This window comes from Clostridium pascui (assembly GCF_016908015.1).
Taxonomy (GTDB): Bacteria; Bacillota; Clostridia; order Clostridiales; family Clostridiaceae; genus Clostridium_AK; species Clostridium_AK pascui.
Window position 1 is genome coordinate 230687 of sequence record NZ_JAFBDB010000002.1, and the last position, 115343, is coordinate 346029.

The following is a 115343-nucleotide window of genomic DNA, read 5'->3' on the forward strand; positions in this document are numbered from 1 at the left end:
TAGAGGGAACACATTAGTGCCTAGTGCCACCCACGTGGCAAGTGGCAAGTTGATATTTAATCTATATAAAATTTAATTATTTTATTAAAGAGGGAACCTTGTAGGGGTTCCCTTAGCTGATAAATTAATGATACTTTATAGAATTTCTAATTTTATGTATATTTTTTATGAAAATGTGAATAGTTTAGATATACCATTTACAGGAGTGAAGTCATATGTCAAGAAAGAATAGAATTATCTATGAAGGAGCGATATACCATATTTATCAGCGAGGAAATAACAAAGAATACATATTTCAAGATGATAATGTAAAATCATTTATTTTAAGATGCCTGAAAAAATATAATACAAAGTTTGATTATGAGATTTTAGCCTATGTAATTATGGATAATCATTATCATTTACTTATAAAAACCAACAAATCTCCAATAAATGAAATAATGTTTTATTTGGACAATTTATTAGGAAAGTACATAAAAGGTGTGTTAAATAGGACAGGTCACGCATTTGATAGTAGATATAAGAGTAAGTTAGTTGACAACAATGCTTATTTAGTATGGCTTTTAAGGTATATACATAGAAATCCAATAAAGGCTGATATATGTGATAGTTTAGAGAATTATCCTTGGAGCAGTCATTATTTTTATAAAAACAACATAAATTCGGGTATCAATGCTAATTTTATATTAAGTATCTTAGGGGACAGTAGGGAAAGGGCTTCTAAGCAGTATTTAAAGCTTGTTAATTCACCTGGAGATGAAATTCATGAAGATAAAGATTATGAAATTACAAAGGCAGCACTTAATCTTAAAGAAACTCCATTTTCAAATGAGGGCAAGGATTTTAGTAATTTTGTAAGACTAAATCGTAAACCATTAGATGAAGTAATTTCAAAACTAAATATAAATAAATCTATACTTATGGAGATTAGGAACGGGAGCAGGAAACAATGCCTCACCGCAGCAAAGATAAAAATTATAAGATGTGCATTAAGTGAATGTTATTCCTTAAAGGAAATAGCAGAATATTTTAATGCGGCACCATCGACCATAAGTAAGTTAATTTCAAGAAATAAAATAGTGTAACTTGCCACTTGCCATGTGGGTGGCACTTTAGGAGGATGGTAGCAATGGATGATAAAAGCTTACAATTAATCAAAAAAGCTGAGGAAACTCATAATTTAAGCAAAGAAGAACTGGTTATGTTACTTAAAGATAATAGCATAAATGAGGAACTTTTTAGTGCAGCTGACAGAGTTAGAAAAAGGTATGTAGGAGATGAGGTGCACTTAAGGGGAATAATTGAGTTTTCAAATACATGTAAACGTAATTGCTTATATTGTGGATTAAGAGCAGCTAATAAAAATGTTGAAAGATATAGATTGATGCCTGATGAAATAATAGATTTAGCTAAAAAGGCAGTAGGTTATGGATACAAAAGTATTGTTATGCAATCTGGAGAAGATGATTATTACACAGTAGACATGCTTGCATCTATAATATCAAATTTAAAGAAGATGGATATAGCAGTTACTTTAAGTTTAGGGGAAAAAACTTTTGAAGAATATAAGGCTTACAAAGAAGCCGGAGCAGATAGATATTTAATCAGAATAGAAACTACAGATGAAAAGCTATATGAAGAGTTAGACCCAGCTATGAGTCATGAAAATAGAAAAAGATGTATTAGAGATTTGAAATCATTAGGATATCAAATAGGAACAGGTAACTTAGTAGGGCTACCTAACCAAACTATAGAATCTTTGGCAGATGATATATTATTTTTCAAAGAAATAGATGCAGACATGATAGGACTTGGGCCATTCATTCCTAATGAAGATACTCCTTTAAAGGATGCAAAGGGCAGGGAATTTACAATGAGCTTAAAGGTTATGGCTTTAACAAGGCTCTTATTACCAGATATAAATATACCTGCTACAACAGCTATGGAGACTCTAAATAAAAATGGAAGAATAATAGCACTTCAAAGTGGTGCCAATGTTGTTATGCCTAATATAACTGAGGGGGACTATAGAAAATTATATGCTCTTTATCCAGGTAAGATATGCATAAATGATACACCAGGACATTGCTTTAATTGTATTTCAGGAAAGATAAGGTCTATAGGAAGAACGGTTTCAACATCTAAAGGACATAGCCTTAAATCTTTAAGGAAATAAATAAAAGTGCCACCCACATGGCAAGTGGCAAGTTAAACTAACTTGCCACTTGCCATGTGGGTGGCACTATATTTTACTATATTTTAATCCATCTGCAGAGCTTATTTTCTAGTATATCAATAATCTTAAATATTAAAAATCCCATTATGCTAAGGGATAATATTCCACTGAACATCTCAACATAGTTTGCCATTAGCCAGCTATTCATTATAAAATAACCAATACCATAGGTTGTTGCAAAATTTTCACCAAAGAATAGCACAGATATGCTCACACCAACACTAATTCTTAAAGCAGTTATTATTTTAGGAAGCACTGCTGGAATTATTAAATGCCTATAAGTCTGAGATTTGTTTAATCCAAGGGAGGTTACAGAATAAAAGAGTTCCTTTGGTATTTCACGAACTCCATCCCTTGCAGCTACAATGATTTGAAAAATAATTATTATAATTATAAGTACAACCTTAGGGGTGTTACCAAGACCAAATAAAATCATTAGTATTGGCAGAAAGGCTATTTTAGGCAGCGGATATAGTATGTATACTATGGGTGTTATAAGTTCATCGGCCTTCTCGCTCATGCCAATCCAAAGTCCAATTAAACTTCCAAATACTAATGAAATTAAAATTGCTGTAGTTATTCTAGCTAGGCTTACTGATAAGTGAAGGCTTAATATGCCTGGGAAAATTTCAATAAAGTTTAAAAGTGTTTTATAGGGAGAGGGAATTGCTGATGAACTTACAGTTAAATGAAGTATGTACCAAAATAGCACTACTATAAAGATTCCATATAAAGTTTTGTTGTAGATGAAGGCTTTAAGCTTCTTCATTTAACCACTTCCTTACCTCAAGGCATATTTTGTAAAATTCTAAGTTGTTTCTTAAATTTTCATCTCCAAAGTATGGATTATTTATTATATGATTAATCTTTCCATCACCCATAACTATAATCCTTTGTCCAAGGAAAACAGCTTCTTCAATATTGTGGGTTACCATTACTAAAGTGAGATGCCTTTCCTTATATATATTTAATATAAGATTTTGAATATGCTCCTTTGTTATAGCATCTAGAGCTGAAGAGGCCTCATCCATAAGAAGCAAATCAGGTTCTAGGGCTAAGGTCCTTCCAATTGCAACTCTTTGTTTTTGTCCACCGCTAAGTTCGCCAGGAAGTTTCTTTTTATACTCATCCATACTTAAGCTTTTTAATATTGAACAAACTTTATCATTGATTTCAGATTTTTTAAAGCCTCTAGATTTTAAAGGAAATGCAATGTTATCCCAAACAGTTTTCCAGGGGAGAAGGCCATAATCTTGAAGAATTAACCCTGTATCTTTTCTTATGTCAGTAAGCTTTTGGCCACCAATAAATATATTACCTGAAGTTGGTTTTATAATCCCGGCTAAGGTATATAAAAGTGTAGTCTTTCCGCATCCTGATGGACCAATCACAGCACAAGTAGTATTCTTAGCGATATTTAGAGAAAGCTTATCTAAGGCTTTCTCCTCACCATAACACACATCTATGTTTTTGACTTCAATCATTATTTTACGAATTTCCCTTCAACTAAGTCCTCATATTTTAAATCTATTTTTTTCTTTAGTATCTTTTCGTTCCAGTCCATAATAGTTTCAAGATACTCTTTACTAGGTACTCTTGCCTTATTGTATTTTGGTAAAATGATTTTATCTTTAATCTCTGGTTTTAGTTTTAGCTTTTCTATTAATACTTCTCTTGCTTCAGTATCGTTTTTATTTATTTCCGCAATAGCCTTGTTGTAACCTTCGTGAAATAGCTTAACTGCTTTCTCGTTTTCCTTTATAGCTTTTCCTGTAAATACCATTATATCTGGTGAAAATTCATCGGTATTTTGTATCAGTTTTTTGCCAAGTCCATTTAATTCTCCTTGAGAAGCCATTGGCTCAGGAATAACAGCCATATCCAAGTTACCCTTATTAATCATTTCAAGTCTAGCAGGAATTTCATTTATATAAACCTTTTCTACATTGTATTTATCTCCCAAACTTCTATCAGATAAATAGTTGGATACGCTTACTTCCATCATCCCAACTTTGATATCTTTCTTTTCTTCAAAGGCTTTTTTTATTAAGAAAGGGAAGGATCCATCTGTGCTTGTTGTAACCTTTATATCAAAACCATTTTGAACGTTATTTACTAAAGCAATAACATCTGTCATAGCTCCATCTAATTCACCACTCTGGAGAGCGCTTTGTCTATTCATTGCATTTGTATAAACCTGTACATCTACATCTAATCCAAGTTCTTTAAAATATCCTTTTTTAGCTGCAAGAAATATAGGTGCTGAGTCTACTGCTGGCATAACTCCAATTTTTAATTTGAAATTTTCTTTTGAAGTTTTAGGTGTAGTATTTTTTGAACTACATCCAACTGTAAATGCCATCATAACAGCTAATAGTACTGCTGATAACTTCTTGATATTTTTCATTTTTACATCCCCCATCTGTTTTTGTAGTGCCACCCACATGGCAAGTGGCAAGTTGACGCTAACGTGCCACTTGCCATGTGGGTGGCACTATTTAATTGTAGTACTTTGTTGTTGAGTTTTCAACACGCTTATGTATAATTAAGTGTGTGTTGTAAAGCTTATATAAACTTTTGGGAGATGTGATTATGAAATATACAAAGGAATATATTATAAAACTCGTAAAGGATTTATGGATTGCGCTAAGACCCTTATCTCTTACACTTGCTGTGGCATCAACCACTTTAGGTATGTTAATGGCTCATAGGGAAGGAAAGTTATTAACAGGAAACCTCAAATTAGATGTGTTTAAGATAGTATTAGTTACTATAGGAGGCATGCTTGTACAGGGGTGCGCAAACTTAATAAATGATTTTTATGAAGGGTCTTTTAAATATCATAGGCCGGGAGAAAGGACCTATAAATTTTTAAAGTACGAAAGAACTGCCTTTGATCTTTTAGTATTTGCATTTAGCATGTTATGTTTAGCAGGAACTGGGCTTATAGGACTAATACTCATGTATTTAAGTACTCCAAAGCTCATTTATATTGGAATAGCTGGTATTGTAGGTTCCTATGCCTATACTGGGGAACCATTTGTATATAAGAAAAGAGGATTAGGAGCTATATTGTCCCTTATGCTTATGGGACCTTTAATGGTGTTAGGCTCTTATGTTGTATTTACAAGTGAATATTCTATCATCCCTGTAATAGGTGCGCTACCAGCAGGATTGATGATTCCACTACTTATGATGTCAAATGAGATAAGAGATTACGAAAGGGATAAAAATCTTGGAATAAGAACACTTACAGTGATGTTAGGAGTTAAGGCTGGCAAAGCAATCTATGTTTCATTAATAGTTGCAGCATATGTAATGACAACTATATTAGTTATTACAAAGGGCTTACCAATATTAGCATTACTAGTTTATATAACCTTGCCAATAGCTATTAGGGCTTACAAGACGGTTTCTAAACCCAAAACTAGCGGAATACGTGTTACAAATATTCTACACATAACTTTTAATTTAATAACTATAATTGCATTAATAAACTAGTGCCACCCCCGTGGCAAGTGGCAAGTTACATTAACTTGCCACTTGTCATGTGGGTGGCACTAAAAATTATGTATTATTTTTTTACTTCTTGCTTTCCAGTTATGCTGCTCTTCTCATCCATTTTGAATCCAGCTTTAGCTTCTTCGCTAGAGAAGTATACGTTACCTTCAACCTTAGCATCAACTAATTGGAAGTCTTTAGTTTCAACATATAAATCACCTTTAAAAGTTCCGCTTTGAATTCTAGCAGTTGGGCTCTTTATAGTTAATTTTGGAGCAGTTAAAGTAAATCTAGCAGTTACCTTTTTGTCTTTGTCTTGAGTGTAAAGAGCTATTTTACGTTGAATAGCATCCTTACCATCTTTATCTTTTTTACCATTCTTAAATTCGCCTTCTAATACAAGGTCCTTATCAATAGTGATATCGTTTAACGTTGCTATAATCCAAGTACCATCTTTGCTTATAGCTTTTTCAAAAGCTTCTGCCTTGTCCACTATTGAAGCAGTTGTTACAGTGTCAACCTTTTCAGCTGGAGCCTTAGTTTCTGTCTTAGTTTCAGGCTTAGTTGCTGTTTGTTCAGCAGGTCTGCTTCCGCATCCAGCTAATAAAGTAAGTGATAGAGCAAGTGTTGATAATAAAACCTTAATTTTCATTTAAGATCCCCCTATTTGTAATAATTTTTGATACAGATTATATTATAATATAAACTATTTTAAAATAGTATAGATTTTCATATTATTTTATAAAAAAAATATCAGGAAATTGATGGGAATAGTAGGTGATTATCTGTCGAAGGAGTAAAGAACATATAATGAACTGCAATAACTTATACATAAAAGGTAAAAACCCTACGGCAAGCATAGGGTTTAAAGGTAATCCGAATTAATTGATAAGCTAAGTTCATTATTATATAAACTATTTCTTAACTTCTTGTTTTCCAGTTACGCTGCTCTTGTCATCCATTTTAAATCCAGCTTTAGCTTCATCATTAGTAAAATATATATTTCCATCAACTTTAGCATCAACTAATTGAAAGTCTTTAGTTGAAACGTAAAGGTCTCCTTTAAAAGTTCCATGCTGGATACTAGCATTTGGGCTGTTAATAGTTAATTTTGGAGCAGTTAAAGTAAACCTAGCAGTTACATTACGTTTTTCATCTTGAGTATAAAGAGCTATTTTACGCTGAATTATATCCTTGCCATCTTTATCTTTCTTACCATTTTTATATTCGCCTTCAAGCACTAAATCTTTATCAGTACTTACATCTTTTACTATAGCAATAATCCAGGTACCATTTGTGCCAATTGCCTTTTGAAAAGCTGCAGCATTATCAACTATCGATGCGGTTGTTACACCATCTGGTTTGCTTCCTTGATTTTGATTTTGGTTTTGTGTTGTATTTGGTGATTGATTATTAGTATTTTCTCTAGCGCATCCAACAGATAGAGCAAGTGATAGAACTAGTACAGATAATAAAACCTTAGTTTTCATTTGAAATCCTCCTTACTACTGCTTATTTTTAATATAAATATATTATTTGCTAAATTGGCAAAAAAACACGTGTTTTTATATTTTTTAATCAAAAGTTGCGTTATTATAAAAGGAGATAAGTAATAACTAATATTAGTTGTTGACGGCATCCAAATCATTGAGATTGTAAAATTATGCTTAAAACAATAGAATGAAAAGAACATGCCACTTGCCACGTGGGTGGCACCTTTGTTATTATTAATATAAAAAAAGGGTAAAGGTGAAGGAGTTTTATGAAAAATATCAAAATGTCAAAAATAAAATTGTGTAGCTTGCTTTTAATTACCCTAGGGATATTTATATATATAATTAATGGAAGTTTAAATGTAAGTAATACCAGTAAGCCAAGTCCTGTGGCTAAAAATGGTGTAATAGATTTAAGAAATTGGGATTTTCAAAGTGATGGAATGACCAAGTTAAATGGAGAGTGGGAGTTTTATAAAAGTCAATTTTTAGAACCAAAAGACTTTGAGAATGCACATCTAAAAAAGACCTATGCTTCTATTCCAGGAACTTTGGGGGGAGCTGGATATGGAACTTATAGATTGAAGATTCTTGTCAGTAGCGATGATTATCTATACTCAGTTAAAATCGATTACATTCAAAATGCATATAAACTTTGGGCTAATAATCGTGAGGTGGTATCTGTAGGAGAAGTAGGCAAAAATAGAAATGCAATGAAACCAAAATTGATGCCTGAAACAGCTTCTTTTTATACAGAAAATGGAGAAGTATATTTGACCCTTCAAGTTAGTAACTTTTACGCTAAGTTTGGATTTATAGATACCATATTAATGGGAGAAGCTTCAGAAATAGATGCCTATGAGGAAAAAAAGCAAGCCCTTGATTTATTCCTTTTTGGAAGCAGTGTTCTAGCGGCAATTTATAATTTAGCAGTGTTTTTTAAAAGGAAAAAGAATAAAGCGCCTTTATATTTTGCAATAGTTTGTATTTTAATTGCTATTAGAACAATATTTATAGGAGAAAGATTCGTTATTTCTGTATTTCCTGACTTTAGCTATTTATTTGCAGTAAAGATAATGATTTGGACTTTTTATTTATATATGCCCTTCATTGTATTGTTTATTAACAAAAATTATGACGGAATACTTTCGGAAAAGGTTGTAAAAGTTTCAAGTTTCTCAGGTCTTTTATATTTTTTCATAGTGGCTATAAGTCCAACAGAGTATTATATTCAATTAATAGTTCCCTTTGAAGTTTTAGCTTTATCGCTAATATTTTATATGATGTTTAAAATATGTAAAGTATATATCAATGCAGAAACCAATGATTATATTACTGTAGTAGGTCTTTTTGCACTATTTATAACAAGAATAAATGACTTTTTATATGAGTACAGCATAATTATAACCAATTCATTTGCCCCTTTAGGAGTATTTATCTTTATAGTAGCTAATTATTATGTCTTGGCAGAAAGGCAAGCTAGAGCTCTTTCAAGATCAGAAGATATAGGAGAAAAGCTTAAATCCCTAAATAATTTAAAAGATGATTTTTTAGCTGTAACATCCCATGAACTTAAAACGCCGCTAAATGGGATAATTGGTTTATCTGAAAATCTTGCTGAGGGAGCTAACAATTATATGACTGAGGATGAAAAGTATAACTTGTGTTTGATTAAATCAAGTGCAATAAGACTATCTAACTTAGTTAATGATATTATAGTATTTTCTAAACTTAAAAATAACGAAATAATATTACAAAAGAAGCCGGTAAAAATTAACAAATTACTAGAAATGGTAATAAAATTTTGTGAGCTATCAGCAAATAATAAATCTATCCAGTTGGTTAATTTGGTAGATGAAGGAGCGCCCTATGTTGATGGAGATGAAGATAGAATACAGCAGATTTTTTATAATTTGATTGGGAATGCAATTAAATTCACACATGAGGGGGAAGTAATAGTATCTTACAGCGTAAAAGAAAATTATATAGAAGTGTCTATAGAGGACACTGGAATTGGAATACCCAAAGAAGGACTTAATACAATCTTCAATATATATGAACAAGGTAATGGAATTTCTGAAAAGTATGGGGGTACGGGATTAGGACTTTATATAACAAAGAAATTAGTTAAGCTTCATGGTGGAGATATAAAGGTTAAATCTTCTATAGGGAAAGGGAGTAAGTTTACATTTAGTTTGCCACTGAGTTCTGCAGAAGAAGTTAATAATACTCATGAGTGCGCCAAAGATATGTTAAAAGAAGTAAATTATGAGCATTTAAATCTTATATCAAATGATAAGTATAGTGAGTTAAGTGGGAGTTTAACTACTAAGGTTAGTAAAAACTATAAAATACTCATAGTAGATGATGAATATGTGAATCAAAGAGTACTAGAAGGTTATCTTTCACATCTTAGTGAATATATATTAAAGGCTTCAACAGGAAAACAAGCATTAGAAATTGTGGAAAAAAATGAAGATTTAGATTTAGTTATTATTGATATGATGATTCCAGATTTATTAGGTTATGAAATATGCAATATAATTAGAAAGAAGTATTCAATTTTTGAGCTGCCTATACTTATTATGACTGCAGATAATAGGCCGGAAAATTTAGTGATATCCTTTGAAAGTGGTGCTAATGATTATCTGAGAAAGCCATTTAATAAATATGAGTTGTTATCAAGAGTAAATACTTTGCTAACACTAAAGGATTCAGTGGAAGAGGCATTAGTACTTGCAAAGCAGGTAGCGGTAGCTAACGAAAGAATTCAAACACTTAATTCTGAAAATGATGAAAGTAATAAAAAAGTAGAAGAGCTTATGGAATATGATAAGGTAAAAACGGAATTTTTTTCCAATATGTCTCATGAACTTAAAACTCCGTTAAATGTTATAAGCAGCACGATACAGCTTCTAAGATCTTTAGATGAATCAAAGAACTTAGCTGATGATAGAATTCAATATTATTTTACTATAATGAATCAAAATTCATTAAGGCTCCTTAGATTGATCAATAATATAATTGACACCACAAAGATAAATGGTGGATATTTAAATCTTAATTTAACTAATGATAATATAGTGTATGTAGTTGAAGAACTGGTGCAATCAGTTGCAGATTTTGTAAAGTCAAAAGGAATAAATATAATCTTTGATACAGAAGTAGAGGATAAGATTATTGCATTTGATGAAGAAAAGATTGAAAGGATTATACTAAATCTTTTATCCAATGCAGTAAAGTTTACAGATGCAAAAGGAAGTATATTCGTTAACATTTATGATAAGGGCGATTTTGTAGAAATATCTATAAAAGATACAGGAATAGGTATACCAGAAGATAAGTTAGATTTTATTTTTAAGAGATTTGCTCAAATTGATAAGTCTATAACTAGAAAAAAAGAAGGAAGTGGTATAGGTCTTGCTCTTGTAAAATCCCTTGTTGAAATACAGGGGGGAACTATTCGTGTAAAAAGTGAACTTGGGAAGGGCAGTGAGTTTACTATAACTCTTCCTGTGAAGGTAGTGAATGTTGAAGGAACAGAAAATAATATAATAAGTGAAGAATCCTGTGAATCAAAATATAAAGAAAAATTGCAAATGGAGTTTTCGGATATATACTAAAATAAAGTGCCACCCACATGGCAAGTGGCAAGTGTGAAAAATAGGGATGGCTAACAATTATTTATTATTAATAGTTGTTAGCCGTCCCTTAAACTATTATGAACTTTATAGTAAAAGTTATTTTTTTAATTCTTGCTTTCCAGTTATTTTACTTTTATCATCCATTTTAAATGTTGACTTAGCGTCATTATTAGTAAAATATACATTCCCATTAACTGTAGCATCTATTAATTCGAAGTCTTTAGCTGAAACATAAAGGTCACCTTTAAAAGTTCCATGTTGAATACTAGCCTTTGGGCTGTTAATAGTAAACTTTGGTGCAGTTAAAGTAAATCTATTAGTCACATTACGATTTTCATCTTGAGTGTAAAGAGCTACTTTACGTTGAACAATATCTTTACCATCTTTATCTTTCTTACCGTTTTTAAATTCACCATCAAGTACTAAATCTTTATTAATAGTTAGGTCTTTTACTATAGCAATAATCCAAGTGCCTTTGTTGCTAATTGCCTTTTCAAAAGCAGCGGCATTGTCTACTACAGATGCAGTTGTTACAACGTCGGTCTTATTTTCCTGAGCCTTGCCTTGATCTTGGGCTTGAAGAGGAGTTTGATATTGAGCTTGAGTGTTAGTTTGATCTTTGGTTGTTCCTGGCACTGGCGTAGGATTGATATTTCTAGCACATCCGAAAGATAGTATAGTGAACATAAGTAATACGAATGAGATTAATTTTAATTTCATTTGAAATCCTCCTTGTCTTTAAATAATTATTACATTAAATACAGTATTACCTAAAAAATAATAATTAACACATGATTAAAAGCAAGGAAGGTTTAACAGCTATAATTTAAATATAAGCTAAATTATTTAGAAGTTTAAGATATAAATAGGGGTTTATTGGCTAAAATAAATAATGACGTATAATTAATATAAAATATAGAGGTTAGGAATATTTTCATATATAATAGAGATATTATAAAATTTTAATATAGAATCATAGTAAACATTAAAAATATAATGAGAATTCGGGGTGACAATAAAATGAGATTACCAAACCATATTGGAATAATTCCTGATGGTAATAGAAGATGGGCAGTTGCTAATGGAATGCCTAAAGATAAGGGATATGAGATAGGAATTGATCCAGGGCTAGCTACCTTTAAGTTATGCCAGGAAACTGGAATTAAGGAAATCACATACTATGGATTTACCATAGATAATACAAAAAGGCCAAGTGAACAAAAGAAGGCCTTTACAGATGCATGCATTGAATCAGTAAATCTAATTACTAAGGAAGATGCAGAAATATTAGTAGTTGGAAATACAGATTCGCCAGCCTTTCCAAAGGAACTAGAATCCTTCACCACTAGAAGAACCTTTGGTAAGGGAGGAATTAGAGTTAATTTCCTAATAAATTATGGATGGCAATGGGATTTAAATGAGCTAAAAACAGCTGATGCATCGAAAAAGAACATTATAAATAATATAAAGTCTCATGATATATCAAGAATAGATCTTATTATACGATGGGGAGGAAGAAGAAGATTAAGCGGACTACTTCCAGTTCAATCTGTATATTCAGACTTTTATGTAATAGATGACTATTGGCCAGATTTCAAGCCTAATCATTTTTCAGAGGCTCTAGAGTGGTATGATAAACAAGACGTAACGCTTGGTGGCTAAATAGCAGGAAAGTGCCACCCACATGACAAGTGGCAAGTTAATGTAACTTGCCACTTGCCATGTGGGTGGCACTAATATTTCTAATATTTGCATAGATTTATTTAACAAACAAATAATAACTAAGTAGTTGATGAGTTTGCAAAGCACTTAAGAGAGGTGAAAAGTATGAGAAGCATGAGAAATGATAATCCTAACCATAAGGCTTATACTATAAGAAAAGTTGAAGATAACTTAAGCGGCATGCCACAGCATATAACACAAGGTTCAGATGTAGGCAGTGAACCATTTCCATTTACAGAGGAAGATAATAAAATGAAAGAACAATATCAGTTTGGTGAGGTCATGGGAAGTAACGAGAAACTTTAAAATGGGAACGGTTAACAACTATTTACTGGATTTAATTGTTGTTAACCGTTTTTATAATTTATAATTTATATATGTAAAAATAGTGAAGTAGGTAAGGAGAAATAAAATGAGCATAAAATCTATACATCATGTATGTATTCAAACAGAAAATTACAAGGAATCATTAAAATTTTATACAGAGATACTAGGTTTTGAAATAGTTCAAGAGACACCTAATTTTCATACTAGAGATTTTAATACTTGGATAAAACTAGGATCCTTTATGATTGAGCTTCAAACTGCCAAAAGGGGAGATAAGCTAAGTAAATGGAACTCTTTAAATGAAGGAATAGTACATATGTGCTTTTTAGTAGATAACGTTCAAGAAGAATATAACAGAATAAGGAGACTTGGATACAATAGTTTTAAATTAAAAAATGGCAGTGAAATATACAAAGTTGAAAATGGGTATTTATTTAAGATAAAGGCTCCAGAAGGAACTGAAATAGAAATGAGAGATGAAGAATTATAAAGTGCCACCCACGTGGCAAGTGGCAAGTTAATATAACTTGCCACTTGCCATGTGGGTGGCACTTTTTTGATGAATCCCTCATATATTTTAGTGATATGACTAATTGGAGGGATTTAGTAAATGTATTACCCCTTTAAATTTAGGGAGGTTTACAAGAATTATATTTGGGGTGGAAGAAATCTGGAGTTCTTGGGAAAGGTTTTGCCAGAAGGAAAGGTTTCCGAAAGCTGGGAAGCTTCTTGCCATGAGGATGGACTTAGTATTATAGGTAATGGAGAGTTTAGTGGAAAAACGCTATATGAGGTTATAAAGGAAAAGGGTGCAGAAATTTTAGGGGAAGATATATATATAACATATAAGGATAAGTTCCCCATACTCATAAAGTTTATTGATGCTAATGACAAGCTTTCTGTTCAAGTGCATCCTGACGATGAATATGCAAAAAAATACGAGAATAATTCCTTAGGTAAAAATGAAATGTGGTATATAATTGCTGCAAAGCCTGAATCAAAGCTTATATGTGGATTAAGGGATAGTGTAGACAAGGAAAGGTTCAAGAAAGCTTGTGATGAAGAAAGGGTAGAGGAGTGCCTAAATTATATAGAAGTAACTAAGGGGGATATAATAAATATACCCTCAGGAACGGTACATGCTATTGGTGAAGGACTTTTAATTGCAGAAATTCAGCAAAGTTCAAATATAACTTATAGAATATATGATTATAATAGAAAAGATGCCAATGGAAATGAAAGAGAGCTTCATTTAAATAAGGCACTTGAAGTTATAAATTTTAGTGAAAAAAGTAATCAATCAGGTAATAAGCAAATCTGCAAAGAAAAATACAAAGGAATGAAACTAACTGAAAATGCCAGCATATCTGTAATAAATTCTCTTGAAGATGAAGGGAACAAAGAGTTAATCGAAAATGAAAACACTGCTATAACATACATTGCCTTAAACAAATGCTTTTGTGTAAAGCTTTATGAAACGTCCTGTGGATTTAAAGAAAGCACAAAAGGAGAGAAGTTTCATATATATACTTTTCTTGAGGGTGAAGGTACTATAATTTATAGTGAATCTTATAATAAAATATCTTCACAGGATGAAAAAACATTATCCCCTGAAAATAAGGAAGGAATGACAAGTAATAAAGCTGAAGAAAGATTTACTAAGGGACAAACGATATTTATACCTGCATCCTTAGGAGAATATGAATTAAAAGGGAGATTTAAAGCGTTAAATATATATTTGGAAAATGAGCAAAAGTTAAAAATGCAATTGGATTATTTAAGAAAAAGCGGATATAATTTAGATGAAATCATCAAATAAAAATATAAATATCAAAGAATCAATAATAATTGCTTAGGAAATTCGGTTATTGCTGGACTGTAATCTTAGCCATTATTTATATTTAAACAAAAGCGGAGGGTATTATGAGTGAGTTTTTTACAAATTCTATGAATATAGCAAAAGAAATATGCAGGTTAAAGATTAAGAATGGAGACAAGGTGGTGGATGCAACCGTGGGAAAAGGCAGCGATACCTTGTTTCTAGCAAGTCTTGTAGGGGAAGAGGGAGAGGTATACTCTTTTGACATACAAAGTGAAGCTATACAGGCCACAAAGGAAAAACTTGAAAATAATAATATAAAGACTAAGGTAAATTTAATATTGGATGGGCACGAAAATATAGATAGATATGTGGAAGGTGGAGTAAAGATAGTTATGTTTAACTTAGGATATCTACCTTCTTTTTCGCATAACATTACCACAAAAGCACACACCACAATTGAAGCGGTACAAAAGTCGCTGAAACTTTTAGTGCCTAAGGGAGTAGTAATACTTGTAATATACCATGGACATGAAAATGGGAAAGCCGAAAAGGAAGCTTTAGAAAATTATACAAAAACATTAAATCAAAAGGAGTATAATGTGGCGCAATTAGAATTTACAAACCAAATAAATTATCCGCCACAATTACTTATTATAGAAAAAAGATAAGAGGTTTTAGAGACAAAAATAAAGAATAATATTTTGGCTAAAATTCAAGGAGTTTTTTTATTTATGTAGAATATATAAACATCAGTGATTGTCAAAAAATGCAGAAAAATTATTAATATACAATGTATTGCCTATGATAAAGCACTTGGAGGTCATAACATGGCTAAATATAAACTTGAAGAATTAGTGGATATGGAAAAGCTTCAAAAGTTAATGGATAAGTTTTACAGTGTTACAGGACTGCCCCACGGGGTACTAAATTTAGAAGGAAAATTGCTCATAAATACAAGATGGCAAATAGTATGTGAAAAGTTTCATATGGAAATATATGATTCTCAAACCCACTGTCTTATAGGAATGATGAAGGACAGCGAAGTAGAAAGAGGAGAAGATTATATTCTTAATCAATGTAAAAATGGCCTCATGAGTGCATTTGTTCCTATTGAAATAGATGGAGAGATTATTGCAAACTTTGTTATTGGTCAATTTTTTATAAAAGAGCCAAATTTAGAAATGTTTAGAGACCAAGCTAAAAAATTTGGAGTGGATGAAAAGGCTTATCTAGAAAGTATAAAAAGCGTACCTATAATAGAGAAAGAGCGACTTGAAGATATAATTTGTTATTATAAAAGTCTTGCAAAGATATTTGCAGAAATGGGATTAAGCAAGATTAAGGAAATTCAATTAAGAAATCAGGTAGAAGTTTGTAATAGGCAGCTGCAAGAAGAATTAAAGCAGCGTAATGCAGAACTTCAGCAAAATAATAATCAACTATTAAAAGAACAAGAAAGAATTAAACAAGTAAAAGAAGCTTTAAGGGAAAGTGAAGAGCAATATAAAAGGCTTGTAGAGCTGTTGCCTATAGGGGTATACATAAGAGATAAAGAAAGATATCTATATTGCAATGAAGCGGGAGCTAGGCTATTGGGGGCAAAGGAATCTCATGAGGTAATAGGCAACAAAGTAAGTGACTTCTTAAGATTTACAAAGAATCAAGAGCAGCAGTTTCAAAAGGATTATGAGGATGTAATACAAAGCAACGAAAAACCCTTTAGTCAATGTAGATTTTTTAGAGTAAAGGACAAAAAATATATATACTTAGAAGGGATTGGAGCTAAGTGTCCTTACAATGGAGAAGACCAAATGCTTATAGTATCTCAGGATATTTCAGATAGAAAGGCAAAGGAAAGGCTGCGTACAACTGTGGCTGAAAAAACTCGCCAGCTAAATGAAGCAGTGGCATACGAAAAGTTAAGAACAGACTTCTTTGCAAACCTATCCCATGAATTAAGAACTCCTTTAAATATAATACTCACATCCCTTCAAGTAGCCAATATAATATTAGAGAACATGAATATAACTGATAAAAGTGAAAATATACAAAAACTTTTTAGATACAAGGATTTGATTAAGCAAAATTCTTACAGGCTTATAAGGCTTGTGAATAATTTAATAGATATAACAAAAATTGATGCAGGATATTTCCAGCTTTTCCCTAATAACTGTAATATAGTGAGCCTTGTTGAAGATATAACCTTGTCTGTAACGGAATATGCAAAAAATAAAGATATAAATCTTATATTTGATACAAATATAGAAGAAAAGATAATGGCTTGCGATGAGGATAAAGTTGAGAGAATGATACTCAATTTACTTTCTAACTCTTTGAAATTTACTCCTAAGGGTGGAGAAATAAAAGTCAATTTTGAAGATCAAGATAAATATGTACTGATATCTGTAGAGGACAATGGGATAGGAATACCAGAAGATAAATTAGAGTCCATATTTGATAGATTTGTACAAGTGGATAAATCCTTATCAAGGAACAATGAAGGCAGCGGAATAGGACTATCTCTGATAAAATCCCTAGTAGAGCTCCATGGTGGGGAGATATGGGCTCGCAGCAGATGGGGAGATGGGTCTAAATTCTTTATTAAACTTCCTGTAAAAGTACTTTCTCAGGATGAAGATAAAAATATGGATGTGCCCTCAGGTACAAATAAGGGAGAAAAGATAAATATAGAGTTTTCAGATATATATTTTAACTAAAAATAAAAAGTCAGCCCGAGGGCTGACTTTTTTACTTTCCGCAGCAGTTTTTGTATTTCTTCCCACTATCACATGGACAAGCTTCGTTTCTTCCTATTTTTTCAGGAGTAACTAGTGTTTTAGATGGGCTGTACTTAAGCTTAAGCTCTGCAAGCTTTTCCTTAGGTAAAATTACATTCCATTCAGGAAGACTTGATAACTCTTCAGCTTCAGCTTCTGCTATATTTATGTACAATTTTTCAAAGTCTATATCAATTGATATTTCTGTATCCTCTTGTATGTCTTCTAAATTTAGAGGATTTTTTAACGCTGTATTCAATCCATCAACTACTCCAATGAATAATGCAGGAGATGTATTAAACTCTTTGGATAAATCTACAACTTTTCCACTAAAAACGTTTTTATGATTAATAAGAATCTTTCTAATTATACCTTCTTCAACATTTACATATTCATCCCAAAAGGCATCTTCCCCCTGAGTTTGAACAAAGTATACAACTAGGTCTTTCCACTTACTGTATAACCCCATATTTTATTTCTCCTTTATAATAAATTAACTATGTAGCTTTAATTATAATAAAAAACCAATATATTTTCAACTTAAGACAATATATTTCCAATTTTTATATAACATAAGAAGATAATGGACAAGTATATCAATTATTTATCCTATTAAATATATGTATTATAGCACTAAAAGTCGCTTTTAGGTTTAATTTGATGAACGCAAAGCATAAAGAAAATGTATTGAAGCTGTAACCAGATTGTGACAATCAAATATTAAAATAAAATATATATATGATTCATATATAGTGCATATATGGGAAAATTTAATAAATACTTAATAATTAGTTAATAAATAATATATGAATAAAAGTTATTATTTAACTAATGATTGCTAACCGTCCTCAAAAGGTAATTATAGGTGATAACCGTCCCCAAGGTTTCCAATGTTAGAAATAGTTGACAAATAATTGCCAATAATTGATAATTAGAAAAGATTTATGAGAATCAATACTTAAAATTTAACATTAGGGGACGGTGACTCAAAGGATGAAGTTGCATGAAGGAAATGTACATATTAATAAAGATCCTGATAATACAAAAGGCAATAAAAAGAGAATTTTAGAAATGGATGTATGCAGGGCACTTGCTACTATAGCAGTAATTGTAATTCATACATCAGCTTATACTTTGTCAGGAGTTAAGGATAAAGGCAGTGAACTTTATTATATTACTTTAATAATAAATCAACTTGCCAGATTTTCTGTGCCTGCCTTTGTATTTATATCAGGAGTTGGTTTAGCACTTAGCTATAAAAAGAATACAAATTACTTTAAATTTGAATTTAAAAGGCTTTTATCTATAGTACCAGAATATTTGATATGGTGTTTTATTTACTTATACATAATAAGCAATAACAAAAACTTTCATACATGGCCTTCGCTTATATTGAGCGGAGATAAAGCATATTATCATTTCTATTTTGTTCCTATGATAGTAAAGCTTTATATACTATTTCCGATACTTTATATTGTTATGAAGAAAAAGATAGGGCTTTTAGTTTCCTTCTTAATAACTGCAGGAATTTTAACTACAGGTCACTATTATAATATTCCTAATTTAACTTTAGATTTTTATTCAAAAAGGAATATATTATTTTGGATATTTTACTTTTCGCTTGGAATATATATAAGTGGAAGGCTATATACATATATAGGTAAGCTTAAAGGATACAAAAAATTTACAACTCTATTATTTATAATATGTACTGTATTAATAATGATGGAATCCATACAGGGAGTACTAGAAGGTAAGCTGATAGATTATTATACAACCTTTTTAAGACCTTCTATAATAGTATATTCATTAAGTGCCATTGCACTTATATTTTCATTAAACCTTAGGAATAACTTACCATTTAAGTTTTTAAAGGCTATATCCGATAAATCCTATGTAATGTACTTGGCACATCCTTCAATACTTTACTATTATATGAAATGGATGAAGGAACAGGATATATCACTAGGAAGCAGCTTCTTTTTGATATCATCTACTATAATTTGTATTTGTATCACATTGCTTATAGGAAAAATAGTAGAAAGAATTAAACTGTCAATTACTAGAAGTGACTATTGAATTATTAGTTTATCTTTAGTTAGGAACTATTTAATCCTTGAAAATTGCAATATTATAACCAGTTAACTTCAAAAGTCTGCAAAAGTGGTATGTTATATTTACATTTATTAGGATAACGGTGTTTTAAAAAGGGAAAAAAGTAATGGTATTTAGAGCTTTAGCAATTGAGACTTATAAGTATAAAAATATTTAATATTTAAAATTTCTTAAAAACTAAAGAAGGATTTTTTAACAATATGTAGAATAATATAGGCGATAAGTAAAATTTAATCAAAAATCTCTGGAGCTATTTACCATAAATTACAAAATAAAAGGTATAGAAAAAAGGGGAATATTACTGTATAATAGAAAATGAGGTTAATAATAGTAAAAAAAGAAATTTTTTATAAAAAAGTAATATATGACAAACTAATACACTCAAAACTACGTACATATATTATGGGAAAATAAAAAATTAATTACTTATTAAAAAAAATGAATGATTAGTGTAGAAATGCAAAATAAACTATGCTATAATAAACCTTAAGTCAATTGGAATAATTAACCTTTATAATTTACAATAGTTACATTAGTTAGTAAAATATTTAAATATATTTTAACATATAAACAATTTTACTTAATTTGAGGAGGTTATCTTTAATGAAAAAGAGAAACAGAGCACTAGCTAGTGCTACAGTACTTAGCTTAGTATTAACTTCAACAGTTACTGCAACAAATGTACAAGCAGCTGCTGAGGTTACAAGAGTACCAGGAGCTAACAGAGAAACTACAGCAATGGAAGTTGCAAAACAAGTATTTGGAACTGCTGAAACAGTAGTTTTAGTAAATGGATATGGATATGCTGACGCAGTAAGTGCAACACCACTTGCTAAAGCATTAAATGCTCCAATATTATTAACTAACAAAGTAGACGTGCCTACAGCTGAATTAAAAGCTACATTAGCTACATTAGGAGCTAAAAACATAGTTATCGTTGGTGGAACTGGAACAGTTACTCCAGCTATGGAAGCAGCTTTAAAAGCTAACTATTCAGTAACAAGAATAGGCGGAGCTTCAAGATACGAAACTAACGCAGAAGTAGCTAAAGCAGTTTTAGCTAAAACTGGCGCTAAAGCAGGAGTTCTTGTAAGCGCTGAAGGATATGCTGATGCTTTATCAGTAGCATCTATAGCAGCAGCTAAGGGAATGCCAGTATTATTTGGAAACAAAAATGAAGTTCCAGCACCAGTTAAAACTGTAGCTGCAGGACTTGATGTAGTAGCAGTTGGTGGAGCAGGAGTTTTACCAGCATCTGTATTAAATGCAGTTAGCGCTACAAGAGTAGCAGAAGGTGCTACTAGATTTGAAACTAACTTAGCAGTATTAGCTCACTTCAAAGGTGACTTAAAATTAGAAAATATATATGTAGCAGCAGGTGGAGCAACTACTACAGGATTTGCTGACGCATTAGTTGCATCCGCAGCAGCAGCAAAAGCATCAGCACCAGTTGTATTAACTGGAGCAGGAGCTAACGCAACAGCTGTAAGCAATGCTAACAACTACATTGCTAACAACAAGACTAAAGACACTAAAGTTACTGTAATTGGTGGAACAGGATCAGTTTCACAGGCTATATACAATGATATAGAAGCTATAATCAATGAAAATGGTGAATTAACTGTTGACACAGTTAAAGCTGTTAGCAGCACTAAGATTGAAATAAATGGTAAAAACTTAGCTGAATTAAAAGCAGCTGATGTTACTGTATCAGATCATACAGTAGATGCAGTATCAGTAAATGCAGCTGGAACAACAGCAACAGTTACATTAGCAGATGCATTATCAGCTGATGAACAAGTAACTGTAAAAGTAAATTCTAAAGAATTCAAAGTTACTTTCGGAGTATCTGCTGATACAGTAGCAATAAAAGAAGCTACTTATGACAATGATACATCAAAACAGTATGTTGCTATAACAGTAAATGGTAACGCAACAACTGTAGCTGATCTTCAAGCAGCTGGTTATGATGTAGAATTCTCAGCAGTAACTGCAAAAACTGGTGGAAGAAATATAACTCCGGATATATTTGATGATACTACTACTGGTAAATTATTAGCAAACTTAAATGATTACTTAGATGGAAGCACAAGCAAGAGTCCTTACATCCAAGTTACATTAACTAAGGGTTCAGACATAATTGTTTCTCCTTTACAGAAGATAACAATTAAGAACCAAGATATAGTTGCAAGTTCTATTACAGACGTTGTATTATACAATGTTGATGGTGACTTTGATCAAAATAGTACAAAATTAGTTACAGGTGAAGAAGCTAACATTAAGAAGATTAAAGTTAGCGTTGATGGTAACACAGAAACAGTTTATCCAGGAAACTTTACTGTAAAATCTTCAAACCAAGCTGTTGTATACACAAATGACAATGGTGATTTACAAGCTATGGCTCCTGGTACAGCAACATTAACTATTACTTATGGAAGTACTACAAAAACAGTTTCTATCAATGTAGTAAAAGACGAACGTGAATTAAATAAAGTAGTTGTTGAAAAACACAATACAGATACTGCAATTACTTCACTTAAAGTTGCTGAAACTAAAGAAGTAACAATAGAATTAGTAGCACTTGACCAATATGGAGATCCAATGAGCAAGGAGATATATGTTAAGAGCTCAAATGCAGACATATTCCCAACTCAAGTTGGTTCAGTAACTACTGATGCAAGTGAAGATGGAACAGCAATTCCATTAGGTACTCCTGGAGATACAGGTACTACTACTTTAAGCTTCTATGATTCTTCTTCTTATTCTTACAGAATAGGTAGCTCTGCATTAACTTTAACTGTATTAGAAAATGGTGACGTTTCTAAATCAGTATTAGAATTATACAAGCCTATAAGTGATGCAGATGCAACAAAAATTGTATCTGGCACAGATAAGGATAGCTTCTCAACTGATACAACTATTGATGTGTCAGATGATAATTATGTTGCTTTCCAATTAAATCAATTTACTTCTCAAGGTGTATTACTAGGAGCTGCTGGTGTAACTGATGAAGTAACTGTAGCTCAATCAAGAGCTGATGTTTTAGATCCAGATTTCGGTACAAACGGAGTAGAAATCGCTGGAGATAAGATAGTTGTTAAAGCAAACAAAACTGGTACTGCAACAATTAAAGTTATAGATCCTGATACTGGATTAGCTTACACTAAGAAAATCACTGTAGTTGATGAAGGAAATGAGATTAAGTCAGTAAGCTTTAAGTCAATAGCTGCACCTACTTACTCTACAACACTTAAGTACAGCACAGCATTAACTAAGACTGACTCAGGAGATCTTGATCCAAAGATCAGCGGTATCACAATGAAAAAATCAGTTTCTCAATCAATACGTCTACACCTAGCTGATGGAAAACTATACATCGACAAGAATGCAGATGGAACTTACACTGATGGAACTGATACTGAAATCGGAACATTTACAATAACAGCAGTGGGAGATTTCGACGCTGGTTCAGGTTCAGTTGATTTAAAAGATGGTATCAAAGTAGTTTCAGGAGACGACGGTACTGTAATATTCAAAGTTCTTGATACTGATGGAGACGTAGTTTCTGCTACTTCAGTAAAAGTAGATTTCTAATCAACCCACGTTAGACTTTTAAAAGTCATAAACGAAGGAACGAATTATAAGTAAGAGGGGGATAATCTGAAGGTTATCCTTCTCCCATGTAAATAAATGAGCGGATTTTACATTTCAAATATCATAAAATGGTTAGAGCATATCCCTAACTGAAAAAAATTAAATACATATCTTTTATGCAAGGGTACTTAATGTGCCCTTGTTTCTTTTTGTGTCTTCAAAGTAGCGATTTTTGTCACATTAGTTTGTAAAGTAATAACAGTTATCAATTGAGAGTAGAAATGTGTACAAAGATTCGTAATTATGGTAAAATAATCTAAGTGGGAGGTATGTGATAAAAATGAAAATTAAAGAAAGATTTCAAAATAAAAACTATATTAATACATTAATACTTAGTATATGCCTTGTAGTTTTAGTAAGCAGTACAGCACTCGCAGGAGGGTCTAAGACATTCTCTCAGGGAAATGCGGATACTAATAAAACTCAGTGGACAGTTAAGTTTAAAGGAGAATACTATAAAGGCTCAATAAATAGTAAAACATTATATGTTATTCAGGAAAGTACTGGTGAGAAGATTTCTTGTACATATTCATATCCAGATGATAGTACCGTAATTATTAAGGCAAAGAAAGACTTGATTGCTGGAGAAAAATACACAGTAGTGGTTACAAATGAAATTAAAAATAAACAAAAAAGCAAGAATATTAAATCAGCTGCATCTAAATCTTTTAATGTAAAAGAAGCCTTGGAGGTAAAGGAAATCTATGAAATTGATACAATCACTGTAGACAAGGGAGAAAAAGTTGATTTACCTGAACAGGTAAAAGTAATATATTCAGATGATAGTACAGGATATGTAGATGTAACATGGGGCTCTGTCAGCACAAGCACTACTGGAACAAAAACAGTTACAGGTAAAATTAAAAACTCAGATTTAAAGCCTGTAATTAAAGTTAAGGTAGAAAGTGACGATGAAAGTAATAATGAAGATATTAAGGAGAAACATATATATGATGTTGGTATGGAGTATTATTCATACCTAGGCATTTATAAGGTAAAGGTTAAAACATCATCACAGGTATTTAATGTATATGTAGGCAGCACAAAGCTGGACTATGAAGGAGACGGAATTTATACCACAACTATAGCGCTCACAAAAGGGGAAGTAGCTAAGATAAGTGCCTATGACTATGATAAAACTTTACTTGATACAAAAGACCAAACTATCAAGTAGCATAAAATAAGGAGGAGATAAAACAATGTTAAGACAAGCTTATAAAAGTATCTCGAGTAAGTTTTTACTTAATCTAGTATTAATAATGTCTTTTGTAATGGTGCAAGCTGTTCTTTTTTCCTCAGAGGCTAAGGCAGCAGTACCTTATACATACACTTTAGAGAGAGAAGATAATAGTAATATCATAAAGATTACATTTGATGAGGGTATATATGTTGACTCAATCAATAATAGTCAAATTACAAGTAGAGTAAGAATTGCAGCTGCAGGAAGTGCTGTACTAATGAGAACACCTACAATTGTTGAAATGAATGCGGTAAATTCAATAGACAGCAATGAAGTTGAAATTGTTGTAGGTGACTTGGATCCTGATATTATTAATTATGAAATAACTATACAGCCAGGAGTTATAGTATTTGATAAGTATACACAGCTTTCTAATTTTAAAATAGCATTTTCATCAAGTGAATTTGCTGATGGATTTGAAGATGTCTTTATAAAGAAAAGTGCATCTGATATCAATGATAATATTTTGAAATACAATGCTCCGAGGGATGTAAATGTATTTATTCCTAAAAGATACATAACTAAGATAGAAACAATTCATAAGTATAATGGAGTTTCAAATTCAACGAAAAGTAATGCGGCTCCAAAATTAACTAATATTGATATACTTACACTTGATGATGTTAAAAAAGTCATAGTGGATATAACAGATTCAAGAGACAGAGTTATTATGGAAAGTAAAATTTTAGAGCGTAGAAGTGATTTTAAGGGATTTACTTTAGGACAAGCTGGCTTAAACATTGATACTTCAACAAAATATAAGGTGAATATTAATGCATATGATGAAAATGGAAAGTTAGTAGACAAAAGAAGTATAGTTCCTAGAATTGGCAGCGATAAGACAAAAGACTTCATTATAAATGATTATATAGATTCTAAATCATCAAGTTCCAAATCAGATAAAAATGTTACCTTATATGATCTTATGAAGGATTTAAAAACCTTAAATTATGCTTTAACTAATTTTAATGAGGAGCTCAATTTAATTAAGGTTGCATATTCTAACACACGCGATTACCGTGTGATAAGGAACAACGGCTCAGCATCTGATATTTTAAATGTCTTAGCTGATGCAATAAATGATGATGATGTTAGATATATTAAGTTTGATAGTGCATTAAATATTACTCTACCTCAGAACATAACAATATCAAGACCTAATGACTTTGATAGCAACCATGTTCTAATTGAAGGTAATGGAACTACAATAAATGGTAATATAACTATTGGTGGTGGAAGCGGCGACACAAATACTTATGAATTAAGGAATATGACAATACGTGGAACTTTAACTCGTACCAATCCAAGCAGGTGTATTCTTACAAACGTGCAAGCCACTACAATCAATTAATTAATGGGGCCAGACCCCTGGGTAAAAATCCCAGGGGTCTGGCCCCTAATTACATTTGCAGTATGAAGAATGTAACAATTATTGATGCTCCGACGGATAATACCATATTTCCTTTAAACCAAGATAAAACTCCTCCAAAGACAAGACCTATAAAGGTTGCCACAAGCATGCTGCCATCTAAATCTATAATTCCTTTAACAATTATAGTGCTTAAAGCAGTGTAAGGAATATAAGTTAAAAATCTTCTAAGCAGAGGATTTAGCTCTCGACTTGTTAATGTAATTAAAGGCAGAAGTCTAGGTATATATGTAACAGCTGCCATACCTAATATAAGAGGTAAATAACTCTTCATATTGTAGCCTCCTTTGTCTCGTCCTCTACTAATTTTTTATGGGATGATAAAGTCTCATCTTTAGATTGCTCTTCGTCTTTAAATATCATAACTCCTAGTGCTGAGGCTAGTATTATAGTAGTAATAATGCTCCAAGCTTCTGGAACAATGTTGAAATAAGAAATTACTACATATATAATACCTGAGAGAATTGATAAAAATACTACATTTAAAGATTTTTTCATTTCAGGAATGAGTATTGATAAAAACATAGCATACAGCGCTACTCCAAGGCTGCTTTGCACAGTTTCAGGTAAAATAGACCCAACTAAATACCCGAGCACAGTACCACCTACCCAAGAAGCATATGCAGTACCTTCTAATGCAAGTATAAAAGGTAGAGTAAGCTTCTTATTATTTAAGGATGCTATAGAAAAAGATTCATCTGTAACTCCAAAAGCAATTAAAAATAACCATTTTCTTTTAATCCCCTTAAGACGCATGGATAAAGCAGCACTCATCATAAAGTGACGTAAATTTAATAAAAATACGGAAAGTATAATGCTTCCTGCGGAAATGCCAGCTTGTATAAGCCCCAATGCTAAAAACTGACTTGACCCAGCAAAGACTACTGAAGAAAATAAAAAGTTGTCTTTAAAAGAGACGCTCATGGATTTTGCAAGTAATCCAAATGCCATAGCCACTGGAATATATCCAATAACAATAGGCAGTGCTGAAATAAACCCCTCTTTCAAAGTGGTGGAATGTTCACATTCCAAGTTTTGTACTTCCATTTTGAATAAGCCCCCTGTCTATTAATTTGGTATGTTAATATTATACAATATCATATAATGATAATAAAGAAAAGGGGCCAGACCCCTGGTTAAAAGTGGAAAATATCTTAACTAGGGGCCAACACCCTCGTTAAAAATAGTAAACAGGTAAAAATTACCCAAAAATCCCAGGGGTTTGGCCTCCAGAAAATAATGGTGGTGAAAGTTATGGAAAATGAATTATTGTTAAAAGCAATAGGTGAGTTATTAGATCAAAAATTGGAGCCAATAAACCAAAGGCTAGAGAGTATTGAGGTAAGCTTAGTAAAAATAGAAGAAACACTAGAAGATATTGAATCTAGATTAGACGATATAGAATCAAGGCTAGAAAATATTGAAGAAACACTGGATGATTTGACTTAAAGTTAAATACGAGGTATTATATACTATATAATGAATATTTTGTAAATAAAGTTTTGAGTAAATTTAACGATAATAGCCATGATAACCTTAGAAAAAGTGCAAAACATTTTTTCAATCTCTGGTTGCTAGTCCTAATCACTAAATTTGACAGTGGGTTAGGACTAGTGATTAGCAATTAAGGAATTTGTATCGCAATTTTATTATAGTATGGTATAATTAAAAGATAACATAAGATGAAAAACTTAAAATAGAATTTTTATGTACATACGGTTTATAAGGAGGATAACAACTAATGAAAAAGAGAAATTTAAAAGCCATTTTGGGAATTACTGTGGCAGGACTTATAATAAGTACTTCCTTTAACTTTTTGGGAGTAAAGGCTGCCAGCGTAGTTAGAGTAGGTGGCAGCAATAGATATTCAACGGCACAAGACTTAGCTAAGCAAACTTTTGGTACAAGCACTAATGTAATACTAGTAAATGGAGAAGGATTTGCGGATGCAGTTAGTGCAACGCCTCTTGCAAAACAATTAAATGCTCCAGTGCTTTTAACTGAAGCAAAGACTTTATCAAGCGGAGTACTTGATACTATAAAGACCTTAAAAGCAACCAATGTATACATAGTAGGCGGAAATGGCGTTGTAAGTGCAGATATTGAAGCTGCATTAAAAAATGCAGGACTTACTGTTACTCGTCATGGCAGTGCTACAGGAACAAGATATACTACAAATGCAATTGTTGCACAGGAAGTAATTAAAAAAGCAGGAGTTAAAAAGGCATTCCTTGTAAATGGAGCATTAGGCTATGCGGATGCTTTAAGCGTATCTTCAATTGCTGCAACTATGAATATACCAGTACTTATAACAAGTGCTACCTCACTGGATCCTGAAGTTAAAAAGGTTATAACAGACAACAACCTTCAAGTAATGGGAGTTGGAGGAAGTGGAGTACTGCCAGATGCTATATTAAAAGCTGTAAATGGAACAAGAGAAGCTCAAGGAAAGAATAGATTCGAAACAAATATAAATGTATTAACTAAATATAAATCCACAATGTCTCTTACTAAAATGTATGTAGCAGCTGGAGGTGCAGACTCAAAAGCGCAATTTGCCGATGCATTAGTAGCATCAGCAGCAGCAGCAAAAGATGGATCAATGGTAGTTTTATCAGGACTTGGTGCAGGAAGTGCTGATATAACAAGAGCAAATTCATTCATAGGAAGTACAGTGGCTCAAGATACTCAGGTTAAAATAGTTGGAGGAACGGGAGTTATTACTAAAGCAATTGAAACACAAATAAGTACTGCAGTAGCAGAAGCAACAGGAGATTTAGAGGTAATATCCATAGAATAATAAGTAGTACACCTTAAATTATTTAAAACATAATTATAAATTACAAGGTTTTGGAGGATTAACATGCAGGATAAAAATGCACTCGATATAAAGCTTTCATTAGCACCAGAAGTTGAAGTTGTGATGTCTGAAGTACAAAGGGACTACTTAGAAGAAGAAATGGCAGAAACGATTCCCCAAATGGAAAAAGGACAAATCAACATTTCAGGAGTTTATGCTTATAAGGATGGAGACAAGTTAGAAGTTAAATTTTATATAGTAAATGGACTAAATCAGGAAATTAACCTTGAAAAAGTTCCTTTAAAAATTATAACTTCAACAGGAGAGGAAATCGCTTATCAAGTATTTGACTTGAAAGGAATGGGAAATATTCCACCTTGCAGTGCAAGACCTGGGAAAATCTACTTTAATAAAGGAAATGTATTTATAGATGAAATAAAGCATGATGATTGGAAGTTGGTATTTGATGGAAATATGCAAGCTGTAAAGTATGCAGATATTGAATTTGAAAAATTTCCTGAAGATATGACAGAAAAAGATAAAAATGCTTTTAATGAATTTTTGAAAAAAATCCGTAAAATTGAAAAGGGACAGTTTGCAGCTAATGTATTTACAATGCTTCAATATAAAAACGGGGACATACTTATAACATTGGTTCTTAGAAATGGAGCAGATAAAGAAGTTGAAATTGAAAAACTTCCTCTTACATTAGAATATGAAAATAAAGAGATAATATTTTCAGCAATTTATACATTAGAGGATTTCAAGATAAGTGCACAAAAGGCAAGGATTTTAAGTGTTGTTGTTAAAAAAGATATTCTATTAAAGGATGAAGTGGATTTAACGAAGGCAAAGCTTGTATTTAATTTATATAATTAGGGACAGTTAATAACTGCTAACAAATGATTACGGTATTGTGAAAATAAAAGAAAGATGCATCTTATGGTGCATCCTTTTTTACTGTATACCCCCATGGTAATTTTGAAAAATGGGTCTGCCTATAGGGTGGTTACCATAAATTAAAAGGAGCATAAATTTATGAAAAAGTTTAAGAAGTTTTATATTGAAATTACAAATATGTGTAATCTTGCCTGCAGTTTTTGTCCGCAAACCCAGCGTAAACCTGAGTTTATGAGCGTAAAAACCTTTGAAAAAGTATTAAATCAAATAAAACCCTACACAGATTATATATATCTTCATGTAAAAGGGGAACCGCTTCTTCACCCTGAGATAGATAAGTTTTTAGATTTAAGTTATGAAAAGGGACTAAAGGTGAATATAACAACAAATGGAACTATGATAAACAAAGCAAAGGACAAACTCATAACAAAACCTGCATTAAGACAAATTAACTTTTCTCTTCACAGCTTTGATGGAAATGAGGGCGGGGAGGATAAGGATTCTTATATTAATAATATTATCTCATTTACCAAGGAAGCCTTAAATAGTACTAATATGTTAATATCCCTTAGATTGTGGAATTTGGATCAGGATAATGTAACCAATCTTCAAAGACAAAGAAATCGCCACATACTTGAGCTAATTGAAAATGAATTTAATCTTCCGTATAAAATTGAAGAAAAAATTACTCCAGGAAGAGGAGTGAAAATTGGTGACAGGCTATATTTAAATCAAGATTATGAATTTAAGTGGCCGAGCTTAGATGAAGAGGAAGATACTACTGGCAAAGGGTTTTGTCACGGGCTTAGAAATCAGGTAGCAATACTCGTAGATGGCACTGTAGTTCCATGCTGTCTTGATGGGGAAGCAGTGATTAATCTTGGCAATATAAACAACACTGATTTTTCTGAAATAATAGAAGGAGAGCGAGCGAGCAACCTTTTCGATGGGTTCTCAAGAGGTAAAGTAGTAGAAGAATTATGCAGAAAGTGCGGATATAGAAAAAGGTTTAGTTAAACAGCCACCCCTGGGGTAGAAACATTTTACCCCAGGGGTGGTAAGTAGAGGGGAACGGGGTCAATGAAAAGTATTAAAAAAATAAAGCAATTTTTATCAGCTATACTTATTTTCTCGTTTGTAGTTTTTAATTCAAATGCAATTTATGCAGCGGAAACCATAAGAGATTTAGCGGCCTATAAAACATTAGAAACTCAGTATGATGTGCCGCTTCAAAAGGCTTGGACGGTAAAGGTCACATATCCTTTAGATGGGACTTCGGTAAATAGCACAAATATAGAGCTTGTAAGCAAATCTACCAAGGAAGCTATACCTTTAGCTTTTGAATATAGTACAAATGATAAGTTTTTTAAGGTCACTCCTGATTATACAAAGATTAAGTATGAAGAAACCTACACATTATACATTCATGATTTGAAAACTAATAAGGGGACAAGTTTAAACACTCCAGCTAAGATGGATTTTGTAGTGGAGAATGCTCCAGGTGCTGTTCAAAATGCCTTTAATGCAATAGAGCAGGCAACCTATGAGCTTACATATGATATTAGGTTCAAATATAGCTCCCTTTCCACTGTAAACAATGACTATAGAGTAGCAATTAATTTAGGGAAAATTGATGGGACCTTCCAAAAGTATATAAGCTCAAGATCTACAGATTTTAAATTAAATGAAGATGATACAAGCATAACTTCATTGGCTTCAGGTACAGTTAGTGGTGGAGTACAAAAATCTTTTAAAGTATCAAAAACCTACACTTTAAACAATATAAAATCCAAAGTGGATTTATCAAAGACCAAGGGTGACTACTCAAGGATAACAAGCGATATAAGTTACTATTTAAAGCCCACTTATCATGTGGAAAGCAATGAAAAGGAAATTATAAATTTGGCAAACAGTCTTTTTAAAGGAATAACAAATCCTTATTTAAAAGCAAAGAAGGCCTTTGAGTATGTGGTTTTAAATATGAAATATGACTTGAATAGCCCTAATGCTAATCAAGGGGCGTTATCTGCTATTAGGACTAAGGTAGGAGTGTGCGAAGATTATGCTGCACTTATGACAGCACTTTTAAGAGCGGGGGATGTACCAGCTAGGGTAAATACAGGATTTTGTTTTTATGACAATGAACTTATAGCTGCAAGTAATAATGGGAATTACTTTAGACATGCTTGGGTGGAGTTTTATCTCCCTGAATACGGATGGATTCCAGCAGATCCAACCCATGAATACACAAGGGATGGGATAAGGTATGTAAACTATGAGTTCTTCACAAGATTCCCACAGGGAAGAAGATATCTTAAAATCCAAGAAAGCATAGAACAATATGATGATGACAGCATGGTGCTTGAAACCTTCTCAAAATACTCAGCTCAATTTAATATAGACGCAAGAATCGTTAAAAAGTAAGGGAGGGTTAACAACTATTTGAGCAAAAGGCAAAGAGTTGTTAACCCTTTTAAGATCTCATTGTCTTAACAAATATATCTACTATTTCTGGATCAAACTGGGTGCCTTTATGAGAACATATATCCTGAAGAGCATCTTTTTCAGACATAAGCTCTCTGTATACTCTTTTGACTGTCATGGCGGAAAAGGCGTCTGCAATTTGAAGTATTTTTGCTTCAATGGGGGTATCTTGTCCTTTTATTTCAAAGGGGTAGCCGCCGCCATCATACCTTGCATGATGATATTTTATTGCATTTATTACCACATCGGATAGCTGAAACCTCTCAAGTATATTTAGTCCATCCAGTACATGTCTTTTCATTAAATTGTATTCTTCATTTGTTAAGGGACTCTTCTTTCTCAAAATATCATTTGGAATCAAAATTTTTCCTATATCATGGAACCAACCAGCTAAGGATATTTCTTCAATGGTATTATTTGGGAGATTCAAAGCTTTTGCAAGGGTTACTGCATAATAAACAACATATTGGGAATGCACATAGCTATACATATCCTTTTCTGCCAGTGTGATGAGAAGACTTTTATACTTATCTTGAATTAAATCAGTGGAGTTTAGCTTTACTGAAGAACTACGACTCTTTTGTTTGTTATAATACATATTCATATCTGCTAAATGAAAAAGCTCTTGAGGCCGTATAATAGAGCCTTTTTCTGCATAAGACATTCCAATGGAACAAGAAATTGTAATAGGGGTTAGAGCAGGGTCGCACTTAAACTCTTTACTCGCCAGAGATTGGTTTAGTTTTAAAAACATATCATGAGCTTCATCCTTGGGCAAGTTTTCAATCAGTGCTACATACTCATCACCGCCAAGCCGGCCTACAATTCCCTGAACATCTATTAATTCGTCCTCAAGGATTTTTCCCATCTGAATTAAAACATTATTTCCAATAAGATGTCCATAGGTGTCGTTAAAATGCTTGAAATTATCTATATCTATAATAAAAATAGTGATACTGGAATGTCTATTATACATATTTTCTCCTAAGTTAATAAGATAACTTAAATTTGGAAGACCTGTTAGAGAATCAATAATACTGAGCTCCTTATATTTATCACGTTCTTTAACAAGTTGTCTTATGAGATATCCAATCATCGTAGAAGCTGCTGAGCATAAAACAAGTGTAAGCATGATTTTATATATCATTATATCTAAAAAGGGTTGTAAGCTTTGTGATGACTCAAAATATCTATATCTCAAAAATAATAAACTAAGCACTACGCTAACAAGGTTTGGAAATATTACACTTGGCACGATATAAGCATAAACAATTGGTACATAAAATATAATTGAAGCATAATTCGTAAAACTTATGCCGAACAAAACCACTTGGGTAACCAAAACTATAAGAGAAATTACACATAAAATATATTTAAAAGTCATTTCCTCCATATATATTGCCGTGATTAATGCAAAAGCAAAGGTCAAAGAACATATAAGTGAAGGAAACACTATTTCAGATAAAAGCCCAATAGCTAAAGAAATCACAAAAATAAATAAGGAGAATATGAAGGCAGCAGGAAACTTTTTTAAGTTTTCTAGCACAAACATCACCTCAATTTAATATATGAGAAAATTACCCCTGGGGTGAAACAAAAAAATGTAAGTACCCCAGGAGTTCTGACATTTTCTTTCACCTCAGGGGCGCTGCATTGGGAAAATTAAATTTTGGTAAAGTCTTTTATTATGGTAAGAAGTTGAATATAATAGATAATGTATTTAAGAAGGAGTGATAACATGGATTTTTATTCGCTAACTTTAATTGCACTAGCATTATCACTAGATGCCTTTGGGGTAACACTTTGTGTAGGACTTAATAGAGGAGCAAATGTAAAATACAAGATGCTTTGTGTAATATCTTCGGCATTTTTTCAATTTTTATTTGCATTAATTGGAGCTTATGCTGGATTTTTATTTAATACATATATAGCATCGATTCCTGAAATACTAGGCGGAATCATAATTGGTATAGTGGGAATTTTAATGCTTAAAGAAGGTATGGAAGAAAAGGAAGAGTGTGCACTGTTAAGACCTGGGACTGCAATAGTTCTTGGGATTTCTGTAAGTATAGATGCCATGGTAGTAGGATTTACTGCTCTTCATGAAGTGCAAGGTCTTGCAGCAATATTTGAAAGTACATTAATTGTTGGAATTGTAACCTTAATAATGTGTCTTATGGCTCTTGCCATAGCAAAGTACTTAAGTAAAATAGAACTTATAAGCAAATATGCAGATTATATAGGCGGGATAATACTTATATTATTTGGACTTAAAATGATTTTTTTATAAAAGAAAACCAAGGACTTATGATGAAAATATAAATGCATGGGTTATGTTCCATAAATTTACATGATGTAATTTTATGTTATTAATTATTGAGGCAGTTATTTGTGATATAATTATATTTACAAACTGGAATAGAGGCTATGAAAAATATGATATAAAGAATTTTACATAAAGCTCGATAATAAAAAGTGATAACAAATAAATATTTATATAAAATATAAGTTGGAATTTTTGTGATTTTTAACTTAAAACAGTTTAATGTGACTTTAAATAAGATAATAACCATAATTTTACTTGGTTTATTTCCTAAATCCTTGGAAATATGTAAATATTGTAGTATAATAGTTTAAGAATGAGATGATTTGGAAACATCAGACAAAGGTCAATGTTAAATTATATTTTTCAATAATCAATTAAATATAATTTAATAAAATAATTTATAATTTTAAGGGGAGGTTTTTACATGAAGAAGACAACAAGTAAAGCATTAGCAAGTGCTGCACTTACTGCGCTTATTGCAGGAATTATTCCAGCACACCAAGTATCAGCAGCTAATGTAGAATTTCAAAGACTATCTGGTAAAGATAGATATTTAACAGCGGTAGAAGTTTCTAAAGCTGGATGGGCAGAAGGAGCTGACTATGCTGTAGTTGCAAATGGAGAGGCATATGCCGACGCATTATCTGCAGGACCTTTTGCAAAGAAAAACAACGCACCAATACTTTTAACTAGCTCAAAGGGAATAACAAATGAAACTATAAACGAGCTTAAAAGATTAAAGGTTAAAAAAGTATATGTTATTGGAGAAACTGGTGTTGTTCCAAATAACATATTAGAAGCAATTAAGAAGAATGTTACAACTGACGTAGAAAGAATAGGTGGATTAGATAGATATTCTACTTCCGCAAAAATAGCAGAAAAATTTGGAGCAGCTTCTGAAATTATGCTTGCTTCAGGTGAAGGTTATGCAGATGCATTATCCGCAGTACCAGCAGCAGCAATAAAGGGAATGCCAATACTTTTAACTAAGGCAGGAGAACTTCCAAAGGTAACTTCTGACTACATAAAAGCACAAGGAGTAAAGAAGACTTTTGTAGTTGGTGGAACAGCTTCCGTAAGTGATAAAGTTAAAGGACAAGTTCCTGATTCTTTAAGACTTGGTGGAAAAGATAGATGGGAAACTAACTCTGAAATAGTAAAGAACTTTGCACTTGACTTCAATTTTGATGCAGCATACTTTGCATTAGCAAATGGAGTTACAGGAAAAGAATTTGCAGATGCTTTAACAGCTTCAGCTATAGCTGCTAAAGGTGGACATCCTGTAATAATATCAAACAAAACTGCAGATGTTGCTACAAACGCACTTATATTAGAAAAATTATCTCCAACAGCTAAAATAACAGCTATTGGTGGAGCAGCTAATTTATCTGATTCATTAATAAAATCATATCAGGTAAAAGGAGAAACTATAGAAGCTTCTAAAGATGTAACTGGTAATGCTGTAGTTTCTAAGGATAACACAGCATTAAATAATATGAAAGTTACAGGAAATGTTTATTTAGAAGGAAATAATCAAACGCTTACTAATGTAACAGTTACTGGAACAGTATTTATAAATCCAGGTGCAAACGGTAATGCAACATTAGATAATGTTACTGCAGACAAAATAGTAGTATTATCTGGAGCAGAAAATAGTATACACCTTAACAACGTAACATGTAATATTTTATATGTTTCAAGTAAAGTTAAAACAAGAGTAGTTCTAGAAGGAACAGCAAATATTAAAAAAGTAGAAATATTCTCTTCAGCAATATTAGATGCTTTAAATGAATTTAAAGGAACAATTGTGGTTCTTAATAACTTATATATAAAAAATGTTGAGTTTTTAGGAGAATACACTGGAACTATTACAGTACTAGGCAAAAGTGATAATGTAAAATTACCAGGAAGCAACAACGGCGGCGGCGGTGGCGGCGGAGCCATATCATTTAATCCGCTAAAAGAAAAAATCACCAAAGCTGTAGCTGCATATAATGCATTTGCAGACAAGCATGAAGGTGAAGTTGAAAAGTATCCAGTAGTAAAGTATGATAACAGCAAAACTGTTACTGTTACTATAGATAAAGCTAAGAAAGATCAAAAGCTTGCAACAACATTTGATGCTAAGAAGGAAATGATAACAGCTGCAAGATTAGAAAAATTAAATGAGCTTATGGGTAATGCTGATATCAAAGTTGGAAACAAAACATTAATTGAATATGTAGCTTCAAAACAAGCTTCTGAAAATTATATTAATGGAGATGGAACAGTAAACTATAATGCTGTTGCTAATAAGATTGCAGAAGATGGATTTGATTTCAATCATGCAGTTAGCGTAGCAGAAAGATTAATAGCAAACAAGCTTGATGTAACAGCACCAGCTGTAACAGTGGATGGATTAACAGTACAAAGCATTTCAAGAGGAACTAAAACAGTAAACTTTGTAAATGCTAAAGGTAGTGATTTAAAAGCAGGCATGGATGCAATGTTTGGATCTAATTATGCAGAAATGACTTATGGCGACTTTGAAGGAAGTTACGTATTAAAGTTAAAAGATGCTAAAGGAAATGCTGTAAATTACACATTAAAGGTTCAATTCAATTAAATTAAATTATTAAAAATTAGCTCGGGTGATAATCTCACCTGAGTTATTTTTTAGCATAGCTTAATATCAGTTCCTCTAATAGCATCAATTGCCTTAATAAATTCGACAAATTGTACTAAAAATTATGCAAATTATGATGTATAATATGAATTATGAATGATAAATTATAAAACTTAATATAAAAATTTTAATCAGACAAAATTTTTAATTATCGATAACAAAAACTGATAATTAAATAATTATAACTGAAGGTGGTACAGGGTAATGAAAAGAACATTAAGAAACATATTGGCAACGTTGACAGCAATGGTCCTATTAATTGTAGGTTGTATAGCACTTGCTTTTAATAAACAAGGATATACTCTAAATGATTCTTCAGCAGAAAGCATCATAAATAAAATAACTGCTGCTGAGAAAAATGAAAAAATGATAACTTTGACAAAAGAAGAAATAAACTCACTGCTTTCAACGGTTTATAAAAAACCAAAACAAAAGGGAAATATAACCGTAAAGACTCCTCAAGTTGACTTAGAAGGGGATAAGGTAGCGGCAAAAATTCCTATAACTTATAAATCTATGGAAGTAGTTTTATGGACAAATGGAACTATATCTCAAAATGAAGGATACATAATATATTCCCCGGATAGCTTTAAAGTAGGAAAATTACCGATTCCAAAATCAATAGTTGTAAGTAAGTTAAAGTCTCAGCTTAAAGATGAAAATATAGCTATAAATGGCTCTGATATATTAATAAATAAAAAATTAATTCCATTTTCAATAACGGATATAAATGTAAAAAATGGAATAATGGATATAAAAATTAGCAAAATTTCCCCAAGTTTGTTGTTAGATGGTGGAAAAAGTGTTAAAATTGAATTGGGAAAATTAAAGAATGAGTTAAATGCATTAAAAGAAAAAGGACTAACAGCAGAGCAAAATCAAGAGATTCAGGAAATTATAAATAAAATAGATAAAAGTTTAAGTTCTAATTCCCAGGAAATATTGCAGAATATTGTAAAGGACATTGATAATATATCGAAAAATATAAAGGATGGAAGTAAAAAGCAGGAAGTTGAGAAGGTAAAAGAAGAGGTAAATAAGAAACAAGAGGAAATAAATAAAAATTTGGCGCAAGCTAAGACTTCACTTGCAAGACTTAGCGGACAGTTATCCGCGGCTCAGGGTGCGGTAACTTCTTCAGGAGGAAGGCAAGCTATAGGTATACTGATTTCAACAACAAGCAAAATGGCATCAAATCCATCCTATAATTATGGAGGAGATGCAGCAGCTGCAAGAAGTATATATAATAAGCTTACAGCGCAGGAAAAGGCTCAGGTAAAAAATGCCATATTTTCAAATGTAGATATGAGTAATGTAAGTCAAATAAGACAGTTACTAGGAATGTAAATAAAAATTAATACTAAATATTATATAGTTAATAGTTCTAAGGGAAAATTCACATATTAGCTTGTTAACTATAAAAATTAATTAAACGACTATGGGAGGGTTATGATGAATAATAAGAAGATATCTTTAGCACTGGCGGTAGGGTTGATGCTTATGCCTGTATCAGCAAAGGCTGCAGAAGATACTGGAAGTTTCAAGAGATTAAGTGGTAACAACAGATATGCAACTGCAAAGGCAATTTCAAATTACGGATGGACAAGTTCCAACTATGTAATAATAGCACAAGGAGAAAATTTTCCTGATGCGCTTTGTGCAGTGCCGCTTGCAAAAAAATATGATGCACCAATACTTTTAACTTCAAAGGATGCTTTAAATCAAGATGCGGAAGAAGAACTAATGAGACTTGCTCCTTCAAACATAATAATTGTTGGCGGAGAAGGTTCTATATCTGCAAAAGTTGAAAAGTACATAAAGGATACATTTAAAAGCGCAGCATTAGAAAGAATTGGTGGAAGAGACAGATTTGAAACCTCCACTAAAATTGCAGAAAAGTTAGATTTCAATGGAGAAGTAGCACTAACTTCCTCAGTAAGTTATGCAGATGCACTTTCCATGGCACCAATAGCTGCAGCTAAGCAGATGCCAATACTTTTAACTCCTAAAGAAAATTTATCTAGTTATACATCAAATTATCTTAAGGGAAAATCAGTAGACAAGGCTTACATAATAGGTGGAACTGGAGTTGTAAGTGAAACCTTAAAAAATAACATAGCAAATTCCAAGAGAATATATGGTGAAAATAGATTTGCAACTAACGTAGCAATTTTAAAAGAGTTTAGCAGTGAACTAAGCAAGGAAAATATATTTGCAGCCCTTGGAAACGGACCAAAGGGTAATGAATTTGCAGATGCATTATCTGGAGCAGCACTGGCAGCAAAGATGAATGCACCTATGATACTCACAGATAAAGCGCTGCCTAAGGAAATTAAAAACTATATAGCTTCTGACATTACAAAAGAAGCAAATTTATTTGCACTTGGCGGAGAAGCAGTAGTTTCAAATACTGTTGTAAACGAAATAAAGGCAAGTAAGGGGCAAGGAACTGATGTTACAGATCCAGAAGTTCCTGTAGACCCAGAGGTGCCAGTAGACCCAGAAGTGCCAGGAGGCGGTGGCGGAGTTCCAGGAGAGGTTACTAAGCTGGAGGTTGAATCTGTATACCTAAAGGCTGACAATGGGACTACAATAAATGGAAGTATAGGCGATGGTACAATTTCAGTAAAGATTCCAGCAGGATTTGATGCTAAATTTACTAAAGTAGTGGTAACAGCTTCAAATAATATAAAAAGTGCAGTAGTTGCAGGAACAACAGTGGATGCAGATACCATAAAAAGACTTTATGGAAGCAACAGAAAAAACATGGACTTAATAATATACTTAAGAGATCAAGGGTTGGATGCAGAAGGAGACGGGTTATCAGCTTCAAGCATTATGATGTTAAATAATAACTCTATAAAATTAATAGATGACAACGGAAGCAGCATAACTTATAGATTGTCAATTAAATAATAAACAGGCCGGCTTCTACCGGCTTCGTTTTTAAGGAGGAATAAAATTAATGGAAGAGGAAATAACCCTAGACCTTCGGGATCTTTTTATAATGTTAAAAAAAAGAGTTAAATTAATAGTTGCTATAACTGTGGCATGCACCTTGTTTTCAGCAATATTAAGTTTCTTTATAATAAAACCTACCTTTGAGTCAAGAACAAGTATAATAGTAGGTAAGCCTCAAGAAACTGAATCAAAGCTTAATAATAATGATGTTGCAATGTACCAAAAGCTTATAAAGACCTATGCTGTAATTGCAAAGTCTGAAAGAGTTGCTCAAAATGCATCAGTTAAATTGGGCATAAAATATACACCAAAAGAAATTCAAGGAATGATAAATGTAACGCCGCAGCAGGATACGCAGGTTCTTGAAATAAAGGCAGAAAACAAAGATGCTAAAGAAGCTGCAGCAATAATAGATGCAGTGACTTCAGCCTTTGTGGAAGAATCTAAAGCATCCTTCCCAACAGGAGGAACCATTGAGGTTCTTGATAGAGCAAAGGTGCCTGAAAAACCAATAAAGCCTAAAAAGGCTATAAATGTAGCTATAGCTTTCTTTTTAGGGCTTATGGTATCCGTTGGACTTGCATTTGTACTTGAATACATGGATAAGACTATAAAGACAGAAGAAGATGTTGAAAGATATTTAGGGCTGCCTGTTATAGGAATAATTCCAAAGCAAGTAGAAGAAACCCAAAAAAAGCATTCAGCTGTTTCGATGAGTAGAGTTATATCAAAACAAGCAGAGGGCTAAAAGAGGTGATACTCTATGTTTGATATACATAGCCATATAATTCATGGTATAGATGATGGTGCAAAGACTTTAGAAGAATCCTTGAGTATGATAAGTACAGCGCAAAGTGAAGGGTTTGAGTATATTGCTGCAACTCCTCATTATGCAAGAGGATATTATGAAAACTCATATGATAACATAAGGGAAAAAGTAAAAGAGCTAAATAATATCTTGAAGGAAAAAGATATAAAGATAAAAGTATTACCTGGACAAGAAGTGTATATAGATGATCATACATTAAGAGATTATAAAAGTGGGCTTTTAGGATGTATTGGTGATTCAAGTTATATGCTTGTAGAGTTTCCTATGGATACATTACCTAAAAATGCCCTGGATATTTTATATGAATTAAGGGTGAGAGGAGCAAATCCTATTATTGCTCATCCTGAGAGGTATAGATATTTTATAGAAAAACCTTCTTTGATAAATAGATTTTTAGAAGAAGAATACCTTTTTCAAATAAATACAGTTAGTTTAAAAGGGGTGTTTGGAAAAAAAGTTCGGGATACAGCGGTAACTTTTATAAAACATGGAATAGTGAGTTTTGTAGGATCGGACTGTCATAGCTTAAATAAAAGATGCCCGGGTATTAAAGATGGAATTGATTTAATAAATGAAATTTCACCAAATATTATAGAGGATATAGAAAAGAACTATGGATGTTTATTACAAGATAAACCTATGGAAGTTAATTATAGTTTAATTAAAGAAAGGAAGAGTATATTTAGCTTTCTAATAAAAAACAAGACATAAAATTAATTGGAGTGAAGAAAATGAAGGTTTCAGAACTTATTACTATAACAAAACCACTGTCACCTATTTCAGAATCATATAGAACACTTAGAACCAATATAAAGTTTTCATCTGTGGATAAGGATATAAAGGTCATAGTTGTTACAAGCTCAGGCCCTGGAGAAGGAAAATCTACTACAGCATCAAACCTTGCTGTAGTTATGGCTCAAACAGGTAATAAAACTGTAATCATAGATTGCGATCAAAGAAAACCAAGACTTCATAAGGTATTTAACCTATCTAATGAAAGAGGTATATCCGATGTGTTGGCAAAGGAAATAAAATTTGAAGATGCAATTCAAGATACTGGAGTAAAGGATTTAGCTATAATTACATCAGGTACAAAGCCTCCAAATCCTGCGGAGCTTTTAGCTTCGGGAGCTATGAAAGAGTTTTTAGAGTCATTAAGAGAAAAATATGACACTATAATAATAGATACTCCTCCTATAGTTGCAGTAACAGATGCCCAGCTATTATCAAGATATGCAGATGGATGCATACTTGTAGTAGCATCAGAGCAGGCAGATAGAGATGCAGCCATGAAAGCAAGGGAGCTTTTAGAAAAAGTGGATGCTAATATGCTTGGAGTAGTATTGAACAAAGTTGATGGAAGTCATAAAGGATATTATGGAGCTTACTACAGTTATTACGCAGAAGAAGAAGAGAAAAAATAAAAAAATATGTTGTACATCTAGTAGATTCTGCAGGAGATATTAAATAAATCTTGCAGAATTTCTATTTATCCTCTTATCTTGGAGAAAAATGTCGCAAAATTTTTTTGAACAATTAAATTCACATTACTTTAGCAAGATAACTATCTAATAACATAAATATTTTGAAAAAAGTTTAATAAAAATAAGGTTTTTAAAAGGAAAAATGGAATTAAATTCAACATTATCACACTAAAATTTGAAAATAAAAGCATGAAATATATAAAATACATAGCGCTTATTACATATATTGGAATAAAGGACAAGGAAAGATTTAATTACACTTTCAGCTGAATTAAAAAAAATCCTATAAGCATCTTTTTTAGTAAATCATGGAAGTCTAGCAAAGGATATAGAAGTTATTATAAGCTAAATGGAGTATTTCCGGAGTATTGCCCAATGAGTCAAAAATATGCCCTTTTATAGATGTTGGCAAATTGTTATATAATAACTATGCTGTTAACTATTTATTAATGATTTGTTAACGAATCAGAATGTATAATAAAGGGTAGAAGGGGGAGTAAGGATGCAAGAGGTAAGGCTTGAAAGAGAAATGGAAACAAACCAAAATATGTTATTTCCAAAGGAAATAGAGATACCGCAGAATTATTCAAAACAATATAATAAAAGTAAAACTTATTTTTTTATAAAAAGGACAATAGACATAATTAGTGCCTTAGCTGGGTTAGTTCTTATGGCTCCCATAATGTTAATTACAGCAATTTGTATTAAGATTGAATCTAAAGGCCCTATAGTGTTTTCTCAAGAAAGAGTGGGAGAAAAGGGTAAGATATTTAAAATGTACAAGTTCCGTTCCATGGTAATAAATGCTGAGGAACTTTTAGACAAGCTTCAAGAAAAAAATGAAATGACAGGCCCAATGTTCAAGATAAAGGAAGATCCAAGAATCACAAAGACAGGAAAGTTCATAAGAAAGACAAGCATAGATGAGCTCCCACAGTTGTTTAATGTGTTAAAAGGAGATATGTCATTAGTAGGCCCAAGACCAAGCCTTCCAAGGGAAGTTATGAAGTTTACAAAGCGCCAAAAGTTAAGACTCATAGCTAAACCGGGACTTACCTGTTATTGGCAGGTCAGCGGAAGAAACAAAATAGGCTTTGAAGAATGGATGGAGCTTGACATTAAATACATAGAAGAAAGAGACACCTTAACAGACGTTAAGTTGATATTTAAGACTTTTGGAGTGCTGTTTGGGGATGAAAATGCATCGTAGTTTAGGATTTGACATTGAAAGTTTATGATTTGCAGTTGAAAATTTAAGAAATAATGGAGGTAAATTAATGAAGGGAATAATATTAGCAGGAGGATCGGGCACTAGACTTTATCCAATAACGAAGTCAGTATCAAAACAAATATTACCTATATATGATAAACCAATGATTTACTATCCTTTATCAGTACTAATGCTTGCGGGTATAAGAGAAATACTTATAATCTCAACACCTAGAGATATAAATTTCTTTAAAGAACTATTAGGAGATGGAAGTCAACTTGGATTAAAGTTTGAGTATGCTATTCAAGATGAGCCAAGGGGCCTAGCGGAGGCATTTATAATTGGAGAAGATTTTATTGGAAAAGACAAAGTAGCACTAGTTTTAGGAGATAATATATTTTTTGGGTACGGATTTACAGAAAGATTAGAAAAAGCAGTAGCAAGAGAAGATTCTACAATATTTGGATATCATGTAAGCAATCCGAGAGATTTTGGGGTTGTTGAATTTGATGAAAATAATAATGTAATTTCTATAGAGGAAAAACCACAAAATCCTAAATCTAATTATGCAGTACCTGGACTTTATTTTTACGATAATGATGTAATTGGAATAGCAAAAAGTATAAAACCATCAGCAAGAGGTGAGTTGGAAATAACTTCTATAAACAATGAATACTTGAAAAGGAAGAAGTTAAAAGTAGAACTTTTAGGTAGAGGAATGGCTTGGCTGGATACTGGGACACATAGAGGGTTACTAAATGCATCTAACTTTGTTGAGGCAGTTCAAACTAGACAAGGATTATATGTAGCTTGTATAGAAGAAATAGCTTATAGAAAAGGTTATATAAGTAGAGAACAATTATTAACATTAGCTGAACCACTTTCAAAGGTTGAATATGGTGAGTATCTTATTAATATAGGTAATGAATCTGGTGAAGTAGCAAAGGAAGTTGCCGCTACTATGTAATGAATGTAAATAATTTGTAGCTTGGAGGAAGGGACATGAAAACTTATTTAGTTACTGGTGGAGCAGGATTTATAGGTTCAAATTTTGTTCTATATATGTTAAACCAATATAACGATATAAAGATTATTAATCTTGATAAACTTACATATGCGGGAAATTTAGAAAATCTTAAGAGTATAGAAAATAATCCTAATCATATATTTGTTCAAGGAGATATATGCGATAAAGAATTAGTTGAAGGATTGTTTAAAAAATATGATGTAGACTATGTAGTGAATTTTGCAGCAGAATCCCATGTTGACAGAAGTATAAGAGAACCAGAAATATTTGTAAAAACAAATGTTTTAGGAACTGTGACGCTATTGAATGCTGCAAAAAACTCATGGGAAACAAAAGATGGCTTTAAACAGGGAAAGAAATACTTACAAGTATCTACTGATGAAGTATATGGTTCTCTTGGAGAAAGTGGCTTCTTTATGGAAACAACACCTTTAGATTCACATAGTCCATATTCTTCAAGTAAAGCAGGAGCAGATTTGATGGTTAAGGCTTACTTTGACACGTATAAAATGCCAATTAACGTAACAAGATGTTCTAATAACTATGGACCATATCAGTTTCCAGAAAAGTTAATACCATTGTTGATAAATAACTGTCTAAATCATAAAGATTTACCTGTCTATGGAGATGGATTAAATATAAGAGATTGGTTATATGTAGAAGACCATTGTAAGGCTATTGATAAGGTTATAAATGGTGGAAGAATAGGCGAGGTTTATAATGTAGGTGGACATAATGAGAGGACTAATATTCAGATTGTTAAAACTGTAATAAGCTATATAAATGAACATGTGGACAAAGAAGTAACTGAGAATTTAATTAAATATGTAGAAGATAGAAAAGGCCATGATAGAAGATATGGTATAGATCCAAGTAAAATAAAAGAAAAATTAGGTTGGTATCCTGAAACCACATTTGAAGTTGGAATAAAGAAAACTATAAAATGGTATTTAGATAATAATGATTGGATGAATAATGTTACGAGTGGAGATTACCAAAATTATTACAGTAAAATGTACGAGGTTAGATAGGAGGACAAAATATGGGACAGTTTAAATTTATTAAGACTCCTATAGAGGACTTATATATTATTGAGCCTAAGGTTTTTGGAGATCACAGAGGCTATTTTATGGAAACATATAATTATGAAGACTTTAAGGAAGCTGGATTGGATATGGTATTTGTTCAGGATAATCAATCTAAATCGAGAAAAGGTGTACTTAGAGGTATGCACTTTCAAACCCAATATTCTCAAGGGAAATTAGTTAGAGTAATAAAGGGAGAAGTTTTTGATGTTGCAGTAGATTTAAGAAAAGAATCAAAGACATATGGACAATGGTATGGTGTACTTCTAAGTGAAGAAAACAAAAATCAATTTTATGTTCCCGAAGGATTTGCTCATGGTTTTTTAGTTACATCTGATGAGGCTGAATTTGTATATAAATGTACTAACTTATATCATCCAGAATTTGAAGGTGGGATTGCTTGGGATGATCCAGATATAAATATACAATGGCCTTTACAAGGAATAGATGAAGTACTATTATCTGATAAGGATAAGAATGCTCCAACCTTGAAAAAACGTAAAATAGAATTTTAATCTCGAGGAGAGAAATGATATGAAAATACTAATTACAGGCTGCATTGGACAACTAGGTAGTCAAATTGTTAATATATTAAAAACAGGAGCTTCAGAGTTAGGGTCTATATCAGAAGAATATAGAACAGCTGAGATTATAGGGGTTGATGTAGAAGAACTGGATATATCAAATTTACAATCAGTAAGGGAATTTATAAATGATATTAAACCTAATATTGTCATTAATTCAGCGGCTTATACTAACGTAGATGGCTGTGAGAACAATCAAGATTTAGCTTTTAAGGTGAATTCTTTAGGACCAAGAAATCTAGCAATTGCTTGTGAGGAAGCTGGTGCAAAGCTTATACATATATCAACAGATTATGTGTTTGAGGGTAATGGAACAGTGCCTTATACAGAATATGATATAACTAATCCAGTAAGTGTGTACGGGAAAACAAAGTTACTTGGAGAAAATTATGTTAGAGAGTTTTCTTCAAGATATTTTATAGTTAGAACTGCATGGCTTTATGGATATAATGGGAAGAACTTTGTTAAGACAATTATAAAAGCTGCGAAGGAAAAAGGACATTTGGACGTAGTAGATGATCAAAGAGGTAATCCAACAAATGCTGAGGATTTGGCTCATCATATTTTGAAGTTAGGTTTAACTGAGGAGTATGGAGTATATCATTGCACAGGTGCCGGTGAATGCTCTTGGTATGATTTTGCTAAGGCTATTGTTGAATACGCAGGGATAGATTGTACTGTTAGTCCAATTACTTCTGATAAAATTAATAGAGCAGCTAAAAGGCCGAGCTTCTCATCTTTGGATAATATGATGTTGATATGTAGTGTGGGCGATGAAATGAGAGAGTGGAGAGAGGCTTTAAAAATTTTTATTCAAAAGTATAGATAGACATTATTATAAGTTTAGAAGATAACAATAAAAGCACAATAAGATAGTAAAATATTATGTTGTAAGTCACAGAGGATTACTATGAATAAAAAGCTGATTTTTCAAATTAATATAATTATAAGTGAGAATGTGTGATATTATACAACATTATTGAAGCATTGATAAAAATAGATATTTTATGATAATATTTATAATATATTGTTCTTTTATGGAATTTTAGATTAAATTTGATAGTAGAAAAATTTTAGACAAGCAGAATCGACGTATTGTCGCGTTTTGATTGTCTAAATGCCATAAAAATATAGAATTCACAGTTTAAAAATGTATTTTACTTTAAAATGTCGTATGAATGAATACTTTATTTGATTATTCTATATTTAATGAAGGTGCTTATATATTTATGAAAAAATTTAAGTGGAGTGAAATAATATAGAAGAAACACATTACAGACCTAATAAGGGGTCAGATTGCTAAATCAAGAATGACTGTGAGTGACCATAAGTATTCAGGGAGTCACAGTCCATAAATACAGAGTTGTGGAGAGAAATACTATGCAGAAGAATGTACAACATGTCTTTTTAGTCGGTGCGAAGAGCCTCGGTGCTTATGGTGGGTATGAGACTTTCATTAATAAGCTGACTGAGTATCACCAGAATAATGAAAAAATTAAATATCATGTGGCATGCAAGGCCAACGGTGATGGCTGCATGGACGAAACGAAAGTGGATGGAGTAACTAAAATATCCGATACTGAGTTTACTTACCACAACGCTCACTGTTTCAAGATTTATATTCCTAATATCGGTCCTGCACAGGCTATTTACTACGATGTTGCGGCCCTTCATGAATGTTGCAAATACATCAAGAAAAATAGAATCAACAATCCTATCGTGTACATCATGGCCTGTCGTATTGGACCATTTGCTGGGCACTATTATAAAAAAATCCACAAGCTCGGCGGTAAGGTTTACCTAAACCCGGATGGACATGAGTGGATGAGAGCCAAGTGGTCTGCACCGATCAGAAAGTACTGGAAGATTTCTGAGCAGATGATGGTGAAGTACTGTGATCTTGCTATCTGTGATTCTGTGAATATTGAGAAGTATATTCATGAGTGTTATGACGGAAAGGGTATCCACGGAGTAAATCCAAGTACGACTTTCATCGCGTATGGTGCAGAGACTAGAAAGAGTCAGCTTGCTGATGATGACCAGAAACTGCTTGATTGGTATCAGCAGAAAGGCTTGACCGCAAAGAGCTACTACTTGGTAGTTGGTCGTTTCGTGCCGGAAAATAACTACGAGACCATGATTAGGGAATATATGAAGAGCAAGAGTGAAAGAGATTTCGCTATTATCACTAATGTGAATTATAAGTTCCTGGAGGAACTGGAGGATAGACTGCATTTCAAGAGTGATCCGAGAATTAAATTCGTTGGAACTGTGTATGATCAGGAGTTGCTTATGAAAATCCGTGAAAATGCGTATGGATATTTCCATGGTCATGAGGTTGGTGGTACTAATCCAAGTTTGCTTGAGGCACTGGGTAGTACTGATCTAAACTTGCTTTTGAATGTAGGTTTTAACCGTGAGGTTGGCGAAGACGGGGCTTTGTATTGGGACAAGGGTGACGGTGAGCTGGCAAATCTCATTGAAAAGGCTGATGAGATGAGCGAGAAAGAAATCAAAGCTTTTGGCGTGAGGGCGAAGAAGAGGATTTCGGATGAGTATAGCTGGGAACATATTGTGGATTTATATGAAAAAGTGTTTCTTAACGGCGTGAAATAAGCGTCTTTATGCCAAGTAAAAGGGTATGAGGAAATGATTAAAAAGAATGTAAGTTTTTTATGAATAAATCAAATCAACCTCGTATAAATAAATATATCATAATTGTAGAGGGATGATTAATAACTCATTAGGAGGAAATACAAAGCATGGAAAACAATAAAAACATTATCGGATATACAACGGGTGTCTATGATATGTTTCATATTGGTCACTTGAATGTAATACAAAGAGCTAAAGAACAATGCGATTATCTGATTGTGGGAGTAAGCACTGATGAACTCGTACAAGATGATAAAGGGAAAACACCGGTTATCCCATATGAAGAGAGGGTTGCTATTGTAGCTGCGTTGAAATATGTGGATCAAGTTGTCCCACAATCAGATAAGAATAAGTTTGGTGCATGGGCTAAATACCATTTTAATAAAATGTTTGTTGGATCAGACTGGAAAGGCACTCCGCAGTGGAAAAAGTTTGAGGAAGAATTTGAGCCCGTTGGAGTAAAGATAGTGTATTTACCACATACAGATGGAATTTCTAGCACTCAATTGACAAATTTTATTAAGAACACTTTAAAAAATGAAGAAAAATAAGGGGCGCAAGGTTATGAAAGAAGAATATTCCATCAAAGACATTCAAGATGTGATCCTGTCAATTGTGAAAGACATAGATTCATTTTGCCGTAAAAATGATATTACATATTATCTGATGGGCGGATCTGCGCTTGGAGCTATGCGTCATAAGGGTTTTATTCCGTGGGATGATGACTTGGACATCTTTATGACAGTTGAAAACTATGAAAAGTTCCTCTGCTTATTTCAACGGGAAGGAAATAAAGATAAATATTTCCTACAGCGTGAAAATACTTCTGAATGGCCTCTTTTCATGAGCAGGGTGTGTTTGAAAGGGACGACTATGGTCAGTGATGAGTTTAAGTTCAATTTTAAACAACATCACACCGTATTCGTGGATATTATGTGTCTTTATTCAGCACCATCAAATGATTTTGCTCACAGGATGCAGTATATTGCAGCACAGATGCTACGGATTAATGCACTCGCTATTTGCAATTTCCCGAATGAAAGTGTCGTAAAGCGCATGGTTCTTGGTGTTTCTAAGATTGCAGTAAATTCTGTGACTAGACCAATGTTGATTAAATATGTTCATGGATATGAGGGGAAAAATACTGAACTAATGGGGCATTACTTTGGCAGAGCACGTTATAAGAAGACTTCATTTCCTCGTAAGTATCTTGGAAAGCCAAGATATGTACCGTTTGAGAACACAGAGCTTCCGGTATTTGAGCAGGTTGAGGAATACTTGGAAACCAGGTTTGGCTCGAAGTGGATGGAGATGCCAAGCCAAGAAACAAGAGACCAATACCCGATTCACGGTAATTTCGTTGACTTGAAAAAGGATTATACTGAGTACATGAACAAAGAGCGTACAAAGTGGCTTTATGAGTAATTGCGATAATTCGATAATTTAGAAACTCACCTATGTGTATGATGAATAAGATTGTGCGTAGGTTCGCTGAAACTAAGAGTAAACATGTGAAAAATTCTACAGTAAATTGTTAATTGTGACGAGCGGTCTGGGCACAAGAATGAGCACGCGTATTCGCAAGAATGTCAATTTCAAACATGGTGGGTTAGGTACTGTAATTCATAAATATACCGTAATTGAAGAAAATGTAATGATTATGTCAAATTGACCGTTAACAGAAGTGATATTTGGGTGGCCTAGAAGCTAAAGCTCGTGAGGGGTAACACTTAAAGGCAGCACCATTATTTTTAATGGTGCAAGTAATCTTGTTGTAGGTGAAAACACCATTATTTGGGTAAATACTGACCTTACGACATCTACAGACAACAATGAAATTCTAGAATAAATTCCTGTAAGAAAGATAAAAGATAGAACAGACATTTGATGAGCGAAATATCGTTTAAATATAGCTAAGTAAGGTGGATACATTATGAGCAATTTGAAGAAAACCTTTGAAAAACAGGGTGGATGGAACTTAATAAAACAGTATTGGCAGAGCGGCGCCTTTTTCACAGCTGTTGGTGAATTCTTGTTGCTTGGCAAAAGCCGAACAGCTTTAGAAATACTGAGATTATCCACTCATCTGAAGGTAAAGCAGAAGCTACAAAAGAAGTATAGAGAAACGTTAAATATATTTGATAGTGAATACAATGAGACTTTGGCACATGAAGGCAGTAATAAGATTTGGGTATGTTGGTTCCAAGGAATTGAGAATGCACCTGTTATTGTCCAGAAGTGTTATGAGTCCATTTTGAGAAACCTTCCAGGCAAAGAAGTGGTGTTAATCACGACTGAAAACATGGCACAGTATGTGCAGTTTCCTGATTATATCATGGAAAAGTGGAAAAGCGGTCAGATTACCAATACTCATATGACAGATTTGCTTCGATTAGAATTGCTTATCCAAAATGGTGGGATGTGGCTAGATGCGACTGTGCTTTGCACTGACTCAAATATTCCAGACTACTTCTTTGATTCTGATTTGTTCTTCTACCAGTGTTTAAAGCCTGGTAGAGATGGACATAGCCATATCAATTCCAGTTGGCTGATGAGCTCGAAGACAAATAACAAGGTTTTAATGGCAACAAGATATTTGTGTTATGAGTATTGGAAAGAGAATACTCAGATTCTTGACTACTTTTTGCTACATGATTTTATTTCTATTGTGTTGGAGTATTATCCAGAAGACTGGAGACGCATTGTGCCGAGTGATAACGCAACACCTCACATTCTTCTACTGCGATTGTTTGATCAGTATGATGAGCAGATGTGGAAAGCAATTAAGGCACAGACACCGTTTCACAAGATGACTTACAAATTTAAAGAAGATCAGACGGAGATTGCGGGAACCTATTATCAGGAAATATTCGGGGAAAGTTGCATAAAATTCTGAAAAGGAAGAATGTAATATGGGCTATTCTATTTTATTTACAATTGGGCCAGAAAAAATTTTCAGAGAGGGATATTTCACCTAAGAGTTCTATACGGCCGTGATATTCCACGGAAGGATACAATAGAAAAGAATGTTGAATTTGAGCACTGCGGATTAGGAACGGTTAACAGTTCTTTTGCGACAATGGAAGACAATGTAACTATTCAGCATCACGTAACTATAGGAATACGGAATGATATGAAAACCACCACGATTTATAAAAATGTTTATATATGTGCATATGAACTGATTTTGGAGTATATAGAGATTGGAGAGAATGCTGTAATTGGAGCAGGTGCTATAGTTTTGTATGATATCGGGCCTCATAGCACATGTGTGAATCCGGTTGAACTAAAATAAATAAAGTAATAGGAGGGAATGGACATGAGGGTAGCTGTCTTAATGTCGACGTACAACGGTGAAAAGTATATAAGGGAACAGATTAACTCTATCCTTAATCAGATTGGCGACTTTGAGTTGGATTTATGGGTAAGAGATGATGGGTCCTCTGATTCAACCAAAGATATTCTTGAAGAGTATTCTGTAAAAGGAAAATTGAAATGGTATACTGGTAAAAATTTGAAGCCAGCACATAGTTTTTTGGATTTAGTTAAACATTGTGTTGGATATGATTTCTATGCTTTTGCGGATCAAGATGATTTTTGGATGCCTGACAAGATACAGAGTGGTATTTTAATGATTGAGAGGGAAAAAGGTCCAGCTTTATATTGTTCAAATGCCGAATTGGTGGATTCTAATCTAAGATCTCTTGGAAGAGCCGTCTATAAGTCAAAACCTAGGACGGATTTTGAAACCTTGGTGTGTGCAGGTGGATTGATGGGCTGCACAATGATATTTAATAACCGCTTATCATGTTTAGTTCAAGGAAAAGATTATCCTGAGAAAATTATTTTGCATGATTTTTATTTATCAGCAGTTTGCGCAGCTAATAGAGGAAGGATTTTTTTTGATCCTGAAATTCATATGAAGTATCGTCAACACGAAAAAAATGTTGTTGGTGTCTCGAGTGGATTTTTAAATAAAATTAGCAGGCGCCTTTTTGAAATAACACATAAAAATAAAGTGTGCATTTCGGAGCAAGCTCATTCATTAATTCTTTTATATGGTGATGGGATGAAATGTAGAGAAAAAGAATGGCTAAATAGAGTAGCTGAGTATCAAAACACTATTATGAATAGATTGATGTTGGCCTTATCTCATAAAACATGTTATAGCACAAGAAACGCTGCGTGCAAATTAAGAGTAGAAATTATGCTTGGAAATAGATAGGAATTGAAAATATGAAAATTAAAATTAAAAAGAAAAATATTGCAGTATTATGTATTCTTGAATTTATTTTGTTTTTTGGATTTTTTTCAAGATATATAGAGTATAGCGGTATATGGAATAGTATGCTTGCTATTGGGACCATTGTGGTTTTAGGAACTGAAAAAAAATGTAGGAAATCATTTATAAGAAATAGACGTTTTATGATTTGTTTGTTGTGCACCATTTTATTAATAGGTATGGGCATTATTTTTGCGAACAGTAATGAATTTTTGAAAGATAATTTGCTCACTATGCTTTATCCGTTTTTAATATGTGCAATTATTTTCTCTGTAGCGTATGCCAAAAGTGAAGCAGTTTCCAACTTTTTTGATATGAATTTTTATCTAGTAAATGCTATTTGGTTGATTAATTTATTTGTTCTTTCCCGACAGATTACTGGGTCTGGATTTATGATTAAGTCGTCTTGGTTAGCATTAAATGGATTTTATGCGGATCAATCTTGTGGACTATTTGGAAACTCTGGAACGCATGAATTGGGGTTATTTTCAATTTTTGTGCTTCTGTATAATTTTTATTATGTTGACTTTAAGGTGGAAAGTTCAATCAAAAGAAAAGCTTGTCTATTTTATACAATAATTACTGAAGGAATGATGCTATATTTCTCAACTTATAATGAAAATATGACTCTATTTTTGTTGATGCCGATATTTGCAATTATGTATATCCTTCTGAAAATAGACTGGACAAGTCACAATGTTGTGAAAAGAGTTTCAAAACTTGGGAAGTATTTTTTATTGATGTTGGTGATGGTTGCTATAATACTTAGCGTTCCGCAACAGAGGAATTATATCTATGAAGAACTAAGTGCTAGAGTTATGAAAATATTGACTTTTGATGTGTCAGTGATAAATGGAAGTAATGAGAGATTGGCGATTCCATATTACGGTTTAACAAATGAATGGGGTTGGAAATTTGGTAAAGGAATAGGTGCTTGGCGCTTACATAAAGGTGGATATCTAGGGTTTAATCACTTTGGTTTAAGCAGTGTTGGCTCTTTTATTAATTTAGGTGGTATATGGTTTTATCTTTTGTATTGCTTTTTGAACGCAATTATGTTGCAAGAAATTTGTAATAGAGGACGAAAATCAGGGATGTTTCTTATTGTTACATTGTGTTCTGTAATATTGTTATCTATCTATACGGTAATATTTACATCAAGTGTTTCTATAATTTGGTTAGCATTGAGCTTTGCCATTTTGGGTGAAATGAAGAAAGGTATAGATGGTAAGGAGGATTTTAATGGATAAGAGCATAAAAGTTAGCATAATCATCCCACTATATAATACACCAGAAGCATATTTCAAACGGTGTATAGACAGTATATCTAGCCAGCAATATACAAATTACGAAATTATAGTTATTGACGATGGCAGTAGAAATGAATTGAGTGCAGCCTATGAAAAAATTTGCAGTTCACATAAAAACATCTTATTTGTTACACAAGAAAATAGTGGAGTATCATCTGCACGTAATAGAGGGATTACTTTAGCGACAGGGTATTATATTGCCTTTGTTGATGGTGATGATACTGTAGCAAAGTCATTTTTAGCTGAGGCTTTGCGGTATACGATTGAAGAATTGCCAGATTTGATTATTGGGCAAATTCAATATATTCCAAACAATAAAGCTGTTAGCTATGAATGTGGAGAAGTGTACATTAATGAAGATACTATAGCAGACCTAAAAAAAGCTATCTTAGGAATCCCACAGAATCATATAAATTATCCAGTTTTAGGGAGCCCATGTGGAAGATTATATAAAAAAGAAATATTAAAGGATGTAAGATTCCCAGAAGGTGTTTCCCATTGGGAAGATCAGTTATTCAATCGTTCTGCTATTGAATACGTAAAGTGTGCTGTTGTGGCATCTCAGTGCTGGTATAATTATTATCAAAATGATTTTTCGGCAATGCATAATAATTTTAATCAAAACTATATTGCAAATGCGAGACCTTTTTGGGCTTTGTGGAATGAAATGAACATAAAAGAGACCGATATATTTATATCAAAGGAGTTATATAAGAAGAATATCAATTTCTTTTATGCGGCTATACATCTAAATCTTGTATATCTTCAAATACCGTGGAGTGAAAAAAGAAATATTATAAAAAAACTTAGTAATGAACCTATTTTTTTGAAAACTGTGAATGAATTACAATATGGAGATTTGGATAAAGTAAGAGATAAGATTAGATTATTTGGAATGAAACACAAGTTATATGCTTTTATGTATTTTATGGTTAAGCAAAAAATGCGATTTGAGTAATTGTAAAGAGATAAGACCGAGGCCATCGAGGAATAAATATGGTAATTGTCATCATGGGGATTTTCAAAACTACTATTAAAATTCTTCTAAAAAAGGCATAATTTTAAAATTAAATTAACAGATATATTATTTTATACTCAAGGAATAGCTAACTTGATTATTATAATTTACATATTTATATTGAATTATGCAAACAAGCAAGGATTAAAAAACTTTATAGTAAAAGACTTGTTCTGGATATTAAATATTTATTTTATTATGAATATTCCAAAAAAAGTAAAATAAATAGATGGAACTTACTTTTTAATGAGATATGTACAGTATAATCCTATGTATAAAGCTCATATAACTGAATTAATTGGAGCTAGTGGAACGCATGAATTAACTTTTTACTGGATTTTATTAGCACTCACAAACTTATATAAACATTTAAAGAGCAAAAGAATATATATATTAATATTAGCAGGTATGCAAATTATCTTTATGTTTATAATATCGATTCAAAATGATAATACAGCGTTTTTTGTACTTTTCCCAATTATAATAGTGCAATATTTTATTAAAATTATAACAAAGGGAACTGTATAATAGTTCTGAAGTTGTTAAATTATTTAACAATATGAAGGAGAGAAAGATTATGAAAAAAATCGGCATTATTACTTTAAATGGATACTTTAATTATGGAAATAGGCTGCAAAACTACGCTTTACAAGAGGTATTAAGGTCTTTAGGATTTCACGTAGAAACCATTCTGATTGATAATAATACTAGTAACACGAGAAGGAAGAATATTAATCTAATTAGTAAAATAAAAAAAATAAAAGGAATGAAAATTAATAAGATATTTGAAAAAACAACCTTTAAATTATGGTACTATACACATAAGAATAAAATTAAAAAGTATAATAATGAGAGGGTACAAAGATTTATAAAATTTACACATGATCATATATTAGAAACCAAGTATTGTATTTCTGATAATAAAATTCTAAATGATCTAGCTAATAGCTATGATTACTTTGTTACTGGAAGTGATCAAGTTTGGAATCCAAGATATAATAAAGGATCTTCTATATATTTTTTAACATTTGCACCAAAAATAAAAAGGGTGGCATATTCACCAAGTTTTGGTCTGTCTAGTATACCTACCGAATATTTAGAAAACTATAAAACTTGGATTTCTGAAATGGCAAGCATATCTGTTAGAGAAGAGGCCGGAGCTAGAACTATTAAGAAATTAACAGGAAGGGATGCTCCTGTGCTTATAGACCCAACGTTAGTTTTATCTAAAGGAAAATGGTTATCTATTGCAAAACACGCACCTAATAAACCGAAAAAAAGATACTTATTAACTTATTTTCTTGGGGAAGGTATACATAATCATAAAGATGTAATAAAACAAATTGCCTTAGAAAATAAACTGGAAATAGTAAATTTAGCTAATATTAAAGATTTTAAGGCATTTATTACATGTCCAAGTGAATTTATCGATTACATTAATTCAGCAAGTATGTTTTTTACAGATTCTTTTCATGGTTGTGTATTTTCAATTTTGTTAGAAAAACCTTTTATTGTATTTGATAGAATTGAAAATGGTCCTTCAATGAATTCAAGAATAGATACTTTGCTATCTACTTTTAATTTACAATCAAGAAAATGGGAAAATATTAAAGATAAAAAACAAGTTTTTGATATAGATTATTCGCATGTTCAACCAATTTTAGAAATAGAACGTCAAAAAGCTTTTAATTATTTAAAAGAGGCTCTAAATGTTAAGGATGAGGATAAGTTATGAAAATTAATCAGCTAAAAGCAGGAGCTATTTTGTCATATGCCTCAATGGGGCTTGGATATATTATATCAATAGTATATACACCTATAATGCTTCGCTTATTAGGACAAAGTGAATATGGACTATACAATTTAGTATCCTCAGTAGTCAGTTATCTAGGCTTACTTAGTTTTGGGTTTGGTAGTGCCTATATGAGATATTATTCTCGCTACAAAGTTAATAAAGATGAAGAAAACATTGCTAAGTTAAATGGTATGTTTTTAATTGTTTTTTCAACAATTGGGTTTATTGCAATTTTAGCAGGAATAGTACTTGTTTTGAATATAGATCTGATATTTGGAAAGAAGCTTACTACGAGTGAACTTAATACGGCGAAAATTTTAATGGCAATAATGGTATTTAACATTGCATTATCATTCCCAGCAAGTGTATTTAGTTCACATATTACTGCTAATGAAAAATATGTTTTTCAAAAATTACTACAAATGATTAAGACACTAATAAATCCTATGGTAATGTTGCCAGTTTTGTTAATGGGATACAAATCAATAGGAATGGTAGTTGTTACAACTAGTTTTAATATTATAATAGAAATAAGTAATACAGTATTTTGTCTTAGAAAGTTAAAGATGAACTTTATATTTAATAAGTTTAATTTTTATTTAATGAAAGAAATAATAATTTTCTCATCATATATATTTTTAAATATGATTATAGATCAAATTAACTGGAGTGTAGATAAATTTGTATTAGGTAGGTTTAGAGGTACTGTGGCTGTGGCTGTGTATGGTTTAGCATCGCAGTTAAATACTTACTATTTATCATTATCAACTGCTATTTCAAATGTGTTTATACCAAGAGTTAATAGAATGGTAGTAGCAAGTAATGATAATAGGGAGCTAACCAACTTATTTACACGTGTAGGTAGGGTGCAGTTTATCTTACTTTCTTTGATTTGTTCAGTGCTAATATTCTTTGGACAACCTTTTATTAATATGTGGGCGGGAAGTGATTATAGTGAAGCATACTCAATAGCATTGCTTCTTATTATTCCGGTTACAATTCCTTTAATTCAAAATTTAGGTATTGAAATCCAGAAAGCTAAGAATATGCATAAATTTCGTTCTTGGATCTATTTATTTATTGCAATTGGAAATATGTTTTTAAGTATTCCACTTACTAAATCGTACGGTGGAGTAGGAGCAGCATTAGGTACAGCAATTTCCTTAATAATAGGAAATGGAATAATTATGAATGTATATTATCATAAAAAAGTTGAGCTTGATATGAGATATTTCTGGAGTAAAATATTGAGTTTCATTCCAGCCTTGCTATTACCAGTAATAGTAGGTATTATAATGGTTTTATTTGTAGACATGAATCATATTTTAGTGCTCTTAATGTGTGGAATTATTTACGTAGTTGTATTCTCTATTTCTATGTGGTTCATAGGAATGAATCAATATGAGAAGGATTTAGTAGGTAAGCCAATATCAAAATTAATCAAAAAAGTAAAGTTAAACACAGGAAAATGTTATGAATAATAAAACTAATAAACTATTGGGATTTTAGCATAGAGGGAGAGAATTATGATTACAATTAATGATAAGAAAGATTGTATGGGATGTCATGCTTGTTCAAATATCTGCCCTAAAAGTTGTATTACTATGAAAAGTGATAGTGAAGGTTTTTGGTATCCTTCTGTAGATTATAATAAGTGTATAAAATGTGGCGTGTGCGTAAAAGTTTGCCCTATTATAAATAAAACAGTAGTTCAAAATAATCCTAGAGCTTATGCTTGTTATAATAAGAATGAAACTGTTAGGTTAGAAAGTTCATCAGGTGGTATTTTTACGCTATTTGCGGAACATATAATTAATAATGGTGGTGTCGTTTTTGGAGCAGTCTTTGATAAAAGTTTCTCAGTAGTTCACAGCTATGTGGAGACAAAAGAAGGATTAGAAAGATTTCGTGGTTCTAAATATGTTCAAAGTAAAATAGGAGATACATATAAGCAGGCTAAAGAATTTTTAGACGAAGGTACAAAGGTGCTATTTACAGGAACGCCGTGTCAGATTGGTGGATTGAAATCTTATTTGCAGAAAGACTATGGTAATTTATTTTGTATAGATATTATTTGTCATGGAGTACCATCACCAAAAGTTTGGGAGAAATATATTTCTTATCAACAGAATTGGAATGAGTCAACAATACGCAAAATTATTTTTAGATCTAAGGATAAAGGTTGGAAGCGATACTCAGTATCAGTCTCATTCAATAATGCTATAGAGTATCTACAGACTTTTGATAAGGATTTATTTATGAAAGCATTTTTAAAAAATATTTGTTTACGCCCATCATGTTATAAATGTGATTTTAAAACGTTACATAGACAAAGTGATATCACTCTTGCAGATTTTTGGGGAATTCAAAATGTATTACCGGATATGGATGATGATAAAGGGACATCACTTATTTTTGTTAACAGTATTATTGGACAATACATGTTAGAAAATATAAAAGATAAGATTTTATATAAGGAGACTGATATAAATGAAGCTATATTCTATAACTCGTCAGCAATAAAATCTGTTAAGTATAATCCAAAACGAGAAAACTTTTTTAAAGAAATAAATCAATTATCTTTTGATAAATTAGTACAAAAATACTGTTCGGATAATATATTAGTGAGAATAAAGAAAAAATTAAAAGCTGTGGTACGAACAATATTAAAGAAGATAGGGTTATTGGTTGTAGTAAAGAAATTATTAGAAATTTAATATATAAGATTTTTATAAGGAAAGTGCTATAGGGCAGAATCTTTATAAAAAATTTATCAAAGATTAGCATTTGTTTACAGGGCTTATGAGGGGGAGTTATAAATGAAAATTAGAAAAGCAGTCATTCCAGCGGCAGGTCTTGGAACAAGATTCTTACCTGCAACTAAAGCTCAGCCAAAGGAAATGCTTCCGATAGTAGACAAGCCTACTATTCAATATATTATAGAGGAAGCCGTGGAGTCGGGGATAGAAGAAATACTTATAATTACTGGCAGAAGTAAAATTTCTATAGAAAATCATTTTGATAAATCGGTGGAACTAGAATTAGAACTTGAGCAAAAGAATAAACAAGACTTACTTAAGGTTGTACGAGATATAAGTAATTTAGCAAATATACATTTCATTAGACAAAAGGAACCTAGAGGACTTGGACATGCTATAAGCTGTGCTAAGAGCTTTGTAGGTAATGAGCCCTTTGCTGTAATGCTTGGAGATGATGTGGTAGATAATGAAACTCCTTGCTTAAAGCAGCTTATAGATTGTTTTAGTGAATATAAAACTTCAGTACTTGGAGTTCAGCGCGTGGCACAAAGTGAAGTTTCTAAGTATGGAATTGTTAAAGATTTAAAGATAGAAGGCAGAGTTTGCAAGGTTAAGGATTTAGTAGAAAAACCAAGCATAGAAGAATCTCCATCAAACATAGCAATCCTTGGAAGATATATACTTATGCCAGAAGTATTTGATATACTTCAAAATACAAAGCCAGGCAAGGGTGGAGAAATTCAGCTAACGGATGCACTAAAAACACTATTAGCTCAGCAAGCCATTTATGCCTATGAGTTTGAGGGCAGAAGACATGATGTGGGTGATAAATTAGGTTATCTACAGGCAACGGTAGAAATGGCTTTAAAAAGAGAAGATTTAAGAGAACCTTTCATGGAATACTTATTAAACACAATTAAATCAGAGGAAATTAAAATCTCTGCCGCAGCTTCTAAGGAAGCAGCCGCAACTAAACAAAACTAAGGACAACTAGTTAAAGTAAAGTGAGAATATCAGACCCAGCAGAATAAAGAAATATTCTGTTGGGTTTTTATTTTTATAGTTATAAATTGTAAATAAAAGAAGGAAAATGTTTAAGAATATAGAAATTAATATATAAAGGGGGAGATATAATGAAAAAGTTAAAAAGTTTATTCTTATCGCTATTAATAGCATTACTTTTTAGTAGTACTTCTTTTGCACATCCAGGCAGAACTGATTCTAATGGTGGACATTATGTGAGAACATCTGGATGGGGATATAAAGTGGGAACTTACCACTATCATAGTGGCCCTTATGCTGGGTGTACAGTAAATTATAGCGGTGAAATACCACAGGCATTTAAGACTAAACCTACAAACAGTTCTAGCAGTTCTAGCACAATAAGTAATTACGGACAAGTACAAAAAATTCAAACTAAATTAAATAGCCTTGGTTATAATTGTGGAACTCCTGATGGAATTATGGGAGCCAAGACAAAGGAAGCCATCATGAAATTTCAAAAGGCAAACCAATTAACTGCAGATGGCATAGCAGGGCCTCAAACTTTAAAAAAATTGGGATTATAAATTATATTGAATATATATTATTTTTTCAGTAGAGCAAGGTTTCTCTACTGGATTTTTTATTTTACCCTCTATTTTCTCCATTAACCCTATAGTTATTTTCCTTCCCTAGTATTTCTATGGTGTTGCCCCTGCACATTTCAAGTATTCGGCTTCCTACTGCCTCGTCAAGTTCTAGAAGCTTTTCCATGGTGCATTCGCTGGAAATTATCATGGGAAGGGTATTTAAATACCTGTAATTTATTATTTCAAACATAATGTTTATGTCTGATTCGGTGATTTTGCCTTTAAATAAATCATCTATTACTATAAGTTCTGAGGTTTTGTATTTTCCAAGAATTAAGCTATAGCATTCTCCATCCAGCATGTTTTGTTTAATTTTAGTTATAACATCCCTATAGGGCATATAAATCCCCTTTACTCCCTTGTCCATTAAATTAAGAGCTATAGCCGTGCACAGGTGAGTTTTTCCACTTCCAACTTGTCCAAGAAAGGCTATGCTGTTATTTTTTTTGTGTTTTATTTCGTCAAAACTCTTAAGATAGTTTAAAGCTGCCATTTTACATTTTCTGCTTACAGCATTATATATTTTATAGTTTTTTAAATTAAGCTGTGAGCTATCCACATTTAGCCCTGCAAGCTTCCACTTGGACTTAATATTACTTTTCATGGTGCAGCTGCAGGGAGTGATAATATCTTGATATCTGGCATCACTTTTTACAATAAAGCCAACCCCTCTGCATATAGGACAAATATCATAAAAATTCTGCGAAGTCCTCATCTGTAAACTCTGGGAACTCTGGTTCATCAGGTCTAAATCCTGCGTATTTTCCTTGGACCTCTCTTTGAGTCTTTTTATTATAGCTTGGATGTTGTCTGTTTCCCCAGTTTGAGCATTTCTTTGTTCCATGACTATCATCCTTTCTTTCCTTTGCTACCTCGGAGGTAGAACCTTTATTTTCCAGATGATCCCTTTGGATTTTCAAAGCTTCTTTATAGCTTTGCATATACTCCTGCACCTCACTTATGGTATGCAAACCAAGATCCGTCCAGTTGTATAAAATGGACTCTATATATCTAAAGGTTCTAACCCTGTTTTCCACAGCAATTTCCATGGCTTTTATAATTAAATCTCCGCCGTTTAAATCCTCATACAAAAGCCTTAGCTTTTCACGCTCATAGGGAGTTGGCAGGTGCAGGTTTGAGCTGAAAAAGTTAATTATATATTCAAAGCTTACTTTTCCTTCCAGGGGTCTGGCACCGTTTTCTACCACTACAACATCCTTGAGGTTAGTCTCTGGAGTAATCTCTGGTATTGCTTTAGTTAAATTAATCTCATCCACTGCTAAGTTTGAGTAGTTCCCCTGGTGAGTGGCTTCATCCATTTGTTCTTTATTAGCATAGATTAAGTTATCATCTTTTTCTTGAAGCTTATTTAAGGCATCATAATCTATGCTGTACCACTTGGTTTTATCCATCTTACATTTGTTAAAATTTGAAGATAGGATTATTCCCATGTCTTCAAGTTTTTTTATAAGTCTTCTTATGGTGCTTTCACAAAAGAAAGGAAGCTGTTTTTGCCAATTTGCATAGCTGTTAAATATCCAGGGTCTTCCTTCTATGATATGAGTAGATTTTTCAAGCCAATAGCTCATTTGCTGAAGGATTATACTTTCAGACACTCCAAGTACTACTGCTAGATTTACATCAATAACAACACATTTTTTATCCATTATGTTTTCCTCCTTTTTTCTTTTGAACCAGACCCCTGGGATTTAACCCCATGGGTCTGCCCCCAAAAGAAATCCTCTCTCTATACATAAACAAATCAGCTTGCTCAAAAAAGACAGCAAAGTAAAAAACTTTTTTTATTTTCCTGTCTTTTTTGGAGGAACTTATTTGTTTTATATAATATACAGGGATAAATTATCCTAATGTGTAAATATAAGTATTATATGGGGGGAGTGTTATAAGATGACAGATTATGAAGCTAAAAGATTATTAGATGAAATGCAGGATGTATTTGGGGAAGAAACATCAGAGCACTGGGATGATGTTGAAAGATGTATAATTTCATATGCTAAAGGATGCTGCAATAGCAAATATTTTTCTTGGCAGGACTTAGACGAGCTTATTTCACAAGCAATTATGGCTCTTTTTAAGCTGCATAAAAAAATTGAAAAGGAAAATAAGAAAGTAAATCAGTATTATATTATAAAAACCATGAAAAACTCTTTTATAAACACGTTTAGAAAAAGAGAGAGAAGGAGAAAAATGAGGAAGGAAGATAAATATTTAAGAGAGACCTATGGAGAAGATGGGTACCTTGATATGCTTGCTGAAGAATCCAGTCAAGTAGTGCTTCATACTGTAGAAGATGAACTTGTATATAGTCCTTTAATTAGTACTATTGAAGATAAGTTAAGTGATCAAAGTAAAGATGTGCTGAAGTTTATTTTAAAAAATCAAGATATTACTGTTGAAGCCTATGCAAGGGAGAGAGGATTAAGATATCATACAGCTTTAAAAAGAATTGAAAGATTTCAAAGACAAGCAAAGGAGCAAATGTATGTGTGGGGGAAAGAACATAAAGATGAGGCTGAGCTTATGGCAGAGGTATTTAAGTATATATCTGCTTAATCTTAATATCCACTAGCATTATTATTGAAAGGAGAACCTTTTGAGTATGAATGAGTTTAAGAAGGAAAGCTCTATATATTTAGAAGAATTAGCTCTTAAAGCTCAAGGTGGAGATAATAAATCTTTAGAGGATTTAATTATATATTTTAAGCCTTATATAATAAGACAAGCCCGTTATACCTATGTAAAGGGGTGTGACATAGAAGATTTAATCCAAATAGGATATATAAGCCTCATAAAAGCTATAAATATGTACAGGCCTTTAAATAAAAACTTTGAGTACTATGCCTTGGCATCAATTAAAAGAAACTTTTACTATCTTATAAGAAAAGAATCCCGTCATAATGCTGAGTACAGTATGGAATTTGAAACTGGACCGGGGCTTACTCTCCAAGATGGGATAGAAGATGATTTTAGCCTAGAGGAGGAGTATTCAAAGAAGGAGACATATAAAGAGCTTAAAAAAGGAATTAAGTCATTAAATAAAGAAGAACAGGATATGATAAAGTGGGTATATTTTGATGGCAAGACCTTAAAGGATTACACACAACTAAAAGGCATTACTTATAACCAAGGAAGGTATAAGATGAAGAAGATACTTCAAAAGCTTAGAGAAGCTTTTGAGCAATAAGTGACTAGGTGCCAGTGACTAATCCATTAATCCTAACAAAAATTGCTTTGAAATTTTTTCTCACTATCCTTTTTTCTGCATATTAAATAGTGAAACATCTCAAATGAATTGAGATGTGCTGATTTATAACGAAATGATAGATTCTTATAAATCATGCAAGTGAAAGGAGTTGATAGTATGGCTGTTACAGCTGACATGGTTAAAAAGTCTTTAATTCTTGAATATGTGGTGGGAACTGATGATGAGGGGAAAGACGTTATTGGAAGTCAAAGATTCTCCAAAATCAAGACTACTGCAACTGATGATGCTTTAAATTCTGTGGCACAGGCAATGGCACCAGTACTTAAAAATGGACTTTTATATGTTAAAAAAGAAGAAGATAGCGTGCTTGGCTAATTAAAAGGGAGGAATGATTTATGGCTAAGAGTTTAGTTTTATCCTTTGTGAACGTTGGAGGAAAGAAGACAAGCATCACTGTGAATAATATAAAGGATGCAGTAACTCCTGCAGAAGCAAATACTCTTATGGACACTATAGTTGCTCAAAATGTATTTGAAACTAAAGATGGCGATTTAGTCAGCAAGAGCGGTGCTTACGTGGTGGACAGAGAAAAAACTGAAATAGAGTTGTAGTTATCAGCCTCCGAGAGTAGTATCTCAGGGGTGAAATTACCACATTTATTAAACTCGACAATTATGAAGAATAATCATTCATAATTATCGAGTTTTTTGTATTTTATTGCACTTTAAGTCGCCTATTAATAGGGATATTTAAATGTAATTTAAAAAGAAATTATAGAAAAAAATACCTTGAATTATTTACTAAAGTTAGTGGAAATGTGGATAAAATCTGTTGTATAATGATTTTAGGAAATATTTGGATATTAAATTTTTGTGCAGTCACTAAGAGGTGAATAAATATATAAAATTAAGCTTAACAAAAGGGGGAGAAGCTTTGTGGAAAAAGAAATAACCTTAGATCTTCGAGAAATTTTAATGATACTCAGAAAAAAAATCAAACTAATATTGGCTATAACAATAGCCTGCACACTGATATCTGCAATAGTAAGTTTTTTCATAATAAAGCCTGTATACGAGGCTAGAACAAGCATAATAGTTGGTAAAGCAAAATTAGCTGAAGGAAAACTAGAAAATAGCGATGTGACAATGTACCAAAAGCTATTAAAAACCTATGCTGTAATTGCAGAATCTGAAAGGGTGGCGGAAAATGCATCAGTTAAATTAAAACTTAAATATACACCAAAAGAAATTTTATCTATGATAAGTGTTATGCCTCAGCAAGATACTCAAGTACTTGAGATAAAATCAGAAAATAAGAATTCTAAAGAGGCTGCAGCGGTAATAGATGCAGTAACTTCAGCTTTTATGGAGGAAGCAAAGACAGTTTTCCCAGCAGGAGGAACCATTGAAGTATTAGATAGAGCTAGTGTTCCTAAAAGTCCAATAAGTCCTAAAAGGACTCTTAACTTAGTTATAGGTTTCTTCTTAGGGATTATGATATCTATAGCTCTTACATTTGTATTAGAATATATGGACAAGACTATAAAAACTGAGGATGATGTAAAAAGATATCTAGGATTACCTGGCATAGGAATAATACCACAGCTGCCAGAGGTAAATAAGAACACAACTATCCTGTCAGAAAGAACAATGATATCAAAACAAGTAGAAGTGTAAGCTCGTATTTTTCTTTTATAAAAATAATTATTATAGTGTAATTGGAGTGAGAATAATGAAAGAATCATACTTAATTTCCATAAAGAACCCCATGAATCCTATCTCAGAAGCATATAGAACACTTAGAACTAACATAAAATTTTCATCCTTTGATAAAGAAATAAAATCTTTAGTTATTACAAGTTCAGGTCCTAGTGAAGGAAAATCTACAACTGCTTGTAATTTAGCAATTGTAATGGCTCAAACGGGAAATAAAACTATACTTATAGATTGTGATCAAAGAAAGCCAAGACTCCATAAGATATTTGAATTATCTAACGAATGTGGATTGTCAAATATACTGGCAGATGAGGTAGAATTTAAGGATGCAGTTTATAAAACAGAAATAGAGAATTTAGAAATGCTTCCTTCAGGAACCAGGCCTCCAAATCCAGCAGAAATTTTATCCTCAGAAAAAATGAAAGGGTTTTTACAAGGGTTGAAGGAGAAATATGACTCAATTATAATAGATACTCCGCCTATAGTTGCGGTAACAGATGCTCAGCTTTTATCTACATATGTAGATGGATGCGTACTTGTTATAGCATCAGGTCAGACGGATAGAGGTGCAGCTATAAAGGCAAAACAGCTTTTAGATAAAGTAGGGGCTAAGATACTAGGTGTAGTATTAAATAAGGTAGATACAAGTAATAAAGGATATTATGGGGCTAGATACTATAACTATTATTCAGAAGATTATGAACCTAAAAAGAGAAAAACATTATTTAATATATGGGTCAGACCCTTGGGGTAAAATTTAAGTAATGATGAAACAGCTCAGCAAAGAAGAGAGAGATTTTGCTGAGTTTTATTTTTTTGTAATTTATATAGTTTAAAGAGAAAATAAATATGAAAAGCATTACATAAATCACAGTGGCATTTGTTATCATGTGAGTAGGTATTATACGACAGTGCATTTGGAAAAGTTATGGTATACTTAAGTTATTGATATAACAATTATAACTTAATGGGGGATTAGTTATGTTAACATCTTTAAAAATAGCCGTAAGATTTCTAAGAAGCAGCAAGATACAAACTTGTATTATAGCTATTGGTATTGCCATAGCGGTATCTGTACAGATTTTTATAGGACTTATAAGCCAGGGACTTGAAAAAAGCCTTTTAAGCAAGGTTGTAGGAAGCTTTGTACATATTAGTATCACATCATCAACTAAAGAAGATATAGAAGCTTGGAAGGATATAAAAGAAAAAATAAGGTCTGTGAATGCCGAGATAGATACGGTAGCACCAGTAGCTGACTATTATACCTTTGTAAGTCTAGGGGATAAGAAGAAAAATGTGCAAGTCAGGGGCTTACTTCCTGAGGATATTAATACACTTTATGATATGAAAAATAAGGTTTATGAAGGGAAGATGATTAATAAACCTGGACAAGCCGTTATTGGAAAGGAATTAAGGAATAAATTAAATGTAAATATAGGAGATAAAATAGATGTAACAAGTTTTCAGGGAATGAAAAGTCAGCTTACTGTATCAGGCTTTTATGATTTAGGGGCGGTAAAGCTGAATAGTGCATGGATTATAACTGACTTAAATACTGCTCAGGGTTTATCTGGACTTGGAGATAAGATTACTTCTATGGAGATTTCAGTTAAAGATGCTTATAATGCAGATTACATTGGAAGTGATATACAAAATCATCTTAAAGGCAGAGATTTAAAAGTTGAAAACTGGAAGGAACAAAATAAGTTTGTAGCTAGTGCTATAGTTGGGCAAAGGATTTGTTCAATTATAATTCAGTTTTTTGTGCTGCTTGCAGCGGTACTTAGCATCATGAGCATACTTAATATAAGTGTAGTACAAAAATATAAACAAATTGGTATTTTAAAGGCCATGGGAATAAAGGATGGGCCAGCAGGTCTTATATTTTTACTAGAGGCTTTTATTTTAGGGGTAATAGGAACAGCTTTAGGGATTTTATTTACATTAATATATATAAAAGGTTTTAATAGATACATAGTTGCCTCTGATGGAAAGCCAATTGTGAACATAATTATTAATAATAGGTTTATAATTCTTTCTTCTTTAATTTCTGTAGGAGCTTCAATCTTAGCTGCAATATTTCCAGCATTAAAGTCTCTTAGATTAAGTGCAATGGAGGTAATTAAAAATGGGTAGTATTATAGAACTTAAAAACATAAATAAAACTTATGGAAAAAGAGTAAAAACGGAAGTATTACATAATGTAAATATGTCCATTGAGGAAGGTTCCTTTAACTCCATAATAGGGGCTTCAGGCAGCGGCAAAACTACTCTTTTAAATATAATGGGAACATTAGACAAACCTACAAGCGGAGAGGTTTATATCGAAAATAAAAGAATTGATAAAATGGGAAGAGGAGCTTTAGCATCACTTAAGAACAAAACAATAGGTTTTGTATTTCAATTTCATTATCTGCTGCCAGAGTTTAATGCTCTAGAAAATGTACTTATGCCTCACACTATAAGTAAAATTTTTCATAGCAGAAAAACTCGTCATAGGGCAGAGATGCTTTTAGATTTAGTTGGGCTTTCAGATATTAAGAAGAAAAAGGTTTACGATTTATCCGGCGGGCAGCAGCAAAGAGTTGCTATTGCAAGAGCACTTATGAATAATCCTAAAATTATACTGGCAGATGAGCCTACAGGAAATTTAGATTCTAATTCAGCAGAGGACATATACAACATATTTAGGGATGTAAATAAAAACTTTAAGACCACCTTTGTTATAATAACTCATGATGAGAGAATAGCTAAAAAAGCAGATAGAATAATTGAAATAAAGGACGGAAAAGTTTTGTAGTTGGGGGCCAGACCCCTGGGGTATTTAACCAGGGGTCTGGCCCTTGGGATAAAATGTAAGTGAAAAATAAGTGTATTTTCAGCAAATTTTGTTTAATTGTGATATAATATAGATTAAGGCAATTTTAGTTAGAGACCATAATGCTAATAGAAGTCATTATGGTCTCTAATATTATATGCTTTAAAGTTTTTTTCTAAAACCACAAAACTTTTAAAGGAGTTGATTTTTATTATGAAAAAGCCAGATAAGGACAAGGTATTAACTCAGGAACAGGCAGAACAGAAGATACTGGAGATTATGTCAGAACCACAGTCAGCACCTACAGAAGAAACAGCTCCAAAAGTAAACAAGCCTTTAAACTAACAATGGTAATGTTTAATGTTACGTAAGATCAGGCTATTATCTTCAGACAAAGCCTGATTCCAATACTTCTGTAATAATGAAGATCCTAGATAATTTCTAGTTTAATAAAAACTGCCCTTATCATTAAAAGTAAGGGCAGTTTCTTATTTACTCATAATAATTTTACACTAATAACATATGGGTTCTTCCCACCATCCAAAAGCAATCCTACCGGAAGCCTGTAGCTGAGGCATTTCTGGATTAGATAAGAAAATGAGGAATGATCCGCCGGGTGGGAAAATAAATTTTCCCTGTTCATCATCTACTAAGGTAGTTTCTGGCTGACCCCTTCTTACGAAAGCTTTAATTCCTCCAGTAGGATCTCCCTCCACATTATTTGCATATTGAAGTTTTACTCTAGGCTCAGGAAGTGGACAAAGCGCTTGGTTAGAAGGAGTTACCAAGGATGATATCTGAGGTGTTCCAGGCGGTTCTGCGTTAAACCAAATTTGAGCTCTAAATGGAGACTCAGATACATCGCTTACAGTCCAAACAGTTACATGCAAGTTTACTCCTGAATTAATTGGATTATATAATCTAGCCCAAGCACTTGTACCCATACCAAAGGAAAGATTATCAGCATAACCTACAAAGTATTTTCCTTCTAGGGACTTGGCTAAGTTTATGGGCACCGAAACAGTATATTCTAAAGATGGTTTATATATAGATGGCCTTGGACAATTACAATATGGATAACATCCATAGTATTGTTGAGGAAAGTTCATCATATTATAGCAAGGACAGCTAGATCCATTTTGACATTGTCCAGGGCAATTGGCATTAGTGTAGTTACTCATAACTCGCAGCTCCTTTTAAATAAGGTTCAATTTATTATATGATTTAAAATATAATTTGTGAGTAACCTGAATGGGGGGAAGACCCCTGGGGTTTTACCCAGGAGTCTGGTCCCTAGAAAAAAATGTATTTATATTTTAAATGATTTGATATAATAATATCAACAGAATACATTTTAATATCGTTAGATATATGATATACGGGGGAAAACTTTATGAAGTTGTTTAACATGAAAAAGACAAAAACTAAAACCATAGGAATTATTGCATCTTTAGTAATACTTATAAGCAGTTTTAATTATTCATATGTCAATGCAGCAGAAGGAAGTGTTTTATCAGAAGCTAAAAACATAATTCAAAGTTATTATTTGAATGATGTTTCTAATGAGGTTTTAAATTCTGGTTCTGTACAAGATATGGTGAAAAAGCTTAACGACCCTTATTCTAGCTATTTTACTAAAGAAGAATATGAAAGTTTCACCAGCAGTATAGATAATAAGTTTACGGGTATTGGTATACAGGTGCTTACGGATGAAGAGGGCATAAAGATAACTAGTGTTTTTAATACTTCTCCAGCTGAAGAAGCAGGATTAAAGGCAGGAGACATTATTATAAAAGCAGATAATGTCACTCTAAAGGGCTTATCTTCAGAACAGGCTATAAGCTACATAAAGGGAGAAGAAGGAACTAGTGTACATCTTGTTATACAAAGAGATACAGGCATCTTAGAAGCGGACGTAATAAGAAAGCAAATATCTCTTCCTACAGTAGAGGGTGAAGTTTTAAATAATCATATAGGATACATAGAAATTAATTCATTTGGAGAAAACACCCCAGATGAATTTAGACAAAACCTAGAAAAACTGGAAGAGGCTAATGTAGAGTCATATGTAGTGGATTTAAGATATAATTCAGGTGGATATGTAGAGGCAGCTAGAGAAATTGGAGGATATTTTATAGGAGACAATTCTCTTATGGTAATAAAAAATAGGACAGGTGCTTCAGTAAGTTTTAAAGCTTATAAACATGACAGGATAATAGAAAAACCAGTGATATTTTTAATTAATCAGTATAGTGCCAGTGCTTCTGAACTTTTATCAGCAGCGGTAAAGGATTATAAAAAAGCTATTTTTATTGGGAAAACTACTTATGGAAAGGGAGTTGCTCAAGGTGTATTTCCTTTAAGTAATGGAAGCTTTCTCAAACTTACTACCTATGAATTTTTATCTCCATATAAAAATACTATTAATCATGTAGGAGTAAGTCCAGATTTTCAGGTGGATGATAATAGCATTGATTCTCTATATTTATCAGATTTGCTTTTAAGTGAAGCAGATGATAGTAAGAATATAGAGTCCTTAGATAATAAGCAAGGTTATATAAAGGTTTTAATTAATAATCAAAGTTTTTATATAAATATGAATGAAGCTAGAAAAGATGAAAATTGGGAAGCTTATAAATATCTTATGGATAATACAGATACTGATAACTTGTTTTTAGGTAAGGGAAATGGATGGACAAGTTTCGTTGATGAAGGTTTAGATGAAAAATTAGAAGATAAGACACGCCTTCTTTATCCTAATAGTAAAGTTTTAAAAAGCTTAGCTAAAAATAGTAAAGATAAAACATTTACCATAACATTTAACAGAGAAGTGGATCCTAAAACTGCAAATGGTGAAACTATTGAATTAATCAATGGAGACACTGGACAGCGCATATCAGCAAATATAGAAGTGGCACATGGGGAGAAAGTAACTCTAAGTTTGAAGGATGAACTGCAGCAGGGGGATTATTACCTTGTAGTAAGTGACAAAGTAAAGGATGAAGAGGGTAAAAAGTTAAGAAAGGAAACAGTAACAAAGGTTCAAGTAGCAAATTAGGGGCCAGACCCCTGGAGTTTAATTCCAGGGGTCTGGCCCCAAAATAAGCTAACTTATTAAATAATCTAGTATATCTTCTATAGAAATAAAACCTATCAACTTATTATTTTCAGTAATCGGTAAAGCAATAATATTATTTTGCCTTAATCTTAATGCAACGTCTTTTATATCCTCTTCTGGATTTGCAGTAATAACGTTTTTACTCATAACAAGGTTTAAGGGATATTCTTCTGTATGACCATCACTTGTCAAAAATCTATAAATATCTGCTTTTACAATCATTCCAACTACTTCATTATCCTTATTAATTACAGGGGCTCCGTTTATTTTATGCTGGTCCATTTTGCTAAGAGCATTTACAACTAAATCCTCTTCAGTAAAAGATACTGCAGGTTTATTCATAAGGTTCTTTATTTTCATCAGAATACCACCTTTCCATAATAAAATTTTATTCTAATAATTAGTATTATAATATTTATTAAACAATGTGTTCTATACGCTTGTACACATCGTTATCTAGTAATATTATTATATCATATTCATATTAATTAAAGGTGATAATCTTTAATTAACATTTCAGTAGTTCTTGTTTAGTAAGGCTTGATGAAGCTTTTATTTATTGTAAAATACAGAAAATTTTTAATTGGGAATGTAGCCTAATATCAGATTATGATATACTTATATTGGTATTATACAAGATTGGAGTAAGTAAAATAAAGGATGGGGAAATTTTATTATGAAATGGAATAAAACATATTTTAAGTGGATAATGGTACTAGCTTGGATGATAGTCATATTTTCATTTTCAAACGACCCTGCGGCAGTGTCGGATGAAAAAAGCGGGTTTGTATTAAAAATCATAAATGCCTTAGGTATAGATTTAAACAGTTATTTTGGAGAACTTGCTAATTTTATAATTAGAAAAGCTGGCCACTTTACGGAGTACTTTATATTATATGCATTGTTATTTAATGCTTTACAAGACACATCTTCCTTGAAACAAAGCTTAATTATATCTTTGGTAATAACATTTTTATATGCCTGCTCAGATGAGTTTCATCAAATTTTCATTCCAGGAAGAGAAGGAAAGTTTAAAGATGTTTTAATTGATACTTCAGGTGGGATTTTTGCAGGTATGCTTATGAAAATAAAAAGTGCCACCCACGTGGCAAGTGGCAAGTTGATGTGAAAAGGGGCCAGACCCCTGGGGTTTATTCCCAGGGGTCTGGCCCCTTAGTAAATTTATATTTCACAGGCTGCTGTAAATCCTTCTTCCACAGCATCCATTATTCTTCTAGCTTTCTTTGCATCACCTATAGTATATATTTCTTTGAAGTTATTTTTAATGTCCCCAGCAATTTCATCATTAGGCTTATATCCAGCGGCAATAATTACATTGTCAGCTTTGATTTCGCCATCTTCAAGAATAACTCCGCTTTCAGTTATTTCTTTTACTTTAGCATTAACGTGCTGCTCAACACCATGTTTATTTAAAACTTCAAATAAGTGTCCTACAAAGGTAGCACCGATATCCTTTGCGATGGCATCCATCATTTCTATAATGTGAACTTTAATGCCTTGAGCAGCAAGATATTTTGCTGTTTCAGTTCCTACAAGTCCTCCGCCTATGATTGCAACGGTGGAGCCAACCTTAACATCTCCATTTAGTACATCTTCAGCAAGAAGTACACTTTTAGATTCGATTCCCTTTATTGGAGGAACAGTTTGTGAAGCACCAGTTGCTATAATTACTGCATCTGGGTTTAATTCTTTTATATCCTCATGGGATTTAACATCTTGCTGTACAAATTTAATTCCAAGTCTTACATATTGATTGTATAAGTAATCTCTAAAGAATAGGAATGTATCTTTTTCAGGTGGAGTAGATAGGGTTTCCATCTTACCGCCAACCTTATTTTGTTTATTGACAATTGTTACATTGTGACCTCTAAGTCTTGATACTCTAGCAGCTTCAAGTCCAGCAGGGCCTGCACCAATAATTACGACATTTTTAACTTTAGATGCTTTTTCAATCTTTCTTTCTCTATCGTATCCAGCACGAGCATTAACCAAGCAGTTTATGCCTTGACCTAAAAATACTTTATCGATACATCCCTGATTACAAGCAACGCAGTAACGTATGTCTTCATAATCTTTATTTTTCATTTTAACTACAAGTTCTTCATCTGCAATAAGTCCTCTACCTATGGCAACCATGTCAGCTTTATCTTCTTCAACTATGCTTTCAATTAGCTCCGCGCTGTTAAGTCTTCCAGCTACTATAACTGGAACATTAACTTCTTTTTTAAGCTGCTCACCAAATGGGATTAAAAATCCTTGATTAATAAACATTGGCTGAATTGTGTATTCCACAGCATCATAGCTTCCAGCAGTTAAGCTTATAGCATCAATACCAGCATTTACAGCTTTCTTACATATTGTTTTTACTTCCTCAAATTTTAAGCCGTCTTCTAAATACTCATCAGCACTTATTCTTATGATTACAGGTACTTCTCCCTTAGAAACTTCTACAATTTCTTTTAAAACTTCCATAGGAAAACGCATTCTGTTTTCTAAAGAGCCGCCGTATTCATCATCTCTCTTATTGCTGTGAGGGGATAAGAAGCTGTGAAGTAAGTATCCATGAGCAAAGTGAACTTCTATTAAATCAAAGCCAGCTTCTATGGATCTTTCTGCAGCCTTTTTAAACTTTTCTTTTATTTCTATAATATCTTCCTTAGTCATTTCACGAGGGTTATTTCCAAGTATGGCACATGGAATAGCGCTAGGGGCTATTGGCTGGATTCCAGTTACAGCTTCACTAGCTTGTCTACCAGCGTGATATATTTGAGCTCCTATTTTAGCACCAGCTTCATGTACTGCATCAGTCATTCTCTTGAGTCCTGGAATAAATTTGTCATCGTATATGCTTAATTGAGTAGGAAGTCCTCGGCCTTCAGGGGAGATTCCAACAGATCCTGAGATTATGATAGCAACTTCATTTTTAGCTCTTTCAACAAAGAAATCAATTATTCTTTGGTTAACTTCTCCTCCAAGGTCTGCTAAACCATTTTCCATAGGAGCAAGCATAAATCTGTTTTTTAACTCTAGGTTACCAATTTTAATAGGTGTAAAAAGTTTTGACATAATAAATACCTCCTAATTTTTATGATAGTATGGCAATTTTAATGTTTTTTTATGAGCAGCATTAAAACAGTGGGATTCGTTAACGAATTTTATTTATAAAAAAATAAACAGCTAATTTGATATGTTAGATTTAGTAAAATGGTATTAAATTTACAAGAAATATAGTGTAAATTAATAACATTTGCTGACGAATTTTATCTCTATATGTAATATTATATAGAGATAAATAAAAAAATCAAGAGGAATATGTTATTTTTTTAACAGTTTTTCTGAGGAAAGTTCTAAAAATTTCTGGAAGTCCGTTAAATCCCAGGTCCCAACCATGTCAGAAATTTTTTGCAGGGTTTTTAGAAAGGACTCAATTTCATCATGTTCAAAGTGCTCAAAAAGCCCCATAAATTGAAAAGCAGACTTAGTTCCTACACTTTTTTCTAAAGCTTCTTTACCTGTTTCAGTTATAAAAATTTTAATAGTTCTGCTGTTATTTAAAAACTTTTGCTTTTCTATATAACCTTTCTTTTCTAATCTGCTTATGAGGGCAGAGGTGGTGGATTTATTCCAAAGGGCGATATTTCCAAGTTCTTCTAAAGTTAAACCATCATCAAGATGTAATATCCAAAGAGCATGCATTTGGGCATGGGTTAGACCAGATTCCACTGCGAGACTTTCCCAATCCTTTTCTAAATTCATGTAGGTAGCTCTAATTAGGTTTAAAAATATATTAAAATAATAATCTTTAAGTGTTTTATCCATAATGCGCTCCTTTAAGAGGGCAAAGCCCTGTAATAAACAATAGTATTATAACAGAAATATCGTTTTGGGGATAGGGTTATGGTGACTTTTGCCAGGTACCGAGCTTCGGGTTACCGATTTAAAATTTCACTATATGTCAATAATCATAGATAACAATGAAAATGAAGGTGAGAAACAAGGCATTTGTTGAAAGTGTGATATAATTGAATAAAAGGGGCTAGACCCCTGGGAATGTAATCCAGGGGCCTAGCCCCTGAAGAAAGTGGAGGTAAAAGTTTGAAGAAAGTTATATCTATAATATTATGCCTAGCATGGATGGGATTTATATTTTACAATTCATCTCAAAATGGATTGGAGTCAAATGCTAGAAGTGAGGAATTTTTAAAGAGTATAAAAAAATATTATATAGAGATGAAGAACACTGTAAAAAAACCTAAGAGTGTGGAAAGTTTTAAGGCTTACAAGGAAGATAAGAAAGCAGATAGCTCCAGAGATAAAAATAACAATATTATAAATAAGAACAATGATACTCAAGTGCCTAAAGACAATAATAATGTATCTAGTAAAAATAATAATTCAAATTCAAACACTGTAAAAAAGTCTAATAGTACAGCAAATGATAAGAAGCTTAAATTTGAAAATTACCTTGTAAGAAGAGGTGCACATGCACTGGAATATATAGTGCTTGCTATATTAATTGCAAATGCATTTTGGCAGTTTGGTATAAGAAATAAAAATGTTATAATATATGTTTTATTTATAGCTTTATTTTATGCGGTATTAGATGAGTTTCATCAAAGCTTTGTGAAAGGCAGAACCTCTGAAGTAGGGGACGTGCTGTTAGATTTTTCAGGAGCGATTTTTGGAACAATCACTTGGTGTTTTTGGCAAAAAATTAAGGGCACATTTAAAAGACGATTTTCTAAAACTCAAAACAATGGAATATAATAAAAGCACCCCAGGGGTCATTCTATTTTATGGAATGACCCCTGGGGTAAAATCTATTTTAACCATTTTTCTAACTGCTTGCAGTTATCTTTTTCCATTGCCTCAATGCCGTTCAGCCTGTACGGAATCCCAAGCTTTTCATATTTATTTACTCCCAAAGTGTGGTAGGGTAGAAGTTCTACCTTTTGTATGTTCTTGAACTTAGATATAAACTTTTTAAGCTCAAGTATGTGTTCCTGACTATCGGTAATTCCGGGAACCACTACATGCCTAATCCAAATAGGCACATTTGATTTAATAACGCTTTCAACAAATTCATCAAATTTGTCCATGCTATGCTTAGTGATTTGTTCATAACCGTCCCTAGCATAATGTTTCACATCTAAAAGAACAAGATCCACATATTTAAGTATTTCGTCATAGTTTCCTAGACCAACTCCTGAAGTATCAAGGGTTGTATGAATATTATTTTCCTTGCAAAGCTTTAAAAATTCCAGTAAAAACTTTGGCTGCATTAGGGGTTCTCCGCCAGAACATGTAACGCCGCCACCGGATTTTTCAAAGTAGGGCCTAAAGCGAAGAACCTTCTTTAATAGCTCATCAGGGGATATTTCCTGTCCGCCTTCAAAGCTCCATGTGTCAGGATTATGACAATAGGAACATCTAAGCGCACAGCCCTGAAAAAACACTACAGTTCTAATGCCTGGTCCATCCACTAAACCCATAGTTTCAGTGGAGTGAATATATCCTTTTATCATATTGAACTCTCATCTCCTGTATCTCAATCTCCAATCACTAATTACATAAATTTAGAGGAGCTTTCGCCAAAGCGAAAGTTATCCTTAAAAATCCGTATTACACTCTTTCGTGGAAAGTTCTCTTAATAACTTCTAGCTGATGCTCCTTTGAAAGTTTTACAAAGTTTACTGCATAACCAGACACTCTTATAGTAAGAGTAGGGTAATTATGAGGATTTTCCATAGCATCAATTAGAGTTTCACGATTAAGCACATTTACATTTAAATGATGAGATCCTTGTGCAAAATATCCATCAAGTATGGAAACTAAATTATCAATTCTTGAATTTTCTTCTTTTCCTAATGCATCAGGAACTATAGAGAAGGTATTTGATACACCATCTTGGCAAACATCTCTATAAGGTATCTTTGCTACAGAGTTAAGTGATGCAAGGGCTCCATTTACATCTCGTCCATGCATAGGGTTTGCGCCAGGAGCAAAAGCTTCACCTGCTTTTCTTCCATCTGGGGTTGAACCAGTTTTTTTACCATACATAACATTTGAAGTTATAGTAAGAGCAGATAATGTATGTTCTGCATTTCTATAAGTAGGATTTTTTCTAAGTTCCTTTATAAATCTCTTAACTATTTCTACAGCAATGTCATCAACTCTATCATCGTCATTTCCGTATTTAGGGAAAGTTCCTTCTGTTTCAAAATCTACAGCTATACCATCTTTTCTTATAGGTTTAACTTTAGCATGTTTTATAGCACTTAATGAATCTGCTGCAACGGATAATCCAGCTACACCACAGGCTAAAAATTTATGAACTACTGTATCGTGAAGTGCCATAAGTCCTGCTTCGTAGGCATATTTATCATGCATAAAGTGAATTATATTTAAAGCATCTATATAAATAGTTGCCACATATTCTAATACTTTAAAGTAGTTTTCTTTAACTTTTTCATAATCTAATATTTCATCTTCTATCTTAGAAATTCCAGGTACAACTACTATGCCTTTCTTTTCATCTACACCGCCATTTATAGCATAAAGTAAGGATTTTGCTAAGTTACATCTTGCTCCAAAGAACTGCATTTGTTTTCCAACCTGCATAGCAGATACGCAGCAAGCTATAGCATAATCATCTCCATATAAAGGACGCATAATATCGTCATTTTCATATTGAAGTGAGTCTGTTTCTATGGACATCTTTGCACAATATTTTTTAAATCCTTCAGGAAGTTTTTCTGACCATAAAACTGTGATATTTGGTTCTGGTGCTGGGCTTAAATTTGTAAGAGTATTTATAAATCTAAAGGCAGTTTTTGTAACTAAAGTCTTTCCGTTTAGTCCCATTCCGCCTATGGATTCTGTTACCCAGTTTGGATCTCCTGCAAATATCTGATTATATTCAGGAGTTCTTAAGTGTCTTACAAGTCTAAGCTTTAATACAAACTGATCTATAAGCTCTTGAGCCTCAATTTCAGTTAATAGTCCATTTTTTAAATCTCTCTCAATATATATATCTATAAATGTAGTGTTTCTTCCAATGGACATGGCTGCACCGTTATTTTCTTTTACTCCTGCAAGATATCCAAAGTATAAAAATTGAATTGCTTCCTTAGCATCTTTAGCAGGACTAGATATATCAATGCCATAGGACATGGCCATATTTTTCATTTCTTCTAGTGCCTTAATTTGTTCGCTTACTTCTTCTCTAAGTCTTATTGTTTCCTCAACTAGTGGCCCCTTAATTTTGGATAAGTCAATTTTCTTTTGTTCAATCAAGAAATCTATTCCATAAAGAGCTATTCTTCTGAAATCACCTATGATACGTCCTCTGCCGTAAGCATCAGGAAGTCCAGTTAAAAGTCCTGCGCTACGAGCTTTTTTAATTTCATCTGTATAAGCATCAAAAACTCCTTGATTGTGAGTTCTTCTATATTGTGTAAATGTCTTATGCATTTCAGGGTCAACTTCATAACCGTATTCATTTAAAGATTGTTCGGCCATTCTTATTCCACCAAAAGGGTTAACCATTCTCTTAAGCGGGGCATCAGTTTGAAGACCTACAATAAGCTCATTTTCCTTATCAATGTATCCAGGAGCAAAATTATTTATTCCAGCTACGGTTTTTGTGTCTACATCTAATAGTCCTTTTTCGATTTCTTCTATTAATAGTTTTTCAACCTTTGACCAAAGAGCTTTTGTTCTATCTGTTGGCTTAGCTAAAAAGCTATGATCGCCAATATATGAAGAATAATTTTTTTGAATAAAGTTTCTAACATTTATTTCGCCTGTCCATAATCCCTCATTAAATCCTGTCCATTCATTTCTCAATAACAACAACCTCCTTAACAATGCATATAAAAATTATGGTTAATGTACGTGGTATTGCAAACAATGTATATAAATTATAAATTAATGTACTGAAGTATTACTACAATATAAAACTACCATATAAAAATATATATGTCAATTTTAAAAATATAAATAAAATGGGAGATATGAGCAGTAGGTTAAGTTTGCTTGTTGAATTTGGACTAAAATAGTATAAATTACTTGAGAATTAAATATGTATAAGTAACAAATAATATATACAATTATGAATTAGTGAGGTTTTTAAAATGATAGAAATAATAGCTCAATATGCTATAATTATAGTTTCAATAATTGTATATGGATTGAAAAGAAGTAAATTTAAGAAGTATATATATATGAAGTATTTTGTAATAGTGTATTCAGGAACTTGGGCCTGGACGGCAAAGACTCTTAATTTATGGACTTATCCAGCACGAATAATAAATATGCCTATTATTTCAGTAGCATTTAACTTTTTCTTAATACCCGTTTTAGCTTTATTATGGCTTGGATATTCACCAAAGGGGTTAAAGGAAAAGGCTATTAAGGCACTGAAGTGGACTACTATTTTAATAGTATTTGAATTTTTTGCAGAGAGGTATACCAATTTGATAAGTTATGGGCCCAGATACAATATATTTTATTCTTATATTATTTGGTATATCAGCTGGTTTATTTGGTCTGGATATTGTTATTGGTTTCGTCTGCAAACCAAGGATGAACCAAAGTATATTGAAAAGGTAGTTATAAATCCTGATACTTGTATTATAAGACATAATAGCAAAGGGAAGGTTAAGGCTCAAATTATATCCTCACTAGTTGGCTTTGGGGCTGGATATATTTTTAGGAGTTTACATTCACGAGATGACATTTGATAAAGAATAATCCTTAGTTTTATACAAAATTATTTAATTGGTAGCATTATATGATAAGAAGTATCGTATTAATAAAGTGAAAATATATTTACAGAGGTGATACTAATGAGACGCACAATAAAAGTTATTTTTTCAATTGTTTTAATATTAATTTTAGCAGTAGGAGTATCTATGAGCCTAGCCTTTAATAAGTCAGGATATACTTTAGAAGAACCTTCTTTTAAGGCATTAGATAGAATTATAGTTGCAGAAAAAACAGGAGGAACAGCGGCATTTACTGAAAAAGAGGTAAATTCACTTCTTGCAGCAGTATATAAGTCCCCAGAGGAAATAGGAAACATTATAATAAAAACTCCTCAATTTAAATTTAATGATGATAAATTAACCGTGGGAATACCTGGAGTATATAAAGGGGTAAGTGTAGTAGTTTGGAGTACTGGGAGCATAGAGTATGATGAAGATAATATAATATATAATCCTACAAATTTCAAGGTGGGCAAATTTCCGATTCCTAAGGCTGTGATTTTAAATGGAGTTAAGAGTAATAAAGCTCATGGATTAGAGGTAAGAAATGAGAAGATATATATAAATAAAGATATAGTACCTGTAGACATAAGTTCTGTGGTGCTAGATAATAGCATATTAACTCTTAAAATAGATAAATTTGATCCATCAAAGTTATTTAATAATAATGAGATAAAAAATCAGCTGGAAGCTTTAAAAAATAAACTTAATGATTTGAGAAAAAAGGCTTTAAGCAGTGAAGAGAAAAAGCAAATTGAAGAGCTTTTAAACAGGCTTCAACAAGGAATTAAAAACCCATCGCAAAATATATTAAATGAAATATCAAATGGGTTAAAAGATATTTCAAAAAATATTAAAAGTACAGAGGGTAAAAAACAAGCAGAAGATATAGCAAGTGATATAGATAAAACAATTGAAAATGATAAGGCAGAGCAGGAACAAAAGGAACAGCAAGAAAAAATAAACCTTCTTACGAAGGCAAGAGGCCAACTTTCAGGAGCTCTAAATAATACAGGGTCTGAAGAAGGAAATAAAATAATATCACTTATGATACAGACATTAAATAAGCTTATAGCTAATCCATCCTATAATTATAGTAATGATGCTGCAGTGGTAAAGGGAATATATAGTGGGCTTGGCCAAAATCAAAAGGATGCTTTAATAAATGCAATAATGACGAATACAGACACAACTGTGTTAATACAAATTGCAAATATATTTAATTTGCTTTAAAGTTCATTTGCAGGTTAAAAAATAAGTGCTATTATATTAACTAATAATAAAAAACACATTTGTCCATAATAAGAATAGGAAATTAAAAAGTAAAATCAGTAGCCAGTAGTCAGTAACCAGTAAATTTAGTTTTTGTCTTGCAAAACATCCATACTGACTACCGGCAACCACGATAATGTTACTAAAAAAGAAGGATGTGATACATATGAAAAGTGTTTTTATAAAGGATATAGCTCCAGGAAAAACTATAGAATCAACATTTATGATAAAGAAGATAGTCAGCAAAGGAGAAACAAGCATCACCGCATATGTAGGAGATATTACAGGGGATATGAAAGTTACCTTGCTTGATGTTAAGCAAAAGCTAAAGGTAGGGGATGTATTAAATATTAAAGGTACTCAAGGAAATTTTTTTGATGTACAAAGCGCAAATAGAGTAGACTCCTATGATATTTATGATTATATTCCCAAAGTTCAGCGTCCTATAGAGGATATTATGAAGGATATAGAGGATATATCTAAAGAGGAATTTTTAAGCAGAGAAACCAAAGCTTTAGATGATTATTTCTTTAAGAATGAGAAGTTTTTAGATAAGTTTAAAAGGGGAATAGGCGGAGTAAGTCAACATCATAATTACTTAGGTGGATTAGCAGAGCATACTTTAAATGTTATGTATCTTGCTAGGGTGTTTGCCCATAGGTATGATATTAGAAATAAGGAAATTGCAATTTTAGCAGCAAAGCTTCACGATATAGGAAAAACAGAAGAACTATATTATGATGGGCCTTTTTCGTATACTTTAAGAGGTGATATGGAAGGTCATATTGTAATTGGGGTATCCATGCTTGAAGAGGCTTTTAATGCAGATCCTAAATGCTACAGTGAGGATTTTAAAACCAGGATGAAAGCTTGCATAATTCAGCATCATGGAAAGCAGGAATATGGTTCTCCAAAATCACCAAACACACAGGAGGCTTATGTAGTACATTTAGCTGATTATACGGATGCAATTTTCAATAAGTTAGATATAATTACAAAGGATTTAGAACCTAATACATGGACTGCTTACGAAAGAAGAATAGAGGGGAGACTTTACTTTTAACATCATTGAAAATTGTATTATTTAATGATAAAATTAATAAAGGATTTTATGATTAAATTGAAAGCAGTGAAATAATTATGGAAAAAATTTTAAAAGAGCATAAAATAAAGATAACTCAAGGAAGGCTAATCCTAATTAGTATTTTAAGTAATAGTGAAAATGCTCTCTCTGTGGACGAGATAAATGAACAGCTTAAAAATAGAGGAGAGTCTTTAGACCTTTCTACAATATATAGAAACCTTGAACTTTTTACAAACAAAGGAATAATAAACAAGTTTGATCTAGGTGATGGAAGGTATAATTATGTAATTAATCATGAAGAACATAAGCATATTTTAGAGTGTGCTGTATGCCACAAGGAAGTAGAAATAGATTGTCCCATGCAGCAAGTAGAGCAGCTTATAAGAAATAAAACTGGGTTTACTTTAACTGAAGATGCACATTTGGATTTGAAATTTCAAGGTGTTTGTAAGGACTGCAATATAAAAAAGCATAAATGATATGAAAACCGCTAGTTTCTAAAATTGTAGATACTAGCGGTTTTTTAGTATTATTCTATTATAGGATATAGTTTTTTTACTTTCCATACTCCTCTAGAGGTTCTTTCAAGAAATACATTATAAAGTGCTTTTCGATGAGATTTGTTTTTTTCGACACCTTCAACTCTGACTACTGCAATGTTTCCATCAGAATAAGACATTTCAAGATTGTTCACACTGTAAAGTTTATAGCGATTAAACATTCCATGGGTAAGGTTATACTCCACTGCATAGTTAATTTCTTGAGATTTGTAGCTAATAATTCGAGTACGTAATACTATAGAAAAAATTGAAACCACCGATAATAAAATTACAAACTTTAAAACTTTTTTATTTCTCAATAACATCACCTTTAAGCTTTTTACTATAAATATATTATATATTAATCAAGATTATAATTAAATATTGGAAAACAATATGAAAGAATATAAGATTTTTTCAATTTTTGAGTTAAACTATAAGTTTTACTTAAAACTGCTGAGCTATTTATTGAATTTTGCTGAAAATTCAATAAAATGGTTAGGAAAGTATTCTATTTATTTGACACTTGTGGTATTATTTACTTGAGATAGCATAAAATATGAGGAAAATTAAGGAGTATTGCTATGAGACTGGAGTTTATTAACAGAGTTAAAGAGCAAGAGGTTTTAGGTAAAAGTATTTTATCAAGTGATGGAAAAATTCTTTTACGTGCAGGTATGAAGCTCACTGACTCATATATAACGAAGCTTAGAGAATTAGGGGTATTTTATATTTATGTGGAAGATGAAAGATTAGATGATGTACAAGTAGAAGATGAACATTTATCAGAACTTAAGCAAATTACCATGAAAACCATGGGAAGTCTTATAAATAATGTAAATAACGTAAATAAGAAAGAATTAAAAGAATGTTTAAATGTTGTTGAAAATCTAGTCGAATATATTATAGACTTAGGCGATGTAAATAAAAGTCTAAATGATATAAAAACCTTTGATAATTATACATACGTACATTCATTAGATACTTGCATTATGACTTCTTTTTTAGGGCTTAACTCAGGATTTAATGAGGCAAGCTTAAAAGATTTAGGAATAGGTGCAATTTTACATGACATAGGAAAAACTAAGATTCCTAATAAGATATTAAATAAAGAAGGAAAGCTTACAGATGAGGAATTCAAAGAAATAAAGAAGCACCCTGTATATGGAGCTGAAATTCTAAAGAAAAATATAAGTATTCCAGATTCTATAGTAAATATGGTAGAGCAGCACCATGAAAGAGTGGATGGGAAAGGGTATCCATATGGACTTTCAGGTAATGGAATTTCTAAGTCAGCTAAGATAATTTGCATTTGCGATGTGTACGATGCTATAAGTAATGATAGATGCTATAGAAGAAAGTTCAGTCCAAATGATGCATATGAACTTATACTTTCAGGTGCAGGAACAAGTTTTGATATGAACGTTGTTCAAAAGTTTAAAGATACTTTTGCTATATATCCTTTAGGATGTAGAGTAAGAATTTCTAATGGCGAGGAAGGATATGTTATAAGACAAAATAGGGGATTTCCAGATAGACCTGTAATTAGAATGTTTTATGACGTAGAGCAGAATTCTCCAATACCTTTTTATGAAATAGATTTGCTAAAAAATCCTAGTTTGGTTGTTGAAGTTGTTATTTAAATCTGATTTAGGACACAGGAAATATAAGCTAGGAAAGTATTAACTATCAACTATTAGAAAGTTATAGGTTGCAAATTAATAGGTTACTAGCCTCTAATCTTTAATAACTGCGCTGTATTGTTACTTTAGCGCGGTAATTAGGTATAGGGGCTAGTAATTTTTATTATCTCACACTAATTCCGTTTGGTTCAGCACCAACTTTTATTGTTTTAGTTACATCATCTTTATTTATATCAATTACGCTAACTGTATCTTCATACATATTTGTTACAAGTATGTATTTATTATCTGCACTAGTAACGATTCCATGAGCACCTTTACCAACTTCAATGGTAGCAATTACTTTCTTCTGTTCTAAATCCACTTTAGATACAGTATTTGAAGGCTTCCCTTCAGTACCTTGATTTGCAACAAAGGCAATTTTATCATTAGGATCAATATAAAGCTGTGCAGGACCATCGCCCACAGCTACTTTATCCACTTTATCAGTATCTAAATTTACAATGGCTACAGAATCTTCAGCATTTAAAGTAACAGCTAAAATCGAACCATCTCTAGTTATGCCAGTAGTTACTGGATTTTTTCCAACTTTAATCTTTTTAAGTTCCTTGGCATTTACAATATCTATAACGCTAACTGTATCTTCGGCCATGTTAGCAATATAAGCATACTTGCTGTCTGCTGATATTCTAAAGCCATGAGGGCCTTTTCCAGTTGAAACGTTTTTCACTAATTTATAATCCTTAGTATCTATTATAGATACGTTATTATCATCATTATTTGTAACCAATACATACTTACCATCTTCAGTAAATACTATATGAGCTGGATGTACGCCCACTTCAACTTTTTTTATTAATTTGTCAGTTTCTACATCATAAAATAATGCAGAACCCTTCATACTCATAGTCCCATGCTCTGTTTTACCTTCTTCCATTTTAACCGCAGAAGTAAAGGCTACAACTCTTCCATCTGGAGAAATTTGAACATTATGAGGAGAGCCTTCATTTTTAATTGTACTAAGTACTTCATAGGTGCTGCCATCTATTTTTGATACAGTTCCACCTTCGTTAGCAGTGTAAACAACAGGAGATAATTTTTTTTCTACCTGTGATTGTTTTTGATCATTATTTGGAGTTTGCTCCTTAGTTTCTTTAACTGTGCTGCCACAAGCTGTTAGTGATAAAGTAAGCAGTGTTGATAGAGTAATGAATTTTAAATATTTTAGTTTTTTCATTGATGAAACCTCCTAATAAATATAAAGTATACCAAAAAGGTATATAATTTATTTTAATAACTAAATATAAAGATTATATGAAGCAAAAATAATTATTTTATGGAACGGATTACCATGTTATTATGCTATAAAAATTAAAACTTTATTCATAAAATTTTAATTTAAACTATGTATGTATTAAGGTAATATTTTAAGTAACAATATAAAAAATTAGATAATAAAACATCAATAAAATTTTAAGTTCATGGGCATACTGAATTGGAAATAAAAATCAATTAAATAAGAAGTGTGGAAAAATGACTATTATATGGTGACTAATTCACTGCTATGCTATAATAGTTCTAATTGAGAGCTGGAAACTTAAGATTCGTAGTTATAAACTGATAATTATATAAAGGGGAATGTTTAATGAATGAATTTACAACATATATTGTAGAGGCCTTAACAAAACATTTTGGATATACTTTAATAGAGCTTCAAAGTGAAAGCGGAGGAATTGCATCACCTTGGGGGCTTTTAAGGGAAAATGAAGAGGGCCAGCTAAAGGGGATAGTGTTTTGTAGAGAAGACTATGGTGTATCTGATGACAATTGGGTTAAATATAACTTCAGCAAAAATACCAATGAATCATTTGTGAAAATTACTAGGATATATCTAATAGATGGAGAGGTAGCAGCTAGGAAGGTAATGGACGAAGCTAATAGCAATTCATTAAATGGAGACAATTATATAGCCGTAGATTTACAAAGTAATACTATTGCCTTTTATACAGGTGATGAGGAAGAAGTATTACAGACAATTTCTTATTATTTAAATAGGGGAAACATCATACAAGATGAAAAGAAAATAAAAGAAGAAAAACCCATACTTACATATATCTTTGTAGGATTAAATGTGCTTATGTACTTAATCACTGCATTTCTATCAGGAAATATAATAGACAGCAATACAAGAGTTTTAGTGTTTTTAGGAGCAAAGGTTAATCTCTTAATAGATAGAGGCCAGTATTATAGGCTCATTACAGCAGCTTTCTTACATGGAGGATTAATGCATATAGGCTTTAATATGTATGCTTTAACTGCACTAGGACCACTTGTTGAGAAGGTATTTGGAAAAGTTAAATATATTATTATATATTTTGTTTCAGCAATTACTTCATCTTATTTAAGCTATATTTTTTCTAACAGTATTTCTGTAGGTGCATCTGGTGCTATATTTGGGCTTTTAGGAGCATCCTTAGTATTTGCAGTTAGATCTCAAGACAAAGTTGGAAGAGGATTTGTAAATAACATTATGTCTGTTATAGTTGTAAATTTAATTATAGGTTTTTCTATGGCTAATGTAGATAACTTTGGACATATTGGGGGATTAATTGGAGGGTTCTTGGTATCACTGATTTTATATAGGCCCAAATCGCTAGTCTCTAACGGATAACTATAGCTAACTACTGGATAAGTTCTTCTAAGGTTCGGATGGAGAAAAGGTATTCCTTATAAGCAAACTCTACCTGAACCTAAGAATCACTTGATATAACATTTGCCAAGCGTTAGCTTGTAGTTAATACAAAAATCTAGTTTATTTAAAACTAGATTTTTTATATGTAATAATATTTTAGGGGCTATGCAGTAAGCTGAAATTTAACTAAATAAACACTATTCTTTTAAAAACTTTCCTTGTTCTGGTATAGCAATTTCTTCAAATTCATGAACAAGTAAGGATAGGTGTTTTGAAAGTTCTTTACCCTCCATAGGCTGACCATGGCTTGGAAGGGCTAACAAAGGATTTAGATCTTTTAGTACTTTTACGGATTTTTCAGCAGAATCCCAATTTGTAGTGAGATATTTTGGAGGACCGCTTATTTCTTCTTTTTGAGTTATTACAGATATAAGAGACTCTTGTTTTACTGTGGTAAAGGCATCACCAACTATAAGCACTCCATCTTTTTCTCTAAATAATGATATATGACCTTCAGTATGGCCAGGAGTATGTATCCATTTCCAATTTGGCATGCCAGGAACGGTACCATCAGATGGAAGAGCTTTTACATGATCTTTTAAATCAATACTTGTGTGAGGAAAAGTAGGTGATAATTCTGCAACCATTCCTCCACCAACGGTTGGATCTGCTAAGGGATAATCTTTTCTGCCTGTTACATAGGGAAGTTCCAGTTCATGAATATAAACAGGCACATTCCACATATTAATAAGCTTTATTATTGAGCCTACATGATCAAAGTGTCCATGAGTAAGTATAATTGCTTCAGGACGGCTATCCTTTCCAAAACGCTTTTCAGCGGATTCTAAAATAAAATCTGCTGAATTTTCAAGGCCGGCATCAACAAGTACCCATTTAGAGGACTTATCCTTAGGAGTACCAACTAAAAAGGCATTTACAACAGTAAATTCTAAAATTAAAATATCTGAATTAATTTCCATGGAAGAAGTAGTTAGCTTGGACAATCCTTCCACTAGAGCATTTCCCATATATATTACCACCCTTCGTAATGTAGAGTAATTCACAGTAATTCACAGTAATTAAGAAAGACATCTTAGTTAAAACTAAAATGCCCTACTTAGTTGTAAATTAATAATTTTACTGCTGTTTGTATTGAGGTTCTTGTTGTTGTATATATTGATTTCTCTGCTGTAATGTTTGAAGTGCATTATCAAGGTCTTGAGCAATATTTTGATAATCTTTTTTAGCTTGAGTATCTTCAGTTTCTAAAGCAAAAGTTTTCATAGTTGCTGAAGCGCTTTGAATACCAGCAATAGCTTGTTGCATTTGAGTTCCTACTGTCATATAAATCACCTCCTTTCAATAGTAATTAGTATGCTACTAGAATCTAATCACTGGTTACCAATTTTATCCCTTTGGTTTGAATATAAGTGATGCTAAAAATGCAAATATTATAGCAGCGGAAATTCCTGCACTGGTTATTTCAAAAATTCCCGTAAGTACACCAATAAATCCAGTTTTCTCTGCTTCAGTCAAAGCACCTTTGACTAATGCATTTCCAAAACTCATTATTGGGGTAGAGGCTCCAGCTCCTGCAAACTTTATTAGAGGGTCATACCAGCCAAGACCTCCAAGTATAGCTCCCACAACTACCATTGTACTTGTTGTATGAGCAGGAGTTAGTTTAAATACATCCATCATTATTTGTCCTAAAACACATATTCCACCACCTACAATAAATGCCCAGAAAATTTTCTCCATATGTTTGCACCTCTTTTACATTTCTATAGATACTGCATGAGCTATGCAAGGGATACTTTCCTTTTGTTGATAGGACAAAGGAGATAGAAGCGCCCCAGTACCAATGATTAATATCCTTTTAAGCTCTCCCTTTTTCATGCGGTTTAATAAATGGCCATGTAATACGGTTGCTGAGCAAGCACATCCACTAGCTCCAGCAAATACTGGCTGATCTTCTTTATAAATTAATAGTCCACAATCAGTAAAAGTCTTTTTAGGGATTATTAATCCATGCTTAGTTAGCAAATCGGCACATATTTGATGACCAACTCTTCCTAAGTCTCCTGTTGCAATTAAATCATAGTAAGTTGGATCTATGTTTAAATCTCTAAAATGTGCTTCAATTGTATCTACTGCGGCAGGGGCCATAGCAGCTCCCATATTATATGGATCTGTAATTCCCATATCAACCACATGACCAATGGTAGCTGAAGTTATCTTGGGCCCTTCGCCCTTTGAAGCAACCAGGCCTGCTCCAGCGCCAGTTACAGTCCATTGAGCAGTTGGAGGTTTTTGTGCTCCATATTCTGTAGGATATCTAAAGAGCTTTTCTGCAGCTACATTGTGGCTTGATGCAGCGGCAATTATGTAATTGGCAGCACCACTGTTTATAAGCTGTGAACCTATAGCTAAACCTTCTATAGCACTTGAACAGGCACCAAATATTCCAAGATAGGGTATACCAAGGCTTCTAGCTGCAAAGCTGCTTGAAATTATTTGATTCATAAGGTCACCACTCAAGAAAAAAGTTATATCTTCTTTTTTCATATTGGCTTTGTGTATTGCAGTTTCTGCAGCTTCTTGTAAAAGTGTTTTTTCTGCTTTCTCAAAACTATCTTGACCAACCCATGTATCTTCATGGAGTATATCAAAGTCCTCGGCTAAATTTCCTTGTGCTTCAAAAGGACCGCCTACAGCAGCAGAAGATATAATTACAGGTTTTGATTCGAAAATCCATGATTGATTGCCTTTAAGCATTTACATCGCCCCCAACCATTGAAGAGTAAGTTTTATTATTGCAACTACAAAGGCAGAAAATGTTCCAAATACAATAACAGAACCTGCGAGTTTGAACATATTTCCGCCAACACCTAAAACGTATCCCTCAGTTCTGTGTTCAATAGCAGCTGATGCCATGGTATTCGCAAATCCAGTAATTGGAATAGCTGTACCAGCTCCAGCCCATTGTGCAATATGGTCAAAAACTCCAAAGCCAGTAAGTATAATAGAAACTATTATGAGCACTGCAGAAGTCGGATTGCCTGCAGTTTCAGGCGTAAAGTTGAAGCTTTTTATAAAAAAGAATTGTAAAACTTGACCTATAGCACATATAAGTCCTCCAACTAAAAAGGCTCTTATACAATTTTTAAACACAGGGCGTTTTGGCTCTCTATCCTTTGCAAAGTCTTGATATTCCTGCTGAGTTGGAGTTAATTCTTTCTTTTTTTTGTTAGACACAAAAATCACCTTCCAATAAAATTTAGCTAACGCATAAGATAAGGCTCTAATTTATCCATGACCTTTTTTAATCTATTTGCATTGTTAAAGTATGCCCTTTTAACCTCTGGGTTATTTACCTCTAAAGAAAATGAAAGTAAATCGGATTGAGCTTTAGCAATACTTGCATAGAGCAATTCCTTAACTTTAGCCTGAGGTGCGTCTATAGAATCCATAAAAAGATCTATATACAAATCACCAGAAGAATCAGCTTGAGCAATAAATACATTATCTAGTGATACCCCAGAACTTGACAATTGAACCTTTAACCATTCCCTGTTAAGCCCTATATTTTTTAAGCCTTCATCAACGATATTTCCATCCAATATTACAGTTTCAGGCTCTGAAGTGGGATTAACCTTTTGATGTAGGTCGTGAGGAGTTACGGGTTTTTTATCAGATTTTAATAGGACGTTTACATCTCCTGTGGTTTCCATAACTGCAAACTCTACATCAGCTAAGTTAAAGGCATTTTTTGAACGAAGCTCCCTTAAAAGTTCATCACCTGTAAACTTTACCTGCATTAAATTATTTTCAAGAACCTTTCCATCTTTCATAAGAACAGTTTCTCTGCCATTTATGAAATCGTGAAGTTTTTTACTTTTTAATGATAAATAATCTAGTGCAAGCAAGAGTAAAATCCAGCTTGCTAGGGCAACAAATGCAAAAGCAATGTTTGGTACTAAACCTAGAGAAATCAAAACCGTTATTATAGATACAAATATGTAACTTATCACTTTAAAAGGAGAAGATTTCGATAAATTTTCATTTCCTATAATTTTAGTTATACCTATTGCTACAAAAAATAAAACTACAGTTCTTAAAAGTACTATAAACCAAGCTTGCATACATATCCCTCACTTAATTACCTTTATATTGTGGCTCTTCAAATTCTAGTGTTTTAATTCTATTTTCCATGTCGTAAATTACGGATTCAGCATCTTTTAATGCTTCTTTATAAACACTTTTTTCTTCTTCATTTCTACTTTGTAGTGAATAAATTCTTAGTGTACTTTCAATCCCTTTTAAATTAGCAAGTGTTTGTTTCACTTTTGAACCAACTGTCACCTTAAATACCTCCTTAGAACGTCATTTATCCGATGGCAACCATCCGTAATACTCCCATCACACTCTGTGAAAGCGACTATCACCAAATCATACATTTGGGATATCTGCTTTTCTTTAGGTGGGAGATATTAGAACTCTTTGACTTCAGTCAGTTAGAGTTCTTATGCTTTGCATAACGGATGATACGCCCCTGGATAAGTTCTTCTAAGACTCAGATGGAGAGAAGTATTCTTCATAAGCAAACTCCACCTGAGTCTAAGAATCACTTGATCTTAAATGATTATTAATTTTAAAAATATATTAAAAGGTTGCCAATTTATTATTAGTAGTATTTATAAAAAATATTAGTCTTTTAGTAAAATTTTTATATTTCCATATTTAATATATTATTTAAGAAATTATTAAATATGGATGAACATTCTGAAAAGTATTTCTTTGGTAAAATTAACTATATGTGTTGACATATTATGAATAAAAATGTAAAATTAACATAGTAAAACTAAGTAAACCTATAGGAATAATTACAAACGTGACGTTAATTTAAAGTAAAATGATAAAATTATATAAAACATGAAATAACGCATCTCAATGAAATTGAGGTGTATTAATAAATAGTTAAACCTAGTATTTGTATATGAATACTATAACAATCTGGAGGTGTTGAAATGAACAGTAGGCTCAATTTTAAGATTTTTTTTCCATTAATAGCTTCGGCTATTGCAATACTCATTAGTAAATTTGTACCTAATAAAATACAGGCATATAGAACAGTTTACTGGATTCCTTTTATTTGTACATTTGCAATAATTTTTTTATTATTAGTACTTATTTCATTGAAAAATAAAAAGCTTTTACATAATTTGAAGGAAAAGGCACCATTAATTACGGTGGCAATTTTTATATTATCTCTAATGGAAGTTTTAACAGCTAAAACAAGGATATTACCACTGCCATATTTTCCAGCACCAGGGCAAGTAGTAGATGCTATGATAACTGATTGGAAAATGCTTTTAACGAGTGCGTTATATTCACTTAGAATGCTGTTCTTAGGTTATTTTGCAGGGGCAGCTTTGGGTCTTATAACAGGTACAATGATAGGTTGGAACAAAAGATTAAACTATTGGCTTTCTCCACTGCAAAAGGTAATTGGACCAATACCAGCAACAGCATGGATTCCAATTGCAATGACAGTTTTTCCTACAAGCTTTACAGCAAGTATATTTATACTGGCGCTAACAGTGTGGTTTCCAGTTACGGTTATGACAAGCTCTGGAATTGCAAATGTTAGAAAGTCATATTTTGAAGTAGCAGAAACCCTTGGTGCTAATAAGTGGTATTTAATATTTAAAGTAGCACTGCCTTCAGCTCTGCCAAATATATTTATAGGATTATTTATGGGACTTGGAACATCCTTTGTTACATTAATAGTAGCAGAAATGCTGGGAGTTAAAGCTGGTCTTGGATGGTATATTAACTGGGCTCAAGGGTGGGCAGAATATAAGAAGGTTTATGCGAGCTTAGTTGTTATGTCCTTATTATTCTCTACAATTATAACGCTATTATTCAAGGTTAGAGATAGAATACTGATATGGCAAAGGGGGCTTATAAAATGGTAAGAAGTGAAGGGAAAATATTAGTGAAAAATTTGAGCTGTGAGTTTATAGACCATGAAGGTAATAAAATGACAGCCTTAGATAAAGTTAATTTAGAATTTAATGCTGGAGAATTTGTATCAATTGTAGGGCCAAGCGGCTGTGGAAAGTCAACATTACTTAGAATAATTGCAGGCCTTCAAAAGCCAAGTGATGGAGGTGCATTATTAGATAATGATGAAATTAATGGTCCAAGTTATGAAAGAGGATTAGTATTTCAAGACCCAACACTATTTCCATGGCTTAATGTCCATGATAATGTGGCTACAGGGCTTGTGGCTAGAAAATTATATAAGGAAAGAAAAAATGATGTAACAGAATACATTGACCTTGTTGGACTTAAGGGCTTTGAAAAGTCTTATCCTCATCAATTATCAGGGGGAATGGCTCAGAGAGTAGCTATTGCAAGAGCACTGGTAAATCATCCTAAGGTATTGCTTTTAGATGAACCTTTAGGAGCGCTAGATGCCTTCACTCGTATGTACATGCAGGATGAAATTTTAAGAATATGGAAAGAACGTAAAAGCACAATGATTTTAGTTACTCATGATGTGGACGAGGCGATTTATCTTAGCGATAAGATAGTAATAATGTCCCCGCGCCCTGGTCGAGTTCAAAAGGTTATAGATGTTAGTATGGCTAGACCAAGAAGAAGAAATGGTAAGGAATTTACTGAGCTTAGAAATGAAATATTAGAAGTGCTTAATTTTGCTAAAAAGGATTGAGATGAAATATCTGATAAATTAAGGCATATTAGCTTATAACGGATTTAAATATTCATATAAATCATGCAAAATAAATATTTTGGGGGGTAACAATTTTGAAAAAAGGTATTATAAGAATTATTAGCGTATTATCAATTACAGCGGTGCTTGCCACAGGATGTTCAAGCAAATCAAAAGAAACTGCTTCAAAGGACACAAAGGGTGAACTTACAAAGGTTACACTTGGAACATATAACGGTACTTGTGAGGCACCACTATATGCAGCAGTTGAAAATGGTACTTTTAAGAAATATGGTTTAGATGTAGAACTTGTAAATATAAATTCAGAAACTCTTAAAGAAGGACTTGCTTCAGGAAAAATAGATGGAGCTCAAATTTCTCCAGGAATGTTTAAGGCAATAGAACAGGGACTTAATATTAAGCTTACAAATGGAGTACACACAGGATGTATACAAGGAGTTGTATCAAAGGACTCAAAAATACAATCTGTTAAAGATTTAAAGGGTAAAAAGATAGGTGTAGATGCTATTGGGGGAGTTCCTCAGGTACTTTTAACTCTTGAACTTGGTAAATATAATATTGATGCAAAAACTGACGTAGAGTGGAGAGTATATCCTCAGGCGAACTTACAACAGGCTCTTGACAAGGGAGATATTGATGCATTTGCAGCTTGGGATCCATATGGAGCTATGGCTGTATCTTCAGGAAAGGCTAGAAAGATATTTGGAAACAACAATAGTGAAAGTGGAGCACAGGATAGCTACTGCTGCTTCTTAGGGGTAAATGGAAAACTTGCCAAGGATAAACCAGAAATTGCAAAGGCAATTGATGATGCTTGGAAGGAAGCAAATGAATGGGTGCAGCACAACCATGAAGATGCAGGAAAAATGGCCGTTGATAAGAAATATGTAAGCAGCGGAGATGAAGTTGCAAATAGCAAACTAATTGGAGATTATAAGTTTGTATCTGATAAAGAAAAGGCAAAGGTAGACTTTAAAAATACTTTAGATGCTATGAAAAAACAAGGAATACTTGATCAAGCAACAGATGTTGACCAGCTTGTAGACGACACTTTTATAAAATAAAGTAAAATAAAGTGCCACCCACGTGGCAAGTGGCAAGTGGTAAGAGAATAATAGGCAATGACTAAAATTATTAATATTGATTAATTATTTTATTTGTGATACTATAAAAATAAATTAGTAAAGAAATAACTTTAATGTTAAAAGGGAGTAGCTGCCCGTATTAGGGTGATAAAGTCAACATACTGGCTTTCGAGTCTGGCTTTATCGTGGCTTATTTTAGTCAAGTGAGACTTTTAGCACAATGGCTTATTTGTCGTTGTGTTGAAGGTCTTTTTTAGCGTAATGATTATGTTAAAAAAGATTTTCAACACATAGATAAGCGTTGTGCTGAAGGTCTTTAATTTTTTATATTTTAATTCAAAAAGGAGGTTATAATAATGACAGCATTTATCAAAGCATTATTATTTGTAGTTGTGGCAGAAATGGGTGATAAAACTCAGCTCCTAGCGATGGCTATGGCAAGTAAATACAAGGCGAAGCAGGTACTTATAGGAGTCTTTATTGCTACTATTTTTAATCATGCTCTTGCTGTAGCAGTTGGAAGCTATCTAAGTGCTTTTATTCCAATGAATAATGTAAAAATTGTTGCAGCAATATCATTTTTAATCTTTGGTCTTTGGACGTTAAGAGGGGATAAGATTGATGATGAAAATGAGAAAAAGGCTAAATTTGGCCCAGTCGTTACTGTAGCTATAGCATTTTTTATAGCAGAAATGGGAGATAAGACTCAGCTTATGACTGTGGCTATTTCAGCACAATATCAACAACCAATTTATATACTTATGGGAACAACTGTTGGGATGATGGTTGCAGATAGTATAGGAATTATAGGTGGAGCATGGATGTGCAAGAATATTCCTGAGGTATACATAAAGTGGATAGCAGGAGTGATATTTATGTTCTTCGGAACTTTAACACTATATGGCTCAGTACCTGCAAGTATGCTAAATGCAGCATATATAAGTTTATATCTTATAATAATAGCAGTACTTATATATCTAGCAGGAGTTAAATTTGCATATCATGATGAGGTTTCTAATATAGTTTCAGCAGAAAAGAGTAATCCACAAAGTGAGATAAAATAGATATATGCTAGAAATATTCAAGCATATACTTAAAAATGGAAATAAGATTGAGAGGTGCAAAAAATGATTAAAGAACTTATATTAAAAAATAGATCCTATAGAAGATTTTATGAGGATAGAATCATTGAAATAGACACTTTAAGAGAGCTTGTAGATTTGGCTAGATTATCACCTTCAGGTGCTAACAGACAGGGATTAAAATATGTTATATCAAATACTAAGGACAAAAATAATAAGATATATGATTGCTTAGGATGGGCAGGGTATTTGAAAGATTGGGGCGGCCCAGAAGAGGGAGAAAGACCAAGTGCATATTTAGTAGTTGTTAGTGATACGTCTCTAGGTGCTGTTCTACCACAGGACGAAGGAATAGCAGGTCAAAGTATTTTACTTGGAGCTGTTGAAAAAGGTCTTGGAGGATGTTTTATTAAAAACATTAATAAGAAAAAATTAGCTGAGGCGCTTAATTTAGATGAGAGATATGAAATAATGCTTGTATTAGCATTAGGTTATCCAAAGGAAGAAGTGGTTATTGAATCTATGAATGAAAATGGAGACATTAAATATTGGCGAGATGAAAATGCAGTGCACCATGTACCTAAGAGAGAGTTGGATGATTTAATTTTATAATAATCAGTATGCTAGTAACCAGTAACCAATGTAGATGTTTTATAAGGCAAAACTACATTTTATTGGTCACTGGTTACTAGTAACTGGCTGCTAAAAAATGCTTAGTATTTTTTCTATATTTCTTTAGAATATATAGTGGATGGGTTTGGCGTTAGAATAACAAAGCAGGACATGTTTTTATCTCCTGTATTTTTTAAAGCAAACATTGCTGCTCCATCGCAATGTAAAACATCACCTTCAGTAAGCTTACTCATAGTTCCCTCTACAGTAACTTCTCCTTCACCTACAAGCACATGAACAATAAGATCGCTATTTTCATGGTTGTGAGGAGGCACTTCTTGGCCAGGTTTTAGATTTAAAATAAAATTAAGAACCATATCTTCATTAAAAAGAACTCTCTTTGTAATAGTCTCATCTAAGTATACCATTTTATCTGATATTTTTTCTATTTTCATAATTATCCCTCCATAAATAAATTTCCATGAAAAACTTTACTTTAAGCAAGCTTATATTATTCAATTATTATTGCATTTACTGGGCAGCTTGTTTCAGTATCCTTTGCACTTTCTATTAGTGTTTCCCAAATTTCGTCTTCTGATGCTTCTGCTTTCCCATCATCTTTCATTTCAAAGATTTCCGGGCACATTCCAGCACATAATCCGCATCCTATACAGGTATCTTTATCAACAAACGCTTTCATAAATAACACCCCTTATAAATTATTTTTATATCTTCTATGTTTAGATTGTAAATCATTGGCATTAAAAATAATGTGATTCAAATCAAAAACTAGAAATATTACGGCATTTTTAATACTCTGAGTTGTATAGAATTTTCATCTAGGAAGGCGTTCATTTCCCCGAGAGCGGCTAATATTTATAAATTTAAAATCCCTAAGCTGCCTAAACTCGCTGTCGCTCAGACAGTAGGCGGCTCTTAACGGTATTTTAAATTTATAAATAAATCCGTTCCAAGGCTCATTCAATGCCTTCTACGATGAAAATTCTATGATTCTAGAGCATTAAAAAGTTCTTCATGTGAGCAGCTGAAGGAAGAAATTCAGCAAACTGAATTTCTGAAATATTTTAGGAATTAGTACACAAAGATCTTTTAGGGCGGCAGTCCGTACGTTACAAGAGCTGATACGAAATAAATGAGGAAATTTAATTCACAAGTTAAAGATAAGGTAATATAACAAAAGGTTTTTAGCAAAAATAGAATGATTAATATTTTACGACCTATCGGTCCGCGGGCTTAGCAGCCCTTTGATAAGTGGCCATTTAAAGAAACTTTCGCCAAAGCGAAATTTCTTCCTTCAGCAGTATACATAAAGACATTTTTAATGTTGAATTTAGTATGAGATTTGCATTGTAGGAGGCTTTGAACAAGCAATTAGAAGCTCTTTATTTATGAATTCAAAGCACCGTAAAGAACTTTTTACTGTCTGAGCGACAGCGAGTTTAAAAAGTTTAGGTGCTTTAAATTCATAAATATTAGCACTTCTTTACGTAGTGAACGCCTTCTTAAATACAAATCCCATACGGAAGATTCAACATTAAAACCGTCGCAATTTCCTTTAATTATGCTATAATAACAAATAAAAATTAAAATAGTAAAGATAGGCATTGCATATATACTATTTTGTAATAAAGGGGGCTAATATTTTGAAAAAATTATATGGATTATTGGGAGAAAAGCTTGGGCATAGTTTTTCGCCGCAAATACATTCGTCAATATTTAAGGAACTTAATATAGATGGGTATTACCATCTATTCGAAGTAGACAAACTAGACTTACAACAGGTAATCTTAGGATTTAAAGCTCTAAAATTAAAGGGAGTAAATGTGACCATTCCCTACAAGGTTGATGTGGTAAAATATTTAGACGATGTATCACCAGAAGGCAAGAATATAGGGGCAATTAATACAATATGCTTTAAAGATGGAGAAACCATAGGATATAATACAGACTATTATGGTTTTGGAATGATGCTGGATAAATTTAATGTGAAGGTAAGAGGAAAAAATGCAGTTATTTTGGGTTCAGGGGGGGCTTCCAAAGCTGTGCTTCAATTCCTATTAGATAATGGTGTTAATGAAGTTACTTTTGCAAGCAGAGATGAAGAGCAATGTAGGAAAAAGTTTAAGGAATTTAAAGCTATTGATTATAATAAAATTAAGTATCTAGATAATCAAGATCTAGTAGTTAACTGTACTCCACTAGGAATGTACCCTAATGTAGAAAGCTCTCCTTTAAGTAAGGAAGACGTTTCAAAGTTTAGCTCTGTTATTGATTTAATCTATAATCCAGAGGAAACCTTATTGTTAAAATATGCAAGAGAGCAAGGAGTACAAGGAGTAAATGGTTTATATATGTTAATAGGGCAAGCGATAAAGGCACAGGAATTGTGGAATAGTATAATAATTAATAAAGAAACTGTGGATAAAATTTACGAGGAATTCAAATAAAAATGCGATTTTAGAAGGAGCAAAAAAATGAAGTGGTTAAGAAATTTCATGATTGGAAGAAATGGTGTGGATCATATATGTATAGCTTTAATAGTAGGCTATATGGCTATTTCTTTAATAGTTTCTATTACAGGCATTAGAGAGTTAATGATTATTGGCTACATTTTGTGGGGAATATGTTTATTTAGAATATTATCCCGCGATATTATAAAACGAGGAAAAGAAAATATGGCATTTTTACAGTGGTGGAATAAGATATCCTATAAATTTAGAAATAAATCTAATGAAATAAAATCCATGAAGACCCACCGCATTTTTAAATGCCCAAACTGTAAGTTAAAACTTCGCGTGCCAAAGGGAAAGGGAAAGGTTACAATTACTTGCTCAAGGTGTAAGACAAAGTTTTCTAAAAGGACTTAGGGGGAAGTGGACTGGAAAAGGCAGTAAGGGATTTACCTGAGACGTATTGTAAAGAGTCAAATAAAGCATGGGATTTGTAATTAAGTTTGATAAAAAATGATGGGGGGTATAGTGCATGGAATATAAAATTGAAGAAATAAAGTCATCTGATTGGGAACAGGTGAAGAGTATTTATTTAGAAGGAATAAAGACAAAGATAGCAACATTTCAGACGGAAGCACCTACTTGGGAAGAGTGGAATAATGGTCATATTAATTCATGCAGATTAGTTGCACGTTCAGGGGATAATGTATTAGGTTGGGCAGCATTGAGTCCAACTTCAGGTAGATGCTGCTATGTAGGAGTAGTAGAGGTTAGTATTTACATAGGAGAAAAATATAAAGGACAAGGTGTAGGAACAGCTCTCTTTGAACATTTAATTAAACTATCAGAGGAAAGTGGCTTTTGGACGTTGTATTCTTCGATTATAAGAAAAAATGGTGCAAGCATAGCTCTGCATAAAAAGTGCGGTTTTAGAGAAATAGGAATAAGAGAAAAGATAGCTAAGACCAGTGAGGGTATATGGCATGATGTAGTTTTAATGGAGAGAAGAAGTAAAGTAGTTGGAATAAATTAAATTATAGCTGTGTGAAAACAGCTGGAATTTAAAATGAAAACCATGGGTAAATATCAGTTTCTAAAGCTGAATTATCCATGGTTCTTTTACTGAATATTTAATATCTAATTAATTCATTGCAACTTGCCACTTGTCACGTGGGTGGCACTTTTTTACCATTCCCCAAACCAAGATACAGCTTCATATTTATAGGATTTTAGAGATGGTGAAGCAGGGGATGAAATTTTAATATAATATGTTCCAGCAGGAACTTCAGCAGATAATCCTGCCGATGATGAAATTATACCAGTTGGATAGAAATTAGTGCGGATAATCTCTTTTCCAGTACTGTCAAGCAGAGACAATGCCCCAGCTGCTTTCTTATCGGGTGAATAAAGAAACACATTTAAATTTTGAGTTTTTGTATTGTTTATTTTATACAAATCAATATCATCATTTTGTACAACTCCAGAAATTAAAGGCGAAAGATTTATATCTTCCTTAGCAGGATATGGTTGTGCAAAAAATAAAGAATCATTAGCTTCTTTATCGTTTATATAGTAACTTAGAAAAGGTACATCCACGGTTCCATCCAGCTTTATTTGATAAAGTGAATTAGAATTTTCTCCAAAGGTCTCGTAAAAAATCCAATCACCCATTACTGTAATTGCACCAGCTCTATTAGTTGACATCACGTTTTTAATGCCTGAGCCATCTGTGCGAGCTCGATACAATTTAAGAGAATCCATATCATTTGCATAATAAACCCAACCATCATATACATTAATATTTGATGTAAAAGTATCCTCTAACTTAGTGTGATTTAAGCCATCTACGCTTATTTTATGAACACCTCTATTTTCACCATTTCCAGCATAGTAAATCCATCCATTTTCAACATCGAACACATCTATCGGGTCGCCATTATTTATGATTGTAACCTTATTTGTTTCATTAAGTTTCATCTTATGTAGCGAGTAATTTGTTAAGGAATCTGTATAATATAAGTATCCATCTTCTGCAAGCATTTTCCAGACTCTTTCATCACCTAGCTTAACTTTAGATGAACCATCAACTTTACATTTATAAAAGCCAGATTTAAAGTTGCTCCATTTACCATAGCTATAATAAATATCATCACCTACAACAACAAAAGAATTTATATCTTCACTTAAAACTAATGTTTTTTCTGAGCCGTCTAACTTCATTTTATAAAGCTTATCTCCATCAGATAAGTTTCTATAATAAATCCAATCATGTACTATATTTATTTGGTCAACTTTATCATCACTTATCTTTATCAAACCTGTACCATTATAGCTAAGTTTATATAATTTATCATTATCAAAATAAGCTGTAAAATAAATATTGCCCTTATAGTATGCAAATTTTCCGCCATTTACAAGGTTTCCATACAGGCTTCCTGTTTCTTCAACAACTTTTGTAGTAAGTTTAACTTTTTTATCCCAGCCATCAATAGTTCCATAAATAATGTGAGTTCCAGCCGTGGAAGTATCCAGAGAGTTTTCTTCCCATTTAACAGGAACAAGCTTTGTGCTTGAATCATCATACATAACTAGTACATTATATGGAAATGTATAATCTTCTCCAATAAATGCTGTGTCTGAAATATCATCTGCTTTGGTTATAATTAAGTATTTAACCGTATTTGTTAGTGTGTTTTTTAAAGAATCAGTAATAGCTCCGGTCCCACCAATGATATTTAAATTTTTAGTGCTGTGAAGTCTCAAATAGGATCGTGTTATTGACGGAAGATCGCTATCTACCAATACAATTGGTGCATCTTTTGAAGCAGCCAAAGCACTTCCTGAAAGGGCATCTGGAAAGTTCTTGCCTGAAGCCACATACAAATTAGTGAAATCAATTTTACCTTGGAATTCTTTAAGTATAGAGATATTGGTATCAAATCTATTTAGTCCGCTTAATCTTTTAGCATTTGGTAATGATGTTTGTACACTTTCGCTTATAGAACCTGTTCCACCAATAATATAAGAAGCAGGAATATTCTTATCTTTAATAAAGGCGCTTACTTTGTCAGGTAATTTACTTTTACTAGATAATAAAATTGGCATTTGCATTTTTGCTGCAATAGGAGCCATGCTTAATGCATCAGGAAAGTTTTCACTGGATGCTACAGCAATTCCGTTTTCTGTACCAAGCATTTCAGCTATTTTCACTGAAGTTTCATAGCGATCCTTTCCAGAAAGCCTAGTTGTAGTTACATTAAGTGTTTTTAATTGTTCCTCAATATTTGGAGAAACAACTCCTGTACCACCAATGATATAGGCACTTTTAACCTCTAAATCTTTAAGTGATTTTAAAGCATCGGAACTTAAGCCATTTTTCGAAGTTAAAAATATAGGAGCATTTTTAACTTTTGCTAAAGGAGTTGCACAAAGGGCATCAGGGAATGCCTCTCCACTTGCAATTATGGCATAAGAAGATTCAGTCCAGCCTTTTTTAATAATTGATAGATTTGTGCTATATCTATCTTGTCCATATAATCTATCTACAGATGGAGTTGCTGCGTGGACATTTGTAGATAAAAGGCAAGATGAGGTAAGGGTTGTACAAATAGAAAGCACTAAAGCAGCTAAGAGTTTTCCTTTGGTCACGATTACATTCAATCCTTCCGTTGTTAATATTTTTTATACTGAATGAAAAGTAAAGAGAAATTTCATAGTAGTGAAGTTTTTCTCTTATAACTTAATGCAATAAAATGATAACATGTGGTTGGTAAAAAGTTAACAGTTAATATATGGTATATGTGGATGGCTTGGTATAAGTTAATTATGAAATAAATATAAAAAAGGACTTTGCACCACAAAGTCCTTCTTTCTTTAACTTGCCACTTGTCACGTGGGTGGCACTTTAAAATTTGTTCACAATTTCAATTAGTTTTTCATTGTGAATAGTTTCTTTTTCTAGAAGTTCCTGAGTTATAGCTTCTAAAAGATCTCTTTCTTTTAATAAAAGAGCTTTTGTTTCTTCATATAGTGAGTCGATTAATTCCTTACATTCATTAACCAAGTCTGCTTGTTTTGCATTTCCTTCACCTAAGGCTGCTATGCTTAAAAGACCTAAGGATTTTCCCATACCGTATGCACCAAGCATGTGATAAGCAATGTTTGTACATTGTTTTAAATCATGGCTAGCTCCTGTTGTGATGTTGTCTTCACCAAATATTATTTCTTCAGCAGCACGTCCACCAAGAAGCATCATTATTCTTCTCTTTAAATAGGTTTTATCTTGATATAGCTTGTCCTCAGGAATTGTCATGGTATATCCACCAGCACCCTTTGTGCTTGGGATTATTGTTATCTTAGATACTTTTTCATTAGGCAGCATCTTAATTCCTACAAGTGCATGTCCTGTTTCGTGATAAGCTGTAACTTTTCTGTCCTTTTCAGTTATATAATCTCTATCTTGTTTTTCATGACCTGCTATAACTATTGAAAATGCTTTGTCCATGTGGATGTTTTCAATTGCTTTTGCTTCATCCTTACAAGCAAGTATCGCAGCTTCATTTACAAGACTTTCAAGTTTAGCTCCAGAAAAGCCGGATGTCTTTTGTGACCATTCGTGTACAGTGATATTTCCAACTGGTTTATTTTTCAAATGAAGATTTAATATCTTTTCACGAGCAGATATATCTGGCAGCATAATTTCTATGTGTCTGTCAAATCTACCTGGTCTTAAAAGTGCTTCATCTAGTATGTCCAGCCTATTTGTGGCTGCCATAATGATTATACCTTCTTTTTCATTAAAGCCTGACATTTCAGTAAGAAGTGCATTTAATGTTTGATCTTTTTCATCAGAGCCGCCAGCTTTTCCACCATCTCTTTTCTTACCTATTGCATCTATTTCATCTATAAATATTACGGCTTTACCATTTTGCCTTGCTTTCTTAAATAATTGTCTTACTCTACTTGCACCAACACCTACATAAACTTGAACGAAGTCAGAACCTGACATTGCATAAAAAGGAACTCCAGCTTCTCCAGCAACAGCCTTTGCAAGCAAGGTTTTACCTGTACCTGGGTCCCCGTAAAGTATAACTCCCTTAGGCATTCTAGCACCATAAGCTGCATACTTTTCAGGATTTTTTAAGAAATCCACTACATCTTTAACACTTTCCTTTGCTTCTTCATTTCCGGCAACATTTTCAAAGGTGAAAGGTGTATCTTCAAGAGCTGAAGTTTCAAGTTTGTCCACACTAAGTAGTCCTTTATTTGATAAACCAGATTTTTTAGCCATTACAAATACTAAAGAGATAATTGATACTAAAAAAGCTGAGCCAAATATTACAGAACTTCTTTCTGTAGGAGAGTACTCTAAGACTTTAACGCCTTCTTTTAATAGTACTTCCTTAAAAGTGTCTATACGAGGGTTATCTGTTTCATAAGATGTTCCATCGCTTAATACAACCTTAAGCTGAGGAGCAGGGGATAAATAAACTTTGCTTATTTTATGAGAGTTTAAATCCTTCAAGAAATTTACGTAAGATTTATTTTCAGTAGTTTTAAAACCAACTTGAGATGCTATAAGTAGCACTAGAGATAGTGCGGCAGTTACTAACGGTAATAAAAAAGGCTTTTTCTTCATCATATTCATCAAGATACCTCCGATATTTCAATTATAGTTGGGAGCCATCGAACATTTATTATTCTATAATAGCTATTTGATATTGTCTAATAAATCTCATAATTTTTACTAAAGTAATTTATGGAAGCTTTCTTAGTAATTGCAGAAATTTCTATTTAGGGTATAATCTTATATATAGCAATTATTATTTTGGTAATTAATACACAGTAACTAGCCTTAAGGGATAATTACTGGGCACTTGAGAGTGCTAATTAGGAATTTAATATTATAGGTATAAATTAATGTTTTAATAGGAAATTTAAAATAGGTGAGGGAGTTGATTAATATGAAAGTAAGTTCAGTAAAGCTTACTCTTCATGAGGAAGAGATATTAAAGGGGTTAAATGAGTTCATTGATTTAGAAGGGTTAAAATTTAATAATTTAGAGGTAGCAGAACTTATAAATGTCCACGGAAGTTATAAAAAAGGGGTAGAGATCCCATTTACCGCAGTAGTTGGTCTTGGAAATGTAATAGATAATAAGGTTAAAGTAAAAATTTTTGACGTGAAGGTCGCAAAAATCGGGATGCTTGCTGGTATAAAAAATATCATATTAAAGCAGGTAGGGAAGAAGACCGAGGCATATGGTGTTGAGGTTGAAGGTGATGTAATTACAGTAGACCTTGATACTATAATAAAGCTTATACCTAATGTAAATATGAAGGTGAAAAATATATCTCTTGTTCACGGACAGATAGTAGCTGATGTAGAAGATTTAGTTTATTCTAAGGATAAGGAGACCTTAAAGCCTCACGAAGAAAAGATAATTTATGAGATGGATAGGAAAACTACTGAGGATTCCTATACAAAATTTAGAGCAGCTGTAGATGTTAAGACTCCTGACAAATATGAAAATATTAAAGAATATGCAATGCTCATTCCAGATATAGCAGCACTTTTATGGAGACTTTTTAAGGATACAAGAGTTGAGTCTAAAACTAAGGCAAAGGTAGCTGCTGTGGCAGGATATCTTGCTATCCCAATTGATATATTACCAGATTTTATACCATTTGTAGGTCAAATAGATGACATTGCAATAGCCTTTTATGGATTAAATACTATATTAAATGAAGTTCCTGAGGAAATAATATTAGAAAACTGGCAGGGAAAGGGAGATATAATTCTTATTGTAAAAAAAGGGGTAAAGACAATTTCAAACTATGTTGGTGCAGATAAGGTAAATAAGCTTGGCTCATATATAAAAAGGGGCATGGAGAAAATGGGGAAAAGGGTTGAAATAACTCATAATAATGTGGAGGAAAACAACGATTAATTAAGGAATATTCCTCGATAAAAGTAAAAAATTGCCGGGGAAATATGGGGGAATTACACTGTAATTTCCCCATAAATTTCCTTAAAATTATTATGAGTAAAATTCATATCCATTTTTTCCGGACTTTTTTACCTTGTACATTGCAAGATCAGCTTTTTTTATTAACTCGTCCATCTCAAATCCGTCTTTGGAGTAAATTGAAATACCTATACTCACACCGATAGTAAATTCATGATTTTTAATATATATTTTTTCATTTATCACTTCGATGACACGTGAAGCAATTATTTTAAGTATTATATCATCAAGTATATAAGGTATTAAAATAACGAATTCATCCCCGCCTATTCTGGCCACAGTATCAATATTTCTTACACTTTTTGTAAGACGTCTACTTATTTCCTTAAGAACTTCATCACCAACATCATGTCCAAAATTATCGTTTACAGGTTTAAATCCATCTAAATCCAAAAATAAAATCCCAAGAATAAAGTTACTGCTGTCATATTTTTTTAGATAATCTTCAAATAAGGATAATAAGTAGCATCTATTTACGAGTCCGGTCAATTTATCCGTATAGGACAGCTTGTATAAATGTTTGGTAAGTGTTTCTTCATCTTCTAATCGAGCATGAAGAAGTTCGAAGGTTCTTAAAATAATGTATACATAATAAAGCATGATGAAAAAACCAATCACATTTAGGAAGATTATTATGTTATTTATAAGTACAGTTATATAGAAGAATTTTATTATGAGGCTTGCAAGGGTTACCACATATAAATAAGTTATAATGGCTATAGAGTTAGCCATAAAGTCTTTTCTTAAATTTTTACGAGTTTGAAAAATACGCCTAATAAATAAAAGGGTAAGCTGCAATATATTTGCAATTGATGCTCTAATAATAATAAGTTCATAGTTTATTTTTTCTGCCCAATTTAGTCCCAGAAAGTTATTAGTCCTTCCAATTAAAAGTAAATGTATTAGTAAACAAATAAATCCTATAGATACTAATGTATTAAAAATCAATGTGATGATAAGACTTTTATTTTGAGTAATACATACTTTTTTAAACAAGAGTTCCTCTTTAATTTTAGTGAACATCATAAACACACCTTTTAAAGTAGTATTTTATATTAAATTAGTTTTATTAATATTATAGTATGTTTATAGTGGAAAATATGACCTTGATATTTTTATAACACTTGAATATTTGGAATATAGTTGCATAACGGAATGAACAAAATTAATAATCATTTAGATGAGGTATATGATAGCAAACGGAGATAATTAAAAATTTTAGTATTTCACAAAGACTTTATTAGTTGTCAATCCCCAATAGCTAATCTCTAAAAGTTATAGTTGATCTCTTAGACACTAGCAATTGGAGATTATGGAGGGGCTTTGTTTTTTGCGCATAATTAGGATGAAGGTTTTAAATTTAAATTGTCCTCTGCAGTAGGCATACATGTGTATATAAATGGAATGATTACCAGTACTATTCCATGGATTTTAACAGTAATTTAATGTAAAATTTACATTGTATTAATTTTTATATAAAGGGTGGAGGAAGAATACATGAATTTTAAAAGAGTTTCAAGGTTAATGATCACAACTATCTTAGCTGTTACAGTTGCACAGGGATTTAATCCTATAAGTGTACAAGCTGAAACAGTAGAGGAAACAAACAATGTAAAAAGAGTTCAAGGCTTAGACAGATTTAAAACATCAAGAGCCATTGCAGAGGAAATTGGATTTGGTGAATTAGAAAATGTAGTTATTACATCTGGATTTGGCTTTGCAGATGGATTAAGTGCTAGTACCTTTGCTAAAAAGTTAAATGCACCACTACTTCTTGCAGGAGATTTAAAAAGCAGCAGTGAGGCAATAGCGTACATATCAGGTAAATTAAAATCAAACGGAAACGTTTATATCATTGGTGGAGAAGGAGTTATAGGAAAGGACACTGAAAATGCACTTATAAATAAAGGATATAAGATTACAAGAATATTTGGTAAGGGCAGAATAGAAACAAATAATGCTATTATAGATGAATTAGAAGTAACAGAAGGAACTCCAGTATTTATATCAAATGCTCTAGGCTATGCAGATGCATTAAGTGCTTCAGGAGTTGCTGCAATAAAGGATTATCCAATGCTTCTTACAAATGCGGACAAACTTCCGGATTTAATCAAGAATCAGTTAGCTAAAATAAAGCCAGCTAAGGTTTATGTAGTTGGAGGAGAAGCAGTAGTTAAGCCAGCAGTTGTAAATGAAATTAGGACTATGCTTCCTTCAGTAGAAATAGTTAGACTAGGCGGAAGCAGTAGATATGAAACATCAATGAGCATATTTAATGAATTTAATTTAGATACAAAAAATATTGTACTAGCATCAGGTAAAGGATTTGCAGATGCATTATCAGGAAGTCAGCTGGCAGTTAAATTAAATGCTCCAATGGTACTTGCAGATGAGTCTAACTTAGATGACCAATATGCTAAATTTGAAGCAAAGGGAATGGAGAACTACTACTTATTAGGAGGTAAGGGCTCCCTTAGTGATAGTTTAGAATTTGTTATAGATTTTGATATGGAAAAACAATATGTTGAAATATCAGCAATGTTTGATGTCCTTGCACAAGCAATAAAGACTAAAGATGTAAATAAGTATATGTCGGTTATTGATCCAAAATCTGAAATATATCTTCCAATTAAAGAGTTATATACAGAGGTATTTAAAGAATTAAAAGCGAACGGTATAAATATTACTGTAACTTATAAGGATATGAAAATAACTGAAATAAACTATAAAGAGGCAGTAGTTGAAATAGTAGAAAGTGACTTGCTAGAAATTCCAGCTGAAAGATATAAAGAAACCATAGAAGAAAAGGGAATTTACTATTTAAAGAGAATAAATGGGAAATGGATGTTTTATGAAAGTGAAATAATAGAAGAATAAAGGGAATTTTAAGAAGTGAAGTTTTAACATATAGCAAATAATTTTGGCAGAAGGTTCTTTGTAGAACTTTCTGCCAAAGTTATCTACTGAATAATATTTAAAACGTAAGGATGAGGAAATTACTAGTACATTATTCTGTGCCCAAGTTGTTGCAGCTGGAAACATGGGTTCATTTATATATAACATATTGAGGTGGTAATAAAAATGAGTATGAGTGTTAAAAAAATAAAAAGATTAAATGTGGTCATTGCATTATTATATATTTGGATTGGAATTACTGGAATGATAGAGGGAGCAGATCCATCAAGCAGATTTTACTATGTTGATAATATAGTTCTTAGAATTATAGGGGCGGCACTTACAGTTACAAGTGTTGGACTATTGCTAAAGAAAGAACTTGCGCGTAAATCCTTTATAGGGTTAATGGCAGCTTGTGTTTTGGAAATGATAATTACCTTCGATATAAGCATTGAAGAAAAGGCCGTAGTTATTATAACAGCAGTGTTTGCAGTAATAATTTATATTTTACCAATGATATTTTATATGCTTCCCAAGGTAAAACGATGCTTTCAGCTTGGTGAGTGGAGCCAGTATGAAAGTACCTTCGCAAATTATGATGAAAAGCAAGATTACAAGCATTCAGGTTTAGGAATTGCTTCATTTGTAATAGCTTTAGTTAGCATAGTTATATTTATAGTAGGTGTGATAATAACTTATAACAGTGTTATAGCGGGTATATCATCAGAGGAAGTAATGCAAGCATCTCCTATAGTAGTCTTAATTGGAATACTTTTTATTGGTTGTATGATTTCAAGTGTGGTGGGATTAGTTCTTGGAATTATAGGAGTGTTTGCAAGAGAAAAGAAAAGGGTACTTGCTGTTTGGGGAATTATATTAAACTTAATAATTACAGCTATATTTACATTATCAACTGTAAGTAATATTTTTAATGAAAATATTTTAGATGGCAATTACTATATGCTCTTTATTAGATGATAAGTATATTCATTCATTAATATCCATTACTATCCAATAGATTTTCTTTAGGATTTAATATAAAATGGAAATATAAATGGAATTATTTATGAAGATTATACGGAGGAAAACAAATGAATTTTAAGAGAGTATCAAAATTAATGTTATCAACATTTCTAGCTTTTACTATTGCTCAAGGATTTAACCATACAAATGTACAAGCTGAAACACAGTTAATTAAAACTGCTAAAAGGGTTCAAGGATTAGACAGATTTAAAACATCAAGAGCTATAGCAGAGGAAATAGGATTTGGTGAACTAGAAAATGTGGTAATTACATCTGGATTTGGATTTGCAGATGGATTAAGTGCAAGTACCTTTGCTAAAAAGTTAAATGCTCCACTGCTTCTTGCAGGAGATTTAAAGAGCAGCAGCGAGGCAATTGCATACATATCAAATAAATTAAAGGATCAAGGAAATGTTTATATTATTGGTGGAGAAGGCGTTGTAAGTAAAGAAACAGAAAATGCACTTACAAGTAAAGGGTATAAGGTTACAAGAATTTTTGGTAAGGGAAGAATAGAAACCAATAATGCTATTATAAATGAATTAGAAGTTCAAGAAGGAACTCCAGTGTTTATATCAAATGCGTTAGGGTATGCAGATGCACTAAGTGCTTCTGGGGTTGCAGCAATAAAGGATTATCCAATGCTTCTTACAAATGCAGACAAGCTTCCGGACTTAATTAAGGGCCAGTTAACTAAAATAAAGCCATCTAAGGTTTATGTGGTTGGTGGAGAAGGTGTAGTTAAGCCAGCAGTTGTAAATGAAATTAATGCTATGCTTCCTTCAGTAGAAATAGTTAGACTAGGTGGAAGCACTAGATATGAAACTTCAATGAGCATATTTAATGAGTTTGATTTAGATACAAAAAATATTGTACTAGCATCAGGTAAGGGATTTGCAGATGCATTATCAGGAAGCCAATTAGCTGTTAAGTTAAATGCTCCAATGGTGCTTGCAGATGAATCTAATTTATATAAACAGCAATCAAAATTTGATGAAAAGGCACTTGAAAATTATTATTTATTAGGTGGAGCAGGTTCACTTAGTGATAATGTACAACAATTTGTAGTAATGGACTTAGATAAAGAGTTTGCAGATATGAAGGAGGTTCTTAATAATATTGCTGAAGCAGTAAACTTTAAGGATATTGAAATGTATATGGCTGAGATAGATCCAAGTACTCCTGGATATAAAGACACTAGAGATATATATACAAAAGTTTTTGCAGCTTTAGCTGAGGAACAAGTAAATATTGAAGCAATTTATGAATCTATAGATATGATGTCAATGACTGCTAAAGAAGCGAAAGTTAAAGTGATAGAAAATGATAAAATAACATACAAAGATCCAGAAACAGGAGAAGATGTTGCGGAAGAAGAAGTATATACTATGACATTAACTTTTAAGAAAGTAAATGGACAATGGAAAATTTACTCGTCCGAAATTATAGAAGAATAGAAATGGCACGATATTTTTAATGCTGGGTGGCGTATAGAATTTTCAGCTAGGAAGGCGTTCATTTCCCTAAAAAGGGCTAATATTTATAAATTTAAAATACCTAAGCCTCCTAAACTCGCCATAGGCTCAAACAGTAGGAGGCTCTTAACGGTATTTTGAGTTTATAAATAAAGCCCTTTTAGAGCTCATTCAATGCCTTCTACGATGAAAAATCTATACTCTTCACCATTAAAAATATCTTCAAGAAAACTGCTGAAGGAAGAAATTCAGTGAACTGAATTTCTAAAATATTTTAGAGCCTTAACACACAAAAGTCTTTTAGGGCGGCAGCCCAGGAGGTTACAAGAACTTATAGAAAATAGATGAAAAAATTTAATTTATAAATTAAGGCTCTGTTAAAGAACAGTGTTGATAGTATGCTATATTTAAGGGAACTTAAAAAGTTCCCTTAATCCACGTTTTAACATAATTGTAAACTATCAATTATTAAACATCTTATAATGCTATCAGTTTTTCTGTAGGTAGCCATCCATCTTCTAAATCAGTCAATCTACTACACCATAACCAACCATTGAGTTCTAATTCTCCATCAACTATATCACCTTTACTTACGTCCAACTCTTTAGCCGAATAATCATTTAATACAATTCCATATTCATTTTGAGTTTGAATAATCTGTGCAGGAGTCCATCCTTCACTATTACTATGTAAACTGTAACAGTATATCCAATTATTCCAACCATCATCCTCACCAGATTTTCTACCTAATTTTACAGTTTCACCTTTCTCTGCTTTTATAGGATTAATATTATTAGGTTTATGTTCTTCAATAACCTTATACTTCATTTAGTTTGTACCTCCATTTATAAATTCATTGTGTAAATAACCTCTATTATACAATTAATAATATCCTACTTTTGTAACTTCCTTACATAAACTACATATAGATTGCTTCTCTAACCCTAAAATCCTTGTATTATTAATGTTTCCCGACCTATCGGTATGCGGGCTTATCAGCCCTTTGATAAGTACCAATTTAAAGAAATTTCGTTAAAACGAAATTCCCTCCTTCAGTAGTGTGGATGAAGACATTTTTAATGTTAAATTTAGTATGGGTTCTGCATTGTAGAAAGCATTGAACAAGCAATTAGAAGCTCTTTATCTCTCGATTTAAAACACCGTAAAGAACTTTCTACTGTCTGAGCGGCAGCGAGTTTAGAAAGTTTAGGTGATTGAAATTGAGAGATATTAGAGCTTCTTTGCGCAGTGAATGCTTTCTTAAATGAAGAACCCATACGATAGATTCAACATTAAAAATGTCGTAATATCCTTATTATGAAGCATTTACTTATTCTTTAGTTTTAAACTTGTTAATTTCATCTAGTACCTTACTTGTCATTTCAGTTAAGTTTTGTGCTGTTGTTGCTACATCTAGAGAGGAACCATTCATTTCTTCAGTTGAAGCTGAAATTTCTTCAGAAGATGCAGATATTTCTTGAGCAACGGAAGAAGAAGCTTCAACCTTTTCTAGTATAACATCTTTGTCTTTATTGATTTCTTCAACAGAATCAGTGATATGTTGAATTTTAGGAGCTAACCTGTCTATACCATGTAATATATCTTGGAATGAATCAATGGTGTTTTTTATAACATTAACTTGATTTTTTAATTCGTCGTCCATGGTATCAGTAGTGCTTAAAATTGTATTGGAGCTATTTGATATATTGCTTACTAATGAATTTATATTATCTGATGAAACCTTTGTTTGTTCTGCAAGTTTTCTTATCTCATCTGCAACTACAGCAAATCCACGACCAGCTTCTCCAGCACGAGCTGCTTCAATAGAGGCATTTAGCGCTAATAAATTTGTCTGGTCTGCGATGCCATTTATAATGCTTGTTATTTCATTTATTTTATGTATATCTTGTCCAAGTGTTGATATTTTTAAAGCAAAGTCGTTAAAAGAAGATCCTACATTTCTTACTGAATCAGATAAAAAATTCATATTATTATTACTATCGCTTGCCATAGCATTAAAGTTTTTGGAGGCTACATCAACATCTAATATATCTTGAACAATTTTTTCAAGCTTTTCTCCAAATTGATTTAAAATAGATGTGATAGAGACCAAATCTTGTGCTTGAGAGCCTGTACCTTCAGCTACGTCTTGTATTGCACTTGCTACATTTTCTGATACTGATGTCATTTCTTCAGATATTGCAGCTAAGGAAAGTGATTTTTCATCTATGTTTTTAGAAGTTTC

At 32.4% G+C, this 115343-nt stretch carries 108 protein-coding genes (2 of these 108 running past the window's edge); 74 read left to right on the plus strand and 34 right to left on the minus strand.

Going from position 1 to position 115343, the window contains the following annotated elements; translation table 11 throughout:
- The 3 genes from JOC70_RS06245 to hydE form a co-directional block, all read left to right on the plus strand.
- Positions 1-17, plus strand: the 3' portion of a protein-coding gene (locus JOC70_RS06245; RefSeq protein WP_204598030.1) for a CGGC domain-containing protein. The gene continues 310 nt to the left of window position 1, outside the view; only the last 17 of its 327 coding nucleotides appear in the window; the start codon falls outside the window, past its left edge; the stop codon is at positions 15-17.
- 198 nt (positions 18-215) lie between these two features.
- On the plus strand, positions 216-1085 hold the full coding sequence (locus tag JOC70_RS06250) for a transposase (protein ID WP_204598031.1): 870 nt from the start codon (positions 216-218) through the stop codon (positions 1083-1085).
- A 44-nt stretch (positions 1086-1129) separates the two neighbouring features.
- Positions 1130-2176: a [FeFe] hydrogenase H-cluster radical SAM maturase HydE gene (gene hydE / locus JOC70_RS06255; protein WP_204598032.1), complete on the plus strand. Its 1047-nt coding sequence runs from the start codon at positions 1130-1132 to the stop codon at positions 2174-2176.
- Positions 2177-2252: 76 nt separating this feature from the next.
- Here the strand turns inward: hydE and JOC70_RS06260 are convergent, their stop codons facing one another.
- From JOC70_RS06260 to JOC70_RS06270, 3 genes are read right to left on the minus strand one after another with little or no spacing between them, the layout of a single operon-like run.
- The gene (locus tag JOC70_RS06260; RefSeq protein ID WP_204598033.1) at positions 2253-3005 is read right to left on the minus strand and encodes an ABC transporter permease; all 753 of its coding nucleotides are present in this window, start codon (positions 3003-3005) and stop codon (positions 2253-2255) included.
- On the minus strand, positions 2992-3720 hold the full coding sequence (locus tag JOC70_RS06265; protein WP_204598034.1) for an ABC transporter ATP-binding protein: 729 nt from the start codon (positions 3718-3720) through the stop codon (positions 2992-2994). Before JOC70_RS06265 ends, JOC70_RS06260 begins: the two co-directional genes overlap by 14 nt.
- Entirely contained in the window at positions 3720-4643 is a 924-nt protein-coding gene (locus JOC70_RS06270) for an ABC transporter substrate-binding protein (RefSeq protein ID WP_204598035.1), read from the minus strand. Before JOC70_RS06270 ends, JOC70_RS06265 begins: the two co-directional genes overlap by 1 nt.
- Before the next feature lie 185 nt (positions 4644-4828).
- Here JOC70_RS06270 and JOC70_RS06275 point away from each other — a divergent pair, with 185 nt between their 5' ends.
- On the plus strand, positions 4829-5737 hold the full coding sequence (locus JOC70_RS06275; RefSeq protein ID WP_204598036.1) for a prenyltransferase: 909 nt from the start codon (positions 4829-4831) through the stop codon (positions 5735-5737).
- Between the two features lie 73 nt (positions 5738-5810).
- Here JOC70_RS06275 and JOC70_RS06280 read toward each other — a convergent pair whose 3' ends face one another.
- Both JOC70_RS06280 and JOC70_RS06285 read right to left on the minus strand, forming a co-directional pair.
- Entirely contained in the window at positions 5811-6389 is a 579-nt protein-coding gene (locus JOC70_RS06280) for a hypothetical protein (RefSeq protein WP_204598037.1), read from the minus strand.
- 262 nt (positions 6390-6651) lie between these two features.
- The gene (locus JOC70_RS06285) at positions 6652-7227 is read right to left on the minus strand and encodes a hypothetical protein (RefSeq protein ID WP_204598038.1); all 576 of its coding nucleotides are present in this window, start codon (positions 7225-7227) and stop codon (positions 6652-6654) included.
- A gap of 272 nt (positions 7228-7499) precedes the next feature.
- On the opposite strand from JOC70_RS06285, the gene JOC70_RS06290 reads away from it, so the two are divergent.
- Positions 7500-10853, plus strand: coding sequence for an ATP-binding protein (locus JOC70_RS06290; RefSeq protein ID WP_204598039.1), 3354 nt, complete (start codon positions 7500-7502; stop codon positions 10851-10853).
- Between the two features lie 117 nt (positions 10854-10970).
- On the opposite strand, the gene JOC70_RS06295 is transcribed toward JOC70_RS06290, so the two are convergent.
- Positions 10971-11594 (minus strand): hypothetical protein, encoded by a 624-nt coding sequence (locus JOC70_RS06295; RefSeq protein WP_204598040.1) that lies wholly within the window; start codon positions 11592-11594, stop codon positions 10971-10973.
- 300 nt (positions 11595-11894) lie between these two features.
- On the opposite strand from JOC70_RS06295, the gene JOC70_RS06300 reads away from it, so the two are divergent.
- The 6 genes from JOC70_RS06300 (at position 11895) to JOC70_RS06325 (ending at position 17462) form a co-directional block, all read left to right on the plus strand.
- Entirely contained in the window at positions 11895-12536 is a 642-nt protein-coding gene (locus tag JOC70_RS06300; protein WP_204598041.1) for an undecaprenyl diphosphate synthase family protein, read from the plus strand.
- Between the two features lie 165 nt (positions 12537-12701).
- A complete protein-coding gene (locus tag JOC70_RS06305; protein WP_204598042.1) occupies positions 12702-12902 on the plus strand; it encodes a hypothetical protein in 201 nt (66 codons plus the stop codon).
- 106 nt (positions 12903-13008) lie between these two features.
- Positions 13009-13413 carry a VOC family protein gene (locus JOC70_RS06310; RefSeq protein WP_204598043.1) on the plus strand — a complete coding sequence of 135 codons (405 nt, stop codon included), beginning with the start codon at positions 13009-13011 and terminating at the stop codon, positions 13411-13413.
- A 120-nt stretch (positions 13414-13533) separates the two neighbouring features.
- Positions 13534-14742, plus strand: coding sequence for a type I phosphomannose isomerase catalytic subunit (locus JOC70_RS06315; protein WP_204598044.1), 1209 nt, complete (start codon positions 13534-13536; stop codon positions 14740-14742).
- Positions 14743-14846: 104 nt separating this feature from the next.
- Positions 14847-15413: a tRNA 5-(aminomethyl)-2-thiouridylate-methyltransferase MnmM gene (mnmM, locus tag JOC70_RS06320; protein ID WP_204598045.1), complete on the plus strand. Its 567-nt coding sequence runs from the start codon at positions 14847-14849 to the stop codon at positions 15411-15413.
- A 159-nt stretch (positions 15414-15572) separates the two neighbouring features.
- On the plus strand, positions 15573-17462 hold the full coding sequence (locus tag JOC70_RS06325) for a PocR ligand-binding domain-containing protein (protein ID WP_204598046.1): 1890 nt from the start codon (positions 15573-15575) through the stop codon (positions 17460-17462).
- Positions 17463-17493: 31 nt separating this feature from the next.
- Here the strand turns inward: JOC70_RS06325 and JOC70_RS06330 are convergent, their stop codons facing one another.
- Entirely contained in the window at positions 17494-17991 is a 498-nt protein-coding gene (locus tag JOC70_RS06330; RefSeq protein ID WP_204598047.1) for an SEC-C metal-binding domain-containing protein, read from the minus strand.
- 524 nt (positions 17992-18515) lie between these two features.
- Here JOC70_RS06330 and JOC70_RS06335 point away from each other — a divergent pair.
- The 4 genes from JOC70_RS06335 (at position 18516) to JOC70_RS06350 (ending at position 25882) form a co-directional block, all read left to right on the plus strand.
- Positions 18516-19601, plus strand: coding sequence for an acyltransferase (locus JOC70_RS06335; RefSeq protein ID WP_204598048.1), 1086 nt, complete (start codon positions 18516-18518; stop codon positions 19599-19601).
- A gap of 639 nt (positions 19602-20240) precedes the next feature.
- A complete protein-coding gene (locus JOC70_RS06340) occupies positions 20241-23231 on the plus strand; it encodes a cell wall-binding repeat-containing protein (protein ID WP_204598049.1) in 2991 nt (996 codons plus the stop codon).
- Between the two features lie 340 nt (positions 23232-23571).
- On the plus strand, positions 23572-24465 hold the full coding sequence (locus JOC70_RS06345) for an Ig-like domain-containing protein (protein WP_204598050.1): 894 nt from the start codon (positions 23572-23574) through the stop codon (positions 24463-24465).
- A 25-nt stretch (positions 24466-24490) separates the two neighbouring features.
- Positions 24491-25882, plus strand: coding sequence for a hypothetical protein (locus JOC70_RS06350; protein ID WP_204598051.1), 1392 nt, complete (start codon positions 24491-24493; stop codon positions 25880-25882).
- 49 nt (positions 25883-25931) lie between these two features.
- Here JOC70_RS06350 and JOC70_RS06355 read toward each other — a convergent pair whose 3' ends face one another.
- Together JOC70_RS06355 and JOC70_RS06360 are read right to left on the minus strand one after the other, a co-directional pair.
- The gene (locus JOC70_RS06355) at positions 25932-26234 is read right to left on the minus strand and encodes an AzlD domain-containing protein (RefSeq protein WP_204598052.1); all 303 of its coding nucleotides are present in this window, start codon (positions 26232-26234) and stop codon (positions 25932-25934) included.
- Positions 26231-27007, minus strand: a complete 777-nt coding sequence (locus tag JOC70_RS06360) for an AzlC family ABC transporter permease (RefSeq protein ID WP_204598053.1) — start codon at positions 27005-27007, stop codon at positions 26231-26233. The genes JOC70_RS06355 and JOC70_RS06360 overlap by 4 nt, the downstream gene beginning before the upstream one ends.
- Positions 27008-27214: 207 nt before the next feature.
- Here JOC70_RS06360 and JOC70_RS06365 point away from each other — a divergent pair, with 207 nt between their 5' ends.
- From JOC70_RS06365 to JOC70_RS06385, 5 genes are all read left to right on the plus strand, one after another.
- The gene (locus tag JOC70_RS06365; RefSeq protein ID WP_204598054.1) at positions 27215-27409 is read left to right on the plus strand and encodes a hypothetical protein; all 195 of its coding nucleotides are present in this window, start codon (positions 27215-27217) and stop codon (positions 27407-27409) included.
- Positions 27410-27701: 292 nt separating this feature from the next.
- Entirely contained in the window at positions 27702-28760 is a 1059-nt protein-coding gene (locus JOC70_RS06370) for a cell wall-binding repeat-containing protein (RefSeq protein ID WP_204598055.1), read from the plus strand.
- 63 nt (positions 28761-28823) lie between these two features.
- A complete protein-coding gene (locus JOC70_RS06375) occupies positions 28824-29639 on the plus strand; it encodes an SLAP domain-containing protein (protein WP_204598056.1) in 816 nt (271 codons plus the stop codon).
- A gap of 159 nt (positions 29640-29798) precedes the next feature.
- Complete coding sequence (locus JOC70_RS06380) at positions 29799-30677, plus strand: radical SAM/SPASM domain-containing protein (protein WP_204598057.1); 879 nt, start codon at positions 29799-29801, stop codon at positions 30675-30677.
- 63 nt (positions 30678-30740) lie between these two features.
- A complete protein-coding gene (locus JOC70_RS06385) occupies positions 30741-32084 on the plus strand; it encodes a transglutaminase-like domain-containing protein (RefSeq protein ID WP_204598058.1) in 1344 nt (447 codons plus the stop codon).
- A gap of 49 nt (positions 32085-32133) precedes the next feature.
- On the opposite strand, the gene JOC70_RS06390 is transcribed toward JOC70_RS06385, so the two are convergent.
- Positions 32134-33690, minus strand: a complete 1557-nt coding sequence (locus JOC70_RS06390) for an HD domain-containing phosphohydrolase (protein ID WP_204598059.1) — start codon at positions 33688-33690, stop codon at positions 32134-32136.
- Between the two features lie 192 nt (positions 33691-33882).
- Here JOC70_RS06390 and JOC70_RS06395 point away from each other — a divergent pair, with 192 nt between their 5' ends.
- The 24 genes from JOC70_RS06395 (at position 33883) to JOC70_RS06515 (ending at position 61702) form a co-directional block, all read left to right on the plus strand.
- A complete protein-coding gene (locus JOC70_RS06395; protein ID WP_204598060.1) occupies positions 33883-34434 on the plus strand; it encodes a manganese efflux pump MntP in 552 nt (183 codons plus the stop codon).
- A gap of 460 nt (positions 34435-34894) precedes the next feature.
- Positions 34895-37075, plus strand: a complete 2181-nt coding sequence (locus JOC70_RS06400) for a cell wall-binding repeat-containing protein (protein ID WP_204598061.1) — start codon at positions 34895-34897, stop codon at positions 37073-37075.
- Positions 37076-37339: 264 nt separating this feature from the next.
- Positions 37340-38482, plus strand: a complete 1143-nt coding sequence (locus JOC70_RS06405) for a hypothetical protein (protein WP_204598062.1) — start codon at positions 37340-37342, stop codon at positions 38480-38482.
- 105 nt (positions 38483-38587) lie between these two features.
- A complete protein-coding gene (locus JOC70_RS06410; protein WP_204598063.1) occupies positions 38588-40051 on the plus strand; it encodes a cell wall-binding repeat-containing protein in 1464 nt (487 codons plus the stop codon).
- Between the two features lie 49 nt (positions 40052-40100).
- On the plus strand, positions 40101-40844 hold the full coding sequence (locus JOC70_RS06415) for a YveK family protein (RefSeq protein WP_204598064.1): 744 nt from the start codon (positions 40101-40103) through the stop codon (positions 40842-40844).
- A gap of 15 nt (positions 40845-40859) precedes the next feature.
- Positions 40860-41636: a tyrosine-protein phosphatase gene (locus tag JOC70_RS06420; RefSeq protein WP_204598065.1), complete on the plus strand. Its 777-nt coding sequence runs from the start codon at positions 40860-40862 to the stop codon at positions 41634-41636.
- Positions 41637-41656: 20 nt separating this feature from the next.
- Positions 41657-42349 (plus strand): CpsD/CapB family tyrosine-protein kinase, encoded by a 693-nt coding sequence (locus JOC70_RS06425; protein ID WP_204598066.1) that lies wholly within the window; start codon positions 41657-41659, stop codon positions 42347-42349.
- A gap of 562 nt (positions 42350-42911) precedes the next feature.
- Positions 42912-43619 carry a sugar transferase gene (locus tag JOC70_RS06430; protein WP_204598067.1) on the plus strand — a complete coding sequence of 236 codons (708 nt, stop codon included), beginning with the start codon at positions 42912-42914 and terminating at the stop codon, positions 43617-43619.
- A gap of 67 nt (positions 43620-43686) precedes the next feature.
- Positions 43687-44586: a glucose-1-phosphate thymidylyltransferase RfbA gene (gene rfbA / locus JOC70_RS06435; RefSeq protein WP_204598068.1), complete on the plus strand. Its 900-nt coding sequence runs from the start codon at positions 43687-43689 to the stop codon at positions 44584-44586.
- Positions 44587-44621: 35 nt separating this feature from the next.
- On the plus strand, positions 44622-45677 hold the full coding sequence (rfbB, locus tag JOC70_RS06440; protein ID WP_204598069.1) for a dTDP-glucose 4,6-dehydratase: 1056 nt from the start codon (positions 44622-44624) through the stop codon (positions 45675-45677).
- Between the two features lie 11 nt (positions 45678-45688).
- Positions 45689-46246 carry a dTDP-4-dehydrorhamnose 3,5-epimerase gene (rfbC, locus tag JOC70_RS06445; RefSeq protein ID WP_204598070.1) on the plus strand — a complete coding sequence of 186 codons (558 nt, stop codon included), beginning with the start codon at positions 45689-45691 and terminating at the stop codon, positions 46244-46246.
- 19 nt (positions 46247-46265) lie between these two features.
- Complete coding sequence (gene rfbD, locus JOC70_RS06450) at positions 46266-47144, plus strand: dTDP-4-dehydrorhamnose reductase (protein WP_204598071.1); 879 nt, start codon at positions 46266-46268, stop codon at positions 47142-47144.
- A 551-nt stretch (positions 47145-47695) separates the two neighbouring features.
- Entirely contained in the window at positions 47696-48931 is a 1236-nt protein-coding gene (gene cps2T / locus JOC70_RS06455; RefSeq protein WP_204598072.1) for a beta 1-4 rhamnosyltransferase Cps2T, read from the plus strand.
- Positions 48932-49077: 146 nt separating this feature from the next.
- On the plus strand, positions 49078-49521 hold the full coding sequence (locus JOC70_RS06460) for an FAD synthase family protein (RefSeq protein WP_204598073.1): 444 nt from the start codon (positions 49078-49080) through the stop codon (positions 49519-49521).
- A 13-nt stretch (positions 49522-49534) separates the two neighbouring features.
- Positions 49535-50395: a LicD family protein gene (locus JOC70_RS06465; protein ID WP_204598074.1), complete on the plus strand. Its 861-nt coding sequence runs from the start codon at positions 49535-49537 to the stop codon at positions 50393-50395.
- A 508-nt stretch (positions 50396-50903) separates the two neighbouring features.
- Positions 50904-51866 (plus strand): capsular polysaccharide synthesis protein, encoded by a 963-nt coding sequence (locus tag JOC70_RS06470; RefSeq protein WP_204598075.1) that lies wholly within the window; start codon positions 50904-50906, stop codon positions 51864-51866.
- 441 nt (positions 51867-52307) lie between these two features.
- Positions 52308-53195 (plus strand): glycosyltransferase family 2 protein, encoded by an 888-nt coding sequence (locus JOC70_RS06480; protein ID WP_204598077.1) that lies wholly within the window; start codon positions 52308-52310, stop codon positions 53193-53195.
- 11 nt (positions 53196-53206) lie between these two features.
- Positions 53207-54502, plus strand: coding sequence for a hypothetical protein (locus JOC70_RS06485; RefSeq protein WP_204598078.1), 1296 nt, complete (start codon positions 53207-53209; stop codon positions 54500-54502).
- Positions 54495-55520 (plus strand): glycosyltransferase family 2 protein, encoded by a 1026-nt coding sequence (locus JOC70_RS06490; RefSeq protein ID WP_204598079.1) that lies wholly within the window; start codon positions 54495-54497, stop codon positions 55518-55520. Before JOC70_RS06485 ends, JOC70_RS06490 begins: the two co-directional genes overlap by 8 nt.
- Positions 55521-56157: 637 nt before the next feature.
- Positions 56158-57315: a polysaccharide pyruvyl transferase family protein gene (locus tag JOC70_RS06495; RefSeq protein ID WP_204598080.1), complete on the plus strand. Its 1158-nt coding sequence runs from the start codon at positions 56158-56160 to the stop codon at positions 57313-57315.
- Positions 57312-58856, plus strand: a complete 1545-nt coding sequence (locus JOC70_RS06500; protein WP_204598081.1) for an oligosaccharide flippase family protein — start codon at positions 57312-57314, stop codon at positions 58854-58856. Before JOC70_RS06495 ends, JOC70_RS06500 begins: the two co-directional genes overlap by 4 nt.
- Positions 58857-58901: 45 nt before the next feature.
- Complete coding sequence (locus tag JOC70_RS06505) at positions 58902-60092, plus strand: Coenzyme F420 hydrogenase/dehydrogenase, beta subunit C-terminal domain (RefSeq protein ID WP_204598082.1); 1191 nt, start codon at positions 58902-58904, stop codon at positions 60090-60092.
- Positions 60093-60194: 102 nt separating this feature from the next.
- Positions 60195-61118 (plus strand): UTP--glucose-1-phosphate uridylyltransferase GalU, encoded by a 924-nt coding sequence (gene galU / locus JOC70_RS06510; RefSeq protein ID WP_204598083.1) that lies wholly within the window; start codon positions 60195-60197, stop codon positions 61116-61118.
- Between the two features lie 149 nt (positions 61119-61267).
- The gene (locus tag JOC70_RS06515; RefSeq protein ID WP_204598084.1) at positions 61268-61702 is read left to right on the plus strand and encodes a peptidoglycan-binding protein; all 435 of its coding nucleotides are present in this window, start codon (positions 61268-61270) and stop codon (positions 61700-61702) included.
- A 61-nt stretch (positions 61703-61763) separates the two neighbouring features.
- On the opposite strand, the gene JOC70_RS06520 is transcribed toward JOC70_RS06515, so the two are convergent.
- Both JOC70_RS06520 and JOC70_RS06525 read right to left on the minus strand, forming a co-directional pair.
- On the minus strand, positions 61764-62480 hold the full coding sequence (locus JOC70_RS06520) for an ATP-binding protein (protein ID WP_243429061.1): 717 nt from the start codon (positions 62478-62480) through the stop codon (positions 61764-61766).
- On the minus strand, positions 62455-63432 hold the full coding sequence (locus tag JOC70_RS06525; RefSeq protein ID WP_204598086.1) for a DnaD domain-containing protein: 978 nt from the start codon (positions 63430-63432) through the stop codon (positions 62455-62457). Before JOC70_RS06525 ends, JOC70_RS06520 begins: the two co-directional genes overlap by 26 nt.
- Before the next feature lie 241 nt (positions 63433-63673).
- Here JOC70_RS06525 and JOC70_RS06530 point away from each other — a divergent pair, with 241 nt between their 5' ends.
- From JOC70_RS06530 to JOC70_RS19385, 9 genes are all read left to right on the plus strand, one after another.
- Entirely contained in the window at positions 63674-64339 is a 666-nt protein-coding gene (locus JOC70_RS06530) for a sigma factor (RefSeq protein WP_204598087.1), read from the plus strand.
- Between the two features lie 46 nt (positions 64340-64385).
- Positions 64386-64970 carry a sigma-70 family RNA polymerase sigma factor gene (locus JOC70_RS06535; protein ID WP_204598088.1) on the plus strand — a complete coding sequence of 195 codons (585 nt, stop codon included), beginning with the start codon at positions 64386-64388 and terminating at the stop codon, positions 64968-64970.
- A gap of 177 nt (positions 64971-65147) precedes the next feature.
- The gene (locus tag JOC70_RS06540) at positions 65148-65366 is read left to right on the plus strand and encodes a DUF1659 domain-containing protein (protein WP_204598089.1); all 219 of its coding nucleotides are present in this window, start codon (positions 65148-65150) and stop codon (positions 65364-65366) included.
- Positions 65367-65386: 20 nt separating this feature from the next.
- Complete coding sequence (locus JOC70_RS06545; protein ID WP_204598090.1) at positions 65387-65602, plus strand: DUF2922 domain-containing protein; 216 nt, start codon at positions 65387-65389, stop codon at positions 65600-65602.
- Between the two features lie 324 nt (positions 65603-65926).
- Positions 65927-66667: a YveK family protein gene (locus JOC70_RS19495; RefSeq protein ID WP_341534863.1), complete on the plus strand. Its 741-nt coding sequence runs from the start codon at positions 65927-65929 to the stop codon at positions 66665-66667.
- A 55-nt stretch (positions 66668-66722) separates the two neighbouring features.
- A complete protein-coding gene (locus JOC70_RS06555) occupies positions 66723-67460 on the plus strand; it encodes a CpsD/CapB family tyrosine-protein kinase (protein ID WP_204598091.1) in 738 nt (245 codons plus the stop codon).
- Between the two features lie 227 nt (positions 67461-67687).
- Positions 67688-68845 (plus strand): ABC transporter permease, encoded by a 1158-nt coding sequence (locus JOC70_RS06560; RefSeq protein ID WP_204598092.1) that lies wholly within the window; start codon positions 67688-67690, stop codon positions 68843-68845.
- Positions 68838-69509: an ABC transporter ATP-binding protein gene (locus JOC70_RS06565; protein ID WP_204598093.1), complete on the plus strand. Its 672-nt coding sequence runs from the start codon at positions 68838-68840 to the stop codon at positions 69507-69509. Before JOC70_RS06560 ends, JOC70_RS06565 begins: the two co-directional genes overlap by 8 nt.
- A gap of 231 nt (positions 69510-69740) precedes the next feature.
- Complete coding sequence (locus JOC70_RS19385; RefSeq protein WP_279381238.1) at positions 69741-69872, plus strand: hypothetical protein; 132 nt, start codon at positions 69741-69743, stop codon at positions 69870-69872.
- Positions 69873-70039: 167 nt separating this feature from the next.
- Here JOC70_RS19385 and JOC70_RS06570 read toward each other — a convergent pair whose 3' ends face one another.
- Entirely contained in the window at positions 70040-70708 is a 669-nt protein-coding gene (locus JOC70_RS06570; RefSeq protein ID WP_243429062.1) for a DUF6143 family protein, read from the minus strand.
- Positions 70709-70920: 212 nt separating this feature from the next.
- Here JOC70_RS06570 and JOC70_RS06575 point away from each other — a divergent pair, with 212 nt between their 5' ends.
- On the plus strand, positions 70921-72585 hold the full coding sequence (locus JOC70_RS06575; protein ID WP_204598094.1) for a S41 family peptidase: 1665 nt from the start codon (positions 70921-70923) through the stop codon (positions 72583-72585).
- Between the two features lie 48 nt (positions 72586-72633).
- Here JOC70_RS06575 and JOC70_RS06580 read toward each other — a convergent pair whose 3' ends face one another.
- Positions 72634-73005 (minus strand): CBS domain-containing protein, encoded by a 372-nt coding sequence (locus tag JOC70_RS06580; RefSeq protein ID WP_243429063.1) that lies wholly within the window; start codon positions 73003-73005, stop codon positions 72634-72636.
- Positions 73006-73321: 316 nt separating this feature from the next.
- Between JOC70_RS06580 and JOC70_RS06585 the strand changes: the two genes are divergently transcribed.
- A complete protein-coding gene (locus JOC70_RS06585) occupies positions 73322-73774 on the plus strand; it encodes a VanZ family protein (RefSeq protein WP_204598095.1) in 453 nt (150 codons plus the stop codon).
- 53 nt (positions 73775-73827) lie between these two features.
- Here JOC70_RS06585 and JOC70_RS06590 read toward each other — a convergent pair whose 3' ends face one another.
- Both JOC70_RS06590 and JOC70_RS06595 read right to left on the minus strand, forming a co-directional pair.
- Positions 73828-75732: an NAD(P)/FAD-dependent oxidoreductase gene (locus JOC70_RS06590; RefSeq protein WP_204598096.1), complete on the minus strand. Its 1905-nt coding sequence runs from the start codon at positions 75730-75732 to the stop codon at positions 73828-73830.
- Between the two features lie 249 nt (positions 75733-75981).
- Entirely contained in the window at positions 75982-76485 is a 504-nt protein-coding gene (locus tag JOC70_RS06595; protein WP_204598097.1) for a MarR family winged helix-turn-helix transcriptional regulator, read from the minus strand.
- A 276-nt stretch (positions 76486-76761) separates the two neighbouring features.
- Between JOC70_RS06595 and JOC70_RS06600 the strand changes: the two genes are divergently transcribed.
- Positions 76762-77433, plus strand: a complete 672-nt coding sequence (locus tag JOC70_RS06600) for a VanZ family protein (protein ID WP_204598098.1) — start codon at positions 76762-76764, stop codon at positions 77431-77433.
- Between the two features lie 53 nt (positions 77434-77486).
- On the opposite strand, the gene pflA is transcribed toward JOC70_RS06600, so the two are convergent.
- A complete protein-coding gene (gene pflA / locus JOC70_RS06605) occupies positions 77487-78191 on the minus strand; it encodes a pyruvate formate-lyase-activating protein (protein WP_204598099.1) in 705 nt (234 codons plus the stop codon).
- Between the two features lie 97 nt (positions 78192-78288).
- A complete protein-coding gene (pflB, locus tag JOC70_RS06610) occupies positions 78289-80514 on the minus strand; it encodes a formate C-acetyltransferase (protein ID WP_204598100.1) in 2226 nt (741 codons plus the stop codon).
- A gap of 287 nt (positions 80515-80801) precedes the next feature.
- On the opposite strand from pflB, the gene JOC70_RS06615 reads away from it, so the two are divergent.
- From JOC70_RS06615 to JOC70_RS06630, 4 genes are all read left to right on the plus strand, one after another.
- Positions 80802-81410 carry a CBO0543 family protein gene (locus JOC70_RS06615; protein ID WP_204598101.1) on the plus strand — a complete coding sequence of 203 codons (609 nt, stop codon included), beginning with the start codon at positions 80802-80804 and terminating at the stop codon, positions 81408-81410.
- 105 nt (positions 81411-81515) lie between these two features.
- The gene (locus tag JOC70_RS06620; RefSeq protein WP_204598102.1) at positions 81516-82667 is read left to right on the plus strand and encodes a hypothetical protein; all 1152 of its coding nucleotides are present in this window, start codon (positions 81516-81518) and stop codon (positions 82665-82667) included.
- 205 nt (positions 82668-82872) lie between these two features.
- Positions 82873-83769 carry an HD domain-containing protein gene (locus tag JOC70_RS06625; RefSeq protein ID WP_204598103.1) on the plus strand — a complete coding sequence of 299 codons (897 nt, stop codon included), beginning with the start codon at positions 82873-82875 and terminating at the stop codon, positions 83767-83769.
- Between the two features lie 77 nt (positions 83770-83846).
- On the plus strand, positions 83847-84269 hold the full coding sequence (locus JOC70_RS06630; protein ID WP_204598104.1) for a Fur family transcriptional regulator: 423 nt from the start codon (positions 83847-83849) through the stop codon (positions 84267-84269).
- 50 nt (positions 84270-84319) lie between these two features.
- Here JOC70_RS06630 and JOC70_RS06635 read toward each other — a convergent pair whose 3' ends face one another.
- Positions 84320-84649, minus strand: a complete 330-nt coding sequence (locus JOC70_RS06635) for a hypothetical protein (protein ID WP_204598105.1) — start codon at positions 84647-84649, stop codon at positions 84320-84322.
- A gap of 264 nt (positions 84650-84913) precedes the next feature.
- On the opposite strand from JOC70_RS06635, the gene JOC70_RS06640 reads away from it, so the two are divergent.
- Positions 84914-85972, plus strand: a complete 1059-nt coding sequence (locus JOC70_RS06640; RefSeq protein WP_204598106.1) for an HD-GYP domain-containing protein — start codon at positions 84914-84916, stop codon at positions 85970-85972.
- A gap of 163 nt (positions 85973-86135) precedes the next feature.
- On the opposite strand, the gene JOC70_RS06645 is transcribed toward JOC70_RS06640, so the two are convergent.
- Positions 86136-87209: a YncE family protein gene (locus tag JOC70_RS06645; RefSeq protein ID WP_204598107.1), complete on the minus strand. Its 1074-nt coding sequence runs from the start codon at positions 87207-87209 to the stop codon at positions 86136-86138.
- Positions 87210-87617: 408 nt separating this feature from the next.
- Between JOC70_RS06645 and JOC70_RS06650 the strand changes: the two genes are divergently transcribed.
- Positions 87618-88643 (plus strand): rhomboid family intramembrane serine protease, encoded by a 1026-nt coding sequence (locus JOC70_RS06650; RefSeq protein ID WP_204598108.1) that lies wholly within the window; start codon positions 87618-87620, stop codon positions 88641-88643.
- 218 nt (positions 88644-88861) lie between these two features.
- Here JOC70_RS06650 and JOC70_RS06655 read toward each other — a convergent pair whose 3' ends face one another.
- The 7 genes from JOC70_RS06655 to JOC70_RS06685 form a co-directional block, all read right to left on the minus strand.
- Positions 88862-89692: an MBL fold metallo-hydrolase gene (locus JOC70_RS06655; RefSeq protein ID WP_204598109.1), complete on the minus strand. Its 831-nt coding sequence runs from the start codon at positions 89690-89692 to the stop codon at positions 88862-88864.
- 109 nt (positions 89693-89801) lie between these two features.
- Positions 89802-90008, minus strand: a complete 207-nt coding sequence (locus tag JOC70_RS06660) for a DUF1657 domain-containing protein (RefSeq protein ID WP_204598110.1) — start codon at positions 90006-90008, stop codon at positions 89802-89804.
- Between the two features lie 63 nt (positions 90009-90071).
- The gene (gene spoVAE / locus JOC70_RS06665) at positions 90072-90425 is read right to left on the minus strand and encodes a stage V sporulation protein AE (protein ID WP_186431572.1); all 354 of its coding nucleotides are present in this window, start codon (positions 90423-90425) and stop codon (positions 90072-90074) included.
- Between the two features lie 15 nt (positions 90426-90440).
- Complete coding sequence (gene spoVAD, locus JOC70_RS06670) at positions 90441-91442, minus strand: stage V sporulation protein AD (protein ID WP_204598111.1); 1002 nt, start codon at positions 91440-91442, stop codon at positions 90441-90443.
- Positions 91443-91922 (minus strand): stage V sporulation protein AC, encoded by a 480-nt coding sequence (gene spoVAC, locus JOC70_RS06675; protein ID WP_204598112.1) that lies wholly within the window; start codon positions 91920-91922, stop codon positions 91443-91445. It abuts the gene before it with no gap.
- A gap of 26 nt (positions 91923-91948) precedes the next feature.
- Positions 91949-92809, minus strand: a complete 861-nt coding sequence (locus tag JOC70_RS06680) for a DUF421 domain-containing protein (RefSeq protein ID WP_204598113.1) — start codon at positions 92807-92809, stop codon at positions 91949-91951.
- A gap of 13 nt (positions 92810-92822) precedes the next feature.
- Complete coding sequence (locus JOC70_RS06685; protein ID WP_186431576.1) at positions 92823-93029, minus strand: DUF1657 domain-containing protein; 207 nt, start codon at positions 93027-93029, stop codon at positions 92823-92825.
- Between the two features lie 665 nt (positions 93030-93694).
- Between JOC70_RS06685 and JOC70_RS06690 the strand changes: the two genes are divergently transcribed.
- From JOC70_RS06690 to JOC70_RS06710, 5 genes are all read left to right on the plus strand, one after another.
- A complete protein-coding gene (locus JOC70_RS06690) occupies positions 93695-94645 on the plus strand; it encodes an ABC transporter permease (protein WP_204598114.1) in 951 nt (316 codons plus the stop codon).
- A complete protein-coding gene (locus JOC70_RS06695) occupies positions 94639-95406 on the plus strand; it encodes an ABC transporter ATP-binding protein (protein ID WP_243429064.1) in 768 nt (255 codons plus the stop codon). Before JOC70_RS06690 ends, JOC70_RS06695 begins: the two co-directional genes overlap by 7 nt.
- Positions 95407-95501: 95 nt before the next feature.
- On the plus strand, positions 95502-96491 hold the full coding sequence (locus JOC70_RS06700; protein WP_204598116.1) for an ABC transporter substrate-binding protein: 990 nt from the start codon (positions 95502-95504) through the stop codon (positions 96489-96491).
- Between the two features lie 377 nt (positions 96492-96868).
- Positions 96869-97576: a TMEM165/GDT1 family protein gene (locus tag JOC70_RS06705; protein ID WP_204598117.1), complete on the plus strand. Its 708-nt coding sequence runs from the start codon at positions 96869-96871 to the stop codon at positions 97574-97576.
- Between the two features lie 63 nt (positions 97577-97639).
- Positions 97640-98206 carry a nitroreductase family protein gene (locus JOC70_RS06710; protein WP_204598118.1) on the plus strand — a complete coding sequence of 189 codons (567 nt, stop codon included), beginning with the start codon at positions 97640-97642 and terminating at the stop codon, positions 98204-98206.
- A 113-nt stretch (positions 98207-98319) separates the two neighbouring features.
- Here the strand turns inward: JOC70_RS06710 and JOC70_RS06715 are convergent, their stop codons facing one another.
- Together JOC70_RS06715 and JOC70_RS06720 are read right to left on the minus strand one after the other, a co-directional pair.
- Complete coding sequence (locus tag JOC70_RS06715) at positions 98320-98661, minus strand: cupin domain-containing protein (RefSeq protein WP_204598119.1); 342 nt, start codon at positions 98659-98661, stop codon at positions 98320-98322.
- Between the two features lie 56 nt (positions 98662-98717).
- The gene (locus tag JOC70_RS06720; RefSeq protein WP_204598120.1) at positions 98718-98906 is read right to left on the minus strand and encodes a ferredoxin; all 189 of its coding nucleotides are present in this window, start codon (positions 98904-98906) and stop codon (positions 98718-98720) included.
- A 964-nt stretch (positions 98907-99870) separates the two neighbouring features.
- Between JOC70_RS06720 and aroE the strand changes: the two genes are divergently transcribed.
- The 3 genes from aroE to JOC70_RS06735 all read left to right on the plus strand — a co-directional run bounded on the left by aroE (position 99871) and on the right by JOC70_RS06735 (position 101710).
- Positions 99871-100674, plus strand: a complete 804-nt coding sequence (gene aroE, locus JOC70_RS06725; RefSeq protein WP_204598121.1) for a shikimate dehydrogenase — start codon at positions 99871-99873, stop codon at positions 100672-100674.
- Between the two features lie 27 nt (positions 100675-100701).
- Positions 100702-101094 (plus strand): hypothetical protein, encoded by a 393-nt coding sequence (locus JOC70_RS06730; RefSeq protein ID WP_204598122.1) that lies wholly within the window; start codon positions 100702-100704, stop codon positions 101092-101094.
- Between the two features lie 115 nt (positions 101095-101209).
- On the plus strand, positions 101210-101710 hold the full coding sequence (locus JOC70_RS06735; RefSeq protein ID WP_204598123.1) for a GNAT family N-acetyltransferase: 501 nt from the start codon (positions 101210-101212) through the stop codon (positions 101708-101710).
- 152 nt (positions 101711-101862) lie between these two features.
- Here the strand turns inward: JOC70_RS06735 and JOC70_RS06740 are convergent, their stop codons facing one another.
- Positions 101863-104325: a cell wall-binding repeat-containing protein gene (locus JOC70_RS06740; protein ID WP_204598124.1), complete on the minus strand. Its 2463-nt coding sequence runs from the start codon at positions 104323-104325 to the stop codon at positions 101863-101865.
- A gap of 256 nt (positions 104326-104581) precedes the next feature.
- Entirely contained in the window at positions 104582-106324 is a 1743-nt protein-coding gene (locus JOC70_RS06745) for an ATP-dependent metallopeptidase FtsH/Yme1/Tma family protein (RefSeq protein WP_204598125.1), read from the minus strand.
- A 316-nt stretch (positions 106325-106640) separates the two neighbouring features.
- Here JOC70_RS06745 and JOC70_RS06750 point away from each other — a divergent pair, with 316 nt between their 5' ends.
- Positions 106641-107627 carry a YkvA family protein gene (locus JOC70_RS06750; protein ID WP_204598126.1) on the plus strand — a complete coding sequence of 329 codons (987 nt, stop codon included), beginning with the start codon at positions 106641-106643 and terminating at the stop codon, positions 107625-107627.
- Positions 107628-107717: 90 nt separating this feature from the next.
- On the opposite strand, the gene JOC70_RS06755 is transcribed toward JOC70_RS06750, so the two are convergent.
- Complete coding sequence (locus JOC70_RS06755) at positions 107718-108731, minus strand: GGDEF domain-containing protein (RefSeq protein WP_204598127.1); 1014 nt, start codon at positions 108729-108731, stop codon at positions 107718-107720.
- Between the two features lie 471 nt (positions 108732-109202).
- Here JOC70_RS06755 and JOC70_RS06760 point away from each other — a divergent pair, with 471 nt between their 5' ends.
- From JOC70_RS06760 to JOC70_RS06770, 3 genes are all read left to right on the plus strand, one after another.
- Positions 109203-110582, plus strand: coding sequence for a cell wall-binding repeat-containing protein (locus JOC70_RS06760; protein WP_204598128.1), 1380 nt, complete (start codon positions 109203-109205; stop codon positions 110580-110582).
- Positions 110583-110786: 204 nt separating this feature from the next.
- Complete coding sequence (locus tag JOC70_RS06765) at positions 110787-111578, plus strand: hypothetical protein (RefSeq protein ID WP_204598129.1); 792 nt, start codon at positions 110787-110789, stop codon at positions 111576-111578.
- Positions 111579-111691: 113 nt separating this feature from the next.
- On the plus strand, positions 111692-113080 hold the full coding sequence (locus JOC70_RS06770) for a cell wall-binding repeat-containing protein (protein WP_204598130.1): 1389 nt from the start codon (positions 111692-111694) through the stop codon (positions 113078-113080).
- A 495-nt stretch (positions 113081-113575) separates the two neighbouring features.
- Here the strand turns inward: JOC70_RS06770 and JOC70_RS06775 are convergent, their stop codons facing one another.
- A complete protein-coding gene (locus JOC70_RS06775; RefSeq protein WP_204598131.1) occupies positions 113576-113926 on the minus strand; it encodes an SH3 domain-containing protein in 351 nt (116 codons plus the stop codon).
- A gap of 502 nt (positions 113927-114428) precedes the next feature.
- On the minus strand, positions 114429-115343 hold the 3' portion of the coding sequence (locus JOC70_RS06780) for a methyl-accepting chemotaxis protein (RefSeq protein WP_204598132.1). It continues 801 nt past the right edge of the window; the window shows 915 of its 1716 coding nt (coding positions 802-1716); the start codon falls outside the window, past its right edge — the gene reads right to left on this strand; the stop codon is at positions 114429-114431.

What these genes read in the sequence shown, in the direction of transcription:
- JOC70_RS06250 (WP_204598031.1), top strand. Translation starts at nt 216, where the DNA reads ATGTCAAGAAAGAATAGAATTATCTATGAAGGAGCGATATACCATATT.
- hydE (WP_204598032.1), top strand. Translation starts at nt 1,130, where the DNA reads ATGGATGATAAAAGCTTACAATTAATCAAAAAAGCTGAGGAAACTCAT.
- JOC70_RS06260 (WP_204598033.1), bottom strand. Translation starts at nt 3,005, where the DNA reads ATGAAGAAGCTTAAAGCCTTCATCTACAACAAAACTTTATATGGAATC.
- JOC70_RS06265 (WP_204598034.1), bottom strand. Translation starts at nt 3,720, where the DNA reads ATGATTGAAGTCAAAAACATAGATGTGTGTTATGGTGAGGAGAAAGCC.
- JOC70_RS06270 (WP_204598035.1), bottom strand. Translation starts at nt 4,643, where the DNA reads ATGAAAAATATCAAGAAGTTATCAGCAGTACTATTAGCTGTTATGATG.
- JOC70_RS06275 (WP_204598036.1), top strand. Translation starts at nt 4,829, where the DNA reads ATGAAATATACAAAGGAATATATTATAAAACTCGTAAAGGATTTATGG.
- JOC70_RS06280 (WP_204598037.1), bottom strand. Translation starts at nt 6,389, where the DNA reads ATGAAAATTAAGGTTTTATTATCAACACTTGCTCTATCACTTACTTTA.
- JOC70_RS06285 (WP_204598038.1), bottom strand. Translation starts at nt 7,227, where the DNA reads ATGAAAACTAAGGTTTTATTATCTGTACTAGTTCTATCACTTGCTCTA.
- JOC70_RS06290 (WP_204598039.1), top strand. Translation starts at nt 7,500, where the DNA reads ATGAAAAATATCAAAATGTCAAAAATAAAATTGTGTAGCTTGCTTTTA.
- JOC70_RS06295 (WP_204598040.1), bottom strand. Translation starts at nt 11,594, where the DNA reads ATGAAATTAAAATTAATCTCATTCGTATTACTTATGTTCACTATACTA.
- JOC70_RS06300 (WP_204598041.1), top strand. Translation starts at nt 11,895, where the DNA reads ATGAGATTACCAAACCATATTGGAATAATTCCTGATGGTAATAGAAGA.
- JOC70_RS06305 (WP_204598042.1), top strand. Translation starts at nt 12,702, where the DNA reads ATGAGAAGCATGAGAAATGATAATCCTAACCATAAGGCTTATACTATA.
- JOC70_RS06310 (WP_204598043.1), top strand. Translation starts at nt 13,009, where the DNA reads ATGAGCATAAAATCTATACATCATGTATGTATTCAAACAGAAAATTAC.
- JOC70_RS06315 (WP_204598044.1), top strand. Translation starts at nt 13,534, where the DNA reads ATGTATTACCCCTTTAAATTTAGGGAGGTTTACAAGAATTATATTTGG.
- mnmM (WP_204598045.1), top strand. Translation starts at nt 14,847, where the DNA reads ATGAGTGAGTTTTTTACAAATTCTATGAATATAGCAAAAGAAATATGC.
- JOC70_RS06325 (WP_204598046.1), top strand. Translation starts at nt 15,573, where the DNA reads ATGGCTAAATATAAACTTGAAGAATTAGTGGATATGGAAAAGCTTCAA.
- JOC70_RS06330 (WP_204598047.1), bottom strand. Translation starts at nt 17,991, where the DNA reads ATGGGGTTATACAGTAAGTGGAAAGACCTAGTTGTATACTTTGTTCAA.
- JOC70_RS06335 (WP_204598048.1), top strand. Translation starts at nt 18,516, where the DNA reads ATGAAGTTGCATGAAGGAAATGTACATATTAATAAAGATCCTGATAAT.
- JOC70_RS06340 (WP_204598049.1), top strand. Translation starts at nt 20,241, where the DNA reads ATGAAAAAGAGAAACAGAGCACTAGCTAGTGCTACAGTACTTAGCTTA.
- JOC70_RS06345 (WP_204598050.1), top strand. Translation starts at nt 23,572, where the DNA reads ATGAAAATTAAAGAAAGATTTCAAAATAAAAACTATATTAATACATTA.
- JOC70_RS06350 (WP_204598051.1), top strand. Translation starts at nt 24,491, where the DNA reads ATGTTAAGACAAGCTTATAAAAGTATCTCGAGTAAGTTTTTACTTAAT.
- JOC70_RS06355 (WP_204598052.1), bottom strand. Translation starts at nt 26,234, where the DNA reads ATGAAGAGTTATTTACCTCTTATATTAGGTATGGCAGCTGTTACATAT.
- JOC70_RS06360 (WP_204598053.1), bottom strand. Translation starts at nt 27,007, where the DNA reads ATGGAAGTACAAAACTTGGAATGTGAACATTCCACCACTTTGAAAGAG.
- JOC70_RS06365 (WP_204598054.1), top strand. Translation starts at nt 27,215, where the DNA reads ATGGAAAATGAATTATTGTTAAAAGCAATAGGTGAGTTATTAGATCAA.
- JOC70_RS06370 (WP_204598055.1), top strand. Translation starts at nt 27,702, where the DNA reads ATGAAAAAGAGAAATTTAAAAGCCATTTTGGGAATTACTGTGGCAGGA.
- JOC70_RS06375 (WP_204598056.1), top strand. Translation starts at nt 28,824, where the DNA reads ATGCAGGATAAAAATGCACTCGATATAAAGCTTTCATTAGCACCAGAA.
- JOC70_RS06380 (WP_204598057.1), top strand. Translation starts at nt 29,799, where the DNA reads ATGAAAAAGTTTAAGAAGTTTTATATTGAAATTACAAATATGTGTAAT.
- JOC70_RS06385 (WP_204598058.1), top strand. Translation starts at nt 30,741, where the DNA reads ATGAAAAGTATTAAAAAAATAAAGCAATTTTTATCAGCTATACTTATT.
- JOC70_RS06395 (WP_204598060.1), top strand. Translation starts at nt 33,883, where the DNA reads ATGGATTTTTATTCGCTAACTTTAATTGCACTAGCATTATCACTAGAT.
- JOC70_RS06400 (WP_204598061.1), top strand. Translation starts at nt 34,895, where the DNA reads ATGAAGAAGACAACAAGTAAAGCATTAGCAAGTGCTGCACTTACTGCG.
- JOC70_RS06405 (WP_204598062.1), top strand. Translation starts at nt 37,340, where the DNA reads ATGAAAAGAACATTAAGAAACATATTGGCAACGTTGACAGCAATGGTC.
- JOC70_RS06410 (WP_204598063.1), top strand. Translation starts at nt 38,588, where the DNA reads ATGAATAATAAGAAGATATCTTTAGCACTGGCGGTAGGGTTGATGCTT.
- JOC70_RS06415 (WP_204598064.1), top strand. Translation starts at nt 40,101, where the DNA reads ATGGAAGAGGAAATAACCCTAGACCTTCGGGATCTTTTTATAATGTTA.
- JOC70_RS06420 (WP_204598065.1), top strand. Translation starts at nt 40,860, where the DNA reads ATGTTTGATATACATAGCCATATAATTCATGGTATAGATGATGGTGCA.
- JOC70_RS06425 (WP_204598066.1), top strand. Translation starts at nt 41,657, where the DNA reads ATGAAGGTTTCAGAACTTATTACTATAACAAAACCACTGTCACCTATT.
- JOC70_RS06430 (WP_204598067.1), top strand. Translation starts at nt 42,912, where the DNA reads ATGCAAGAGGTAAGGCTTGAAAGAGAAATGGAAACAAACCAAAATATG.
- rfbA (WP_204598068.1), top strand. Translation starts at nt 43,687, where the DNA reads ATGAAGGGAATAATATTAGCAGGAGGATCGGGCACTAGACTTTATCCA.
- rfbB (WP_204598069.1), top strand. Translation starts at nt 44,622, where the DNA reads ATGAAAACTTATTTAGTTACTGGTGGAGCAGGATTTATAGGTTCAAAT.
- rfbC (WP_204598070.1), top strand. Translation starts at nt 45,689, where the DNA reads ATGGGACAGTTTAAATTTATTAAGACTCCTATAGAGGACTTATATATT.
- rfbD (WP_204598071.1), top strand. Translation starts at nt 46,266, where the DNA reads ATGAAAATACTAATTACAGGCTGCATTGGACAACTAGGTAGTCAAATT.
- cps2T (WP_204598072.1), top strand. Translation starts at nt 47,696, where the DNA reads ATGCAGAAGAATGTACAACATGTCTTTTTAGTCGGTGCGAAGAGCCTC.
- JOC70_RS06460 (WP_204598073.1), top strand. Translation starts at nt 49,078, where the DNA reads ATGGAAAACAATAAAAACATTATCGGATATACAACGGGTGTCTATGAT.
- JOC70_RS06465 (WP_204598074.1), top strand. Translation starts at nt 49,535, where the DNA reads ATGAAAGAAGAATATTCCATCAAAGACATTCAAGATGTGATCCTGTCA.
- JOC70_RS06470 (WP_204598075.1), top strand. Translation starts at nt 50,904, where the DNA reads ATGAGCAATTTGAAGAAAACCTTTGAAAAACAGGGTGGATGGAACTTA.
- JOC70_RS06480 (WP_204598077.1), top strand. Translation starts at nt 52,308, where the DNA reads ATGTCGACGTACAACGGTGAAAAGTATATAAGGGAACAGATTAACTCT.
- JOC70_RS06485 (WP_204598078.1), top strand. Translation starts at nt 53,207, where the DNA reads ATGAAAATTAAAATTAAAAAGAAAAATATTGCAGTATTATGTATTCTT.
- JOC70_RS06490 (WP_204598079.1), top strand. Translation starts at nt 54,495, where the DNA reads ATGGATAAGAGCATAAAAGTTAGCATAATCATCCCACTATATAATACA.
- JOC70_RS06495 (WP_204598080.1), top strand. Translation starts at nt 56,158, where the DNA reads ATGAAAAAAATCGGCATTATTACTTTAAATGGATACTTTAATTATGGA.
- JOC70_RS06500 (WP_204598081.1), top strand. Translation starts at nt 57,312, where the DNA reads ATGAAAATTAATCAGCTAAAAGCAGGAGCTATTTTGTCATATGCCTCA.
- JOC70_RS06505 (WP_204598082.1), top strand. Translation starts at nt 58,902, where the DNA reads ATGATTACAATTAATGATAAGAAAGATTGTATGGGATGTCATGCTTGT.
- galU (WP_204598083.1), top strand. Translation starts at nt 60,195, where the DNA reads ATGAAAATTAGAAAAGCAGTCATTCCAGCGGCAGGTCTTGGAACAAGA.
- JOC70_RS06515 (WP_204598084.1), top strand. Translation starts at nt 61,268, where the DNA reads ATGAAAAAGTTAAAAAGTTTATTCTTATCGCTATTAATAGCATTACTT.
- JOC70_RS06520 (WP_243429061.1), bottom strand. Translation starts at nt 62,480, where the DNA reads ATGAGGACTTCGCAGAATTTTTATGATATTTGTCCTATATGCAGAGGG.
- JOC70_RS06525 (WP_204598086.1), bottom strand. Translation starts at nt 63,432, where the DNA reads ATGGATAAAAAATGTGTTGTTATTGATGTAAATCTAGCAGTAGTACTT.
- JOC70_RS06530 (WP_204598087.1), top strand. Translation starts at nt 63,674, where the DNA reads ATGACAGATTATGAAGCTAAAAGATTATTAGATGAAATGCAGGATGTA.
- JOC70_RS06535 (WP_204598088.1), top strand. Translation starts at nt 64,386, where the DNA reads ATGAATGAGTTTAAGAAGGAAAGCTCTATATATTTAGAAGAATTAGCT.
- JOC70_RS06540 (WP_204598089.1), top strand. Translation starts at nt 65,148, where the DNA reads ATGGCTGTTACAGCTGACATGGTTAAAAAGTCTTTAATTCTTGAATAT.
- JOC70_RS06545 (WP_204598090.1), top strand. Translation starts at nt 65,387, where the DNA reads ATGGCTAAGAGTTTAGTTTTATCCTTTGTGAACGTTGGAGGAAAGAAG.
- JOC70_RS06555 (WP_204598091.1), top strand. Translation starts at nt 66,723, where the DNA reads ATGAAAGAATCATACTTAATTTCCATAAAGAACCCCATGAATCCTATC.
- JOC70_RS06560 (WP_204598092.1), top strand. Translation starts at nt 67,688, where the DNA reads ATGTTAACATCTTTAAAAATAGCCGTAAGATTTCTAAGAAGCAGCAAG.
- JOC70_RS06565 (WP_204598093.1), top strand. Translation starts at nt 68,838, where the DNA reads ATGGGTAGTATTATAGAACTTAAAAACATAAATAAAACTTATGGAAAA.
- JOC70_RS19385 (WP_279381238.1), top strand. Translation starts at nt 69,741, where the DNA reads ATGAAAAAGCCAGATAAGGACAAGGTATTAACTCAGGAACAGGCAGAA.
- JOC70_RS06570 (WP_243429062.1), bottom strand. Translation starts at nt 70,708, where the DNA reads ATGAGTAACTACACTAATGCCAATTGCCCTGGACAATGTCAAAATGGA.
- JOC70_RS06575 (WP_204598094.1), top strand. Translation starts at nt 70,921, where the DNA reads ATGAAGTTGTTTAACATGAAAAAGACAAAAACTAAAACCATAGGAATT.
- JOC70_RS06580 (WP_243429063.1), bottom strand. Translation starts at nt 73,005, where the DNA reads ATGAAAATAAAGAACCTTATGAATAAACCTGCAGTATCTTTTACTGAA.
- JOC70_RS06585 (WP_204598095.1), top strand. Translation starts at nt 73,322, where the DNA reads ATGAAATGGAATAAAACATATTTTAAGTGGATAATGGTACTAGCTTGG.
- JOC70_RS06590 (WP_204598096.1), bottom strand. Translation starts at nt 75,732, where the DNA reads ATGTCAAAACTTTTTACACCTATTAAAATTGGTAACCTAGAGTTAAAA.
- JOC70_RS06595 (WP_204598097.1), bottom strand. Translation starts at nt 76,485, where the DNA reads ATGGATAAAACACTTAAAGATTATTATTTTAATATATTTTTAAACCTA.
- pflA (WP_204598099.1), bottom strand. Translation starts at nt 78,191, where the DNA reads ATGATAAAAGGATATATTCACTCCACTGAAACTATGGGTTTAGTGGAT.
- JOC70_RS06615 (WP_204598101.1), top strand. Translation starts at nt 80,802, where the DNA reads ATGATAGAAATAATAGCTCAATATGCTATAATTATAGTTTCAATAATT.
- JOC70_RS06620 (WP_204598102.1), top strand. Translation starts at nt 81,516, where the DNA reads ATGAGACGCACAATAAAAGTTATTTTTTCAATTGTTTTAATATTAATT.
- JOC70_RS06625 (WP_204598103.1), top strand. Translation starts at nt 82,873, where the DNA reads ATGAAAAGTGTTTTTATAAAGGATATAGCTCCAGGAAAAACTATAGAA.
- JOC70_RS06630 (WP_204598104.1), top strand. Translation starts at nt 83,847, where the DNA reads ATGGAAAAAATTTTAAAAGAGCATAAAATAAAGATAACTCAAGGAAGG.
- JOC70_RS06640 (WP_204598106.1), top strand. Translation starts at nt 84,914, where the DNA reads ATGAGACTGGAGTTTATTAACAGAGTTAAAGAGCAAGAGGTTTTAGGT.
- JOC70_RS06645 (WP_204598107.1), bottom strand. Translation starts at nt 87,209, where the DNA reads ATGAAAAAACTAAAATATTTAAAATTCATTACTCTATCAACACTGCTT.
- JOC70_RS06650 (WP_204598108.1), top strand. Translation starts at nt 87,618, where the DNA reads ATGAATGAATTTACAACATATATTGTAGAGGCCTTAACAAAACATTTT.
- JOC70_RS06655 (WP_204598109.1), bottom strand. Translation starts at nt 89,692, where the DNA reads ATGGGAAATGCTCTAGTGGAAGGATTGTCCAAGCTAACTACTTCTTCC.
- JOC70_RS06660 (WP_204598110.1), bottom strand. Translation starts at nt 90,008, where the DNA reads ATGACAGTAGGAACTCAAATGCAACAAGCTATTGCTGGTATTCAAAGC.
- spoVAE (WP_186431572.1), bottom strand. Translation starts at nt 90,425, where the DNA reads ATGGAGAAAATTTTCTGGGCATTTATTGTAGGTGGTGGAATATGTGTT.
- spoVAD (WP_204598111.1), bottom strand. Translation starts at nt 91,442, where the DNA reads ATGCTTAAAGGCAATCAATCATGGATTTTCGAATCAAAACCTGTAATT.
- JOC70_RS06680 (WP_204598113.1), bottom strand. Translation starts at nt 92,809, where the DNA reads ATGCAAGCTTGGTTTATAGTACTTTTAAGAACTGTAGTTTTATTTTTT.
- JOC70_RS06690 (WP_204598114.1), top strand. Translation starts at nt 93,695, where the DNA reads ATGAACAGTAGGCTCAATTTTAAGATTTTTTTTCCATTAATAGCTTCG.
- JOC70_RS06695 (WP_243429064.1), top strand. Translation starts at nt 94,639, where the DNA reads ATGGTAAGAAGTGAAGGGAAAATATTAGTGAAAAATTTGAGCTGTGAG.
- JOC70_RS06705 (WP_204598117.1), top strand. Translation starts at nt 96,869, where the DNA reads ATGACAGCATTTATCAAAGCATTATTATTTGTAGTTGTGGCAGAAATG.
- JOC70_RS06710 (WP_204598118.1), top strand. Translation starts at nt 97,640, where the DNA reads ATGATTAAAGAACTTATATTAAAAAATAGATCCTATAGAAGATTTTAT.
- JOC70_RS06715 (WP_204598119.1), bottom strand. Translation starts at nt 98,661, where the DNA reads ATGAAAATAGAAAAAATATCAGATAAAATGGTATACTTAGATGAGACT.
- JOC70_RS06720 (WP_204598120.1), bottom strand. Translation starts at nt 98,906, where the DNA reads ATGAAAGCGTTTGTTGATAAAGATACCTGTATAGGATGCGGATTATGT.
- JOC70_RS06730 (WP_204598122.1), top strand. Translation starts at nt 100,702, where the DNA reads ATGAAGTGGTTAAGAAATTTCATGATTGGAAGAAATGGTGTGGATCAT.
- JOC70_RS06735 (WP_204598123.1), top strand. Translation starts at nt 101,210, where the DNA reads ATGGAATATAAAATTGAAGAAATAAAGTCATCTGATTGGGAACAGGTG.
- JOC70_RS06745 (WP_204598125.1), bottom strand. Translation starts at nt 106,324, where the DNA reads ATGAATATGATGAAGAAAAAGCCTTTTTTATTACCGTTAGTAACTGCC.
- JOC70_RS06750 (WP_204598126.1), top strand. Translation starts at nt 106,641, where the DNA reads ATGAAAGTAAGTTCAGTAAAGCTTACTCTTCATGAGGAAGAGATATTA.
- JOC70_RS06755 (WP_204598127.1), bottom strand. Translation starts at nt 108,731, where the DNA reads ATGATGTTCACTAAAATTAAAGAGGAACTCTTGTTTAAAAAAGTATGT.
- JOC70_RS06760 (WP_204598128.1), top strand. Translation starts at nt 109,203, where the DNA reads ATGAATTTTAAAAGAGTTTCAAGGTTAATGATCACAACTATCTTAGCT.
- JOC70_RS06765 (WP_204598129.1), top strand. Translation starts at nt 110,787, where the DNA reads ATGAGTATGAGTGTTAAAAAAATAAAAAGATTAAATGTGGTCATTGCA.
- JOC70_RS06770 (WP_204598130.1), top strand. Translation starts at nt 111,692, where the DNA reads ATGAATTTTAAGAGAGTATCAAAATTAATGTTATCAACATTTCTAGCT.
- JOC70_RS06775 (WP_204598131.1), bottom strand. Translation starts at nt 113,926, where the DNA reads ATGAAGTATAAGGTTATTGAAGAACATAAACCTAATAATATTAATCCT.